Source organism: Nesterenkonia maliinae (genome assembly GCF_051262655.1).
In the GTDB taxonomy this organism is placed as follows: Bacteria; Actinomycetota; Actinomycetes; order Actinomycetales; family Micrococcaceae; genus Nesterenkonia.
This window is the reverse complement of sequence record NZ_JBIMEY010000001.1, coordinates 737,095-852,437: the sequence shown is the minus strand read 5'-3', so window position 1 is coordinate 852,437 and position 115,343 is coordinate 737,095. Positions and strand designations below refer to the sequence as shown.

At 68.5% G+C, this 115,343-nt stretch carries 97 protein-coding genes, 9 tRNA genes and 1 riboswitch (2 of these 107 only partly in view); of the genes, 82 read left to right on the top strand and 24 right to left on the bottom strand.

Translation table 11 applies throughout. The annotated features are described in order from the left end of the window. The 18 genes from ACHAA4_RS03890 to ACHAA4_RS03805 form a co-directional block, all read left to right on the top strand. Positions 1-661 carry the end of a UDP-N-acetylmuramoyl-tripeptide--D-alanyl-D-alanine ligase gene (locus ACHAA4_RS03890; RefSeq protein WP_435772852.1) on the top strand. 836 nt of this gene lie to the left of the window's left edge, so the window shows 661 of its 1,497 coding nt (coding positions 837-1,497); the start codon falls outside the window, past its left edge; the stop codon is at positions 659-661. Next, entirely contained in the window at positions 658-1,761 is a 1,104-nt protein-coding gene (mraY, locus tag ACHAA4_RS03885) for a phospho-N-acetylmuramoyl-pentapeptide-transferase (protein WP_435772851.1), read from the top strand. Before ACHAA4_RS03890 ends, mraY begins: the two co-directional genes overlap by 4 nt. Then, complete coding sequence (gene murD / locus ACHAA4_RS03880; RefSeq protein WP_435772850.1) at positions 1,743-3,296, top strand: UDP-N-acetylmuramoyl-L-alanine--D-glutamate ligase; 1,554 nt, start codon at positions 1,743-1,745, stop codon at positions 3,294-3,296. Before mraY ends, murD begins: the two co-directional genes overlap by 19 nt. A 42-nt stretch (positions 3,297-3,338) precedes the next feature. Next, positions 3,339-4,814, top strand: a complete 1,476-nt coding sequence (gene ftsW, locus ACHAA4_RS03875) for a putative lipid II flippase FtsW (RefSeq protein ID WP_435772849.1) — start codon at positions 3,339-3,341, stop codon at positions 4,812-4,814. 55 nt (positions 4,815-4,869) lie between these two features. After that, positions 4,870-5,994: an undecaprenyldiphospho-muramoylpentapeptide beta-N-acetylglucosaminyltransferase gene (murG, locus tag ACHAA4_RS03870; protein WP_435772848.1), complete on the top strand. Its 1,125-nt coding sequence runs from the start codon at positions 4,870-4,872 to the stop codon at positions 5,992-5,994. 11 nt (positions 5,995-6,005) lie between these two features. Further along, positions 6,006-7,460, top strand: coding sequence for a UDP-N-acetylmuramate--L-alanine ligase (gene murC / locus ACHAA4_RS03865; RefSeq protein ID WP_435772847.1), 1,455 nt, complete (start codon positions 6,006-6,008; stop codon positions 7,458-7,460). Further along, positions 7,457-8,326 (top strand): cell division protein FtsQ/DivIB, encoded by an 870-nt coding sequence (locus tag ACHAA4_RS03860; RefSeq protein WP_435772846.1) that lies wholly within the window; start codon positions 7,457-7,459, stop codon positions 8,324-8,326. Before murC ends, ACHAA4_RS03860 begins: the two co-directional genes overlap by 4 nt. 327 nt (positions 8,327-8,653) lie before the next feature. Continuing rightward, on the top strand, positions 8,654-9,901 hold the full coding sequence (gene ftsZ / locus ACHAA4_RS03855; RefSeq protein WP_435772845.1) for a cell division protein FtsZ: 1,248 nt from the start codon (positions 8,654-8,656) through the stop codon (positions 9,899-9,901). After that, the gene (locus ACHAA4_RS03850) at positions 9,898-10,779 is read left to right on the top strand and encodes a purine nucleoside phosphorylase YfiH/LACC1 family protein (RefSeq protein WP_435772844.1); all 882 of its coding nucleotides are present in this window, start codon (positions 9,898-9,900) and stop codon (positions 10,777-10,779) included. The genes ftsZ and ACHAA4_RS03850 overlap by 4 nt, the downstream gene beginning before the upstream one ends. A 9-nt stretch (positions 10,780-10,788) precedes the next feature. Next, a complete protein-coding gene (locus tag ACHAA4_RS03845; RefSeq protein WP_435772843.1) occupies positions 10,789-11,643 on the top strand; it encodes a YggS family pyridoxal phosphate-dependent enzyme in 855 nt (284 codons plus the stop codon). A gap of 46 nt (positions 11,644-11,689) precedes the next feature. Continuing rightward, on the top strand, positions 11,690-12,340 hold the full coding sequence (locus ACHAA4_RS03840; protein ID WP_435772842.1) for a cell division protein SepF: 651 nt from the start codon (positions 11,690-11,692) through the stop codon (positions 12,338-12,340). 20 nt (positions 12,341-12,360) lie between these two features. After that, positions 12,361-12,648: a YggT family protein gene (locus tag ACHAA4_RS03835; protein WP_241464334.1), complete on the top strand. Its 288-nt coding sequence runs from the start codon at positions 12,361-12,363 to the stop codon at positions 12,646-12,648. Positions 12,649-12,835: 187 nt separating this feature from the next. Further along, complete coding sequence (locus ACHAA4_RS03830) at positions 12,836-13,708, top strand: DivIVA domain-containing protein (protein ID WP_435772841.1); 873 nt, start codon at positions 12,836-12,838, stop codon at positions 13,706-13,708. 93 nt (positions 13,709-13,801) lie between these two features. Continuing rightward, positions 13,802-14,392, top strand: a complete 591-nt coding sequence (locus ACHAA4_RS03825) for a signal peptidase II (protein WP_435772987.1) — start codon at positions 13,802-13,804, stop codon at positions 14,390-14,392. Beyond that, positions 14,389-15,339 (top strand): RluA family pseudouridine synthase, encoded by a 951-nt coding sequence (locus ACHAA4_RS03820; protein WP_435772840.1) that lies wholly within the window; start codon positions 14,389-14,391, stop codon positions 15,337-15,339. The genes ACHAA4_RS03825 and ACHAA4_RS03820 overlap by 4 nt, the downstream gene beginning before the upstream one ends. A gap of 2 nt (positions 15,340-15,341) precedes the next feature. Then, complete coding sequence (gene dnaE, locus ACHAA4_RS03815; protein WP_435772839.1) at positions 15,342-18,878, top strand: DNA polymerase III subunit alpha; 3,537 nt, start codon at positions 15,342-15,344, stop codon at positions 18,876-18,878. 105 nt (positions 18,879-18,983) lie between these two features. After that, positions 18,984-19,487 (top strand): transcriptional regulator NrdR, encoded by a 504-nt coding sequence (nrdR, locus tag ACHAA4_RS03810; RefSeq protein WP_435772838.1) that lies wholly within the window; start codon positions 18,984-18,986, stop codon positions 19,485-19,487. Between the two features lie 336 nt (positions 19,488-19,823). Further along, entirely contained in the window at positions 19,824-22,997 is a 3,174-nt protein-coding gene (locus ACHAA4_RS03805; RefSeq protein WP_435772837.1) for a helix-turn-helix transcriptional regulator, read from the top strand. A gap of 108 nt (positions 22,998-23,105) precedes the next feature. Here the strand turns inward: ACHAA4_RS03805 and rpe are convergent, their stop codons facing one another. The 5 genes from rpe to ACHAA4_RS03780 are packed head-to-tail and all read right to left on the bottom strand — an operon-like array spanning position 23,106 to position 28,103. Then, the gene (rpe, locus tag ACHAA4_RS03800) at positions 23,106-23,759 is read right to left on the bottom strand and encodes a ribulose-phosphate 3-epimerase (protein WP_435772836.1); all 654 of its coding nucleotides are present in this window, start codon (positions 23,757-23,759) and stop codon (positions 23,106-23,108) included. After that, the gene (locus ACHAA4_RS03795; RefSeq protein WP_435772835.1) at positions 23,756-25,420 is read right to left on the bottom strand and encodes an RsmB/NOP family class I SAM-dependent RNA methyltransferase; all 1,665 of its coding nucleotides are present in this window, start codon (positions 25,418-25,420) and stop codon (positions 23,756-23,758) included. Before ACHAA4_RS03795 ends, rpe begins: the two co-directional genes overlap by 4 nt. Next, positions 25,417-26,589: a methionyl-tRNA formyltransferase gene (locus ACHAA4_RS03790; RefSeq protein ID WP_435772834.1), complete on the bottom strand. Its 1,173-nt coding sequence runs from the start codon at positions 26,587-26,589 to the stop codon at positions 25,417-25,419. Before ACHAA4_RS03790 ends, ACHAA4_RS03795 begins: the two co-directional genes overlap by 4 nt. 16 nt (positions 26,590-26,605) lie before the next feature. Then, entirely contained in the window at positions 26,606-27,217 is a 612-nt protein-coding gene (def, locus tag ACHAA4_RS03785; protein WP_435772833.1) for a peptide deformylase, read from the bottom strand. 13 nt (positions 27,218-27,230) lie between these two features. Continuing rightward, the gene (locus tag ACHAA4_RS03780; RefSeq protein ID WP_435772832.1) at positions 27,231-28,103 is read right to left on the bottom strand and encodes a PD-(D/E)XK nuclease family protein; all 873 of its coding nucleotides are present in this window, start codon (positions 28,101-28,103) and stop codon (positions 27,231-27,233) included. Positions 28,104-28,293: 190 nt separating this feature from the next. On the opposite strand from ACHAA4_RS03780, the gene ACHAA4_RS03775 reads away from it, so the two are divergent. The 25 genes from ACHAA4_RS03775 to ACHAA4_RS03655 all read left to right on the top strand — a co-directional run bounded on the left by ACHAA4_RS03775 (position 28,294) and on the right by ACHAA4_RS03655 (position 53,545). After that, positions 28,294-28,367: transfer RNA gene (locus tag ACHAA4_RS03775), tRNA-Gly, on the top strand. A gap of 121 nt (positions 28,368-28,488) precedes the next feature. Beyond that, a tRNA-Cys gene (locus tag ACHAA4_RS03770) sits at positions 28,489-28,559 on the top strand. A 129-nt stretch (positions 28,560-28,688) separates the two neighbouring features. Next, positions 28,689-28,760, top strand: a tRNA-Val gene (locus ACHAA4_RS03765). 54 nt (positions 28,761-28,814) lie between these two features. Next, positions 28,815-28,888, top strand: a tRNA-Gly gene (locus tag ACHAA4_RS03760). 170 nt (positions 28,889-29,058) lie between these two features. Beyond that, a riboswitch (FMN riboswitch) is annotated at positions 29,059-29,201 on the top strand. A gap of 110 nt (positions 29,202-29,311) precedes the next feature. Continuing rightward, complete coding sequence (gene ribD, locus ACHAA4_RS03755) at positions 29,312-30,388, top strand: bifunctional diaminohydroxyphosphoribosylaminopyrimidine deaminase/5-amino-6-(5-phosphoribosylamino)uracil reductase RibD (RefSeq protein WP_435772831.1); 1,077 nt, start codon at positions 29,312-29,314, stop codon at positions 30,386-30,388. Further along, entirely contained in the window at positions 30,370-32,352 is a 1,983-nt protein-coding gene (ribB, locus tag ACHAA4_RS03750) for a 3,4-dihydroxy-2-butanone-4-phosphate synthase (protein ID WP_435772830.1), read from the top strand. The genes ribD and ribB overlap by 19 nt, the downstream gene beginning before the upstream one ends. A gap of 70 nt (positions 32,353-32,422) precedes the next feature. Next, positions 32,423-32,923 (top strand): 6,7-dimethyl-8-ribityllumazine synthase, encoded by a 501-nt coding sequence (gene ribH, locus ACHAA4_RS03745; protein ID WP_435772829.1) that lies wholly within the window; start codon positions 32,423-32,425, stop codon positions 32,921-32,923. A gap of 14 nt (positions 32,924-32,937) precedes the next feature. Continuing rightward, the gene (locus ACHAA4_RS03740) at positions 32,938-33,201 is read left to right on the top strand and encodes a phosphoribosyl-ATP diphosphatase (RefSeq protein WP_106123386.1); all 264 of its coding nucleotides are present in this window, start codon (positions 32,938-32,940) and stop codon (positions 33,199-33,201) included. A gap of 59 nt (positions 33,202-33,260) precedes the next feature. Next, the gene (gene hisG, locus ACHAA4_RS03735) at positions 33,261-34,112 is read left to right on the top strand and encodes an ATP phosphoribosyltransferase (protein ID WP_435772828.1); all 852 of its coding nucleotides are present in this window, start codon (positions 33,261-33,263) and stop codon (positions 34,110-34,112) included. 14 nt (positions 34,113-34,126) lie between these two features. Next, positions 34,127-34,891: an imidazole glycerol phosphate synthase subunit HisF gene (gene hisF / locus ACHAA4_RS03730; protein WP_435772827.1), complete on the top strand. Its 765-nt coding sequence runs from the start codon at positions 34,127-34,129 to the stop codon at positions 34,889-34,891. 7 nt (positions 34,892-34,898) lie between these two features. Continuing rightward, on the top strand, positions 34,899-35,327 hold the full coding sequence (gene hisI / locus ACHAA4_RS03725) for a phosphoribosyl-AMP cyclohydrolase (RefSeq protein ID WP_435772826.1): 429 nt from the start codon (positions 34,899-34,901) through the stop codon (positions 35,325-35,327). Further along, on the top strand, positions 35,320-36,951 hold the full coding sequence (gene trpE, locus ACHAA4_RS03720) for an anthranilate synthase component I (protein ID WP_435772825.1): 1,632 nt from the start codon (positions 35,320-35,322) through the stop codon (positions 36,949-36,951). The genes hisI and trpE overlap by 8 nt, the downstream gene beginning before the upstream one ends. Continuing rightward, complete coding sequence (locus ACHAA4_RS03715; protein WP_435772824.1) at positions 36,948-37,718, top strand: Trp biosynthesis-associated membrane protein; 771 nt, start codon at positions 36,948-36,950, stop codon at positions 37,716-37,718. Before trpE ends, ACHAA4_RS03715 begins: the two co-directional genes overlap by 4 nt. Positions 37,719-37,937: 219 nt before the next feature. Then, positions 37,938-38,318: an HGxxPAAW family protein gene (locus ACHAA4_RS03710; RefSeq protein ID WP_435772823.1), complete on the top strand. Its 381-nt coding sequence runs from the start codon at positions 37,938-37,940 to the stop codon at positions 38,316-38,318. Continuing rightward, the gene (gene trpC, locus ACHAA4_RS03705; protein WP_435772822.1) at positions 38,319-39,122 is read left to right on the top strand and encodes an indole-3-glycerol phosphate synthase TrpC; all 804 of its coding nucleotides are present in this window, start codon (positions 38,319-38,321) and stop codon (positions 39,120-39,122) included. An 88-nt stretch (positions 39,123-39,210) separates the two neighbouring features. Beyond that, positions 39,211-40,530, top strand: a complete 1,320-nt coding sequence (gene trpB, locus ACHAA4_RS03700; protein ID WP_435772821.1) for a tryptophan synthase subunit beta — start codon at positions 39,211-39,213, stop codon at positions 40,528-40,530. Next, the gene (gene trpA / locus ACHAA4_RS03695; protein WP_435772820.1) at positions 40,527-41,408 is read left to right on the top strand and encodes a tryptophan synthase subunit alpha; all 882 of its coding nucleotides are present in this window, start codon (positions 40,527-40,529) and stop codon (positions 41,406-41,408) included. The genes trpB and trpA overlap by 4 nt, the downstream gene beginning before the upstream one ends. Beyond that, positions 41,405-43,021: a sodium-dependent transporter gene (locus tag ACHAA4_RS03690; protein WP_435772819.1), complete on the top strand. Its 1,617-nt coding sequence runs from the start codon at positions 41,405-41,407 to the stop codon at positions 43,019-43,021. The genes trpA and ACHAA4_RS03690 overlap by 4 nt, the downstream gene beginning before the upstream one ends. Next, complete coding sequence (locus ACHAA4_RS03685) at positions 43,021-43,125, top strand: methionine/alanine import family NSS transporter small subunit (protein WP_106123397.1); 105 nt, start codon at positions 43,021-43,023, stop codon at positions 43,123-43,125. The genes ACHAA4_RS03690 and ACHAA4_RS03685 overlap by 1 nt, the downstream gene beginning before the upstream one ends. A gap of 120 nt (positions 43,126-43,245) precedes the next feature. Continuing rightward, entirely contained in the window at positions 43,246-44,490 is a 1,245-nt protein-coding gene (lgt, locus tag ACHAA4_RS03680) for a prolipoprotein diacylglyceryl transferase (RefSeq protein ID WP_435772818.1), read from the top strand. A 322-nt stretch (positions 44,491-44,812) separates the two neighbouring features. After that, positions 44,813-49,456, top strand: coding sequence for a glutamate synthase large subunit (gltB, locus tag ACHAA4_RS03675; protein WP_435772817.1), 4,644 nt, complete (start codon positions 44,813-44,815; stop codon positions 49,454-49,456). Continuing rightward, positions 49,449-50,915, top strand: coding sequence for a glutamate synthase subunit beta (locus tag ACHAA4_RS03670; protein WP_435772816.1), 1,467 nt, complete (start codon positions 49,449-49,451; stop codon positions 50,913-50,915). The genes gltB and ACHAA4_RS03670 overlap by 8 nt, the downstream gene beginning before the upstream one ends. A gap of 92 nt (positions 50,916-51,007) precedes the next feature. After that, complete coding sequence (gene pyk, locus ACHAA4_RS03665; RefSeq protein WP_435772815.1) at positions 51,008-52,522, top strand: pyruvate kinase; 1,515 nt, start codon at positions 51,008-51,010, stop codon at positions 52,520-52,522. 174 nt (positions 52,523-52,696) lie between these two features. Next, positions 52,697-52,780 (top strand) — tRNA-Leu (locus ACHAA4_RS03660). A 186-nt stretch (positions 52,781-52,966) separates the two neighbouring features. Continuing rightward, complete coding sequence (locus tag ACHAA4_RS03655; RefSeq protein ID WP_435772986.1) at positions 52,967-53,545, top strand: ANTAR domain-containing response regulator; 579 nt, start codon at positions 52,967-52,969, stop codon at positions 53,543-53,545. 113 nt (positions 53,546-53,658) lie between these two features. On the opposite strand, the gene ACHAA4_RS03650 is transcribed toward ACHAA4_RS03655, so the two are convergent. The 7 genes from ACHAA4_RS03650 to ACHAA4_RS03620 form a co-directional block, all read right to left on the bottom strand. Next, positions 53,659-54,849 carry an acetyl-CoA C-acetyltransferase gene (locus ACHAA4_RS03650; RefSeq protein ID WP_435772814.1) on the bottom strand — a complete coding sequence of 397 codons (1,191 nt, stop codon included), beginning with the start codon at positions 54,847-54,849 and terminating at the stop codon, positions 53,659-53,661. 127 nt (positions 54,850-54,976) lie between these two features. Further along, positions 54,977-55,633, bottom strand: coding sequence for a CoA transferase subunit B (locus tag ACHAA4_RS03645; protein ID WP_435772813.1), 657 nt, complete (start codon positions 55,631-55,633; stop codon positions 54,977-54,979). A gap of 7 nt (positions 55,634-55,640) precedes the next feature. Next, on the bottom strand, positions 55,641-56,423 hold the full coding sequence (locus tag ACHAA4_RS03640) for a CoA transferase subunit A (RefSeq protein WP_435772812.1): 783 nt from the start codon (positions 56,421-56,423) through the stop codon (positions 55,641-55,643). Positions 56,424-56,496: 73 nt separating this feature from the next. Further along, entirely contained in the window at positions 56,497-57,294 is a 798-nt protein-coding gene (locus tag ACHAA4_RS03635) for a 3-hydroxybutyrate dehydrogenase (protein WP_435772811.1), read from the bottom strand. Between the two features lie 79 nt (positions 57,295-57,373). Continuing rightward, positions 57,374-58,786, bottom strand: coding sequence for a GntP family permease (locus ACHAA4_RS03630; protein ID WP_435772810.1), 1,413 nt, complete (start codon positions 58,784-58,786; stop codon positions 57,374-57,376). Between the two features lie 130 nt (positions 58,787-58,916). Next, positions 58,917-60,092, bottom strand: a complete 1,176-nt coding sequence (locus ACHAA4_RS03625) for a PucR family transcriptional regulator (protein ID WP_435772809.1) — start codon at positions 60,090-60,092, stop codon at positions 58,917-58,919. A 128-nt stretch (positions 60,093-60,220) separates the two neighbouring features. Beyond that, on the bottom strand, positions 60,221-60,541 hold the full coding sequence (locus ACHAA4_RS03620) for a CHY zinc finger protein (protein ID WP_435772808.1): 321 nt from the start codon (positions 60,539-60,541) through the stop codon (positions 60,221-60,223). 100 nt (positions 60,542-60,641) lie between these two features. On the opposite strand from ACHAA4_RS03620, the gene ilvD reads away from it, so the two are divergent. From ilvD to ACHAA4_RS03555, 13 genes are all read left to right on the top strand, one after another. Further along, on the top strand, positions 60,642-62,423 hold the full coding sequence (ilvD, locus tag ACHAA4_RS03615; protein WP_435772807.1) for a dihydroxy-acid dehydratase: 1,782 nt from the start codon (positions 60,642-60,644) through the stop codon (positions 62,421-62,423). A 349-nt stretch (positions 62,424-62,772) separates the two neighbouring features. Then, on the top strand, positions 62,773-64,650 hold the full coding sequence (locus ACHAA4_RS03610) for an acetolactate synthase large subunit (protein WP_435772806.1): 1,878 nt from the start codon (positions 62,773-62,775) through the stop codon (positions 64,648-64,650). Positions 64,651-64,653: 3 nt separating this feature from the next. Further along, positions 64,654-65,187: an acetolactate synthase small subunit gene (ilvN, locus tag ACHAA4_RS03605; protein ID WP_435772805.1), complete on the top strand. Its 534-nt coding sequence runs from the start codon at positions 64,654-64,656 to the stop codon at positions 65,185-65,187. Positions 65,188-65,253: 66 nt separating this feature from the next. Continuing rightward, positions 65,254-66,279 carry a ketol-acid reductoisomerase gene (gene ilvC / locus ACHAA4_RS03600; protein WP_435772804.1) on the top strand — a complete coding sequence of 342 codons (1,026 nt, stop codon included), beginning with the start codon at positions 65,254-65,256 and terminating at the stop codon, positions 66,277-66,279. A gap of 103 nt (positions 66,280-66,382) precedes the next feature. Beyond that, entirely contained in the window at positions 66,383-67,978 is a 1,596-nt protein-coding gene (serA, locus tag ACHAA4_RS03595; protein ID WP_435772803.1) for a phosphoglycerate dehydrogenase, read from the top strand. Positions 67,979-68,051: 73 nt separating this feature from the next. After that, positions 68,052-69,662: a methionine--tRNA ligase gene (metG, locus tag ACHAA4_RS03590; RefSeq protein ID WP_435772802.1), complete on the top strand. Its 1,611-nt coding sequence runs from the start codon at positions 68,052-68,054 to the stop codon at positions 69,660-69,662. A 137-nt stretch (positions 69,663-69,799) separates the two neighbouring features. Next, a complete protein-coding gene (locus tag ACHAA4_RS03585; RefSeq protein ID WP_435772801.1) occupies positions 69,800-70,873 on the top strand; it encodes a 3-isopropylmalate dehydrogenase in 1,074 nt (357 codons plus the stop codon). Between the two features lie 113 nt (positions 70,874-70,986). Then, on the top strand, positions 70,987-72,060 hold the full coding sequence (locus ACHAA4_RS03580) for a branched-chain amino acid aminotransferase (protein ID WP_435772800.1): 1,074 nt from the start codon (positions 70,987-70,989) through the stop codon (positions 72,058-72,060). A 124-nt stretch (positions 72,061-72,184) separates the two neighbouring features. Then, positions 72,185-72,958, top strand: a complete 774-nt coding sequence (locus ACHAA4_RS03575; RefSeq protein ID WP_435772799.1) for a fumarylacetoacetate hydrolase family protein — start codon at positions 72,185-72,187, stop codon at positions 72,956-72,958. Positions 72,959-72,967: 9 nt separating this feature from the next. Further along, on the top strand, positions 72,968-74,503 hold the full coding sequence (gene gltX, locus ACHAA4_RS03570) for a glutamate--tRNA ligase (protein WP_435772798.1): 1,536 nt from the start codon (positions 72,968-72,970) through the stop codon (positions 74,501-74,503). A gap of 125 nt (positions 74,504-74,628) precedes the next feature. After that, positions 74,629-74,700, top strand: a tRNA-Gln gene (locus ACHAA4_RS03565). A 71-nt stretch (positions 74,701-74,771) separates the two neighbouring features. Further along, positions 74,772-74,844, top strand: a tRNA-Glu gene (locus tag ACHAA4_RS03560). A 93-nt stretch (positions 74,845-74,937) separates the two neighbouring features. Beyond that, positions 74,938-75,013 (top strand) — tRNA-Glu (locus tag ACHAA4_RS03555). A gap of 233 nt (positions 75,014-75,246) precedes the next feature. Here the strand turns inward: ACHAA4_RS03555 and ACHAA4_RS03550 are convergent. Next, the gene (locus tag ACHAA4_RS03550) at positions 75,247-76,095 is read right to left on the bottom strand and encodes a CPBP family glutamic-type intramembrane protease (RefSeq protein ID WP_435772797.1); all 849 of its coding nucleotides are present in this window, start codon (positions 76,093-76,095) and stop codon (positions 75,247-75,249) included. A 111-nt stretch (positions 76,096-76,206) separates the two neighbouring features. Between ACHAA4_RS03550 and ACHAA4_RS03545 the strand changes: the two genes are divergently transcribed. Together ACHAA4_RS03545 and ACHAA4_RS03540 are read left to right on the top strand one after the other, a co-directional pair. Further along, entirely contained in the window at positions 76,207-77,988 is a 1,782-nt protein-coding gene (locus tag ACHAA4_RS03545; protein WP_435772796.1) for a DUF4012 domain-containing protein, read from the top strand. A gap of 242 nt (positions 77,989-78,230) precedes the next feature. Further along, the gene (locus tag ACHAA4_RS03540; RefSeq protein WP_435772795.1) at positions 78,231-78,839 is read left to right on the top strand and encodes a hypothetical protein; all 609 of its coding nucleotides are present in this window, start codon (positions 78,231-78,233) and stop codon (positions 78,837-78,839) included. Between the two features lie 781 nt (positions 78,840-79,620). Here the strand turns inward: ACHAA4_RS03540 and ACHAA4_RS03535 are convergent. The 3 genes from ACHAA4_RS03535 to ACHAA4_RS03525 are packed head-to-tail and all read right to left on the bottom strand — an operon-like array spanning position 79,621 to position 81,644. Then, positions 79,621-80,154: a DUF421 domain-containing protein gene (locus ACHAA4_RS03535; protein ID WP_435772794.1), complete on the bottom strand. Its 534-nt coding sequence runs from the start codon at positions 80,152-80,154 to the stop codon at positions 79,621-79,623. Positions 80,155-80,211: 57 nt separating this feature from the next. Then, positions 80,212-80,931 (bottom strand): class F sortase, encoded by a 720-nt coding sequence (locus tag ACHAA4_RS03530; protein ID WP_435772793.1) that lies wholly within the window; start codon positions 80,929-80,931, stop codon positions 80,212-80,214. Next, positions 80,928-81,644: a CHRD domain-containing protein gene (locus ACHAA4_RS03525; RefSeq protein WP_435772792.1), complete on the bottom strand. Its 717-nt coding sequence runs from the start codon at positions 81,642-81,644 to the stop codon at positions 80,928-80,930. The genes ACHAA4_RS03530 and ACHAA4_RS03525 overlap by 4 nt, the downstream gene beginning before the upstream one ends. 211 nt (positions 81,645-81,855) lie before the next feature. Between ACHAA4_RS03525 and ACHAA4_RS03520 the strand changes: the two genes are divergently transcribed. Genes ACHAA4_RS03520 through thiL form a run of 3 tightly spaced genes read left to right on the top strand, consistent with a single transcriptional unit; the run spans position 81,856 to position 84,459 of the window. Continuing rightward, positions 81,856-82,380 (top strand): sigma-70 family RNA polymerase sigma factor, encoded by a 525-nt coding sequence (locus tag ACHAA4_RS03520; protein ID WP_435772791.1) that lies wholly within the window; start codon positions 81,856-81,858, stop codon positions 82,378-82,380. Continuing rightward, entirely contained in the window at positions 82,377-83,285 is a 909-nt protein-coding gene (locus ACHAA4_RS03515; RefSeq protein ID WP_435772790.1) for an anti-sigma factor family protein, read from the top strand. Before ACHAA4_RS03520 ends, ACHAA4_RS03515 begins: the two co-directional genes overlap by 4 nt. Positions 83,286-83,289: 4 nt before the next feature. After that, positions 83,290-84,459, top strand: coding sequence for a thiamine-phosphate kinase (gene thiL, locus ACHAA4_RS03510; RefSeq protein WP_435772789.1), 1,170 nt, complete (start codon positions 83,290-83,292; stop codon positions 84,457-84,459). Here the strand turns inward: thiL and ACHAA4_RS03505 are convergent. Together ACHAA4_RS03505 and ACHAA4_RS03500 are read right to left on the bottom strand one after the other, a co-directional pair. Continuing rightward, the gene (locus ACHAA4_RS03505; protein WP_435772788.1) at positions 84,446-85,786 is read right to left on the bottom strand and encodes a UDP-glucose dehydrogenase family protein; all 1,341 of its coding nucleotides are present in this window, start codon (positions 85,784-85,786) and stop codon (positions 84,446-84,448) included. The two genes, thiL and ACHAA4_RS03505, sit on opposite strands and share 14 nt — an antisense overlap. A 54-nt stretch (positions 85,787-85,840) precedes the next feature. Then, a complete protein-coding gene (locus ACHAA4_RS03500) occupies positions 85,841-86,758 on the bottom strand; it encodes an IclR family transcriptional regulator (RefSeq protein WP_435772787.1) in 918 nt (305 codons plus the stop codon). A 117-nt stretch (positions 86,759-86,875) separates the two neighbouring features. Here ACHAA4_RS03500 and leuC point away from each other — a divergent pair, with 117 nt between their 5' ends. The 6 genes from leuC (at position 86,876) to ACHAA4_RS03470 (ending at position 93,538) form a co-directional block, all read left to right on the top strand. Continuing rightward, positions 86,876-88,309 (top strand): 3-isopropylmalate dehydratase large subunit, encoded by a 1,434-nt coding sequence (gene leuC / locus ACHAA4_RS03495; RefSeq protein WP_435772786.1) that lies wholly within the window; start codon positions 86,876-86,878, stop codon positions 88,307-88,309. Positions 88,310-88,330: 21 nt separating this feature from the next. Next, positions 88,331-88,930, top strand: a complete 600-nt coding sequence (gene leuD / locus ACHAA4_RS03490) for a 3-isopropylmalate dehydratase small subunit (RefSeq protein ID WP_435772785.1) — start codon at positions 88,331-88,333, stop codon at positions 88,928-88,930. 145 nt (positions 88,931-89,075) lie between these two features. Beyond that, the gene (gene murA, locus ACHAA4_RS03485) at positions 89,076-90,398 is read left to right on the top strand and encodes a UDP-N-acetylglucosamine 1-carboxyvinyltransferase (protein WP_435772784.1); all 1,323 of its coding nucleotides are present in this window, start codon (positions 89,076-89,078) and stop codon (positions 90,396-90,398) included. A gap of 24 nt (positions 90,399-90,422) precedes the next feature. Further along, on the top strand, positions 90,423-91,370 hold the full coding sequence (locus tag ACHAA4_RS03480) for a lysophospholipid acyltransferase family protein (protein WP_435772783.1): 948 nt from the start codon (positions 90,423-90,425) through the stop codon (positions 91,368-91,370). After that, on the top strand, positions 91,367-92,386 hold the full coding sequence (locus tag ACHAA4_RS03475; protein ID WP_435772782.1) for an NAD(P)H-dependent glycerol-3-phosphate dehydrogenase: 1,020 nt from the start codon (positions 91,367-91,369) through the stop codon (positions 92,384-92,386). The genes ACHAA4_RS03480 and ACHAA4_RS03475 overlap by 4 nt, the downstream gene beginning before the upstream one ends. A 3-nt stretch (positions 92,387-92,389) precedes the next feature. Next, positions 92,390-93,538, top strand: coding sequence for a D-alanine--D-alanine ligase family protein (locus ACHAA4_RS03470; protein WP_435772781.1), 1,149 nt, complete (start codon positions 92,390-92,392; stop codon positions 93,536-93,538). Positions 93,539-93,569: 31 nt separating this feature from the next. Here ACHAA4_RS03470 and ACHAA4_RS03465 read toward each other — a convergent pair whose 3' ends face one another. Further along, positions 93,570-94,121: a DUF3515 family protein gene (locus tag ACHAA4_RS03465; protein ID WP_435772780.1), complete on the bottom strand. Its 552-nt coding sequence runs from the start codon at positions 94,119-94,121 to the stop codon at positions 93,570-93,572. Between the two features lie 52 nt (positions 94,122-94,173). Between ACHAA4_RS03465 and ACHAA4_RS03460 the strand changes: the two genes are divergently transcribed. The 4 genes from ACHAA4_RS03460 to rsmD are packed head-to-tail and all read left to right on the top strand — an operon-like array spanning position 94,174 to position 99,260. Beyond that, complete coding sequence (locus ACHAA4_RS03460) at positions 94,174-95,199, top strand: LCP family protein (protein ID WP_435772779.1); 1,026 nt, start codon at positions 94,174-94,176, stop codon at positions 95,197-95,199. 39 nt (positions 95,200-95,238) lie between these two features. Beyond that, a complete protein-coding gene (locus ACHAA4_RS03455) occupies positions 95,239-96,408 on the top strand; it encodes a DAK2 domain-containing protein (RefSeq protein WP_435772778.1) in 1,170 nt (389 codons plus the stop codon). A 7-nt stretch (positions 96,409-96,415) separates the two neighbouring features. Further along, complete coding sequence (locus ACHAA4_RS03450; RefSeq protein WP_435772777.1) at positions 96,416-98,626, top strand: ATP-dependent DNA helicase RecG; 2,211 nt, start codon at positions 96,416-96,418, stop codon at positions 98,624-98,626. Next, on the top strand, positions 98,592-99,260 hold the full coding sequence (gene rsmD / locus ACHAA4_RS03445; protein WP_435772776.1) for a 16S rRNA (guanine(966)-N(2))-methyltransferase RsmD: 669 nt from the start codon (positions 98,592-98,594) through the stop codon (positions 99,258-99,260). Before ACHAA4_RS03450 ends, rsmD begins: the two co-directional genes overlap by 35 nt. On the opposite strand, the gene ACHAA4_RS03440 is transcribed toward rsmD, so the two are convergent. Both ACHAA4_RS03440 and ACHAA4_RS03435 read right to left on the bottom strand, forming a co-directional pair. After that, a complete protein-coding gene (locus ACHAA4_RS03440) occupies positions 99,223-100,110 on the bottom strand; it encodes a spermidine synthase (RefSeq protein ID WP_435772985.1) in 888 nt (295 codons plus the stop codon). The genes rsmD and ACHAA4_RS03440 overlap by 38 nt on opposite strands. Beyond that, positions 100,110-101,477 carry an aminotransferase class I/II-fold pyridoxal phosphate-dependent enzyme gene (locus tag ACHAA4_RS03435; RefSeq protein WP_435772775.1) on the bottom strand — a complete coding sequence of 456 codons (1,368 nt, stop codon included), beginning with the start codon at positions 101,475-101,477 and terminating at the stop codon, positions 100,110-100,112. Before ACHAA4_RS03435 ends, ACHAA4_RS03440 begins: the two co-directional genes overlap by 1 nt. A 99-nt stretch (positions 101,478-101,576) precedes the next feature. Between ACHAA4_RS03435 and coaD the strand changes: the two genes are divergently transcribed. The 9 genes from coaD to ACHAA4_RS03390 all read left to right on the top strand — a co-directional run bounded on the left by coaD (position 101,577) and on the right by ACHAA4_RS03390 (position 109,341). After that, positions 101,577-102,053, top strand: a complete 477-nt coding sequence (gene coaD, locus ACHAA4_RS03430) for a pantetheine-phosphate adenylyltransferase (RefSeq protein ID WP_435772774.1) — start codon at positions 101,577-101,579, stop codon at positions 102,051-102,053. Between the two features lie 88 nt (positions 102,054-102,141). Next, positions 102,142-103,065 (top strand): UTP--glucose-1-phosphate uridylyltransferase GalU, encoded by a 924-nt coding sequence (gene galU / locus ACHAA4_RS03425; RefSeq protein ID WP_435772773.1) that lies wholly within the window; start codon positions 102,142-102,144, stop codon positions 103,063-103,065. Between the two features lie 75 nt (positions 103,066-103,140). Then, positions 103,141-103,707: a YceD family protein gene (locus ACHAA4_RS03420; protein ID WP_106123702.1), complete on the top strand. Its 567-nt coding sequence runs from the start codon at positions 103,141-103,143 to the stop codon at positions 103,705-103,707. Positions 103,708-103,772: 65 nt separating this feature from the next. After that, the gene (gene rpmF, locus ACHAA4_RS03415) at positions 103,773-103,976 is read left to right on the top strand and encodes a 50S ribosomal protein L32 (protein WP_058888791.1); all 204 of its coding nucleotides are present in this window, start codon (positions 103,773-103,775) and stop codon (positions 103,974-103,976) included. 26 nt (positions 103,977-104,002) lie between these two features. Beyond that, complete coding sequence (rnc, locus tag ACHAA4_RS03410; RefSeq protein WP_435772772.1) at positions 104,003-104,752, top strand: ribonuclease III; 750 nt, start codon at positions 104,003-104,005, stop codon at positions 104,750-104,752. Next, on the top strand, positions 104,752-105,774 hold the full coding sequence (gene mutM, locus ACHAA4_RS03405; protein WP_435772771.1) for a bifunctional DNA-formamidopyrimidine glycosylase/DNA-(apurinic or apyrimidinic site) lyase: 1,023 nt from the start codon (positions 104,752-104,754) through the stop codon (positions 105,772-105,774). The genes rnc and mutM overlap by 1 nt, the downstream gene beginning before the upstream one ends. Before the next feature lie 113 nt (positions 105,775-105,887). Beyond that, entirely contained in the window at positions 105,888-107,111 is a 1,224-nt protein-coding gene (locus ACHAA4_RS03400; protein ID WP_435772770.1) for an LCP family protein, read from the top strand. Beyond that, positions 107,108-108,388, top strand: a complete 1,281-nt coding sequence (locus ACHAA4_RS03395) for a glycosyltransferase family 4 protein (RefSeq protein ID WP_435772769.1) — start codon at positions 107,108-107,110, stop codon at positions 108,386-108,388. Before ACHAA4_RS03400 ends, ACHAA4_RS03395 begins: the two co-directional genes overlap by 4 nt. Further along, positions 108,385-109,341 carry a glycosyltransferase family 2 protein gene (locus tag ACHAA4_RS03390; RefSeq protein ID WP_435772768.1) on the top strand — a complete coding sequence of 319 codons (957 nt, stop codon included), beginning with the start codon at positions 108,385-108,387 and terminating at the stop codon, positions 109,339-109,341. Before ACHAA4_RS03395 ends, ACHAA4_RS03390 begins: the two co-directional genes overlap by 4 nt. Positions 109,342-109,519: 178 nt before the next feature. Here ACHAA4_RS03390 and ACHAA4_RS03385 read toward each other — a convergent pair whose 3' ends face one another. Continuing rightward, positions 109,520-112,699, bottom strand: a complete 3,180-nt coding sequence (locus ACHAA4_RS03385) for a glycosyltransferase (RefSeq protein ID WP_435772767.1) — start codon at positions 112,697-112,699, stop codon at positions 109,520-109,522. Between the two features lie 115 nt (positions 112,700-112,814). Here ACHAA4_RS03385 and ACHAA4_RS03380 point away from each other — a divergent pair. Together ACHAA4_RS03380 and ACHAA4_RS03375 are read left to right on the top strand one after the other, a co-directional pair. Then, positions 112,815-112,888: transfer RNA gene (locus tag ACHAA4_RS03380), tRNA-Gly, on the top strand. Positions 112,889-112,989: 101 nt separating this feature from the next. After that, positions 112,990-114,141, top strand: a complete 1,152-nt coding sequence (locus ACHAA4_RS03375) for a glycosyltransferase family 4 protein (protein WP_435772766.1) — start codon at positions 112,990-112,992, stop codon at positions 114,139-114,141. Positions 114,142-114,165: 24 nt separating this feature from the next. Here ACHAA4_RS03375 and ACHAA4_RS03370 read toward each other — a convergent pair whose 3' ends face one another. Both ACHAA4_RS03370 and ACHAA4_RS03365 read right to left on the bottom strand, forming a co-directional pair. Beyond that, positions 114,166-114,981: a sortase domain-containing protein gene (locus tag ACHAA4_RS03370; protein WP_435772765.1), complete on the bottom strand. Its 816-nt coding sequence runs from the start codon at positions 114,979-114,981 to the stop codon at positions 114,166-114,168. A gap of 173 nt (positions 114,982-115,154) precedes the next feature. Then, on the bottom strand, positions 115,155-115,343 hold the end of the coding sequence (locus ACHAA4_RS03365) for a hypothetical protein (protein ID WP_435772764.1). 630 nt of this gene lie beyond the right edge of the window; 189 of the gene's 819 nt are visible here — the last part of the coding sequence; its start codon lies off the right edge, out of view; it ends in the stop codon at positions 115,155-115,157.

The window sequence follows — 115,343 nt, the reverse complement described above, 5'->3', positions numbered from 1 at the left end:
GGACCTGAGCCTGGATGCGGCCGGACACCCGAACTTCACGCTGCGCTTCACCGAGAGCGGGGAAGAGTTCCCCGTGGTCTCCGGACTCACCGGAGCCCACCACGTCTCCAACATCCTCGCCGCGGCCGGCTGCGCCCTGCGTGCCGGAGTGGCGCCTGTCGCCATCGCCCAGCGGCTGACCGGGCTCGGCCCGGCCAGCCGCTGGCGGATGGAGCGCACCGAACGCGCCGACGGGGTCACCCTGATCAACGACGCCTACAACGCCAATCCCGAGTCGATGCGGGAGGCGCTGCGCACACTGGCGATGCTCACCCGGCCCGGCGCCGGCCGCCCAGCACGCCGCTCGGTGGCGGTGCTCGGAGCGATGCTCGAGCTCGGCGACGTCTCGATCCCCAAGCACACCCAGCTGGGGGAGACGGTCGTGCGGCTGAACATCGACAAGACCCTCGTCGTGGGTGATCTGGCCTACCCGCTCTACCGCGGCGCCATCGCCGAGGGCAGCTGGGGATCCGAGGTGCACTGGGTCGCCACGGTCGAGGAGGCCGAGGCCTACCTCGACCAGGAGCTCGCTCCTGGGGACATCGTGCTCTTCAAGTCCTCCAACAGCGCAGGGCTTAGACTCCTGGGTGACAAGATCGCCGCAAAGGAAGGGGCCCTGTGATCGCTGTAGTCATCGGTGCCGTCTTCGGCCTGGGACTCACCCTCGTCGGGACGCCGTTGTTCATCCGCTTCCTGGTGAAGCGAGGCTACGGTCAGTTCATCCGAGACGACGGCCCCACCACCCACCATGTGAAGCGCGGCACGCCCACCATGGGCGGAGCGGTCATCATGATGGCCGTCGTCGCCGCCTATCTGCTCACCCACCTGCTGCTGTTCTTCACCGGCAACACCGGGGGTCCAACGGCCTCCGGGCTGCTCCTGCTGCTGCTGATGGTCGGGATGGGGCTCGTCGGCTTCGCCGACGACTTCGCGAAGATCAGCAAGAAGCAGTCCCTGGGACTGACCCCCTGGCGCAAGATCGCCGGGCTTCTGGGCGTCGGCGTGCTCTTCTCCGTGCTGGCGCTGAACTTCCCGGACTCCGACGGGGTGACCCCTGCCTCGACGAGCATCTCCTTCGTCCGCGAGACGGTGCTCGACCTCGCCTTCGCGGGTCCGGTCATCGGCATGATTCTCTTCGTGATCTGGGCGAACCTGATCGTGACTGCGACCACCAACGGCGTGAACCTCACCGATGGTCTCGACGGGCTCGCCACGGCGGCCACCGCCATGGTCACCGCCGCCTACACGATCATCTCGATCTGGCAGTTCAACCAGGCCTGCGGCGGTCCCAGCGCCGTGGAGAGCGTCTGCTACCAGGTCCGCGACCCGATGGACATGGCCATGATCGCCGCGATCATCACCGGCGCGCTGATCGGCTTCCTCTGGTGGAACACCTCTCCGGCGAAGATCTTCATGGGCGACACCGGCTCACTGGCCCTCGGCGGCGCGCTGGCAGGCTTTGCGATCCTGACCCACACCCAGCTGCTCTTCGTGATCCTCGGCGGCCTCTTCGTGCTGATCACGCTCTCGGTGATCATCCAGGTCGGCTACTTCAAGTTCTCCGGCGGCAAGCGGGTCTTCCTGATGGCCCCGCTGCAGCACCACTTCGAGCTCAAGGGCTGGGCCGAGGTCACCGTGGTGGTGCGATTCTGGATCATCGGCGCCCTCGCCGTGGGCATCGGTCTCGCGCTCTTCTACGGTGAATGGGTGGTCTTCCAGTGAGCACCCGGCAGCCGAACATCCGACCCGAGCTGCGCGGCTGGGACGCCCCCTGGAGCGGCCTGCGCGCCGTGGTCACCGGGCTCGGCGTCTCAGGATTCGCCGCCGCAGACACCCTGGCCGAGCTGGGCGCGCGCGTCGTCGTCGTCGACGGCTCCGATGGAACCACGAAGCGCCGCGACGCCGACACGCTGCGCCTGGTCGGGGTCAGCGAGATCCTGCTCGGCGAGGAGCACCTCGCCGCGCTGCCGCTGGTCGACGGCGAGTCCGCCGAGATCATGGTCACCTCCCCGGGCTGGCGGCCCGACTCTGCCCTGATCGCCCAGGCCCGCGCCGAAGGCATCCCGGTCCTCTCCGAGGTGGAGCTGGCCTGGCGGCTGGGTCCCCGCCCGGGCGCGAAGACGCCGAACTGGCTGGTGGTCACAGGCACCAACGGCAAGACCACCACCGTCACCCTGCTGGAGTCGATGCTGATCCACGACGGTCAGCGCGCCATCGCCTGCGGCAACATCGGGGTGCCGGTGCTCGACGCGATCCGCGACCCGCAGGGCTATGACGCCCTGGCCGTGGAGCTCTCCAGCTTCCAGCTCGAATACACCGAGCTGCTCTCCCCGCTGGCCTCGGCGGTGCTCAACCTCGCCGAGGACCATGTCGACTGGCACGGCAGCTTCGCCGAGTACCGCGCCGCGAAGGCTAAGATCTACGAGAACACCGAGCTGGCCTGCGTCTACAACGCCGACCAGCAGGTCACCGAGGACATGGTGGCCGAGGCCGACGTGCAGGAGGGCTGCCGCGCCATCGGCTTCACCACCGGCGCCCCGGGACTCTCGATGCTCGGCGTGGTCGATGACCTGCTGGTGGACCGGGTGTTCCTGGACAACCGGGCGCACCAGGCGCTGGAGCTGGCCGGGCTCGAGGACTTCGGCCCGCTGGCTCCGCAGCATCTGGTCGCCAACACGCTCGCCGCCGCCGCCCTGGCGCGCGCCGCCGGTGCCGCACCGGAGGCGATCCGCGCCGCCGTACAGGGCTACGAGGCAGGGGACCACCGCATCCAGCCGGTGGCCAAGGCCGACGACGTGCTCTGGATCAACGATTCCAAGGCCACGAACCCGCACGCCGCCGCCGCCTCGCTGCGCAGCTTCACCGATGTCATCTGGATCGCCGGGGGACTGCCCAAGGGGGTGGTCTACGACGAGCTCATCCAGGAGATCGCTCCGCGGCTGCGTCACGTCATCCTCATCGGCACCGACTCCTCCCAGCTGAGGTCCAGCCTCGAGCGACACGCGCCGGGAGTCCCGGTGATCGGGGGACTGCTGGGGGACGATGAGAGTCGCAGCGAGATGGAGGCGTCGCTGGCGGGTGAGGACGGGGCGCGCGCGATGCGGGCCGCCGTGGCCGAGGCCGCCAAGGCGCTTGCTCCACACCACACGGTGCTGATGGCCCCGGCCGCCGCCTCGATGGACCAGTTCGCCTCGTACGCAGCCCGCGGCGAGGCATTCATCGAAGCAGTCACAGAGCTGATGACCGAGAGATCGTAGAGGTGGAGCCCCGGAAGGGGAACCCACCAGGAGGAGGACTGGATGGACAAGCGGAGACCACGCGTCCCAGCCTCCCCCGAACAGCGCAGGCCCCGGCTTCACGCCGTGGAGGACCCGCAGGAGCAGGACTCCCGCGAGACTCCTGCCAAGTCGAGCTCTGCCAGGGCCCCCAGGGAGACCCCGGGGCAGAGTGCGGAGCAGAACCCACCCACGACTGATCACGCAGACGGCGCGAGCGGGCGTCGCTGGAAGGCCCAGCGCCACACTCAGCGCAAGGACCGGGTCCAGCGCTTCTGGCACTTCGTCGAAGAGGGCAATCCCTACACCACCTTCTGGCTGCTGCTGGGCTCCGCGCTGGCGCTGACCATGTTCGGACTCGTGATGGTGCTCTCCGCCACCGCCGTGGAAGCAGTGGGCACCCCAGACGGCGCCTACGGCGTGTTTCGGCGCCAGCTGATGTGGGCCGGGATCGGTCTCGCCGGGATGCTCACCGTCGCCTTCATGCCGCGCGGCTGGCTCAAGAAGCTCGCCTGGCCTGCCATGGTGATCGCCGTCATCGGCCTGGCCCTGGTGCTCACCCCGCTCGGGTACGAGGTCCAGGGCAACCGGAACTGGATCCAGATCGGACCGGTCAACGGCCAGCCCTCGGAGCTGGCCAAGCTCGCGCTGTGCCTCTGGACCGGCCTGGTGCTGGCCCGCAAGGGCAACAAGGTGCGCGAGCTGCAGCACACCATCGTGCCGGTCCTGATGCCCGGCGCCGCCCTGGTCTTCGCGTTCATCATGTGGGGCCGCGACCTCGGCACCGCCCTGATCTTCGGCTTCTTCCTGGCCGCGATGCTCTTCGTCTCCGGCACCAAGGCGCGCTACTTCATCGTCGCCGGCGCCACCGGCATCATCGGCGCCGTGGTGCTGGCCCTGATGAGCCCCAACCGCACCGTCCGGATCCAGGCGTGGCTCGGGCTCAACGACGCCTGCAGTCTCCCGCAGGACTTCTGCTACCAGTCCGAGCAGGGACTCTACGCCCTGGCCTCCGGCGGGTTCTGGGGCGTGGGGCTGGGACAGTCGCGGCAGAAGTGGAACTACATCCCCGAGGCGGAGAACGACTTCATCTTCACCATCCTGGGCGAGGAGCTCGGGCTGCTCGGCGCACTGACCGTGCTGCTGCTCTTCGCGACCCTGGCCCTGGGCATGTTCCGAGTGGCATCGCGCTCCACGGAGAAGTGGGTCAAGATCACCACCGTGGGCATCATGGCCTGGGTCATCGGCCAGACCTTCATCAACCTCGCGATGGTCACCGGGCTGCTCCCGGTCATCGGCGTCCCGCTGCCCTTCATCTCCGCCGGCGGATCGGCGCTGACCTCCAACCTGGTCGCCGTCGGCGTGGTGCTCAACTTCGCGCAGACTCAGCGGATCGAGGCGCGCAAGCCCTCCAGCGGCCGCGCCGGGAACGCCTCAGGCCGCACCAAGAAGGTCAAGACCGCCGGGATGACCTCCCGCCGGAAACCTGCAACAGTATGAGACGCGCACCCACGGCCGCACCGGCCCCCACCAGCTTCAGGAGTATGAGACACAGATGAGCACACCTTCCGTGGTCCTCGCAGGCGGGGGCACCGCCGGTCACGTCAGCCCGATGCTGGCCGTGGCCCGCGCCCTTGATCGAGCCCTTCCCGAGATCCACCAGTCCGTCATCGGCACCGCCGCCGGACTCGAGACCCGGCTGGTCCCGGAGGCCGGATACCGGCTGCACACCATCGAGAAGGTCCCCATGCCGCGGCGTCCCTCCCGGGACCTGCTGCGCTTCCCGTCCCGCTTCGGCCAGGCCGTGCGCGACGCCGCCGAGATCCTGCGCGCCGAGCAGGCCGATGTGGTCATGGGCGTCGGCGGATACGTGTGCACTCCGGTCTACGTGGCCGCACGCCGGCTGGGCATCCCCGTGGTCATCCATGAGGCCAACGCGCGCCCCGGCCTGGCGAACAAGCTGGGCCACCGCTTCGCGAAGTTCACCGGCGTCGCCTTCGAGGGCACGCCGCTGAAGGGCTCCGAGTGGGTGGGCATGCCGATGGCACGTGAGATCTCCCAGCTGGACCGTGCGCAGAAGCGCGCCGAGGCCCGCGAGGCGCTCGGACTCGACCCGGAGAAGGTCACTCTGGTCATCACCGGCGGATCCTCCGGCGCGCTCTCGCTGAACCAGGCGATCAAGGCCGCGCTGGCCGACCTGCTCGGCACCGGCGCCCAGGTGCTGCACCTGACCGGCCGGGACAAGGCGCTCACCGGCGAGCACGGCGCACTGCTGTCATACCCCGGCTACCACCAGCGGCAGTACCTCGACGGCATGGAGCTCGCCTACGCCGCCGCTGACCTGATCATCGCCCGCGCCGGGGCCGCCACGGTGAGCGAGATCGCCGCAGTCGGCCTGCCCGCGATCTTCGTGCCGCTGCCGGTGGGCAACGGTGAACAGGACCTCAACGCCCGCGAACTCGTCGCCGCCGGCGGCGCGCTGCTGGTCAAGGACGAGCACTTCAACAAGGCCTGGATCCGGCGCAACATCCTCCCGCTGCTCGAGGACCCGCAGCTGCTGGCCACCATGGAGCAGCAGTCAGCCTCTCGCGGGATCACCGACGCCGATGACCGCATGGCCCGGGCCACCCTCGCCGCCGCAGGCCACCCGATCGAGAAATCCGAGAAGAAGAAGAAGTGACCCCGCCTTCGATGAACCCCTCCACATCCGCTGACACATCCCCTGAGACCCCCGGTGACGCCCCCGCCGGCCCGGACGAGCCGTCCGTGAACGGGCTCGGTCACGTGCACTTCCTGGGACTCGCCGGAGTTGGCGTCTCCGCGGTCGCCCGCCTGATGGCCGCCGACGGCGTGCCGATCAGCGGCACCGACGCCAAGGAGCTCCCGGTCCTGGAGGAGTTCCGCCAGGCCGGCGCCGCCGTGGCCGTCGGCTACCGGGCCGAGAACCTCGCCGCCGCCGAGGCCCAGCTCGGTCACCCGATCACCGCAGTGATCGCCTCGTCCATCGCCGCCGCCGGCAACCCCGAATACGACGAGGCCCTGCGCCGCGGTCTGCCCGTGCTGCACCGCTCCCAGGGCCTGGCTGCCCTGATGCGCACCCGCCGCGCCGTCGCCGTGGCCGGGACCCACGGCAAGACCACCACCTCCTCCATGGCCACTGTGCTGCTGGAGCAGGCAGGACTCTCACCGACCTTCGCCGTGGGCGCCAACGTCGCCGGACTCGGGGTCAACGCCGCGGCAGGCACCGGAGAATGGTTCATCGCCGAGGCCGACGAATCCGACGGCTCGCTGCTGAACTACGCGCCCGAGGTCGGGGTGGTCACCAACGTCGAGGCGGACCATCTGGACCACTACGGCACCGCCGAAGCGGTGGAGCAGGTCTTCGTGGACTTCACCGCACGCATCACCGACGGCGGCGCGCTGATCATCTGCGTCGACGACGCCGGCGCCCGCGAGCTGCTCGCGAAGGTGGCCGAGCCGCTGCGCGCCCGCGGGGTGGACATCATCAGCTACGGCACCCGCGAGGACGCCGACCTGCGGCTGAGCAGCGTAACCCGCGCCGGCGGCACCGTGAGCGCCGGGTCCGAGCAGGCCGAGCTGCGGCTCACCGTGCCTGGAGTGCACAACCAGCTCAACGCGCTGGCCGCGATCGCGGTGGGCCTGCGGGCCGGGCTCTCGCTGAGCGCCGGCACCGAGGCCGTCTCCCACTTCCAGGGCACCTCGCGCCGCTTCGAGCTGCGCGGCGAGGTCTCCGGCGTGCGGGTCTACGACGACTACGCCCATCACCCCACCGAGGTCGCCGCAGTGCTCCAGGCCGCCCGGGCCTCGCTCGCGCAGGACCAGGGCCAGGTCCACGTGATCTTCCAGCCGCACCTGTTCAGCCGGACCGCCGCCTTCGCCGCTGACTTCGGCACCGCGCTGACCGCGGCCGACACCGTGGCCGTGCTCGAGATCTACCCCGCCCGGGAGGAGCCCATCGAGGGCGTCACCGCCGCGCTGCTGGGACACCCGGTGCGCAGCACGGCCGAGGCCGTGGACGCGGTGGCCTCCGCCGCCCGCCCCGGGGACCTGATCATGACCCTGGGCGCCGGTGACGTCACCGCCCTGGGCGCCGACGTCCTCACCGCGCTGACGGAGCGCCGATGAAGCTGCGGTTTCCCCGCCGCGCCACCGACCGCGCCACCGACTCGAGCACCTCAGCCGAGCAGACGGACCGCGGCGACTCGTTCGCCGAGGGCGAGGATGACCCGTTCGGAGCCTCCGACGAGTCCCTGCTGGACTTCCCCGAACCCGCCGCCGTCACCCGGCGACGACGACGCCGCCGCCGGGCCCTCGCGCTGCTGATCAGCATTGCGGTGCTGCTCGGCCTGGTGGCCACCCTGTATTTCTCCCCGCTGCTGGTGGTGCGCGCCATCGCGGTCCAGGACAACGATCTGCTCACCGATGAGCGCGCCCAGGAGCTGCTCGGACCGCTGGAGGGCACGCCGCTGGCCCAGGTCAGCCAGCGCGACGTCGAGAACCTGCTCGAGGACGAACAGGCCGTCGATGAGGTGATCGTCGCCGCCCGGCTGCCCGAGGGGCTGGAGATCCTGGTGATCGAACATCCCCCGGTGGCCGAGGTCCACGTGGGGGAGGAGATCCTCTTCTACAGCCAGGAGGGTGAACTGATCAGGACCTTCGACGAGTCTCAGCGTTCCGACGCGGAGGGCTACGCGACCCCGGTGATCTCCGCGGAGGCCGCGCTGGAGAACGAATCGGTCTTCCGCAGCATCGTCTCGGTGCTGGGTCAGCTGCCCGAGGGTGCGCGGGAGTCGCTGGACTCCGCGACCGCCGAGTCCCGGGACTCGGTGCAGCTCGAGCTTCAGGACGGCCGCACCGTGGTCTGGGGCAATGACGAGCGCGGCGAGGAGAAGGCGGCGGTGCTCGAAGCGATCCTCGGCTCCCCGACGGGCGAGTTCGACGGCGTGGAGGTGCTCGACATCTCAACTCCGAGCGCGCCGGTGACGCGCTAGGCGCGTGTGGCGCGTAGGCTTATGACCGAAAAGAACTTCAGACTGGGGATGCCCTCGGGGATCCTCTAAGGTTCAAGTAAAGCTTGAACCTTGCTGTTGGTTCGCACGCAACAGAAGAATGTCTCAGGTACGGAGGCTCCCGTCCGCTAAAGAGCCGCTGCGACGTCACAGGCTGTCGCCTATGATCGGATCGATGTCACCCCTAAGGACTTCGACCTGATCTGGCAGCCCACGACGGGTGAAGACAGTGAGAAGTCGCGCTGCGGCTTCTGCGGCGACGGGGGTCTCCGTACATTTGAGACCAGAGACGAGCAAGGGACACACAACGTGGCATCACCGAACAACTACCTGGCCGTGATCAAGGTCGTCGGCATCGGTGGCGGCGGCGTCAACGCCGTCAACCGCATGATCGACGTCGGTCTCCGTGGCGTGGAATTCATCGCCATCAACACTGACGCGCAGGCGCTGCTGATGAGCGACGCCGATGTGAAGCTCGACGTCGGCCGTGAGCTGACCCGTGGACTGGGAGCCGGTGCCAACCCTGAGGTCGGCCGCCAGGCCGCCGAGGACCACTCCGAGGAGATCGAAGAGGTCATCCGCGGCGCAGACATGGTCTTCGTCACCGCAGGCGAAGGCGGCGGCACCGGAACCGGCGGCGCCCCCGTCGTCGCGCGGATCGCCCGCTCGCTCGGCGCGCTGACCATCGGCGTGGTCACCCGCCCGTTCACCTTCGAAGGTCGCCGGCGCGCCGGCTCGGCCGAAGAAGGCATCGAGCAGCTCCGCGACGAGGTCGACACGCTCATCGTGATCCCCAACGACCGGCTGCTCTCGATCTCGGACAAGAACGTCTCGGTCCTCGACGCCTTCCGCTCCGCGGACCAGGTGCTGCTCTCCGGCGTGCAGGGCATCACCGACCTGATCACCACTCCGGGCCTGATCAACCTCGACTTCGCCGACGTGAAGTCGGTCATGCAGGGTGCCGGCTCCGCGCTGATGGGCATCGGCTCGGCCAACGGCGAGGACCGCGCGGTCAAGGCCGCCGAGCTCGCCATTGCCTCGCCGCTGCTGGAAGCCTCCATCGACGGCGCACACGGCGTCCTGCTCTCCATCCAGGGCGGCTCCGATCTCGGACTCTTCGAGATCAACGAGGCCGCCAGGCTGGTCCAGGAGGTCGCCCACCCTGAGGCCAACATCATCTTCGGCGCCGTCATCGACGACGCCCTCGGTGACGAGGCGCGGGTGACGGTCATCGCCGCCGGCTTCGACCAGGTCGACGCCACCTCCCGCCCCGCAAAGCCGCTGCAGAACCAGGCGCCGGCACGCAGCGTCGGCTCCGCAGCACCGGCCGCGCGCACCGCTCCGCCGGTGCCCGGGACCGTGCCCGGCACGATCCCCGTGGGCGGCCACGGCGCGCCGCGGCACGCCGGCTCCCAGGACACCGCTCCCCAGCAGCGCTTCGACCAGTCGCGTCGTCGCCATGAAAACGAGGAGCAGCAGGACATCCCGGACATCGTCGAGTCGGACTACACCGGGGGTCGCAACGACGACCTCGATGTACCTGACTTCCTGAAGTGACCCCGGCCCCCAGCAACAAGGGGGCCAGCACGGCCGTGTCCCCGTCACCGTTCTGGTGGCGGGGCCAGGCCGGGGACGCCGTGCAGCTGGGCTTCACCTCCGTGGAGGCCGGCAACCTGGCCCGCCATGTCGGATCTCAGTCCGAGGTGCCCCAGAACCGCCGGCTCCTCGAGGCGAGCATGGGTGTCCCAGAGGGTTCCCTGCGCTTTCTGCACCAGGTCCACTCCGCCGACGTGCTGGAGGCCGAGACCGTACCCGCTGACGAGACCGCGCCCGCTGATGAGACCGCGCCGGCTGGCGGGACCGCCGCGACCGTCGAAGCTGGGCGTCCGGCCGAGCCGCTCACCGGCGACGCCTGGGTCTGCGCTGATGGATCAGTGCCACTGGCGATCATGGTCGCCGACTGCCTCCCGGTCCTGCTCCACGGCCGGCGCGCGCAGGACGACCCCGCCCGCCATGTCCCGGTGACCGCCGCCGCCCACGCGGGACGCCCAGGTCTGCTCGCCGGCGTCCTGGAGAACACCGTCTCCGCGATGAAGACCCACGGAGCCGTCTCGATCACCGCATGGATCGGCCCCGGAGCCTGCGGCGACTGCTACGAGATCCCGACCGAGATGGTCACCGAGGTCTCCGCGGCGCGCCCCGCCATCGCCTCGACCACCAGCTGGGGCACCAGCGCGCTGAACCTGCGCGCGGAGGCCCACAGCGTCCTGGCCCGGCAGGGCGTGACCGTCGCCGAGCTCGCCGGCTGCACGATCGAGGACGACTCGCTCTTCTCCCACCGCCGAGCTCCGGGCCAGGGTCGCTTCGCCGGAGTCATCTGGATGTCGCCGGCCCCCGCCCACGCCGAACTCCCCACAGACCTCGCGGCTCGATAGGCTTTCCCCGTGCAGACCAGCCCAGACCCAGCAAGCCCCGAACCGGCACGCCCCGATACAGCAACCCCCGATCCAGCGCGCCCAGAGCAGAGCGACGGCGCACAGGACCCGCGCAGCCAGGAGCTGGCGGCGAACCTCGCCGCGGTCCACGACCGGATCGACCGGGCCATGACCGCCGTCGGGCGCCAGGATCGGCCCCAGCTGATCGTGGTGACCAAGTTCTTCCCCGCCGCCGATGTGCTCCGGCTCCACCGGCTGGGAGTCCGCGACGTCGGAGAGAACCGGGACCAGGAGGCCGCCGCGAAGGCCGCCGAGGTCGCCCGGCTCCTCGGCTCCGCCTCGGAGGGCGCTGACGCCGCGGAAGACCCCACCGCCCCCGAGGATGTCCTGCACTGGCACTTCATCGGCCAGCTGCAGTCCAACAAGGTGCGCTCGGTCATCGGCTACGCCGACCACCTGCACTCCGTGGACCGCGGCTCCCTGCTCAAGGCACTCATCAAGGCCGCCCCGGACTTCGAGGAGCGGCCACTGACCTGCCTGATCCAAGTGGATCTGCGCGACCCGGTGCCTGCCGACGGCAGGGGAGGGGCTGACCCCGCCGTGATCGCCGACCTGGCGCAGCGCATCGCCGCCGCCCCGGGATTGGAGCTCGGCGGCCTCATGGCGGTCGCGCCCCTGGATGAGCCCGCCGCCCCCGCATTCCGCCGGCTCGCGGAGCTCTCCGCGCAGCTGCGTGAGGTCCATCCGCAGGCGGACATGATCTCCGCAGGAATGAGCAATGACCTGGAGGAAGCCGTGGCCCACGGTGCGACACACCTGCGGGTCGGCCGAGATGTCCTGGGTGAGCGTCCGCTTCAGCGATAGTCTGAAGGCTGCGCAGTGCAATTCAAACTTTCCCAGGAGAACCCTCATGGCCGGTGCCTTTAAGAAGACCATGATCTACCTCGGCCTTGCCGACGGAGACGACTACAGCGAGGACAGCTTCTCCAAGGAGCCCTCTTCGGTGACACGCAGCACCCAGGGTTCACATGCGGAGCCCAGCTCGGCGAACCGCAGCTCCTCAACCGTGGCCCCAGTCCGTGAGACGCCGGCGCCCACCAGCGCCACCTCCTCCACGCGGGGAAGCGAGGTCGTCGCCCTCGGCGTCGATCACGCCGATGACAGCTCACACGCGGGCCAGTACAACAGCTCCAACCTGGCCGTGGACCCGGACTACCGTGCCCCCGTCACCCCGATCAAGCGAGCCCCCTCATCCCGGGATGAAAGTTCACCGATGCGAAAAATCACCACCGTCCACCCGCGCTCCTACAACGACGCGAAGGTCATCGGCGAGTCCTTCCGGGACAGCATCCCGGTCATCATGAACGTCACCGACATGGGCGAGGCCGAGGCCAAGCGACTGGTGGACTTCTCCGCCGGGCTGGTCTTCGGCATGGGCGGATCCATCGAGCGAGTCACCAACAAGGTGTTCCTGCTGACCCCGAAGAACATCGAGGTGCTGGCTGAAGAGCGCGCCGCCGCGGAGACTCCGTCCTCGGCCCAGTTCTTCAACCAGAGCTGAACCAAGTACTCTTTTCAGCTGTGGATCTCTTAACCGCGCCCCTGTACCTGTTGCTGACCATCTACCAGTTCGCCCTGGTGGTCCGCATCGTCTTCGACCTCACCCAGCAGTACGCTCGCAGCTGGCGACCCAAGGGCTTCGCGCTCATGATCGCCGTCGGGGTGTACACCATCACCGACCCGCCGATTCGTTGGATCCAGCGCAAGGTGCCGCCGCTGAACCTGGGCGGGGTGTCTCTGGACATGGGCTTCCTGCTGGTGTTCCTGGTCGTGGTCATCGCCAAGATGGTGCTGCGCGGCTTCGCCTGATCCGGGACCGACCCACGCGCGAGGGGTCCAGCGCTGCGCCGCCGCAGGGCCCGCTCCATGCGACATGGAGGTCTGAAACCCGCGCTTGAAGGTTGAAGTCGAAGCCTGTGGAGTGCAGTGGGTATCCTGGGCGGTGACCCCCTGACCAGCTTCTCAGCTTTCCAGCCACTCGATGAGGTGATACCGCATGGCCCTGACCCCCGATGATCTCCTGAACAAGGAATTCCCCGAAACCAAGTTCCGTCCCGGTTATGACAAGGACGAAGTCGATGACTTCCTTGACGAGGTGGTCGTCGAATGGCGGCGCCTGACGCAGCAGAACGAGGAGCTCACCGCCAAGGTTGCGGCTCTGGAGGATCAGCTCGGCGAATCCCCGTCGAACCTCGAGCCCGACGAGCTCAAGGATGCTGGTCTCTCCGGCTACGCCGGGACGACCTCGATCATGACCGGTTCCGTAGACCGGTCCGCCGATGACCAGGAGTTTGCCCCGGGGACTCGGCCCGCGCAGGAACGTCCTTCGGCGGCTGAGTCTCCCGCGGATGCCACGGCGGTCTCGGCCACCGGGGTGCTGGCCATGGCCCAGAAGATTCACGACCAGTACGTGTCCGAGGCGGAGCAGACCCGGGACGCCTACATCGCTGAGGGCGAGGCCAAGCGCCACGAGTACGTCACCGAGGGTGAGCAGACCCGGGATGCCTACATCGCCGAGGGCGAGAGCACCCGCAGCGCCTACATCCTCGAAGGTGAGACCCGCCGCGACGAGCTGATCAGCACCGCCGAGGCCACGCACGCGCAGCTTCTCGCCGAGGCCGAGCGACGCCGCAACGAGATCGTCACCGAGGCCGAGACCCGCGCGGAGAACGTGATCGAAGAGGCGGAGCTCACCTCCACCCGCACGCTGAACGCGCTGGAGCGCAAGAAGGCGGACCTGGAGTTGAAGGTCGGCGAGCTGACCGGCTTCGAGCGTGACTACCGCGCCCGGCTGAAGGACTACATCGAGGGGCAGCTGGCAGATCTCAACAGCCGCGGCTCCATCGAGAAGGAAGCCACAGTAGGCTGACCCTCCCTGCCCGACGCCGGGCATCCCGAGGCGACACCTGGCCTGTAGAATCCAACGGTGTCGAAACAGCTCTCAGAAGACCATCAGCGGTCCATGCGAAACCCGTCCCGCCGAACTGCGCTCATCGTGGCAGCGGCCCTGGCGGTGTTCGCCTGGGCCGCTGATCAGTTAACCAAGGTCTGGGTCGAGACCACCATGACACTCGGGGAGCAGACCGAGGTGCTGCCCCCGGTGCTCTACTGGCGCTACCACCTGAACCCCGGGGCCGCATTCTCCATGGGCACCGACTACACCTGGATCTTCACGCTGATCATGATCGTGGTGCTCGCCTACGTCGCGCTCAAGAGCCGCCAACTCGGTGGCTCCTGGCTCTGGACGCTGGGCCTGGGCGGTCTCGCCGGCGGCGTCGCCGGCAACCTCACCGACCGGATCTTCCGCGCCCCGTCGATGAACGGGGAAGGGATCAGCACCTTTGGCCAGGGCCACGTCGTCGACTTCATCGCGGTGCCGAACTTCGCGATCTTCAACATCGCCGACTCCTTCATCGTCTGCTCCATCATCGGGATTTGCACCATGATGCTCTTCGGGCTCAACCTCGACGGCACCCGCGAGACGAGCGAGAAGAACGCCGACGCCGACAAGCCCAAGACCGCGACCACCGATGCTGCGGAGACCGACATATGAGCACCCGACAGATCGCAGTGCCCACCGAGCTCGACGGCGGCCGCGCCGACGCCGTGCTGGCCACCCTTTTCGAGGTCTCCCGCATGGAGACGACCCAGTGGCTCAAAGAAGGACTCGTCACCTGGGCGCAGGACCGCACGCAGGGACGCCCTGCCGGGCGCGCGGTGAAGAAGTCCGACCGTCTGCAAGCTGGAACAGAGCTCGCCGTCGTCGTGCCCGAGAAGCAGGACCCGCTCCAGGTGAGGATTGAAGCCGTGGAAGACATGACCGTGCTGCACCAGGACGACGAGATCGTGGTGGTGGACAAGCCCGTGGGCGTGGCCGCGCATCCCTCACCCGGCTGGACCGGTCCCACCGTGATCGGCGGGCTGCTCGCCGCCGGAGTGGAGATCTCCACCTCCGGAGCCCAGGAGCGCCGTGGGATCGTCCACCGGCTCGACGTCGGCACCTCCGGGGTGATGGTGGTGGCCAAGACCGAGCACGCCTACACCGTGCTCAAGGACGCGTTCCGTCAGCGCACCACCCATAAGAGCTACCACGCCCTGGTCCAGGGCCTGCCCGACCCGGTGGACGGCACCATCGACGCCCCCATCGGCCGGCACCCCGGCCACGACTGGCGCTTCGCGGTGCTCGACGGCGGCCGCGAGTCCCGCACGCACTACCGGCTGAAGCACGCCTACGGCCGGGCGAGCCTGATGGACGTCACCCTGGAGACCGGCCGGACCCACCAGATCCGGGTCCACTTCTCCGCGCTGGGCCACCCCTGCGCCGGAGACCTCACCTACGGCGCCGACCCGCAGCTCGCCGCCGACCTCGGCCTGACCCGCCAGTGGCTGCATGCGATGGAGCTCGGCTTCCACCACCCCGGCGACGGAGAATGGGTCAGCTACCGCACCGACTACCCCGCGGACCTGGCGCAGGCCCTCGAGATCCTGGAGAACGGCTGAGCATGGCAACCACCGGTGACTTCGTCCACCTGCACAACCACACCGAGTACTCGATGCTCGACGGCGCCGCCAAGATCGGCGAGCTCTTCGAGCAGACCCAGAACCTGGGCATGCCGGCGGTGGCGACCACCGACCACGGCTTCCTCTTCGGCGCCTATGAGTTCTGGAAGACCGCGCAGAACTACGACGTGAAGCCGATCATCGGGCTCGAGGCCTACTTGTCTCCCGGCACGCACCGCTCCGACCGCACCCGGGTCAAGTGGGGCGACGGGGTGATCGGGGAGAAGGACGTCTCCGGCGGCGGCGCCTACACACATATGACCATGTGGGCCGAGAACACCACCGGAATGCACAACCTGTTCCGAATGGGCTCGAAGGCCTCCCTGGAGGGCTACTTCTACAAGCCGCGCATGGACCGGGAACTGCTGCAGACCTACGGCAAGGGCATCATCGCCACCACCGGCTGCCCGTCCGGCGAGATCCAGACCAGGCTGCACCTGGGCCAGTACGAAGAGGCGAAGAAGGCCGCAGGCGAGTATCAGGACCTCTTCGGCCGCGAGAACTTCTACTGCGAGCTGATGGACCACGGCCTCGACATCGAGCGCAAGGTCAAACAGGACCTGATCAAGCTCGCCCGCGAGCTGAACATGCCGATGGTCGCCACCAACGACCTGCACTACACCCACCAGCACGACCACAAGGCCCACGGGGCGCTGCTGTGCGTGCAGTCGAACTCCACCCTCGATGACCCGAACCGGTTCAAGTTCGGCTCCGAGGAGTTCTACCTCAAGTCCGCCGCGGAGATGCGCGACCTCTTCCGCGACTTCCCCGACGCCTGCGACAACACCCTGGCCATCGCCGAGCGCTGCCAGGTGGAGTTCAACGAGGCCGCCTCCTACATGCCCCGCTTCCCGGTGCCCGACGGAGAGTCCGAGGAGTCCTGGTTCATCCAAGAGGTCGAGAAGGGGCTGCACTACCGGTTCCCGAACGGGATCCCGGACGAGGTCCGCAAGCAGGCCGAATACGAGATCGGCGTCATCACCCAGATGGGCTTCCCGGGCTACTTCCTGGTCGTGGCCGACTTCATCACCTGGGCCAAGGAGCAGGGCATCCGGGTGGGTCCGGGCCGCGGTTCCGGTCCCGGTTCGATGGTCGCCTTCGCGATGCGCATCACCGACCTCAACCCGCTGCAGCACGGGCTGATCTTCGAGCGGTTCCTCAACCCCGACCGCGTCTCCATGCCCGACTTCGACGTCGACTTCGATGACCGTCGTCGCTCCGAGGTCATCCAATACGTGGTCAACAAGTACGGCGACGAGCGCGTGGCCATGATCGTCACCTACGGCACGATCAAGTCCAAGCAGGCGCTGAAAGACTCCGCCCGCGTCATGGGGGAGCCCTTCGCCACCGGTGACCAGCTCACCAAGAAGATGCCGCCCGACGCCATGGGCAAGCCGATGCCCCTGGGTGACATCTACGACAAGAAGTCCGCCCGGTACTCCGAGGCCGCCGAGATGCGCGAGTTCGTCGACGCCGACCCGCGGATGACCGAGATCTTCAACCTCGCCTCGGGCCTGGAAGGGCTCAAGCGCCAGTGGGGCGTGCACGCGGCCGGCGTGATCATGTCCAGCGACCCGCTGATCGACATCATCCCGATCATGAAGCGCGAGCAGGACGGCGCGATCATCACGCAGTTCGACTACCCGATCTGCGAAAACCTCGGCCTGATCAAGATGGACTTCCTGGGGCTGCGCAACCTCACGATCATCTCGGACTGCCTGGAGAACATCGAGCTCAACAAGGGCGTGGTGATCGACCTGGAGAACCTCGAGCTCACCGACCGCGCCGCCTATGACCTGCTGGCCCGCGGCGACACCCTGGGCGTCTTCCAGCTCGACGGCGGCGGCATGCGTTCGCTGCTGCGGCTGATGCGCCCCGACAACTTCGAAGACATCTCCGCCGCCCTGGCGCTCTACCGGCCGGGACCGATGGGCGCGAACTCGCACACCAACTATGCGCTGCGCAAGAACGGGCACCAGGAGGCCACCCCGATCCACCCGGAGCTCGAAGAGCCGCTGCGCGAGATCCTGGGCACCACCCACGGGCTGATCGTCTACCAGGAGCAGGTCATGGCCATCGCGCAGAAGGTCGCCGGGTACTCCCTGGGCCAGGCCGACATCCTGCGCCGCGCCATGGGCAAGAAGAAGAAGTCCGAGCTGGACAAGCAGTACGTGAACTTCTCCGGCGGCATGGAGACCCACGGATACTCTGCGGCCGCGATCAAGGCGCTCTGGGACGTCCTGCTTCCGTTCTCCGACTACGCCTTCAACAAGGCACACACCGCCGCCTACGGGCTGATCGCGTACTGGACCGCCTACCTCAAGGCCAACTACCCGGCCGAGTACCTGGCCGCCCTGCTCACCTCGGTGGGTGAGAACCGTGACAAGCTCGCGCTCTACCTCTCCGAGTGCCGACGCATGGGCGTCACCGTGACCTCCCCGAGCATCAACGAGTCCGCGCTGACCTTCACCCCGGTCGGTGACGACACGATCCGCTTCGGCATGGGCGCGGTGCGCAACGTGGGCTCCAACGTGGTCGCCGGAATGGTCTCCGCACGGGAGGAGAAAGGCCCCTATGAGACCTTCGCCGACTTCCTCAAGAAGGTCCCCATGCAGGTGTGCAATAAGCGCACCATCGAGTCACTGATCAAGGCCGGCGGCTTCGACGAGCTCGGGCACACCCGCCGGGCGCTGGTGACGATCCACGAACAGGCCATCGACCAGGCGATCTCGGAGAAGAAGGGCTCTCAGGCGTATGAGACCGACCTCTTCGGCAGCGCCAACATGGAGCTCGGCGACTCGCTCTCGGTCAGCGTGCCTGACCTGCCGGAGTGGGAGAAGATGGACAAGCTCTCCTTCGAGCGCGAGATGCTCGGCCTCTACGTCTCCGACCACCCGCTCCAAGGCCTGGAACGGGTCCTGGCCCACCACGCGGATCGCTCGATCTCCTCGGTGATGGGGGAGGACGGACCGGCCGACGGCGCCGGCATCACCATCGCCGGAATGATCACCTCGCTGCAGCGCCGGGTGGCGAAGTCCTCCGGCAACCCCTATGCCCGGGCCGAGATCGAGGACATGGCCGGCACCATCGAGGTGATGTTCTTCGGCAAGACCTATCAGGCGGTCTCGATGATCCTGGCCGAGGACCTGGTGGTCTCGGTGAAGGGTCAGATCGACCGGCGCGACGACGGCAGCGTCACGCTCAAGGCGATGGACGTGGTCGTGCCGGAGATCAATGAGGACGGCAACGCCGGGCCCGTCGTCGTCTCGGTCTCCTCCCAGCGGGCCTCGGAGCACCTGGTCATGGAGCTGGGCCGGACCCTGCGCGCGCACCGCGGCACGTCCGATGTGCACGTGCGGCTGCTCTCCGGGGACAAGATCGAGCTGATGCGACTGGGCCACGAATACCAGGTCAGCCCTTCTCCGGCGCTCTTCGGTGACCTCAAGGTGCTGCTCGGCCCAGGCTGCCTGGAGCTCTGAGTGATGGTCGGGCACCCTCCGTCCCACCGGAGGGGAGCCCGGAAGTCACAACATCTTGTGGTCGGAGATTTGAAGCACACTATATGTGGTGGGTAGACTCGCCCCATGTACTGCCCCTATTGCCGCCATGACTCCTCCCGAGTCGTCGACTCCCGCATGCTCGACGACGGCTCGGGCATCCGCCGACGTCGGCAGTGCCCGCAGTGCTCCAAGCGCTTCACCACGATGGAGACCACCAGCCTCAACGTGATCAAGCGCTCCGGAGCGGCCGAGCCCTTCGACCGGTCCAAGGTGATCAACGGCGTGCGCAAGGCCTGCCAGGGGAGACCGGTCTCCAACGACGACCTCGCAGTGCTGGCACAGGAGGTCGAGGAGAACATCCGCGCCGCGGGCAACGCCGAGGTGGACGCCAACGACGTCGGACTGGCCATCCTCGGCCCGCTGCGCCGGCTCGACGTGGTCGCTTATATGCGCTTCGCCTCGGTGTATCGCGGCTTCGAATCGCTGCAGGACTTTGAGAGCGCGATCGAGGAGCTGCGCCGCGAGGAGCTGCACGGACCTTCAAGTTCAGGTGCAACCGTGGTCCAGCCGAGATTCGGATTCCGTTAGACTCATACATGTGCCGGTGGTGCTCTCTTCTGGGGAAGGTTGAGAGCACCACCGGTTTTTTCATGCCGAGAACCGTCCCGGTCATGCTGTGGGATACAAGAACCGCAGCAGAGCCGGAGGCGGACTGGCCCCGGACGCACTGATGGTCCGGAGAGAACCCCCTGAACTTTCTCTCCGGACCACCTGCGCCTCCGAAGAGGCCCCTTCATTACACGCCCCCTGCGCGGCGCGGCCGCTCAGATGACGCAAAACCACGTAGTCGGACTCTGGAAACCCAGTAGAAAGTACGGGCCGGTATACTTCCGGACAACTTTTCCATCGAAGAAGGGGCCCAAAGTGCACCGCAGCGGTCCGTTCGTGGGCAGGCGCAAGGAGATCGCGCTGATCCGCCAGGCCGCTGATCGCGCGCGGATGGGCAAGGCCCAGTTCGTGGTCATCGAGGGGTTCACCGGAGCTGGGAAGAGCCGGCTGCTGCACCAGGCCATGGAGGGCGTCCCCGAGTGGGACGAGCGCACGATCCTGCTCGATGAGTCTTTCACCGACCACGCCGGATCCGCCATCCGGCACCTTATGGGAGCCGATCCCGCCGATCCCGCCGATCCCGCCGACCTGGAAGACCTGCTGGCCACCGGGTTCGACGCCGCGCGGAGCCTGCAGCGGGTCTACCTGATGAGCGTGAAGAACCTGCACCTGGTCGATGAGGTCTCCGCCGACGCGCTCTGGCGTGGGCTGAGCATCTTCCAGGACGGCCCGGTGCTGACGGTGCTGAGCACCCATGGTTCTGCGCGCCCTGAGGTTCAGCGGCTCATCCGGTTGGCTCGGGCGAGCCCTCGGGGCACCTATATCGCCTTGCAGCCGCTGCGGCTGCGGGAGGTCGGCGAGCTGCTGCAGGCGCACTCCCAGCTGCCCATCGCAGAGTCGGTGGCTGCGCAGGTGCTGCGTGAGACCGACGGCTATCCCGGACTGGTGGAGCAGGTGGGGCGCTGGCTGCGCCGGGTCCCTGCCGGCGCGCGCAGCATCGACCAGGCGCTGGCCGCCACGGTGCGGTCTGCAGACTACAGCGGGATGCATCGTGATGTGCTGACCCAGATGGCCGGTCTCCACGACGCGGACCGCCGGGCCGTGGCGCTGCTGGCCGCCGCCGACACCGCCTTGAGCCGGAACCAGCTCGAGACGGCGCTGGGAGCCGTCGTGGACCCCGCCGCCCTGCTGGGCACCTCGCTGCTCGACTGGGAGGAGCTCACCGGCGGCTATGCGGTGCAGCGCCGCTCACTGAGCCGAGCGGTGCTCAGCGGCACCTCCGAGGAGGACCAGGCTCAGCTTTTGCTCGCGGTCTCCTCCGTGCTCCAGGGTGAGGACTCGGTGCGTCACCTGGCCGAAGCCATCCGACGCGACTCCACGGTGGGCGACGCCGCGGAGGTCATCGGTCAGCTGCGCAACTACGCGCTCCAGGCCGCCCGGCGTCATGATCTCCCCGAAGCTTTCGACCTGGCCTGGGCCGCCGTCTCGATGGCCCTCGACGACACGGACTCACTCACCCTGCTCGCCGCCCTCGCCGTGCGGACCCACCGGATCTCTGCCCTGCTAGCCCTGGAGTCCGCGATGCGGGCGATGCCAGAGTCGACCTGCCGCTCTGGCATCCTGGCGCTGATGCTCCTCGAACAGTCAGACCTCGACGGTGCGCTCCAAGAGTTGGAGTCGGTGACCCCACAGCCCGATCGGGGGCTGCCCCTCTACGTCGAAGCCGTCGTCGAGGCCAACGCCAGACTCTACGCCCTGGGGCGGCGCGGTCGCGGCGCCGCCCTGGCCAAGCAGATCTCCGCCGTGCTGGCTGCCGTCCCGGACAGTCCGGAGGCCCAGAACCTCATCGGTGATATCTGGACACCCGCACAGCTGCAGGGCCTGAATGCGATGAACACCCTGTGGCGTGAGATCTCGGCGGTGGACCCCACCGATGCCCACGCCATGATCGACCGGGTCTCGGTGACCCTGGCGGCCCTTCGGGGCCGATCCGGGGTCGAACGCTACGAGGGGTCGATGTACGCGGTGCGCGGCGCCCTGTACCGGCAGCTCGGCGAGCAGGGCAGTGCCTACCACGATCTGAGCGCCGCCGCCGCCCAGGACGGGACCAGCAGCTATGTCATGTATGCCCGCTCTCAGCTGGCCCTGCTGCTCTTCAGCGCGGCGTACTGGGACGAGGCCGAAGAACTGGCCGATCGCGCCGCTGGTGAGGCGCTGGCCCGCGGTGAGAACGCCGTCTCCCACGTCGCCTACGCGGTCTCGGCCGTGGTGCCGGCCGCCCGCGGCGAGGAGGAGAAGGTCCGAGCCAGGCTGGAGGTGCTGCAGGAGAGCCCCTTCGCGAAGGGGCCCCTGATCACCGGGACCATCGACTGGGTCCAGGCCTGCCTGGCGGCCTCGCAGTCCGATTATCCCGGCGTCGCCAGGAACCTGCTGAGCATGCGCAACGACGGCACCGCATGGTGGGCGACGGAGCCCCAGGCGGTGAGCATGCTCGCCCGGGCGCTGCATGTCAGCGGCTGGGCGGCAATGCTGCCGGCGCTGCTGCGCAGCGCCGAAGGCGACGCCGCCGGACTGGACTTCCAGCGCACCCTGACCACGCCGTATCTGCGCGGATTCGAACGCTGGGGCGCCGACGCGCCGCGCGAGGCGATGGAGAGCTTCCTGGAGGCCCTCCGCGGCTACGACGCGGCGGAATCGATCCGTCCCACCCAGCTTCCCGGGGAGGGAGGCGGGTTTCGGATCTTCCGGGCGATGCTGGGCATTGACATCGCGACCCTGACCGCGGCCTACCCGCAGGAGCTGTCCCGGCACCGGGCCACAGCGCTGGAGCTTGCCGTGTGGTCGGCCTCGGTGCTGCAGTCATGCGACGCCGATGCGCAGCTGGAACGGGCCAACCAGCTGATGGAGACGCTGCGCCCGCGGCTCCAGTCCGGTGGGGCCCGCGGCGTCGGATCGGCAGGCGCAGCTCCGGTCGGCCCGAGCGCCCTCTGGTCGGGCGTCTCCGATCCTGGCGCAGCCAGGCGTGACGCCGCGACGGCAGACTCCGGAGCGGGCCCGGCCGCGCCAGGGCAGGCCGGAACCAGGTCGACCGCTATGGGTTCGACGATGCGTGGGTCGGCCAGGACGGCGGCGCCGGGGTCGGGTGCGGCACAGGTGGCCGCGACACGGGCGGCAGGGTCCGGCGGTGGGGCGGCTGGCGCGACGTCGTCGGCGGGTTCCAGAACTACGGACCGGGTCGTCAGCTGGGTCCCCGAGGACCCGTCGGCGAAGCCGGAGCCGGTGCTGAGCCTACGTGCGCAGGAGGCGCTCAGCGGCCTCTCGAAACGCGAGCGGCAGGTCTCGATGCTGGTCTCCGAGGGACGGACCAACCGGGAGGTCGCCGAGCAGCTGGTGCTCTCGGTGCGCACAGTGGAGTACCACGTGGCCAATGCGATGGCGAAGCTGAAGATCCGCTCCCGCCGCGAGCTCCGCGGACTTATCGGCAGCTGAGCTTCGGGGCTGAGCCCCGGAATGAGGCGACGGAGCCCCGGAACTGGGCACGGGACCCGTCCGGCGCGAGGGTCAGCCGGGCCTGTCCGCGGCTCTCAGCGTGCAGTCTCAGCTGGCCAAGCGGCGAAGCTCCGCGATCGCCGAGGCGGCGTCGTCGGCGGAGTAGACCGCTGAGCCGGCGACGAAGGTGTCCGCGCCGGCCTCGGCCGCCCGCTGGATCGTCTCGGTGCTGATCCCGCCGTCGACCTGCAGCGCCACGGTCCCGCCGAGGTCGTCCACGGCCCGGCGGGCGCGGCGGATCTTGGGCAGGATCAGGTCCAGGAAGCTCTGCCCGCCGAAACCGGGCTCCACGGTCATCAGCAGCAGCATGTCCAGCTCGCCGAGCATGTCCAGGTACGGCTCAATCCCGGTGGCAGGCTTCACCGCCATCGCCGAGCGGGTGCCCTGCGCGCGCAGCTCGCGGGCGAGCCTGATCGGGGCCTGCGCCGCCTCGGCGTGGAAGGTCACCGATTCACAGCCGAGCTCTGCGTACTGCGGCGCCCAGGTGTCTGGATCCTCGATCATCAGGTGGATGTCCATGGGCAGCTCGGTGGCCGCGCGCAGGGACTTCACCACCGGCAGCCCGATGGTCAGGTTCGGCACGAAGTGGTTGTCCATCACATCGACATGCACCGCGTCGGCGGAGCTGATCCGGGTCAGCTCGCTCGCGAGGTTGGCGAAGTCGGCGTTGAGGATGCTGGGGTGGATGCGCGGGCTGATCACAGGGTGATCCTACCGTCGGGGGTCTCCCCGGCAGATTCTTCACCCGACGCGGGCACCTGGAGCGGGCGCTGCAGCAGCGCGAAGAACATCGCGTCGGTGCCGTGCGCGTGAGGCCAGAGCTGCACACAGCGGGCGGCGGTCTCCGTCGTGGCGGTCGTGGCGGTCTCGCGCAGCAATGCCGCTCCGGCGTCCTCGGCGGCGGCGCGCATCGGCTCATGGGCATCGAGCAGCACCAGTTCGGGGTGGCGGCGGAGCAGGTCGTCGACCTGGATCACAGTCTCGGCCATATGCGGGGAACAGGTCACGTAGGCCAGCAGCCCGCCCGGAGCGAGCACGCCGACGGCGGCGTCGAGGAGTTCCTGCTGGAGCGCGGTGAGACTGGAGAGGTCTCCGGGAGTGCGCCGCCAGCGGGCCTCGGGCCGGCGTCGCAGGGCGCCGAGACCGGTGCAGGGGGCGTCGACCAGGATCCGCTGATAGCCGGACTCTGGCGAGTCCTCCGCGATGGTCCGGCCGTCACCGGTGCGCACCGTCCAGGCCTTCGCGTCCACCGGCTCCAGGGCGTTGGTCACGAGCTTGGCGCGGTGGGCGGCGGGCTCGTTGGCCAGCACCGAGGCGCCGCGCTGGGCGGCGAGCGCGGCCAGCAGCGCGGCCTTGCCACCGGGGCCCGCGCAGAGGTCGAGCCAGCGCTCGGCAGTGCTCGATCCTTCCGTGGTGTCTGCCTGATCGGGGAGCTCGGCGGTGGCCAGGGCGCGGGTGACCCACTGCGAGCCGATGTCCTGGACACGCAGCTGACCCTCCCGGGTGCCGGGCAGCCGGGCGACATCTCCGCCGCGGAAGATCGCGGCCCCGGTCAGCGCCGTGGACGCGACGGCGCCGGCCTCCTGCGCGCTGCGCAGCCGGTGGCCCTGGGTCGGGCCGGTCCCGGGAAGCTCGACCAGGTGGACCTCTGGGGCGGCGTTGTCGGCGCGCAGCAGCGCCTCCAGCTCGGTGCCGCGGCCATGCAGGCGCAGCGACTGGCGCATCGCGCGCACCACCCAGGCCGGGTGGGCGTGGGTCAGCGCGAGCGCATCGTCGCCGCTGAGCTGCCGGTCCTCGGCGAGCTTCTCGGTCCATTCGTGCAGCGTCTTGGCGCTGACCTTGCGCAGCACGGCGTTGACCAGTCCGCTGGGTCCGGCACCGATCTCGGCGCGCACCAGCGCGACCGTCTCGTCCACGGCGGCGTGGGTCTCGACTCGCATGTTCAGCAGCTGATGCGCCCCAAGACGCAGCGCGTCCAGCACCGGGGCGTCGAGCTCGCTCAGCGGACGGTCCACGCAGGCGCTCAGGATCGCGTCGTAGGTGCCGGTGCCGCGCAGCGTGCCGTAGGTCAGTTCGGTGGCGAAGCCGGCGTCGCGCTTGTCCAGGCGCTTAGCCCTGATCTCCGCGGGAAGGGTCAGGTTGGCGTAGGCGTCGTCGCGGCTGACTGCTCGCAGCACCATGAACGCGGTGAGCCGCGCAGGATCGGCGCGGCGCTTGCGCTGGGCAGGAGCCGCGGCGCTGAACCCGCGGACGGCCGGGCCCCTGCCCTGCCCGGAGGCGGCCTTCCCGCCGCGGTTGCGCTCGCGACCCGACGCATTCCTGCGGCTGGGCGGCTGTGCTGCATCTCGGCCGCTGTGGCTCATCGGGTGCGCTCTTCCATGGGGGTCGTCGGCATCTGGGAGGTCGTGGAGGAGTTGGGGGCCGTGGCTGAGGACTGGGGATCCTGGGCGGCCCGGGCCTGTTCAGAAAGTACCTGGTCCGGCCTGTCCTGCTCGGCGCCTCCCAGCAGCACCTGGCCGTGGAGGCCGCGGTACCAGTCGATCGCGTTGAGCATCTGCTTGCCTGCGGGCTGGACGCTGGTGAGCACCAGATCGACCCCGTCTCCGGCGCGGAAGCCGATCACCGGGTCGGCCCCTGCCTGCTCCGGGTCGAGCTGACGCACCTCACCGACCAGCACCTTACCGACCTGGGAGGCGTCCGCCGCCGCTGCCTCGGGGCGGTAGAGCCGGGCGACGCCGAACTTGATCCGGTGCTCCCCGTTCAGCGTCCAGGCGCCGGGCTCGGGGATGGTCGCGTTGATCTGGTTGACCAGCTCAGCGGCCGGACGGCGGGGGTCGATGAAGGCGTCGTCGCCGGTGAGCTTTGGGGCGTAGCTTGGCTCACCGACCTGCTCCTGGGACACGGAGGTGCCGGCCAGCAGGTCCGGCAGCAGCACCATCAGCAGCGAGGCGCCCAGGACCGTGAGCTCCTCCAGGACCGTGCCCGCTGAGGTGGCTTCAGCGATCTCGTAGTGGCAGATGCCGTGGATCGGGCCGGTGTCCATCCCACGCTCGAGCTGGAACACCGTGGCCGCGGTCTCGGTCTGCCCGGCGAGCATGGTGTGCGGCACCGGTGCCGCCCCGCGATGCAGCGGAAGCCGGGAGTAGTGCAGGTTCACCCAGCCGCGGGCAGGAGCCTGAAGGGTCGCAGCCGGCAGCAGGGCTCCATAGGCGACGACGACGCCGAGCGTCGCCTCGACTGCGGTGAGCTCGGCGGTGACCTCGGCATCCACCGTGTCGGCCTTGATCACCGGGATCCCGGCCTCGTCGGCGACCTGCGCCACGGGGGAGGGGGTCAGCGTGCGTCGTCGTCCGACCGGGGCGTCGGGGCGGGTGAGCACCGCGGCCACCTCGGCGCCCGAGCGCAGCAAGGTCCGCAGTGCGGTGGCGGCGATCTCCGGGGTGCCGGCGAAGATGATCCGACCTGGACCGGGTGTGGTGCCGCGCGTCTCCGCGCGTGCGGCGGCCAGAGTGTCTTCGGTGAACTGCTGCATGGTCTGTCGTGGCCTTTCAGGAGGCGAAGAAGCTGCTGTGGCTGGTCTTGCGGGAGCCGAGGGTCTGATCGATGGCCTGACCGTACTCGCGGGAGCGCAGCGCGCGGACGGCGGCGACCTTGTCCGCACCGGTGAGGCGGTCCACGAAGAGCCGTCCGTCGAGATGATCCACCTCATGCTGGAAGCACGCGGCCAGAAGTCCGGTGGCTTCATGACGCACCGCAGAGCCTTCCGGGTCCGTGCCGGTCAGCAGCACCCGCTGTGAGCGCGTCACCGGGGCATAGATGTCCGCCACGGAGAGGCACCCCTCGCGAAGCAGGTTCTCGCCCTCGGCGGGGCCCTCATCGGGCTCGCGCGCGGTGAAGCTGCGCTCACCGAGCAGGCTCAGCTCGGGGTTGATCACCGCCCCGCGCTCTCCGGCAACGTCGAAGGTGAAGATTCTGCGGCTCACCCCGATCTGCGGGGCAGCGAGTCCGATCCCGGCGACGGCGTCCATGGTCTCGAACATGTCGGCGATCAGCTCGGCGGTGCTGCGATCCACTGCAGCCCCGGCCCCTGCTGTCGCCACGGTGGTCGCAGGGGTGCGCAGCACCGGGTCGCCGATCATGCGGATGCTCAGGACAGTCATAGGGCACATTCTGTCATTGTTCAGGCGCTGTCCTGGCTGGTGCAGGCACCGGCGGCGGGGCGATCGGGCGCAGGGCGGTGCCGGCTGCCGCCGCGGATCTGCTGTGCTCCCAGACCTGACGCAGCGCCCAGAACTTGTGCCAGTGTGATTTCAGCACCGCAGGATTCGCCTGGTTCGGCACCACCTCCGCCTCGGAGACCGCGACCGCCAGCAGGATCGGGTCGTTGCCGTAGGGCCAGGGCTTCCATTCCCCGGACCGGGCGTCGACCAGCATCTCCTCGGCCTGCATGCCGGCCACGAGCTGCATCACCACGGAGTCGCTCAGCGGCTTGGCCCGGCCGTCCCGGCTCAGTCCCTTGGTCTTGAAGTCGATGATGCAGGTGCGTCCGCCGATATCAGCCACCAGGTCCAGCGTGCCGGCGTAGCCGAGGGTGTGGTTCCAGACCGTGACCTCGGCGGCGAGCGGCGTCACGCCATAGAGCTGCCACCATTCGTCGAAGCGGTCAGCGAAGCTGGTCTCCCGGTGTTCGGCGAGTGCCTCGCGGGCCGCGCCCGCCCCGTGGGCGACGCCCAGGGCCTCCAGTGCCACCTGCTCGGCGTAGTGATGGACCCGGTCCCCGCGGGCAGCTGCGGCGTCACGGAAGCGCTCGGCCGCAGAGGAGGCCTGGCGTGCAAGTCGCTTGAGCTCCGCGGGGGAGCCCACGGCACTGGCCAGACGCTGGTCACCGGCGAGCTCGGCGCTGGCCATATGGCCAGCCCACCCGGTCAGGTCTTTGTGCTCCTGCGAGATCACCGTGGTGATCGAGGGCACCTCGGGCGTGCCGCCGATGGAACGGGAGTACATGCGGCCGTAGTCTGTGGCGTGCGCGAGGCTTGGCTGTGTCATCGACTCCAGTCTGCCACCTGGCGGGGACACGTCCGCAGGCCAGCCCCCGAGCGCGCCCGGCAGCGCCCGACACCCGCCCGGCAGCGCCGCAGAACAGGGGTTCGAGGCCCCGATTGGACGAGCGGCAGAGACCTGCGCTATCGTTTCAAGTCGTTGAAACGCCGCGAAAAACTGCGGCCGGGACAGCACTGCGGATGTAGCTCAGCTGGCTAGAGCATCACCTTGCCATGGTGAGGGTCGCGAGTTCGAATCTCGTCATCCGCTCGCAGGAAACAGCACGTGAGTATGAGAGGATTCATGACGGATCCTTTCTAAGGTGTCAGGGCCTGACCAGGCCTTACCACTGAACGTCGACCGAAGGCTCGTGAAGTCAGACGTTGACTGCGGTGGGGTGGCCGAGTGGCGAGGCAGCGGCCTGCAAAGCCGTTAACGCGGGTTCGATTCCCGTCCCCACCTCGCAGGTGAGTCCGGTTCGCCGGGCGCAATGACATAGGGTTGAGAACACGACAGAGCTGAACCCGCGTAGAATGACAGCAACAGAATAAGCAGAACAGAACGCCATGGTGGTGGAGATACCACTTATAGGCGCGATTAGCGCAGCGGTAGCGCGCTTCCCTGACACGGAAGAGGTCACTGGTTCGATCCCAGTATCGCGCACTGAGTGCAGGAAATGCGGCCGTCCTTCGGGACGGCAGGGCATCCTGAACTCATGCGGATGTAGCTCAGCTGGCTAGAGCACCACCTTGCCATGGTGGGGGTCGCGAGTTCGAATCTCGTCATCCGCTCAGATGGGTCGCCCGGCAGGCGACAGACCATGAGGGCCCGAGACCACCAGGTCTCGGGCCCTCTTGGTGTCTGCCCCACCCGCGAGATCAGGCCATGCGAAGCAACGTGTCACTCTGAAGCGGCATCGAGCCCGCCCACACCGCGCATGTGGCACACTTGAAGCTACACATTTCGTGCTCCGGGATCGGTGAAAGTCCGAACCGGCGGTCATAGTCCGCGACCCGAGTCCTGCCCAGTCCGCTGAGCAGATCTCGGTTGAATCGGTGAAATTCCGGTACCGACAGTCACAGTCTGGATGGGAGAAGCACGAGAGCCCCTGTGGCCGCCTTCGCGAACCCGCGGGTCGACCACCTGGGCTTGACCGGCGCCACCGCGGCGTCGGCCTCCCCGGAGTGCGTCGACACGCTGGGAAGGACGATGCGGTGCCAGATGAAGCGGTGATGCGCCAGGCCCTCGAGGCCGCCATCCGCGGCACTCGTGGAGCGAATCCGCTGGTCGGTGCCATCCTGGTCTCTGCCGCAGGAGAGGTGCTGAGCACCGGTCACCACCGCGGAGCCGGAACCTTCCATGCCGAGCGCGACGCGCTCGAATCCTACGCCCGCGCGCATCCGGCCGGGGCGGACCTGCGCACAGCCACTCTCTACTCCACCCTTGAGCCCTGCCGACATCAGGGCCGCCAGCCCGCCTGCACCCGTCTGATCCTCGACGCCGGTGTGGGACGTGTCGTGCACGGCGCCTCGGATCCCTCGAGCAACGGCGGGGGAGCCGATGTGCTGCGGCGCGCCGGACTCGACGTCGTCTCCGGGGTGCTGGAGCAGCAGTGCGAGGCGCTGAACCACCGCTGGGTCGCAGCCGCGGCGCAGTCCCGCCCCTTCGTCACCGCCCATCTGGCGCAGACCCTGGACGGGCGGATCGCCGCACCGGACGGCACCAGCCAGTGGATCACCTCCAAGGCGGCCCGCGACCACACTCATATGGTGCGCAGCCGGACCGATGCGATCCTGGTCGGCACCAACACCGTGGCCGTGGATGACCCCCGGCTCACCGCGCGCACCCCGACCGGCGAGCTGACCCTGCGTCAGCCGCTTCGCGTGGTCATGGGGATGACCCCGGTGGGGCCTGCGCAGAAGCTGACCCAGGGCCTGCCCGAGGGGGATGGCTGGCTGCACCTGCGCACCCGTGACCCGCTGGCCGCCCTGCAGGAGCTCGCCCAGACGACACATGGCGGCTATCCGATCAAGCACGTCCTGGTCGAAGGCGGTCAGAGCGTGCTCTCGGCCTTCTTCGCCGCCGATCTCGTCGATGAGATCTTCGCCTACCATGCGCCGCTGCTGCTCGGAGCAGGTCGAAGCAGCGTCGGCGACATCGGTGTGAGAACCCTGAGTGAGGCGCCCCGCTTCGCTCTTGACCCCGCTGACAGCGGGCCGGTGCAGATCATGGACTCCGATGTCTGTGTGCACCTGCAGCCGAAAGGAGACACATGTTCACCGGAATCGTGACTGGTCTAGGAGAGGTCCTTGCGCGTCGGTTCGATCCCGCCAAGGGTGTGGAGCGGCTGAGCTTCGCCGCCCCGGGACACACCGAGGGACTGGGTCTCGGCGGCTCGATCGCCGTCAACGGTGTCTGTGTCTCCGCGGTCGCCATCGAGGACGAGCAGATCAGCGTGGAGCTGATCCAGGAGACCCTCTCACGCACCACGCTGGGACAGCTCCAGGTGGGGGACCCGCTGAACCTCGAACGCTGCCTTCCCTCCGGCGCACGACTGGACGGGCACTTGGTCCAGGGGCACGTGGACGGTCTGGCCCAGCTGATCCTCGCCGACCCCCAGGACGGGCGGCATCGCTTCCTGATCAGCCCGGACCTCGCTCCCTACATCGCGGAGAAGGGCTCCATCGCGATCAACGGGGTCTCGCTGACCGTCTCCGCGGTCTCCGCGCCGGGATCCAGCGACCCCTTCTTCGAGGTGGGACTGATCCCGACCACGCTGGCCGAGACCACACTGGGCAGCACCGGCATCGGGGCCCAGGTCAACATCGAGGTCGACGTGCTGGCCAAGTATGCCCGCCGGATGCTCCAGTTCGACCAGCACCTCGCCGACGACGAGGCCCCCGCCGCCGAGCAGCAGGTCACGTCCGCACCGGCCATCCCGCAGCCGGAGACCCCGGCTCCGGTGCTGGACCGGATCGATGTCGCGCTCAACGAGCTCGCCGCAGGCCGACCGGTGATCGTCGTCGACGACGCCGACCGCGAGAACGAGGGTGACATCATCTTCCCCGCCGGGATGGCCACGCCCGAGCTGATGGCGCTCACCATCCGCTACACCTCAGGGGTGCTGTGCGCCCCGATGACCCCGGAGCGCGCCGAACACCTGGGGCTGCCTCCGATGGTGACCGACAACGAGGACCCCAAGGGCACCGCGTACACGATCAGCTGCGACGCGATCAGCGGAGTCAGCACCGGGATCAGCGCCGCAGATCGGGCGCTGACCGCTAAGGTGCTGGCGGACCCGGCGAGCACCGCCGCGGACCTCAGCCGCCCGGGACACATCTTCCCGCTGATCGCTGATCCCCGGGGTGTGCTGGGACGCGACGGCCACACCGAGGCCGCCGTGGACCTCTGTCGGCTCGCCGGGCTCCCCGAGGTCGGCGTGATCGCCGAGCTGACCCACGACGACGGCCGGATGATGCGTCTGCCGGCGCTGCGCGAGTTCGCCGATGAGCACCAGTACGCGCTGATCTCGATCGCGGACCTGATCGTCTACCGCGGCGGCACCCCCAAGCCGGGCACCGCGATGGATGCGGTCGCCGCAAGCTGGGAGGCCCCCAACGACGAGATCTCCAGGCTGGTCACCCCCGGACCGGTGGTCACTCTGCCCACCGACCACGGGGTCTTCGCCGCCCAGGTCTGGACCGAGCATGCCACCGGACATGAGCACATGCTGATCTCCGCGCTCTCCCAGGCGCCCGGTGAGGGCAGGGAGAGCGCCGAGCGGCCGCTGATCCGGATGCACTCCGAGTGCGTCACCGGAGACGTGCTGGGCTCGCGACGCTGCGACTGCGGCACCCAGCTGGCCTCGGCGCTGGAGTCCATCCAGCGCGACGGTGGGCACCTGCTGTATCTGCGCGGCCACGAGGGCCGCGGGATCGGCCTGGCCAACAAGATGCGGGCCTATAAGCTCCAGGAGCAGGGCGCAGACACCGTGGAGGCCAACGAGATGCTGGGCCTGGCCGCGGAGCTCCGCGACTTCTCCGGCGCCGCGGCGATCCTCTACGCCTCGGGCATCCGGAAGCTCATGCTGATGACCAACAACCCGCTGAAGGTGCAGACCCTGCGCGACGCCGGGCTCGACGTCGAGCTCGTGCCCTCCACCGGAGTGGTGCACGAGACCAACCGCCGGTACCTGGAGACCAAGCGCGACCGGATGAACCACACCCTCGACCACCTCCAGCTCCACGAGCAGTGAGCCTGAAGACCCTGGAGACTCTGAAGATGTCGACCAGCCCCGCACCGACCACCACAGCAGAGGAGCCCGCATGAGCGGCACCGGAACACCCCAGATCGAGACTGCAGAGCTTGACACGCTGCGCACCGCCGCCGCCGAGCAGAACCTGCGCGTCGCCGTCGTCGCCTCCCGCTGGCATGAGGTGGTCATGGACGGACTGATCGCCGGTTCACACCGCTTCTTCGCCGAGATCGGCCTCGAGGACGTCACCGTGATCCGGGCGCCTGGCTCCTTCGAGCTGCCGGTGCTCGCCTCCCACGCCGCGAAGAGCTTCGACGTCGTCGTCGCCCTGGGCGTGGTGATCCGCGGCGGAACCCCGCACTTCGACTACGTCTGCACCGCCGCCACCGACGGACTCAGCCAGGTGGCGCTGAGCACCGGGACCCCCGTCGGCTTCGGCCTGCTCACCTGTGACGACGAGGCGCAGGCGCTGGATCGCGCAGGCCTGCAGGGCTCCAAAGAGGACAAGGGCTTCGAGGCCGCGCACGCCGGCGTCGCCGCAGCCGTGGAGATCGCCGCGCTGAACCGGTGAGATACCCTGGAGCGGTGAAAACCTTCGATCAGCTCTACGCCGAACTTGCCCAGAAGGCCGAGACCCGCCCGGAGGGCTCCGGCACCGTCGCAGCCCTCGACGCCGGGGTCCATCAGATCGGCAAGAAGGTCGTCGAGGAGGCCGCCGAGGTCTGGATGGCGGCCGAGTACCAGAGCGACGAAGAGACCGCGGAGGAGATCTCCCAGCTGCTCTACCATCTGCAGGTCATGATGATCGCCAAGGGCATCGCTCCTGAGGACGTCTACAAGTACCTCTGAACCTCCCGGGCGAGTTCACCGACACCGCCATCACCTGCACACGAAAAGACGAGATCCCTATGCTGCGCATTGCTGTTCCGAACAAGGGTGCCCTCTCCGAGGCCGCCATGGAGATGCTCTCCGAGGCTGGCTACGTCCAGCGCCGCGACCGGCGCGAACTGGTCATGCTCGATGAGGAGAACGGGGTGGAGTTCTTCTACCTGAGGCCCCGCGACATCGCCGTCTACGTCGGCGCCGGCACCCTCGACGTCGGGCTGACCGGCCGCGACCTCTTCCAGGACGCCCGAGTCGACCACGGCGCCGAAGAGGTCCTCGGACTGGGCTTCGGCAAGTCGACCTTCCGCCTGGCCGGCCCCAAGGGCCGCTTCAGCAGTGCCTCCGACCTCGCCGGCACCCGGGTGGCCACCAGCTATGACGGCCTGCTGGCCCAGTGGTTCGAGGACCAGGGCATCCCCGACGTCGAGGTCGTGCACCTCGACGGCGCCGTGGAGACCGCCGTGCGGCTCGGCGTGGCCGACGCCATCGCCGACGTCGTGGAGACCGGCAACACGCTCAAGGCCGCCGGGATGGAGACCTTCGGCGATCCGATCATGCAGTCCGAGGCGATCCTGATCTCCGGCCGTGACCAGCACCCCGAGGGCCTGGACCGGCTGATCCGCCGACTGCAGGGCGTCCTCGTCGCCGCCCAGTACGTGATGATGGACTACGACGTGCACCGGGACCTGCTCCCAGCCGCCGCCGCGATCACCCCAGGCCTGGAATCACCGACCATCTCCCCGCTGGCGGATGAGAACTGGGTGGCCGTGCGCTCCATGGTGCCCGCGAAGAAGACCAACCAGCTGATGGACGAGCTCTATGACCTCGGCGCCCGCGCGATCCTGGTCTCCTCCATCCACGCCTGCCGGATCTGAGCGAAGGACGGCCGATGACACTTGCAGTCCGAGTCATCCCCTGTCTGGACGTCGACGCCGGTCGCGTGGTCAAGGGGGTCAACTTTGAGAACCTCCGCGACGCCGGGGACCCGGTGGAGCTGGCGCACCGCTACAACCGCGCCGGAGCCGACGAGCTGACCTTCCTCGACGTCACCGCCTCCTCGGCCGACCGGGAGACCACCTACGACGTGGTCACCCGCACCGCCGAAGAGGTCTTCATCCCGCTCACCGTCGGCGGGGGGATCCGCTCACCGAAGGATGTGGACCGGCTGCTGCGCACCGGGGCGGACAAGGTCTCGATCAACACCGCCGCGGTCTCCCGCCCCGAGGTGATCAACGAGATCGTCGGTCGCTTCGGCAACCAGGTCCTGGTGCTCTCCCTCGACGCCCGGCGCAGCGAGTCCACCGAGTCCGGGTTCGAGGTCACCACCCATGGCGGCCGGACCGGCACCGGCATCGACGCGCTGGCCTGGTGTCGCGACGCCGCCGACCGGGGAGTGGGGGAGATCCTGCTGAACTCGATCGACGCGGACGGCACCCGAGACGGCTTCGACACCGAGATGATCTCCGCGGTCCGCGCAGTCACCCGGGTCCCGCTGATCGCCTCCGGCGGCGCCGGAGTCCCGGCGCACTTCCCGCCCGCCATCGCGGCCGGCGCCGACGCGGTCCTGGCGGCCTCGATGTTCCACTTCGGCCCCGATGACATGATCGCCCAGGTCAAAGACGCCATACGATCCGCCGGCTACCCGGTGAGATGAGGTCCGCATGAGCAGCAGCGAAGAAACCGAGACGGCAGCGACCCCAGAGCCTGAGACCGCAGAGCTGAAGACCGCAGAGCCTTCACCTCAGGAGTCTGGGCTCGCAGGGTCGGTGTTCGAGGCCGTGCGCTTCAACGCCGACGGGCTCGTGCCGGTGATCACCCAGGACGCCGAGACCTCCGAGGTGCTGATGCTGGCCTGGATGAACGCCGAGGCGCTGGGCATCACCCTGGCCACCCGCCAAGGCGTGTACTTCTCCCGCTCCCGCCAGGAGCTCTGGCGCAAGGGCGCGACCTCCGGCAACGTCCAGCAGGTGGTCTCGCTCGCGCTGGACTGCGACGGCGACACCGTGCTGATGCGCGTCCAGCAGTCCGGACCCGCCTGCCACACCGGCACCACCACCTGCTTCACCGGACGGGAGATCACCGATGCATGACCTCGGCACCGTGGTCCCCGGAGCGGAGGAGTTCCTCGAGCTGGCCCAGGACCACCGGGTGATCCCGGTGACCATGACGCTGCTCACCGACTCGCACACCCCCTTGAGCATCTACCGGGCGCTGGCCACCGACGAGGCCGGAGCGGCCCGCCCGGGCACCTTCCTGATGGAGTCCGCCGCGCCCGGCGCCGCATGGTCCCGACACTCCTTCATCGGGGTGAGCTCCTCCGCCACACTCAGCGCGATCAACGGCGCCGCCCACTGGATCGGGAAGCCCCCGGTCGGCACCCCGCGCGAGGGCACCACCGCCGAGGTGCTGCGCAGCACCTTGGAGTTCCTCGCCGGGACGGCCACCACAGACGCCTCCACCTCAGCCACGTCCTCGACCGAGCCCGCCGCGCGCACCACGCCGGGCCGGCCCTTCATCGAGGAGCTGCCGCATCTGACCTCCGGCCTGGTCGGCTACGCCGGCTGGGACGTCATCCGGCACTGGGAGAAGCTGCCCCACCCGCCGACCGATGACCTCCACGTCCCAGAGATGGCGATGAACCTGGTCTCGGACCTCGCGGTGCACGACAACCGAGACGGCACCGTCACCCTGGTCGCCAACGCGATCAACTTCGATGGCCAGGACACCGGCGCCGAGGATGCCTACGCCGACGCCGTCGCCCGGCTGCACCAGATGAGCGCCAAGCTCGCCGAGCCCGTCGCCCCGGTGGTCTCCACCGCCCAGCCGGACTGGGGTGCGGCGGTGAAGCAGGACCTCACCGACCGGGTCGTCCACGCCTGGGACCAGAACGAATACCTCGCGACCCTGGGCAAGGCCAAGCAGGCCATCATCGACGGTGAGGTGTTCCAGATCGTGGTGTCCCGCCGGTTCGAGGTGGAGACCGACGTCGACGCCCTCGCCGTCTACCGGATGCTGCGGCTGCTCAACCCCAGCCCCTATATGTACCTGATGCACTTCGAGACCCCCGACGGCGAGCCCTACCAGCTCGTGGGAGCCTCCCCGGAGGCGCTGGTCACGGTGGAGGACACCACCGTGGTCACCCACCCGATCGCCGGCACCCGACCCCGCGGGGAGACCCCGAAGCAGGACGCCGAGCTCGCCGAGGACCTGCTGGCAGACCAGAAGGAGCGCGCCGAGCACATCATGCTGGTGGACCTCGCGCGCAACGATTTGGCCAAGGTCTGCGTTCCGGGCTCGGTCCAGGTCACCCGGTTCATGGCGGTGGAGCGGTTCAGCCACGTGATGCACCTGACCAGCCACGTCCAGGGCGAACTGGCCCCCGAGCACAGCGCCTACGACGTGCTCTCGGCGACCTTCCCGGCGGGCACGCTCTCCGGGGCGCCGAAGCCGCGCGCGCTGCAGCTGCTCGACGCCTGGGAGCCCACCCGGCGCGGCATCTACGGGGGAGTGGTCGGCTACTTCGACCTCTCCGGCCGGATGGACGCGGCCATCGCGATCCGGTCCGCCCTGCTCAAGGACGGGCGCGCCTACGTCCAGGCCGGCGGCGGGATCGTCGCGGACTCCGACGACGACGCCGAACGCCTGGAGACCGTGAACAAGGCCGCGGCGCCGCTGCGCGCCGTGCTGGCCGCAGATCGTCTGGAGCACACATGAGCGAGACCACCCCTGCCCCGCAGAATCCCGAGCCGCAGGATTCCCGGGCACAGCGTCGCGGGACCTCTCGCCTCGGCGGATTGATGACGCGCCGCAACGTGGTGCTGATGTCTCTGCTCGGCGGCGCGCTGCTGCTGATCTCCTCCACCATGACCTGGGTCAGCGCCTACGGCCTGGGGTCCACCTCCTCGGTCCAGGAGGTGGCCATGACCGGCGCAGAGCTGGTCGAGACCGTCACCGCGATGGGCCTGGTCGGGCTCGCCGCAGGGGTGGCCGTCACCATCGCGAGGCGGCTGGGCCGCGTCGTCATCGGGTCGGTGCTCTTCGGCGCCGCCGTCATCGCCCTGCTGGCCATCCGCTCCGTGCTGGCTGACCCGGCCGGCGTCGCCTCCACGGCGCTGGGCGAGATCACCGGCACCACCGCCGAGGCTCAGCGCTATGAGCTGAGCATGGCAGTCTGGCTGGGCTTCGGCGGCGCGCTGCTGCTGCTGATCGCCTCCCTGGGACTCCTGCTGGTCTCCCACCGCTGGCCGGACCGCCGGTCTCGCAAATACCAGGTCAACACGGCCGAGGACGCTCCCGAGGCGCCGGGCGGCGGCACCGGGTCAGACGCCGGGCGGCCGGGAACCCCGCAGACCCCCGGGCCCAGCCGAGGCGCGCGGCGCGCCAGGGCCCGCGAGACCGACCCCGATGAGTTCGACCTCTGGGACGGGCTCTCCGACGGCGAAGACCCCACGGACCCCCGCCGTTCAGACCCCCGCCGCTGATACCCACGCCGCCGCATCACCCGCGGCTGCATCACCCGCGGCCCGGCCGCCGGACCGGGCGGTCAAAACGCCTGTAGCGCCCGCCCACCGGAAAGCCCGGTGACATCGACCCGGGAAGGTTTCGCCCTGCGGCGTCACCGACCACGGGGTCAGACCATACGTGGCAGAATGGTGCCCAGATGTGAATGAGCACCGCTGCACGTTCTAGAGAGGACCAGAATGGCCAACCCCACTGCTCTGCGCGACACTGAGCCAGCCCCCGGCGAGAAGGTCGATGACGAGTACATCCACCACGATCACATCGGCCACGGCTCCACTCCCGCGGCCTGGGCGCTCAGCCTCACCATCATCGTCGGCTCGATCATCGCCGGCCTGGGCATGGTGCTGGAGATCTGGATCATGGTCTGGATCTCGATCCTCTTCATCCCGCTCGCCCTGGTCCTGGGTGTGGTGCTCAAAGCCAAGGGCTACGGCGTGGAGATGGACTCCAACGCGGTGCTCAAGCAGCACGAGAGCGCCCGCGACCACCAGGGTCCGGCCACCACGGACAACTCCCGCCGCAGCCAGGACAAGCGGCGGTCAGAAACCGCAGCTCACTGAATGGTGACCGTCCTCGACTCGATCATCGCCGGAGTCCGCGAAGACCTCCAGGTGCGCCGCGCCGCGATCTCGCATGAGCAGATCGTGGTGGCAGCGGCCGCCGCGCCCCCCGCGCTCGACGCCCACGCGGCGCTGCTCGCAGGGCGCGATGACCCGCACGGCGTGCGGATCATCGCCGAGGTCAAGCGGTCCTCGCCCTCGAAGGGGGCCCTGGCCGAGATCCCAGATCCAGCCCGGCTCGCAAAGTCCTACCAGGACGGCGGCGCCGCAGTGATCAGCGTCCTCACCGAGGCCCGACGCTTCAACGGAAGCCTCGCCGACCTGGACGCGGTGCGCGCCGCCGTCGAGATCCCGGTCCTGCGCAAGGACTTCATGGTGGACTCCTACCAGTTCTACGAGGCCCGCGCCCACGGAGCGGACCTCGTGCTGCTGATCGTCGCCGCACTCGACGACGACCAGCTGCGCGACTTCCTGACCCTGACCCACGAACTGGGCATGGAAGCCCTGGTCGAGGCGCACACCGAGGAAGAGATCGCCCGCGCCGTCGCGCTGGGCGCCCGGATCGTCGGAGTCAACGTGCGCAACCTCAAGACCCTGGAGGTCGACGTCGCGCACTACGCCACGATGGCCCAGCACCTTCCGGAGTCCGTGGTGCGGATCGCCGAGTCCGGCGTCACCTCCGCCCGCGAGGTCGTCGACTACGCCGCACAGGGCGCCGACGCCGTGCTGGTCGGCGAAGCTCTGGTGAAGGACGGCGCACCGGAGACCGCGCTGCGCAGCTTTCGCGCCGCGAGCCTGGTCTGAGCCTGCACCCCTGGGCACCCACCACCTGAGCTTCATACACTGAGCCGACCAGCTGAGGCTGACCGGCGGAGATCATCGAGGAGAGATCATGAGCGCTCCAGCTGAAGAGACGCAGAAGTACCGCGACCACGAAGGACCCTATTTCGGGAACTTCGGTGGACGCTGGATGCCGGAATCGCTCGTCGCCGCACTCGATGAGGTGGAGCAGACCTTCCGCGAGGCCAAGAAGGATCCGGAGTTCCTCGCCGAGTTCCACCGCCTCGGCCGGGACTACACCGGACGCCCCTCGCTGCTGACCGAGGTGCCCCGCTTTGCCGCCCAGGCCGGCCGCGCCCGGATCTTCCTCAAGCGCGAGGACCTCAACCACACCGGCTCGCACAAGATCAACAACGTGCTCGGCCAGGCGCTGATCGCCAAGCGCATGGGCAAGACCCGGCTGATCGCCGAGACCGGGGCCGGCCAGCACGGCGTGGCCACCGCCACCGCTGCCGCCCTGATGGGCATGGACTGCGTGGTCTACATGGGCTCCGAGGACACCCGCCGACAGGCGCTGAACGTGGCCCGGATGCGGCTGCTCGGTGCTGAGGTGGTCCCGGTGGACCACGGCGCCAAGACCTTGAAGGACGCCATCAACGAAGCGCTGCGCGACTGGGTCGCCTCGGTGGAGAACACCCACTACCTGCTGGGCACCGTCGCCGGACCGCACCCGTTCCCCGAGATGGTCCGCTGGTTCCACCAGGTCATCGGCGACGAGGCCCGCGAACAGATCCTCGCCATGGAGGGACGCCTGCCCGACGTCGTCGCCGCATGCGTCGGCGGCGGCTCCAACGCGATGGGGCTCTTCCACGGCTTCCTGGACGACCCGGAGGTCGCCCTCTACGGCTTCGAGGCCGGCGGCGACGGCGTCGAGACCGGCCGGCACGCCTCGGCCATCACGCTCGGCCGCTCGGGCGTGCTGCATGGCGCCCGTTCCTACCTGATGCAGGACGAGGACGGCCAGACGGTGGACTCGCACTCGATCTCCGCCGGTCTGGACTACCCCTCGGTCGGTCCCGAGCACGCCTACCTCGCCGAGATCGGACGCGCCACCTACGAGCCGGTCACAGACACCGAGTGCATGGCCTCCTTCGAGATGCTCTGCCGCACAGAGGGCATCATCCCCGCCATCGAATCGGCCCACGGTCTGGCCGGCGCCGCCCGGCTCTCCCGCAGCTGGGGTGAGGACGGCGAAGGCAAGATCATCATGATCAACCTCTCCGGGCGCGGCGACAAGGACGTGGAGACCGCCGCCGAATGGTTCCGGATGCTTCCGGGCCAGGAGAACGACCCGGTGGCCGAGACCGAGACCGCAGAGAAGACCGGAGACGAGAGCCCGTCCCCGGCACCCGAGACGGGAGTCCAGGCATGAGCACCGAAGCCACCCACGCGGGGTCCGCCGCCCAGGCCCCGAACGCCGAGTCCTCGAACACCCAGGCCCCGGACACGCAGGCGCCGAAGACCGCATCCAAGACCGCCGCCGCCATCGAGGCCGCCCGCGCGCAGGGCCGCGCCGCGTTCATCGGCTACCTCCCCGCCGGCTACCCGGACAAGGAGACCTCCATCGCGGCGGCCATCGAGCTGGCCCGCAACGGCGCCGATGTGATCGAGATCGGCGTGCCCTATTCCGATCCCGTGATGGACGGCCCGGTCATCCAGCAGGCCACCACCGAGGTGCTCGCCCGCGGCTTCAAGCTGCCCGAGGTCTTCGACATCGTGGAAGCAGTGGTCAAGGCCACCGACGCCGCGGTCCTGGTGATGACCTACTACAACCTGATCGACCGTATGGGCGCCGAGAAGTTCGCCCGCCGCCTGGCCGAGGCCGGCGGCGCGGGCGCGATCACCCCGGACCTGATCCCTGACGAGGGCCGCGAGTGGATCGCCGCCACCGAGAAGCACGGACTCGACCGGGTCTTCCTCACCGCACCGACCTCCTCACCGGAGCGGGTCGCGCAGATCGTCTCCGCCTCCCGCGGATTCGTCTACGGCGTCTCCGTGATGGGCGTGACCGGTGCCCGCGATCAGGTCTCTGACGCCGCCGAGCGCGTGGTCACCGCCGCCCGCAGCGCAGGAGCCGAGCGGGTCTGCGTCGGACTGGGGGTCTCCACCCGGGCCCACGTCGAGGAGATCGGCCGCTACGCCGACGGGGTCATCGTCGGCACCGCACTGGTCGTCGCGCTGCGCGACGGCGGTCCTTCCGCCGTGGCCGCCCTGACCGCCGAGCTCACGGGAGCCGAGACCTCTCGATGACACAGCGGACGCCGGCACGAACTCGGATCCGGGAGAGCTTCAACTCTCGGACCGTCTTCATCCTGGCGGCCGTCGGCTCTGCCGTGGGACTCGGCAACATCTGGCGGTTCCCGTATGTGACCTATGAGAACGGCGGCGGGGCGTTTCTGATCCCGTATCTGATCGCGCTGCTCACCGCCGGACTGCCGATCCTGCTCTTCGACTACGCCCTGGGCCACCGGTTCCGCGGATCCCCGCCGCTGGCCTTCAAGCGGCTGCACCGGCACGCCGAACCCATCGGCTGGCTCCAGGTGGGCATCTGCTTCCTGATCTCCATCTACTACGCCGCAATCATCGCCTGGGCCGCGATGTACACCTGGTACTCCTTCACCCAGGCCTGGGGCGACGACGCCGAGAGCTTCTTCTTCACCGAATACCTCCAGTACGACGGTGCAGGCACCGAAGGATCCGGACTCTCGGTGGACTTCGTCGCACAGGTCGGCTGGCCGCTGATCGCCGTCTGGGTGGTGCTGCTGATCGCCCTGGCACTCGGTGTGCGGCGCGGGATCGCCCGCGTGTCGATCTACGGCATCCCGGTGCTCTTCGTGATGTTCCTGATCCTGGTCGGCTACTCGCTGACCCTCGACGGCGCGCTCACCGGGCTCAACGCCCTGTTCACCCCGGACTGGAGCGCGCTGACCAGCGGCACCGTCTGGATCCAGGCCTACGGACAGATCTTCTTCAGCCTCTCGGTGGGCTTCGGCATCATGATCACCTACGCCTCCTATCTGAAGCGGAAGTCCAATGCCACCGGCTCCGGCCTGGTCGTCGGGTTCGCGAACTCCTCCTTCGAGCTGCTCGCCGCCATCGGCGTCTTCTCCGCGCTGGGCTTCATCGCCGTCGCCGCGAACACCGCGGTGGACGAGGTCGCCTCCTCCGGGCTCGGGCTGGCCTTCGTCGCCTTCCCCACGATCATCAGCGAGGCGCCCGCCTCGGCCCTGCTCGGCGTGCTCTTCTTCGGCTCGCTGACCCTCGCCGGGATCACCTCGCAGATCTCGGTGCTCGAGGTCGCGATCTCCTCGGTCAAGGACAAGACCGGATGGTCCCGGCCGGTGACGGTCGGGCTCGTCGGAGGCTCCAGCGCGCTGGTCTCGGTGGTGCTGCTCGGAGGAGTCTCCGGCCTCACGGTGCTCGACGTGATCGACACCTTCTCCAACAACATCGGCATCGTCGCCGCGGCCTTCATCGCCGTGCTCGCCGTCACCTGGGGCTTCCGCCGCCTCGACGTGCTGGCGGACGGGATGAACGCCTACGGCTCGATCAAGCTGGGATTCATCTGGAAGTCCCTGATCGGCGTGGTCCTCCCGGTGGTCCTGGGCGTGCTGCTGGTCATGGACATCCGGACCAAGGTCACCGAGGGCTACGGCGGGTTCGACACCTGGGTGGTGATGACCTTCGGCTGGGGCGCGCTGGCCTTCGTGGCGGTGGCCGCCGTCGTGATGACCGCCCTGCCCTGGCGGACCGACTCCGCGCTGCACGCCGAGGCGCTCGAGGAAGAGCCCGCGACCGCGACTGAGCCCGGCACTGAGCCCGGCACCCAGAACTCCACCGACCGAACGGGAGCCCGAGACTGATGGAGACCGACGCACTGATCATGATGATCGTGGCCCTGGTCACGGTCTGGGGCGGACTCGTCGCCGCCGTCGTGCATCTCCGGCGGAACCCCGACAGCTCCTAGGAGCCGCCGCCTCCGCTGGTCGCACTCGCCAGGCTCAGGCCATAGACTGCACCGGATCACGAATTCAGCCCGCCCCCAGCTCAGCCGGGGGAGGGCGTCTCACCACCGCGAAAGGACACCGTGTCTTACACTTCCAGTCCGGTCAGCGCCCTGCAGACCGCCGCTGAGGCCACCGCCTCGGCGACGGCGCAGATCAGCGCAGCCTTCCCCGCCCCGCCCACAGACGGGATCGACCTCGTCGGACCGCTGCGGATCGGGTTCTACGGTCTGGCGATCGGTCTGGGCATCCTGGTGGCGTACCTCGTCGCCAGCAGGCTCTGGAAGTCCCGCGGCGGCAGTCCCGAGAACGTCTTCGACGCGCTCATCTGGGCCGTGCTGCTGGGCATCGTCGGTGGTCGGCTCTACCACGTCATCACGTCTCCGGACGCCTACTTCGGCGAGGACGGCGACCTCTCGCTGATCCCGCAGGTCTGGCTCGGCGGTCTCGGCATCGTCGGCGCCGTGGCGCTGGGCGCCGTCGGCGTCTGGTTCGCCTGCCGGCGCTACGGGATGAAGTTCGGCGCCTTCGCCGACGTCCTGGTGCCCGGCGTGATCCTGGCCCAGGCCATCGGACGCTGGGGCAACTACTTCAACCAGGAGCTCTACGGCGCTCCGACCAATCTTCCCTGGGGCCTGGAGATCGACACCAGCCAGCGCCACCAGGCCCCGCCGCTGGGCGCCGGTGAGAGCACGCTGTACCACCCCACGTTCCTCTACGAGAGCCTCTGGAACCTCATCGGCTTCTTCCTGCTCCTCGCGCTCTACCGCCGCTTCGCCGTCAAGCAGGGGCTCTTGGTCTGGACCTACGTGGCCTACTACTCGCTGGGCCGCTTCTGGATCGAGTCGCTGCGCATCGACGAGATCAACAAGTCCACCCAGTGGATCAACCTCTTCGGTCTGGAATGGCGACTGAACATGTGGATGTCGGTCTTCCTGTTCCTGCTCGCGCTTGTCATGATGATCTGGCTCTGGACCCGACGTCCCCGCACCGAGGCCGCACTGGCCGAGGAGATGGAGATCTACCGCCCCGGACAGGGCCCGCGCGGATCCGAGGACCACGCGGCGCTGGCCGCCGCGACCACCGGGGATGCAGCCCTGGAGGAGACCGAGGACGACGCCGCGGTCAAGACTTCCACGAAGACCTCCACCGAGGCCGGCACCGCGACCTTGACGGAGACTTCGACGGTGACCTCGACCGAAGCCGAGGCCAGCACCGCGACAGTCCCCACCACGACTGACGAAACGACCCCCGGGACAACCCCGGTGGAGGATGGATCGGGCGAGGCGAGGCCGGACTCCACTGAGACGGACAGTCCCAGATCCTGAGATCGGACTTGCAACCCGCAGGTCCGAGTTGGAAGATTGGTCTCATCCCCTGGTGTCAGCGGGAGGACCACGACGGCGGCGCGCCGACCAACCCGCGTCGTCGCAGTCACGCGCCGGGACACACCCCGTAGAGCGCGCAGGTCACAGACGACGCTGCGTCATGCAGGACTGAAGACCGACGGAACACTGAAGACTCACCTGTCGCTCGGGACGCACCGTTCCGAAGACCTGGCAGAATGAGCTCAGACTCCGTGCACCATAGAAGGGGCCGAAGATGTCCCCTCCCCATGAAACGTCCGCATGCGGAGGAAGGAAGACCTTCATGTCTACTCCCGGAACACCAGGGTTCGAGGCAGCTGCCACAGCAGGCTCGCCCCAGATCATGAGTCCCTATCAGCGCTTTGCCGCCTTCCCTGAGAAGGCTGGTCTCTACGACCCGGCCAACGAGCACGAGAACTGCGGCATGGCCGCGGTGGCCACGCTGCGCGGCGTCCCCGGCCACGACATCGTCGACCACGCACTTGTCGCCCTGCGCAACCTCGAACACCGCGGTGCCGTGGGCGGCGACGTGGGCACCGGCGACGGCGCCGGACTGCTCACCCAGATCCCCGACGAGTTCTTCCGTGCGGTCACCGAGTTCGACCTGCCGCCGATGGGGGAGTACCTCGCCGGCACGGCGTTCCTGCCGCAGTCGCCCGCCGAGCGCGAGCACATGTGCGCCAGCTTCGGCGAGCTCGCCGAGGAGCAGGGCCTGACCGTCCTGGGCTGGCGCGACGTGCCCGTGGACGCCTCGATGATCGGCACCCTGGCCAAGGAGTCGATGCCCTACTTCCAGCAGGTCTTCATCGGCTTCGCCCCGGAAGACTCCATCGCCTACCAGGAGTCCGCCTCCGGCACGCTGGACCAGCGCGGCTGGCGGCTGCGCAAGCGCGGACAGAACCGGCTCGGCGTCTACTTCCCCTCGCTGTCCTCGAAGACCATCACCTATAAGGGGATGCTCACCACCGCACAGCTGGAGCCCTTCTTCCCGGACCTCTCCGACGAGCGGTTCAAGACCACCCTGGGCATCGTCCACTCCCGCTTCTCCACCAACACCTTCCCCTCCTGGCCGCTGGCCCAGCCGCTGCGCAACATCGCGCACAACGGGGAGATCAACACGGTCAAGGGCAACCGCAACTGGATGCGCGCCCGGCAGTCAGTCATGGCCTCGGAGCTGCTCGGCGAGGACCCGGAATCGCTGTTCCCGATCTGCACCCCCGGCGCCTCGGACTCGACCAGCTTCGACGAGGCCGCCGAGCTGCTGATGCTCTCCGGCCGTCCGCTGGCCCAGTCCATGCGCATGATGATCCCCGAGGCCTGGGAGAACCACGAGACCATGGACCCCGGACTGCGGGCGTTCTACCAGTACCACGCACAGCTCATGGAGGCCTGGGACGGCCCCGCCGCGATCGCCTTCACCGACGGCCGTCAGGTCGGCGCGATGCTCGACCGCAACGGCCTGCGCCCGGCCCGCTACTGGGTCACCGACGACGGCCTCGTCGTGATGTCCTCCGAGGTCGGGGTCCTGGACCTCGAGCCCTCCTCGATCGTGCGCAAGGGCCGCGTCGCCCCGGGCATGATGCTGCTGCTCGACACCGTCGAGGGCCGGATCATCGAGGACGAGGAGATCAAGGCTGATCTGGCCTCCTCCGCACCTTGGGCCGACTGGGTCCAGGAGAACCTGGTCCAGCTCACCGACCTGCCGGAGCGGCTGCACGTGCGCCACCCCTCGGAGTCGGTCCGGCTGCGCCAGCAGACCTTCGGGTACACCCACGAAGAGCTGCGCGTGCTCATCGGTCCGATGGCCACCGCCGGCGCCGAGCCGCTGGGCGCCATGGGCACCGACACCCCCATCGCGGTGCTCGCCGACAGGCCCCGGCTGCTCTTCGACTATTTCGTGCAGACCTTCGCCCAGGTCACGAACCCGCCGCTGGACGCGATCCGTGAGGAGCTGGTGACCTCCCTGGGGCTGCACATCGGCCCCAGCGGCAACCTGCTCAGCAACACCCAGGTCCGTTCCCGGCAGGTCGCCCTGGACTTCCCGGTGATCAACAACGACGAGCTCGCCAAGATCGCCAACATCCGCAACGACGACGGCGCGAAGATCGCACTGAAGGTCCGTGCGCTCTACCGCGCCGGATCCAAGGAGGATGAGCTGCGCCAGCGGATCCGCGAGATCTGCGAGAAGGTCTCCGCCGCGGTCAACCGCGGGGTCAGCTACATCGTGATCTCCGACCGCGACTCCAACGCCCAGTGGGCGCCGATCCCGTCGCTGCTGATGCTCTCCGCGATCCACCACCACCTGCTGAAGTCGGCCAACCGGACCAAGGTCTCGCTCGTCGTCGAAGCCGGCGACGTGCGCGAGGTCCACCATGTGGCCTGCCTGATCGGCTACGGCGCCGCCGCGGTGAACCCCTACCTGGCCATGGAGACCGCCGAGGACATGGTCCGTCGCGGCGAGCTCACCGCGGTCGACGAGGAGCAGGCGGTGCACAACCTGCTCACCGCGCTGGGCAAGGGCGTGCTGAAGATCATGTCCAAGATGGGCATCTCCACCGTCGCCTCCTACTGCGGCGCGCAGACCTTCGAAGCCGTGGGCCTGGCGCAGAACGTGGTGGACCAGTACTTCTCCGGCACCCACTCGCCGATGGGCGGCGTCGGGCTCGACGTGCTCTCCGCCGAGACGCTCGAACGGCACTCCCACGCCTACCCGGCCGACGGCAACGACCTCGGTCGCCGCAACGAGCTCGAGATCGGCGGCGAATACCAGTGGCGCCGCGAAGGCCCGCCGCACCTGTTCAACCCGCAGACCATCTTCAAGCTCCAGCATTCCACCAAGACCCGGCGCTACGACATCTTCAAGCAGTACTCCAAGTACGTCGATGACCAGTCCGAGGAGCTGCTGACCCTGCGCGGGCTCTTCAAGCTGCGCTCCGACCGGCAGCCGGTGCCCATCGAAGAGGTCGAATCCGTCGCCGAGATCGTCAAGCGGTTCAACACCGGGGCGATGAGCTACGGCTCGATCTCCCAGGAGGCCCACGAGACCCTCGCGATCGCGATGAACCGGCTCGGCGGACGCTCCAACACCGGCGAGGGCGGGGAACACCCGGCGCGGCTGGAGGACCCCGAGCGGCGCTCCGCGGTCAAGCAGATCGCCTCCGGACGCTTCGGCGTGACCAGCCAGTACCTGACCCACGCCGATGACCTGCAGATCAAGATGGCTCAGGGAGCCAAGCCCGGTGAGGGCGGCCAGCTCATGGGCAAGAAGGTCTACCCCTGGGTGGCCGAGACCCGGCACTCCACCCCCGGCGTCGCGCTGGTCTCACCCCCGCCGCACCACGACATCTACTCCATCGAGGACCTGGCCCAGCTGATCTTCGACCTCAAGCGCGCCAACACCGGCGCCCGGGTCCACGTGAAGCTGGTCTCCCTGCACGGAGTCGGCACCGTCGCGGCCGGCGTGACCAAGGCCAAGGCCGACGTCGTGCTGATCTCCGGGCACGACGGCGGCACCGGCGCCTCCCCGCTGAACTCGCTCAAGCACGCGGGCACCCCCTGGGAGCTCGGGCTGGCCGAGGCGCAGCAGACGCTGATGCTCAACGGGCTGCGCGAACGCGTCACCGTGCAGGTCGACGGGCAGCTCAAGACCGGCCGGGACGTGGTCATCGCCGCGCTGCTCGGTGCCGAGGAATACGGCTTCGCCACCGCCCCGCTGGTGGTCTCGGGCTGCATCATGATGCGCGTGTGTCACCTGGACACCTGCCCGGTGGGCGTCGCCACCCAGAACCCCGTGCTGCGCGACCGCTACACCGGCCAGGCCGACCACGTGGTGAACTTCTTCGAGTTCGTCGCCCAGGAGGTCCGCGAATACCTGGCCGAGCTGGGCTTCCGCACCCTGGACGAGGCCATCGGCCACGTCGACGCGATCGACATGGACGACGCCAAGCGGCACTGGAAGTCCACCGGCCTCGACCTCGGCGCCGTGCTGGACAGCTACGACCCCAAGGATCCGGTGACGGCCTCGATGCTGCGCCGCACCCGTGGGCAGGACCACGAGCTGGAGAAGCACTTCGACATGGGCCTGATCCAGCTCGCCGGCTCCGCGATCACCCACGGCGAGAAGGTCCACATCGAGAAGAAGGTCATCAACACCGACCGCTCGGTGGGCACCATGCTCGGCCACGAGGTGACCAAGGCGCAGGGGCTCAAGACGCTGGAGAACAACACCATCGTCGTGGAGCTCACCGGTGAGGCCGGCCAGTCCCTCGGGGCCTTCCTGCCCCACGGGATCACCCTGCACCTCTCCGGGGACGCCAACGACTACGTCGGCAAGGGGCTCTCCGGCGGGCGGATCATCGCTCACCCGGACCCCTCAGCCCCGCTGGTGGCGGAGAAGAACGTCATCGCCGGCAACGTGATCGGCTACGGCGCCACCGCCGGGGAGATGTTCCTGCGCGGCCAGGTCGGTGAACGCTTCCTGGTGCGCAACTCCGGGGCCACCGCGGTGGTCGAAGGCATCGGCGACCACGGCTGTGAGTACATGACCGGCGGCCAGGCGCTCATCCTGGGACCCACCGGACGCAACTTCGGCGCCGGCATGTCCGGAGGCACCGCGTTCCTGCTGGACTTCGACGAGCAGAAGGTCAACTCGCAGGCCCACCGCAACGGTGACCTGCTGGTGCTCGAGCCCGACGAGGAGGACCGCGCGATCATCGCCGACCTGCTGCGCCGGCATCATGAGGAGACCGGCAGCGCCGTGGCCGAGGCGCTGCTGCAAGACCCTGAGAAGACCTACTCGCGGATCACCAAGGTGCTCCCGCGCGACTACGACGCTGTGCTGCGCGCCCGTTCCAGCGCCCTCGACGAGGGCCTGGATCCCAACGGGGACGCCGCATGGCAGAAGATTCTGGAGGCGACCCGTGGCTGATCCGCGTGGATTTCTGAAGCATCGAGAGCGCCAGAACCGGCCCTCTCGTCCCGTCCCGGTGCGCATCATGGACTTCCATGAGGTCTATGACCGCAATGAACGTGGCATCGTGCAGACCCAGGCGAGTCGCTGCATGGACTGCGGCGTCGCGTTCTGCCACACCGGCTGCCCGCTCGGGAACCTGATCCCCGAGTGGAACGACCTGATCTGGCGCGACCAGTGGGAGGAAGCCTCCTCCCGGCTGCACATGACCAACAACTTCCCGGAGTTCACCGGGCGGATCTGCCCGGCCCCCTGTGAGACCTCCTGCGTGCTGAGCATCAACCAGCCCGCCGTGACGATCAAGCAGTCCGAGGTCGCCATCGCAGATGAAGCGATCTCCCGCGGCTACGTGGAGCCGGTGCTGCCGCAGCGGCTCACCGGCAAGACCGTGGCAGTGGTGGGCTCCGGCCCCGCCGGCCTCGCGGCCGCCCAGCAGCTCACCCGCGCCGGGCACACCGTGGCCGTCTACGAGCGCGACGACCGGCTCGGCGGGCTGCTGCGCTACGGCATCCCGGACTTCAAGATGGAGAAGCACCACGTCGAGTTCCGCATCGACCAGATGCGGGCCGAGGGCACCCGCTTCTACACCTCCACCGAGATCGGCGCCGACATCACCTGGGACGCCCTGGAAGCCAGCTATGACGCGGTCATCCTGGCCACCGGCGCCATGGTCCCGCGTGATCTGGGCATCACCGGGCGCGAGCTGCACGGGGTCCACTTCGCCATGGAGTACCTGGTGCAGTCCAACAAGGTCACCTCCGGGGATCAGGTCGAGGACCAGATCCGCGCGGACGGCAAGCACGTCATCGTCCTCGGCGGCGGCGACACCGGTGCCGACTGCATCGGCACCGCGCACCGCCACGGCGCCGCCTCGGTGACCACCCTCGCGATCGGCAAGGAGCTCCCCTCGGATCGCCCCGATCACGAGCCCTGGCCGATGGACCCCCGAGTCTTCGAGCTCACCAGCGCCGATGAAGAGGGCGGGGAGCGCAGCTACCTGGCCTCCACCGTGGAGTTCGTCGCGGACGACAACGGTCAGGTGCGCGCCCTGAAGGTCGCCGAGACCCAGTACAACCCCGACGGCTCCCGCTCGCCGAAGCCCGGTTCGGAGCGCGAGATCCCCGCCGACCTGGTGCTGCTGGCACTGGGCTTCACCGGAGCGGAGTCCGACACGCTCACCGAGCAGCTCTCCCTGGACTTCGACAAGCGCGGGAACATCACCCGGGCCGAGGACTACCAGACCTCGATGGAGGGCGTCTTCGCCATCGGCGACGCCGGACGCGGGGCCTCCCTGGTCGTCTGGGCCATCGCCGAAGGACGTGCGGCAGCCGCGAAGGTGGACGAATATCTCGAAGGCGCGACCAGGCTTCCCGCCCCGGTCAAGCCCTCAGATCGTGCGATTTCGCTCACAGGCTGACTGTTATAGGCTCGAACACGAATAATCCTGGTCCAGTGTCGTGCCAGTCCATCAACTCGCTTATCAGCACACTAGATAGGACAAGGTGAGACATGAGACACGCCAAGATCGTCGCCACATTCGGCCCCGCCACCGCAGGCTATGAGATGACCCGCAAGCTCGTGGAGGCCGGTGTCGACGTCGCCCGGGTGAACATGAGCCACGGCGACTACAGCGTCCACGAGGACACCTACAACACCGTCCGCGAGGTCTCCAAGGACCTGCGCCGAGCCGTCGGCATCTTCGCCGACCTGCAGGGCCCGAAGATCCGCCTCGGCCGCTTCATCGAGGGGGAGCACGCCCTCGAGGTCGGCGACCGCTTCACCATCACCATCGACGACATCCAGGGCACCAAGGACCGCTGCTCGACGACGTTCAAGGGCCTGCCCGGCGACGTCCAGGTCGGGGACACCCTGCTGATCGACGACGGCAAGGTCTCGCTGCGCGCTCTCGAGGTCACCGACACCGACGTGATCACCGAGGTCACCGTGCCCGGCAAGGTCTCGAACAACAAGGGCATCAACCTGCCCGGCGTCGCCGTCTCGGTGCCCGCGATGTCCGAGAAGGACGAAGAGGATCTCCGCTGGGCCCTGCGCACCGGCTTCGACATGGTCGCGCTGTCCTTCGTCCGTGACGCCGCGGACATCGAAGCCGTGCACCGGATCATGGATGAAGAGGGACGCCGCGTCCCGGTCATCGCCAAGGTCGAGAAGCCCCAGGCGGTGGAGGCGCTGCAGGACATCGTCGACGCCTTCGACGCCGTCATGGTCGCCCGCGGCGATCTCGGCGTGGAGCTGCCGCTGGAAGAGGTCCCGCTGGTGCAGAAGCGCGCGGTGGAGCTGGCCCGTCGCTGGGCCAAGCCGGTCATCGTCGCCACCCAGGTGCTGGAATCCATGATCGACAGCCCCCGGCCGACCCGCGCCGAGGCCTCCGACTGCGCCAACGCGGTGCTCGACGGCGCCGATGCGGTCATGCTCTCCGGTGAGACCTCCGTGGGACAGTTCCCGGTGGAGACCGTGGAGACCATGTCCCGGATCATCGAGACCACCGAGACCAAGGGCCTGAGCCGGATCCCCGAGCTGGGCACCAAGCCCAAGACCCGCGGCGGTGCGATCACCCGCGCCGCCAAGGAGATCGCGGACCAGCTCGACATCGAGCACCTGACCACCTTCACCCGGTCCGGAGACTCTGCCCGGCGGCTCTCCCGGCTGCGGCCGAAGCAGAACATCTTCGCGTTCACCCATGTGGAGCACACGCACAACATCCTGACCCTCTCCTGGGGCGTGCAGCCCCGCTGGGTGGAGTTCGCCACCCACACCGACACCATGACCGCCCAGGTGGACAAGCTGCTGCTCGAAGAGAGCACCGCCGAACTCGGCCAGCTCGTCGTGATCGCCGCCGGTTCCCCTCCAGGACAGGCCGGGACCACGAACATGGTCAAGGTCCACCGCATCGGTGACATCCACGACGCCAATGACATCGAGACGCTGCGCCGCGGCGACACCGCCCCGGCGAACAAGGAACCGGTCGGACCCTGGCCCGCGGCCAGCGCCTCCAGCCCGTCCTAGTCGGACCCAGGATCCGGCGTGCCGAACTGTCCAAGTGATCAGGGCGGCATGACGGAAGATTCAATGCTCGGGCGCAGGCCCGGGTAAGCTGGTGCTGTCCTCGCCGAGGAGTCTGAGAAGACACCTTCGGGAGGACAGCACGAGCGCCGGGGAGGCCCTGACCTCCCCGGTCCAGCCCGAATGGCGGAATCGGTAGACGCGCCGCACTCAAAATGCGGTACCACTGGTGTGTGGGTTCGAGTCCCACTTCGGGCACCATGACGAGGACCAGCCCAGTACGGGGAGCATCCCCTCCGGGAGACACTCCCGGCACGGCGGTCAGGGACCAGAAGGAGAACGGTGAGCGAACAGACTCCGGGCACCGACGCCCACGAGACGGCCTCCCCAGCGGGCGGCACCGAAGCAGCTCCTGCGGCTGCCACCGGCGGGACCGCGCCGCGCCGCGTGCTCGTCGCCGAGGATGAGACGCTCATCCGACTCGACATCGTCGAGATCCTCACCGGCGCCGGCTACGACGTCGTCGGCGAGGCTGACAACGGCGAACGCGCCGTGGAGCTGGCCCGGGAGACCGAGCCGGACCTGGTGGTGATGGACGTGAAGATGCCCATCATGGACGGGATCACCGCCGCGAAGCTCGTCGCCGAGGAGCGCATCGCCCCGGTGGTCATGCTCACCGCCTTCTCCCAGCGCGACCTGGTCGAATCGGCCCGCGAGGCCGGCGCCATGGCCTATGTGGTCAAGCCCTTCACCGAGAACGACCTGATCCCGGCCATCGAGGTCGCCATGGCGCGCTTCGACGAGATCCGGGCGCTGGAGGACGAGGTCACCTCGCTGGCGGACAAGTTCGAGACCCGCAAGCTCGTGGAGCGGGCCAAGTCCCTGCTCACCACCAAGATGGGGCTCACCGAGCCCGAGGCCTTCCGCTGGATCCAGAAGACCTCGATGGACCGCCGACTCTCGATGCGCGAAGTCGCCGAGACCGTCGTCGACCAGATGACCGACTCCCCGCCATACCTGAAGTAACACCCCCGCTTCCGTCGAGGGGCGGATTCTGCGACTGGTTGAGGCCTTCTTCGGCCCCAGATGCTCGTAGAATCCGCCCCTCAACGCGCGGGTGGGGGTTGTGAGCGGGCAGCTCAGCGGGGGACGGTGAGGATCAGAGCGTCGCCCTGGCCGCCGCCGCCGCACAGGCCCGCGGCTCCGGTCCCGCCGCCGCGACGGGACAGCTCCAGGGCGAGGTGCAGCACCAGGCGTGCGCCGGACATGCCCACCGGGTGGCCCAGCGCGATGGCGCCTCCGTTGACGTTGAGCTTGTCCTCCGCGAGGCCGAGCTTCCGCGCCGAGGCCACCCCCACGGCGGCGAACGCCTCGTTGATCTCGACCAGATCCAGGGACTCTGGGTCGATGCCCTGCTTCCTGCACGCCTCGGCGATCGCATTCGCCGGCTGCAGCTGCAGGGAGGAGTCCGGTCCGGCCACCATGCCGTAGGCGCCGATCTCTGCCAGGGGAGTGAGCCCGAGCTCTCGCGCCTTCTCCGGGGTCGTCACGATGACGGCGCAGGCCCCGTCGGAGATCTGCGAGGATGATGCCGCCGTGATCGTGCCCGCCTTGTCGAAGGCTGGGCGCAGCTTCCCCAGGGATTCTGCCGTGGTCCCTGCTCGGATGCCCTCGTCGCGGCTGACCGATACCGGGTCACCCTTACGCTGAGGGACCTGAACGGGAGTGACCTCCTCGTCGAAGACCCCTTCGTCCCAGGCCTGAGCGGCACGTTCATGGGAGAGTGCCGCGACACGGTCCTGCTCTGCCCGGGAGACCTCCGTCTCTGCGGCGTTGCAGGACTCGGTCAGGGCTCCCATGCTCTGCTGTGTGGCCTGATCGAACAATGCGTCATAGGCCATCGAATCCACCAGGGTCGTGTCCCCGTAGGTGGTGCCCCTCCGCGAGCCCGGCAGCAGGTGCGGGGCGTTGGACATCGACTCCATGCCGCCGGCCACCACCAGCTCACACTCACCGGCGCGGATCAGCTGGTCTGCATAGGCGATGGCGCTGAGCCCGGACAGGCAGACCTTGTTCACCGTGATCGCTGGGACCCCAGCGTCAATGCCCGCCCCCAGGGCGGCGGTGCGGGCCGGGTTCTGTCCCGCGCCGGCCTGGATCACCTGCCCCATGATCACGTAGTCGACCTGGTCGCTGCGGACCCCGGTCTTCTCCAGGGCGCTGCTGATCGCAGCGGACCCCAGCTGGGCGGCGGTGAGGGAGGAGAGCCCGCCCATCAGCTTGCCGATCGGGGTGCGGCTTCCTCCGAGGATCACGGATCCGGGTGCCATGGGTGCTCCTTCATGCTGTGGTCGACTCGATGGTGTTCTGCATCATACGTAGTCTGCGGTGTTCGGTACGGTGCGGCGGCGGCTCAATATGGCTCGACGCCGGCGCCGGCGGCTCAGTACGGTTGGCTCAGTGCAGCTCCACGCCGGTGGCGTCGCGCACCTGTTCCTCGCTGACCCCCGGGGCGGTCTCCACCAGCCGCAGGTGCGAAGCTGACTCGCAGTGCACGACGTCGATCACAGCCAGATCGGTGATGATCCGGTCCACCACGGCCTTGCCGGTCAGCGGCAGCGTGCAGGCCGGCAGGATCTTGGGGGAGCCGTCCTTGGCCACGTGTTCCATCAGGCAGATGACCCGTTCGGCGCCGTGGACCAGGTCCATGGCGCCGCCCATGCCCTTGACCATCTTGCCGGGAACCATCCAGTTGGCGAGGTCCCCGTTCTCGGCGACCTGCATGCCGCCGAGGACTGCGACGTCGATCTTGCCGCCGCGGATCATGCCGAAGCTGGTGGAGGAGTCGAAGAAGGCCGCGCCGGGGAGCACCGTGACCGTCTCCTTGCCGGCGTTGATCAGGTCCGGATCCACCGCATCCTCGGCGGGGTAGGGGCCCACCCCGAGGATGCCGTTCTCGGACTGCAGCACCACGGTGCGCTCGGCCGGGATGTGGTTCGGGATCAGGGTCGGCATGCCGATGCCCAGGTTCACGTAGGCACCGTCGGGGAGTTCGGCGGCGGCGCGGGCGGCCATCTGGTCGCGGGTCCAGCCCGCGGTGGTCTCGGTGGTCATGACTGGATCACTCCTTCTCGTCGCTGCGGACGGTGCGCTTCTCGATGGGCTTGTCGATCTCCGCGCCGACCTCCACGATCCGGTGCACGTAGACCCCGGGGAGGTGGACCGCGTCGGGGTCGATCTCCCCGGGTTCCACGAGCTCCTCGACCTGGGCGATGCAGACCTTGCCCGCCATGGCGGCGTCGGGGCTGAACTGCCGGGAGGCCTTGTTGAACACCAGGTTGCCGTGCCGGTCGCCGCGCTGGGCGTGGACCAGGGCGAAGTCGGCGACGATCGACTCCTCCAGGACGAAGTCGAGCGTCCGACCGTCGTGGAGGGTGAAGGGCCGGACCTCCTTGGGCGCGGATTCCTTGGCCACGCCGCCGGAGCCGTCGTAGGTCATCGGGATGCCGCCCTCGGCGACCTGCGTGCCCACTCCGGAGCGGGTGAAGAACGCCGCGATGCCCGCGCCGCCGGCACGCATCTTCTCCGCGAGGGTGCCCTGCGGGACCAGTTCCAGCTCGAGCTCCCCCTCCAGGTACTGGCGGGCGAACTCCTTGTTCTCTCCGACATAGGAGGAGGTCATCTTCGCGATCCGGCGGGCCGCCAGCAGAACGCCCAGGCCCCAGCCGTCCACGCCGCAGTTGTTGGAGGTCACGGAGAGCCCAGAGGCGCCCTGTTCCAGCAGCGCGTCGATGAGCTGGATCGGGTTGCCGGAGAGGCCGAAGCCTCCGACGGCGAGCGAGGCTCCGTCGGGGATGTCAGCGACGGCCTCGGCGGCGGTCGCGACGGTCTTGTCGATGGTCATGGGCCCTCCTCAGGGATGTGGCTCGAATGGACGTGGGGTGGATGGACTGGTGGATCTTGCGTGATGGGCCAGCTCAGCTGGCGGTCCATCCTCCGTCGAGGGCGTAGGACGCTCCGGTCACCATGCCCGCGGCGTCGGAGGCCAGCCAGCTGGCCAGGGAGGCCACCTCCTCGGGCTCCACCAGCCGCTTCACCGCGGACTCGGTGAGCATGATCTTCTCGATCACCTGGTCCTCGTCGATGCCGTGGATCCGGGCCTGGTCTGCGATCTGCTTCTCCACCAGCGGTGTGCGCACATACGCGGGGTTGATGCAGTTCGACGTCACCCCGTGCTCGGCGCCCTCCAGGGCCGTGACCTTGGAGAGCCCCTCCAGCGCATGTTTGGCGGTCACATAGGCGGATTTGTACGGGCTGGCGCGCAGTCCGTGGACCGAGGAGATGTTGAGGATCCGGCCGAAGCCGCGCTCGTACATGCCGGGCAGGGCGGCGCGGATCAGCAGGAACGGAGACTCCACCATCAGCCGGTGCATGAACCGCCACGACTCGGGGTCGAACTCGTGCAGGGGAGCGACCCGCTGGATGCCGGCGTTGTTGACCAGGATGTCCGCATCGAGGACCCCTGTCTCCGCGGTGAGCTCCTCCAGGGCAGCGGTCTCGGCGAGATCCACCGTCCAGGCGGTGCCGCCGATCTCGGCTGCCAGAGCCTCGGCGGCGTCGCCGTCGCGGTCGCAGACCGTCACGTGGGCTCCGGCGGCGGCGAAGGCCCGGACGCAGGCCGCACCGATGCCGGAGGCTCCGCCGGTGACGACGGCGCGGCGGCCGCTCAGCGCATCGGCTGGGATCGTCGAGCTGCGAGTGGTGTGGGGGTTCATCATGCTCCTTGGGAGGCGTCAGGAATGAAACGGGTCATCAGGAGTGGCCACGGATGCGGCCATCGGAGGAGGTCGGGGATCAGAACCCTCCGACGGCCGAGACGAGAGCGATCAGCGCCACGACCACCAGCACCGGGATGACGAGCGTCACCATACCGATGTCCTTATAGGACTGACGGTGGGTGAGGCCACAGACGATCAGCAGGGTGACGACGGCGCCGGAGTGGGGCAGCGTGTCCAGGCCGCCTGCCGCCATGGCGGTCAAGCGGTGCATCATCTCCAGGCTCATGCCTTCGTCCTCAGCCATGGTGCGCAGGTCGGCGCCCAGGGCGTTCAGCGCGATCGTCATGCCCCCGGAGGAGGAGCCGGTCAGCCCGGCGGTGATCGAGGTCGTGACCACGGAGGTCACCAGCGCGTTGGCGCCCATGCCGAAGACCGAATCGCGGACCACGGCGAAGGCGGCCACCGAGGCGACGACGGCGCCATAGCCGACCTCGGAGGCGGTGGAGAAGATCGGCAGCATGGAGCGCTTGACGCCGTCGTTGAACCCGATCTTCAAGGTGCTCCACTGACCGAAGTTCAGCGCGACGATCAGGCCGACCGCGGCCACGATGCCCACGACCACGGCCCACAGTCCGGCGCGGGAGTCGTAGGTGATGGCACCGAAGGTGTCCTCCTGCAGGTACGACCAGTCCAGTGCGGGGAAGATCAGCAGGGTGCAGGCGAAGTTCACCGCAAAGACGGTGAGCAGCGGCAGGAAGGGAACGAGTCGGTTGGGCGGCGCGATCGTGGTGGCGACCGTGGAGCCGTCGTCGGAGGATCCTCCGATGACCTTCTTGGACTCCACAGACTCGAAGTGCTCGCCCTTGGCGATCAGGCTGCGACGGCGGTGCTCCAGCCACAGCATGCCGAGGCTGAAGATCAGGATGCCGCCGAGGATGCCCACCCCCGGTCCGGCGTAGGCGTCGGTGCCGAAGAACGGCCCGGGAATGATGTTCTGCACCTGTGGGGATCCCGGCAGGGCAGTCATGGTGAAGGTGAAGATGCCCAGGGCGATGGTGCCCGGGATCAGCCGGCGCGGGATGTCGGCCACGCGGAACAGCTCGCGCGCCAGCGGATACATCACGAACGCGACCACAAAGAGGCTGATCCCGCCGTAGGTCATCAGCGCGGAGGTGATCACCGTGGCGGCGATGGCCCTGCGGCTTCCGATCCAGCCGGTCACGGTGCGTGCGATCGACTCGGCATAGCCGGTCACCGTCATCAGGATCCCGAAGATCGCCCCGACCAGGAAGACCGGGAACCAGCTGCCCACGAAGCCCGCCATCGCCGGCATGAAGATCTCGGTGTAGGAGGCCAGGATGGGGGCGCCGGAGAACAGCACACAGACGACGGCGGCGACGGGAGCGGCCAGGATCACCGGCACGCCGCGATAGGCGAGGGTGATGAGCAGCAGCAGGGACACGATGATGCCAAAGATGCCCAGAATCATGGAGGTCTCCTCATGGAGGTGGCGAGCGAGTGACGACGGTCACGACGTCGTAGACCAGCATGCGGGCTGGAGTGTGACGTGGGCTACATCCGTTTGCTCAACCCTGGAGCACCTGTTTCGTAGCTGGCTACTAATGCGTCCTGCGGGGGAGTGTCCCTCGGTGGGCGGCGAGCGCCCAGGACAGCTCGACGAGTGTGTCCAGGTCTCCGAGATCCGACCCGGTGATCTCCTGGAATCGCTGCAGCCGGTAGCGCAGCGTGTTGACGTGCACCGGGATGCTGCGGGCGGCCAGGGGGATGCTGAGCCGGTGGCTCAGGTAGGCGTCCACGGACTCGAGCACGTGCGCGCCGAATTCGCCGGCCTCGGCCAGCGGCTGCAGATGGCGCCCCTGCAGCAGCACCGTGACCTCTGGGGTGGCGTGGATCCCGGCCCGCCAGGAGAGGCGTTCCAGGTCCACCACGCCGGTCTGCCCCACGGCTGCGGCTCCGCGCAGGGCGGTGGAGGCGCACTCGAAGGATCGCGGCAGCTCATCCAGGGTCACTGCGGGACCGAGGCCGACGGTCAGCTGCTCCGGTTCCGAGTCCAGCGGCGGCTCGCCGATGAGGATGCCCACCAGTGTGCTGGCCCGGACCGCCGTGAGCGCCCTGGTCCCCGTTGCCTCGGCCCACTCGTGGAGCAGCCGCTGGCGGTCGAGGTCTGCCTCCGGATGCGAGTCTGCGGCCAGCGCTCGCAGGGGTGCGGCCGTGGGGACGTCGTAGAGCGCTGCGCCGCGGGCCAGCTCGGTCGGCTCCATCCAGGTGGCGACGGCATCGCCGATCCAGGCGGCTCGCCGGGTGGAGTCGGCCAGGGCTCGGGAGACATCCTTGTCCCGGTAGACGATGACCGCGCGGGCGGAGAACGCGTCCCCCAGCTCCCAGAGCAGGGTGGAGGAGGCGAGGACCTGGTCTACGGGGATGCCGTGGTCGGGGGCGTGGTCCAGCAGTCGGTGCAGGATCACGGACATGCAGGATCGGAAGCCGGCGAGCACGCTTCCCACTGGCACTCCCTGGGCGTGTCGCTCGGAGGCCAGGGCGTCGGCCTCGGCGACGTCGTCGTGGGAGGGCCGGAGGCCGGCGCGGACGGTGCTGATGCTCAGGGCGATATTGCGCCGGACGGAGGCTTCCAGCGCGGCGGTGGGGACGTCGTCGTAACCGGGCACCGTGGCGCGGATGTTGCGGATGGTCTCTTCGAGGATGCTGCCGTCCTCCTCGAGGGCGGCCAGCAGCTGGTCCCAGGCAGTCTCGGCAGGGCGCTCATCCGCTGTCATGGGGCTCACGATACCGCCGCCCGGCCCTGCTCTCCTGCCATTCCCGTATGGACTCGGGCCTGGTTTTCGGCGCCACCGTGTTCATCGTCTCGCTGTGAGGGTGTCGAGGGGCTGCCGCTGAGGTGGGGTCAGAGCTCGAAGTAGAACTGGTGATGCGTCGCGCAGCCAGGGTTGAACCCTGCCCCGCAGTGCGCGCAGGACTGCGCGAGCAGGTACTCCGCAATGCTGAACCGTGCCCGGCAGACCCCGCAGAGCAGCGCGCGCTCCTCGCGGCGGGCCCGCGGCCAGACACGGATCGGGTGCGCCTCGGCCTGACGGTGACACTCCAGGCACGGATACCAGCGGTCGCAGCAGAAGAACCTGATCGCGACGATGTCCAACGGCCCCGCGTAGTGCGCGCACCGGGTCTGCTCATCCACCACTGCCCCGCGGATCTGCACCTCATCCATGGTGTCGAGGCTATCGCTCCACCCCAGTCGAATTCTGCATCGTGAGACGGGCGGCGGTGCGGGTGCGCCGTGACACGTTGACAGGCATAGAATCCAAAGCATGGCTGAGCACACCGCAGAGACCCCCGAGAACACCCCTGACATCGTCCAGGGCAAGGCCCCCTTCACCCCGCCCAAGGCGGTCACCGGCCCCTCTATCCCGGAGAAGCCCCGCAGCTGGGAGGTCACCGACGGCTACACCCGCGCCCCCGCGCGCGGCATGCTGCGCGCGGTCGGCATGGGCGACGACGACTTCTCCAAGGCGCAGATCGGCATCGCCAGCTCCTGGAACGAGATCACCCCCTGCAACCTCTCCCTGGACCGCCTCGCCAAGGCCTCCAAGGAAGGGGTGCATGCCGGCGGCGGCTACCCGCTGGAGTTCGGCACCATCTCGGTCTCCGACGGCATCTCCATGGGCCACGAAGGCATGCACTACTCGCTGGTCTCCCGCGAGGTCATCGCGGACTCGGTCGAGACCGTCATCCAGGCCGAGCGCCTCGACGGCTCGGTGCTGCTCGCCGGCTGTGACAAGTCCCTGCCCGGCATGCTCATGGCCGCGGCCCGGCTGAACCTCTCCAGCGTGTTCCTCTACGCCGGCTCGATCATGCCCGGCGTCGCCCGCTTCGCCGACGGCACCGAGAAGCAGGTCACCCTGATCGACGCCTTCGAAGGCGTGGGCGCGTGTGCCCGCGGCACCATCAGCGAGGCTGACCTCGACGTCATCGAACGCGCCATCTGCCCCGGCGAAGGCGCCTGCGGCGGCATGTACACCGCCAACACCATGGCCTGCATCGGCGAGGCGCTCGGCATGTCGCTTCCCGGCTCCGCCGCCCCGCCCTCGGCCGACCGCCGCCGCGACCACTACGCGCACAAGTCCGGCGAGGCCGTGGTGGAGCTGCTCCGCCAGGGCATCACCACCGGGGACATCCTCACCAAGAAGGCCTTCGAGAACGCCATCGCGGTGACCATGGCCTTCGGCGGCTCCACCAACGCGGTGCTGCACCTGCTGGCGATCGCCCGCGAGGCCGGCGTGGAGCTGAAGCTCGAAGACTTCAACCGCATCGGCGACAAGGTGCCCCACCTCGGTGACCTCAAGCCCTTCGGCCAGTACGTGATGGCCGACGTCGACCGGGTCGGGGGAGTGCCGGTGGTCATGCGCGCCCTGCTCGACGCCGGCCTCATCCACGGCGACGCGCTCACCGTCACCGGCAAGACCGTGGCCGAGAACCTCGAGTCGATCAACCCGCCGGACATCGACGGCAAGATCATCCGCGCCCTGAACGACCCGATGCACCCCAACGGCGGCATCGCGGTGCTCCACGGCTCGCTCGCCCCCGAGGGCGCCGTGGTGAAGTCCGCCGGCTTCGACGCCGAGGTCTTCGAAGGCACCGCCCGGGTGTTCGAGCGCGAGCAGCAGGCGCTCAAGGCCCTGGAGGAGGGCAAGATCCAGGCGGGCGACGTCGTCGTCATCCGGTACGAAGGCCCCAAGGGCGGACCCGGCATGCGCGAGATGCTCGCCATCACCGGCGCCATCAAGGGCGCCGGGCTGGGCAAGGACGTGCTGCTGATCACCGATGGTCGCTTCTCCGGAGGCACCACCGGTCTGTGCATCGGCCACATCGCCCCCGAAGCGGTCGACGGCGGGCCCATCGCCTTCGTCGCCGACGGTGACCTGATCCGGGTCGACATCGCCGGGCGCAGCATCGAGCTCGTCGTGGACGCGGCCGAGTTCGCCACCCGGCAGCAGGACTGGACCCCGCTGCCGCCGTTCATCACCACCGGTGTGCTGGGCAAATACGCCAAGCTCGTCCGCTCCGCCGCAGAGGGCGCCTACTGCGGCTGAGCCGGTCAGGATCGGGGTCAACAGACCGGATTTCCACGATGTGAGACGGGCATCCGGGATGTTGACACTGATCACAGGCCAGGGAAGCATGGACGCCATGCGTCAACTACTAGCGGTAGTACCCGTAACCGCCGCCGGGGGACATGTGAAGTGATTCACACGCCTCAGGTCGGCCGCTCGTCCGTCTCACCCGAGGCGGCCGAATGGTTGAACTGGAGCTGACGCATCCGCTCACCCCGGCATGAAGGCCCCACAGGCTTTTCAGCCGGGGTTTTCTCTTGACCGGAGTGGATCCGCGACGGATCAGAGACTTCTTGGATCAATTCGGGAACCAGAGACTGAGGAAAAGATGAGCAATCCGACAGCCACGAGCCCAGCCATGCTGGCCTCGAAAGCATCCAGCAGCGCCGCTGGGACCTCCGCTGACCCCCGCCTGTACGGCCCCGGCCGCACAGTCGCCCCGGTAGAGGTCACAGGCTCGCAGTCCATCATTCGCAGCCTCGAAGAGCTGGGTGTGACAGACGTCTTCGGCATCCCCGGCGGAGCGATCCTGCCCACCTATGACCCGCTGATGGACTCCGACCAGGTCAACCACATCCTGGTCCGCCACGAGCAGGGCGCCGGACACGCCGCCCAGGGCTACGCCATGGTCACCGGGGAGGTCGGCGTCTGCATCGCCACCTCCGGACCCGGCGCCACCAACCTGGTCACCCCGATGGCCGACGCGCACATGGACTCCGTGCCGATGGTCGCGATCACCGGACAGGTCAACGCCAACGTGATCGGCACCGACGCCTTCCAGGAGGCCGACATCGTCGGGATCTCCACCCCGATCACCAAGCACTCCTTCCTGGTCACCGACGCCGATCAGATCCCGAAGATCATGGCGGAGGCCTTCCACCTGGCCTCCACCGGCCGGCCCGGCCCGGTCCTGGTCGACGTCACCAAGTCCGCCCAGGTCGCGAAGACCACCTTCTCCTGGCCGCCGAAGATCGAACTCAACGGCTACCGCCCGGTCACCCGCGGGCACTCCAAGCAGATCCGCGAGGCCGCGAAGCTGATCCAGGCCGCCTCCCGCCCGGTGTTCTACGTCGGCGGCGGCATGATCAAGGCCAACGCCTCCGAGGAGTTCCACGCGCTGGCCGAGACCGTCGGTGCCCCGGTGGTCACCACCCTGATGGCCCGTGGCGCGTTCCCGGACTCCCACGAGCAGAACCTGGGCATGCCCGGGATGCACGGCACGGTCTCCGCCGTCGCCGCGCTGCAGCGCTCGGACCTGCTGATCACCCTCGGTGCGCGCTTCGACGACCGGGTCACCGGGCAGCTCGAGACCTTCGCTCCGGACGCGAAGGTCATCCACGCCGACATCGACCCCGCCGAGATCTCCAAGAACCGCACGGCCGATGTGCCGATCGTCGGCTCGCTCGACGAGATCGTCCCGGAGCTCGCCTTCGCCTTCGACGCACTGGTCGCCAAGCACGGACGCACCGACATCAGCGGCTGGTGGAAGCAGCTCAACCGCTTCCGCGAGACCTACCCGCTGGGCTACGCCACCCCCGAGGACGGCAAGATCGCCCCGCAGCAGGTCATCGAGAAGATCAACCAGGCCTCGGGACCCGAGGCCGTCTATGTGGCCGGCGTTGGACAGCACCAGATGTGGTCCGCCCAGTTCGTCAAATACGAGCGGCCCCGGCAGTGGTTGAACTCCGGCGGTCTGGGCACCATGGGCTACTCGGTGCCTGCCGCCATGGGCGCCCAGGTCGGCAACCCGGACCGGGTGGTCTGGGCCATCGACGGTGACGGCTGCTTCCAGATGACCAACCAGGAGCTCGCCACCTGCGCGATCAACAAGATCCCGATCAAGGTCGCGGTGATCAACAACTCCTCGCTGGGCATGGTGCGGCAGTGGCAGACCCTCTTCTACGAGTCCCGCTACTCCAACACCCACCTGAACACCTCCGTCACCGCAGAGGGCGGCGAGGTCGTGCGGATCCCGGACTTCGTCAAGCTTGCCGAGGCCTATGGCTGCGTGGGGCTGCGCTGCGAGCGACCCGAGGACATCGACGCCGTCATCGCCGAGGCCATGGCGATCAACGACCGCCCGGTGGTCATCGACTTCGTGGTCTCGCGTGATTCCATGGTCTGGCCGATGGTCCCGGCAGGGGTCTCCAACAGCGACATCCAGTTCGCGCACAACCTGACCCCGCAGTGGGACGAGGAGGACTGACATATGGGCACTCATGACATCGTCGCACCCGAGCAGCGGCGCACCCTCTCGGTCCTGGTCGAGGACGTCCCCGGCGTGCTGACCAAGGTCTCCGGGCTCTTCGCCCGCCGCGCCTTCAACATCCACTCCCTGGCGGTGGGTCCCTCCGAGCTGCCCGGGCTGAGCCGGATCACCGTGGTGGTCGACGCCGACTCGAAGCTGCTCGAGCAGATCACCAAACAGCTGAACAAGCTGATCAATGTCATCAAGATCATCGAGCTGGCACCGGAGAACTCGGTCCAGCGCGAACACCTGCTGATCAAGGTCAAGGCTGATGCGCCCACCCGTCTGCAGGTCACCCAGGCCGTCGAGCTCTTCCGCGCCAAGATCGTGGACGTCTCCGTGGACTCACTCACCGTTGAGGCCACCGGCGCACCTGACAAGCTCAATGCTCTTCTGGAGGTCCTGGAGCCCTTCGGAGTCCGCGAGATCGTGCGTTCCGGCACCCTCGCGATCTCCCGCGGCGCGAGATCCATGACCGACAAGGCCCTGCGCTGACCATCTGAGAATCACCGTCAGAACCACTGACCTGTTACCCAATCCCCAACATGAGGAGACCTCACTGTGACTGATCTCTATTACGACGACGACGCCGACCTGTCCGTGCTCAGCGGCAAGAAGGTCGCTGTCATCGGCTACGGATCCCAGGGCCATGCCCACGCGCTGTCGCTGCGCGACTCAGGCGTCGACGTCGTCGTCGGTCTGAAGGCTGAGTCCAGCTCCAAGGCCAAGGCCGAAGAGCAGGGCCTGACCGTGAAGACCGTCGCCGAGGCATCCGCCGAGGCCGACGTCATCATGATCCTGGTCCCGGACCAGCACCAGGCCGCGGTCTACTCCGCCGAGATCGCCCCGCACCTGGTGCCCGGCAACGTGCTGCTGTTCTCCCACGGCTTCAACATCCGCTTCGGCTACATCGAAGCCCCCACCGAGGTCGGCGTCGCCATGGTCGCCCCCAAGGGACCGGGCCACGTGGTCCGCCGCGAGTACGAGGCAGGCCGCGGCGTCCCCGCCCTGATCGCCGTGGAGCAGGACCCCTCGGGTCAGGCCAAGTCCATCGCCCTGGCCTACGCCAAGGGCATCGGCGGCACCCGCGCCGGCGTCATCGAGACCACCTTCACCGAAGAGACCGAGACCGACCTCTTCGGCGAGCAGGCAGTCCTCTGCGGCGGCGCCTCCCAGCTGGTGCAGTACGGCTTCGAGACCCTCACCGAGGCCGGGTACAAGCCCGAGATCGCCTACTTCGAGGTGCTCCACGAGCTCAAGCTGATCGTGGACCTGATGGTCGAGGGCGGTCTGACCAAGCAGCGCTGGTCCATCTCTGACACCGCGGAGTTCGGCGACTACGTCTCCGGTCCCCGCGTGATCTCCCCGGAGGTCAAGGACAACATGAAGGCGGTTCTCGCCGACATCCAGTCCGGAGCCTTCGCGAAGCGCTTCATGGATGACCAGCGCGACGGCGGCAAGGAGTTCAACGAGCTCCGCAAGAAGAACGAGTCGCACCCGATCGAGTCCACCGGGCGCGAGCTGCGCAAGCTCTTCTCCTGGATCCCGCAGGATGACGACTACACCGAGGGCACGACCGCTCGATGAGTGATCACGGTGAGCGGGGCGGGCTCTCACAGGCCCGCCCCGCTCACCGTCTTCGCGTGACCAGACCACCCCAGAAAAGCGCACCGAGCAGAAGAAGGACATTGTGAGCACTCACCGCCCCGTCGTCGTACTTGCCGAAGAACTCTCACCCGCCACCGTCGAGGCGCTGGGCCCGGACTTCGAGATCCGCCAGTCCGACGGAACCGACCGCGAGCGGCTCTTCGCCGATCTCTCCGACGCCGACGCGATCATGGTCCGCTCCGCCACCCAGGTCGACGCCGAGGTGCTCTCCCACGCCAAACAGCTCAAGGTCGTCGCCCGCGCCGGCGTGGGTCTGGACAATGTCGACATCAAGGCCGCCACCGCGGCCGGGGTGATGGTCGTGAACGCCCCGACCTCGAACATCACCTCCGCGGCCGAGCTCACCTGCGCCCACATCCTGGGCCTGGCCCGGCACATCTCCCCGGCGCACCAGGCGCTGCGCGACGGCGCGTGGAAGCGCTCGAAGTACTCCGGGGTGGAGCTCGCGGAGAAGACCCTCGGCGTGATCGGGCTGGGCCGCATCGGCGGTCTCGTGGCCGAGCGGATGAAGGCCTTCGACATGGACATCATCGCCTACGACCCCTACGTGACCTCGGCCCGGGCCCACCAGCTCGGCGCCCAGCTGGTCACCCTGGAGGAGCTCTACGCGAAGTCCGACGTGATCACCATCCACATGCCCAAGACCCCTGAGACGCTGGGGATGCTCAACACCGAGGCCTTCACGAAGATGAAGGACACCGCCTTCGTGGTCAACGTCGCCCGCGGCGGCCTGATCGACGAGGCCGACCTCGAAAAGGCACTGGCCGCCGGCACCATCGGCGGCGCCGCCGTCGACGTCTTCGCCACCGAGCCCTCCACCGACCTGCCCTTCTTCACCCGCGAGAACGTCGTCGTCACCCCGCACCTGGGCGCCTCCACCGCCGAGGCCCAGGAGAAGGCCGGCGTCTCGGTGGCGAAGTCGGTCCGCCTGGCCCTGGCCGGCGAGCTGGTCCCCGACGCGGTCAACGTCGCCGGCGGCGCCATCGACGAGCTGGTCCGCCCCGGCATCCCGCTGATCGAGAAGCTCGGTCGGATCCTCAACGCCCTGGCCACCGACGCCTTCACCGACATCGAGACCGAGGCAGCCGGCGAGATCGCCGAGCTCAACGTCTCCGCGCTGCAGCTGGCCGCGCTCAAGGGACTGTTCACCGACGTCGTCTCCGAACAGGTCTCCTACGTCAACGCCCCGGTGCTCGCCGAGCAGCGCGGGATCTCCACCCGGCTGACCACCACCACCGAGGTCGAGGACTACCGCAACGCGCTCACCGTGCGCGGCGCCACCAGCTCCGGAACCAACCTCGAGGTCCGCGGCACCCTCACCGGACCCAAGCAGATCCAGAAGATCGTCGGGATCAACGGCTACGACCTCGAGATCGCGCTCACCGAGCACCTGGTCGTGCTCGAATACGCCGACCGCCCCGGCGTGGTCGGCGCCCTGGGTCGGATCCTGGGGGAGCACCAGGTCAACATCGCCGGCATGCAGGTCTCGCAGAACACCAAGGAAGGCCGCGCGCTGGCAGTCCTGGCCATCGACGCCGCCCTGCCGGCAGGCGTGCTGGACGCGATCAACGCCGAGGTCCAGGCCAACCTGGCCGCCGAGGTCGACCTCGAAGACTGATCGTCGTGCAAGTCCCGGTGCAGGTCTGAGCCCCAGACCTGCACCGGGCAACCACGTGGGGTAAATTCCTAGGGTGACTTCTTCCAAGCCCCCGTTCTACATCACCACTGCGATCTCCTACCCCAATGGGACGCCGCATATCGGCCACGCCTACGAGTACATCGCCTCTGATGCGATGGCGCGCTTCAAGCGCCTCGACGGACACGAGACCTATTTCCTCACCGGCACCGATGAGCACGGGCAGAAGATGCAGCAGTCCGCGGAGAAGGAGGGCATCTCCCCGCGCGAGCTGGCCACCCGGAATTCTGCGGAGTTCAAGCGGGTCGACGACGACGTCCTGGGCGTCTCCTACGACCGCTTCATCCGCACCACCGACGAGGACCACTATGCCGCGTCCACCGCCATCTGGCGGCGCATGGTCGAGGCCGGGGACATCTACCTGGACAAGTACGCGGGCTGGTACTCGGTGCGCGACGAGCGCTTCTTCACCGCCGACGAGACCGAGGTCCGCGCCGACGGTGAGCGCTACGCCACCGAGACCGGCACCCCGGTGACCTGGACCGAAGAGGAGTCCTACTTCTTCCGGCTCTCGAAGTACCAGCAGCCGCTGCTGGACTTCTTCTCCAAGAACCCCGACTTCGGGGGACCGCGCACCCGCTTCAACGAGGTGATCCGCTTCGTGGAATCAGGTCTCGACGACCTCTCCATCTCCCGGACCACCTTCGACTGGGGCGTGCCGGTGCCCAAGGACCTCACCGCGGACGAGACCAGCCTGGACCACGTGATGTACGTCTGGGTGGACGCGCTGACCAACTACCTCACCGGGGTCGGCTTCCCGGACACCGAGTCGGAGAGCTTCAAGAAGTTCTGGCCCGCCGACGTCCATGTCATCGGCAAGGACATCTCCCGGTTCCACTGCATCTTCTGGCCCGCGTTCCTGATGAGTGCCCGGCTCGAGCTGCCCAAGCGGGTGATGATCCACGGCTTCCTGCACAACGCCGGAGAGAAGATGTCCAAGTCCGTGGGCAACGTCGTCGCGCCCGCCGCCTGGGTGCAGGAGTACGGGCTCGACGCCGTCCGGTTCTTCCTGCTGCGCGAGTTCCCCTTCGGAGCCGACGGCTCCTACACCCACGAGGCGGTGCTGGGCCGGAAGAACTCCGACCTGGCGAACAACCTGGGGAACCTCGCCCAGCGGTCGCTCTCGATGGTGGTGAAGAACTGCGAGGGGATGATCCCGCAGCCCGGGGAGCGCACCGCGGCCGACCGTCGGATCCTGGCGCAGGCCGATGAGCTGCTTCAGATCAGCCGCGAGGCCTACGACATGCAGGACTTCCACCGCGCGCTGGAGCGCACCTGGTTCGTGCTGGGGGAGGCCAACGCCTACTTCGCCGAGCAGGAGCCCTGGAAGTTGAAGAAGACCGACCTCTCCCGGATGAACACGGTGCTCTACGTGACCGCGGAGGTCGTGCGCAAGGTCGCGCTGCTCGCGCAGCCGGTCATGCCGGACTCGGCCACGAAGCTGCTGGACGCGCTGAACGTGGAGGTCTCCGGCGACGCCGGCCGGACCAACGCCTCCGGTGCGGGTCCGCGCAGCTTTGAGGCCTTCCACACCGAGCTGGTCCCGGGCACCGCGCTGAGCAAGCCCACACCGATCTTCCCCCGCCACGAGGAGAAGACCGACTGAGTCGGAACAGTCCGGTCTGAGCAGGCAGGATCCCGGCCGCCCGGCGGCGAATCCGCTCCACGCGGCCGGGGTCTCAGATGTTGAGAGCCCGCCTCGCGCAGCCGCTCCGCTCGGTGACCAGCGCATAGAGTGACGCTATGGCTCAGAACACATTCGACATTGCAGTAATCGGCGGCGACGGCATCGGACCCGAGGTGGTCGCGGAGGCCCGCAAGGTGCTCGACGCCGCCCTGGCCGCGGAGAGCGCCGAGTTCACCTACACCGAGTACTCCCTGGGCGCCGAGCACTGGCTCAGCACCGGAGAGACCCTCACCGAGGAGACGCTGCAGGCGCTGCGCGGACACGACGCGATCCTATTCGGCGCCGTGGGCGCCGATCCGCTGGACACCCGGGTGCCCTCCGGGATCATCGAGCGCGAACTGCTGCTGGGTCTGCGCTTCAACCTCGACCACTGCGTGAACCTGCGTCCCACCCGCTCCTACCCCGGGGTCGTCTCCCCGCTGCGCGGCGTGGACGAGGAGAACCCGATCGACTTCGTCGTCGTCCGTGAGGGTACCGAGGGTCCCTACGCCGGCAACGGCGGGCTGCTGCGCCGCGGTACCGACGCGGAGATCGCCACCGAGGTCTCGGTCAACACCGCCTACGGCGTGCGCCGGGTGGTGGAGGATGCGTTCGTCCGCGCCCAGGCCCGGGACAAGCACCTGACCCTGGTGCACAAGAACAACGTGCTCACCTACTCCGGTGACCTCTGGACCCGCACGACGACGGCCGTGGCCGAGTCCTTCCCCGACGTCCGCTGGGACTACCTGCACGTCGACGCGGCCACCATTCACATGGTCAACAACCCGCAGCGCTTCGACGTGATCGTCACCGACAACCTCTTCGGCGACATCCTCACCGACCTGGCCCCCGCCATCACCGGCGGCATCGGCCTGGCCGCCTCGGCCTCGATCAACACCGCCGGCACCGCGCCGTCGATGTTCGAGCCGGTGCACGGCTCGGCCCCGGACATCGCCGGCAAGGCGATCGCCGATCCCACCGCCACGGTGCTCTCCGCCGCGCTCATGCTCGATCACCTCGGCCTTGGTGAGGCCGCGGCCCGGGTCGAGGCCGCGGTCCACGCCCAGCTGAGCCAGTGGGCGCAGGACGGCAGCACCGGTCTGAGCACCGGCCAGCGCGGCGACGCCTTCGTGGCGCGGCTCTCCAGCTGAACCGCCCGGGCGGCCGTGCTGCGCGACCCGGCGGGGGAGCGAGTCTCGTAGAGTAGGGCAGGAGACTCGCATCCGCCGGGGCGCACCTGCCCGTGCACATCTGAAAGGTCACCATGACGTTCCACCACACCCCCCATCCGACGCCCACCACAGCCGATCGGCTGCAGGAGATCCTGGCGAACCCGGGATTCGGGGCACACTTCACCGACCACACCTCGGTGATCGACTGGACGTCTGAGGGCGGCTGGGAGCACGCCCGGGTCGAGCCCTACGGCCCGATCACCCTGGACCCGGCGGCCGCTGTGCTGCACTACGCCCAGGAGATCTTCGAAGGCATGAAGGCCTACCGCCACGCCGACGGCGCGATCTACACCTTCCGCCCGCTGGAGAACGCCAAGCGGCTCAACCGCTCGGCCGTGCGGATGGCGCTGCCCGAGCTCCCCGAGGAACTCTTCATCGAATCCCTGGAGGAGCTGGTCCAGACCGATAAGGACTGGGTCCCCGAGGGCGACGGCGAGGCGCTCTACCTGCGGCCCTTCATGTTCGCCTCTGAGGCGTTCCTCGGTGTCCGCTCCGCCCGGGAGGTCTCCTACCGGGTCATCGCGTCCCCTGCCGGGAACTACTTCGGCGGCGAGCTCAAGCCGGTGCGCATCTGGGTCTCCCGCGACTACATCCGCGCCGCCCCCGGCGGCACCGGAGCGGCCAAGACCGGCGGCAACTACGCCGGCTCCCTGGCCGCCCAGCAGCAGGCCACCGCCAAGGGCTGCGACCAGGTGCTCTTCCTGGACCCCATGCGCGAGAACGCCGTCGAGGAGCTCGGCGGCATGAACGTCTTCCTGGTGACCGCCGACAACAAGCTCATCACCCCCGCCCTGACCGGCACGATCCTCGAGGGCATCACCCGCGCCTCGGTGATCCAGCTGGCCAAGGACCGCGGCATGGAGGTCCAGGAACGCCTGGTCACCCTCGAGGAGTGGGACGCCGGCATCAACGACGGCAGCATCACCGAGGCCTTCGCCTGCGGAACCGCCGCGGTCATCACCCCGATCGGGGAGCTGCTGGACGGGGAGCGCAGCATCGCCTCCGCCGGCACCGGCGAGGTCACCCTCTCGATCCGCGAGGAGCTGCTGGGCATCCAGACCGGCGCCGTCGAGGATCGCCACGGCTGGATGCACCGCCTCGCCTGAGCATCCGCGCCGCTGCACCTCTGGACCGCTGAACCTCTGGACCGCTGAGCTTCTGGACAGCTGGACCGGAGGACAACTGAACACGATCAGAACGTGCAATGCGCGTGGGCGATAGAGTTGGCCCATGCGCATTGCACGTTTTGTCACGGACGCCGAACCCTCCTACGGTCTTGTCACCGGGGGAGAGGGCGAAGAAACCATCATCCAGCTCAACGGAGACCCCTTCTATCAGGGGATCCAGCAGACCGAGACCACCCACCGCCTCGAAGACGTGCGGCTGGTCGCCCCGATCATCCCGCGCTCGAAGGTGATCGGCGTCGGCCGCAACTACGCCGACCACGTCAAGGAGATGGGCGGCGAGACCCCCGTCTCCCCGCTGCTCTTCCTGATCCCCAACACCGCCGTGGTGGGCCCCAACGAGCCGGTCACGCTGCCCTCCTTCTCTGAGGAGATCAGCTACGAGACCGAGCTCGCCGTCGTCATCGGGCGCATCTGCAAGGATGTGCCGGTGGACCGGGTCGAGGAGGTCATCTTCGGCTACACCGTCGCCAACGACCTCACCGCCCGCGACGCCCAGCGCACCGACGGCCAGTGGGCCCGCGCCAAGGGCTTCGACGGCTCCACCCCGCTGGGTCCCTGGATCGAGACCGACCTCGAGCCCGAAGGCCTGCGGATCTCCGGCCGGCTCAACGGCGAGACCGTCCAGGACGGCTCCACCTCCGAGATGATCTTCGGCGTGGCCGAGCTCATCGCCTACATCTCCCAGGCCTTCACCCTGCTCCCCGGAGACGTCATCCTCACCGGCACCCCGGCCGGCGTCGGACTGCTCAGCTCCGGAGACCGCTTCGAAGCGGACATCGAAGGCATCGGCACACTCGTCAACCACTTCAGGAACTGATTCCCCGCTATGACAGCCACCTCTGCACCGTCCACCGAGATCCCCGCGGTGGACCCTTCCACGCCGGTCCGTGTCCGGTTCTGCCCCTCACCCACCGGCACCCCGCACGTCGGGCTGATCCGCACGGCCCTGTTCAACTGGGCCTACGCCCGGCACACCGGCGGCAAGATGATCTTCCGGATCGAAGACACCGATACCGCCCGGGACTCCGAAGAGTCCTACCAGCAGCTGCTCGAGGCGCTGCGCTGGCTCGGCATCGACTGGGACGAGGGCGCCGAGACCGGCGGCCCGCACGCCCCCTACCGGCAGTCCCAGCGCGGAGAGTTCTACGCCGATGTGCTGCAGAAGCTGCTCGCGGCAGGATTCATCTACGAGGCCTTCTCCACCCCGGAGGAGGTCGAGGCACGCCACCAGGCTGCCGGCCGGGACCCGAAGCTGGGCTACGACGGCTTCGACCGCACGCTGAGCCAGGACCAGATCGACGCGTTCCGGGCCGAGGGCCGCGAACCGGTGCTGCGCTTCCGGATGCCCGATGAGGACATCACCTTCACCGACGTCGTGCGCGGGGAGATCACCTTCGGCGCCGGCTCCACCCCTGACTTCGTGGTGGCCCGGGCCAACGGTCAGCCGCTCTACACCCTGGTCAACCCGGTGGACGACGCCGCCATGGAGATCACCCACGTGCTGCGCGGAGAGGATCTGCTCTCCTCCACCCCCCGCCAGGTGGCGCTCTACCGGGCGCTGCACGCCGTGGGCGTGGCCAAGCACATGCCGGTCTTCGGACACCTGCCCTACGTGATGGGGGAGGGGAACAAGAAGCTCTCCAAGCGGGACCCCGAGTCGAACCTCTTCCACCACCGCGACCGCGGCTTCATTCCCGAGGGACTGCTGAACTACCTCGCCCTGCTGGGCTGGTCGCTCTCGGCCGATGAAGACATCTTCACCGTGGAGCAGCTGATCGAGCACTTCGACATCACCGATGTGCTGGCGAACCCGGCGCGCTTTGACGTGAAGAAGGCCGAGGCCATCAACGGCACCCACATCCGCCTCCTGGGCGCCCCAGACTTCCGGGGCCGTCTGGTTCCCTACCTGCAGGCCAGGGGCCTGCTGGGGGAGCAGCTGACCGCGGCGCAGGCCGCACTGCTCGACGGCGCAGCCCCGCTGGTCCAGGAGCGGATCGCCCTGCTGGACGAAGGTGCCGACATGATGGCGTTCCTCTTCACTGACGACGCCGACCTCGCCATCGAGGACAAGGCCTTCAGCGGGCTCGGTGATCAGGTCTTCGAGACCCTGGACGCCTCGATCGCGGCGCTGACCGACATCGAGGACGCCCGGTGGACCACCGAGGTGATCGAGGCCGCGCTGCGCGAGGCCCTGCTGGAGGGGCTTGAGCTCAAGCCGCGCAAGGCCTTCGGGTCGGTCCGCTCGGCGATCTCCGGACGGCGGGTCTCCCCGCCCCTGTTCGAGTCGATGGAGCTGCTGGGACGCGAGTCCTCGCTGAACCGGCTGCGTCGGTTCCGGGAGCTCTTCGCCGCACGCGGCTGATCGCTTCTGCACTCATCGGTGGCGCCCCGGTCATTTTGTGCTTGGGCGCCACCAGTGTGTATAGTTATCTCCCGTTGCTCGGCGCGAAAATCTGCGCTGACGCAGCGGCGTTGACAAGCGAATAGTGGGCTATGGTGTAATTGGCAACACAGCGGTTTCTGGTACCGTCGTTCTAGGTTCGAGTCCTAGTAGCCCAGCGAAGACCCTGACGTGGTCTTTATCACAGCAAGACCGGCCCTCGGCGACGGGGGCCACAGTTATGGAATACGGCCCCATCGTATAGCGGCCTAGTACGCTGCCCTCTCACGGCGGTAACGCGGGTTCGAATCCCGCTGGGGTCACGGTCGTCTGGCCCCCGAGCTCCTTGGAGCGCGGGGGCCAGACATTCCACAATGCAGAATCCTTCCGGATTTTCGGGAGGCATAAATCCATAAGGCCCCATCGTATAGCGGCCTAGTACGCTGCCCTCTCACGGCGGTAACGCGGGTTCGAATCCCGCTGGGGTCACCACGGCCCGCTGTGCAGACCTCAGGTCTGCCCAGCGGAGGCTGAGGAATTTTCATCGCAATGCTCGTCCCATAGGGGCGGGCATTTCGCGTATCTGACTGTGCATCCGTCCAGGGGGACGTGAGCGGATTCTTTGCTCGCCTCACCGCGTCACGACCTCACCGCTGCCCCATCTCACCGCTGCCCCGCTGACCCTATCCATCTGGAACGCGGGATCAGCGGGGGAATGTCAGCGGTCAGGCCAGGGCGGTCCCTGTCAGTGCGAGCGCGACCCACATGCCGTTGAACACCACGTGGACCAGCACCGCTCCCCAGATCCGACCGGTGAAGAGCACGAGCAGTCCGCAGGTCAGGCCGACCAGGGTCAGATACACCGGTTCGTCCCAGCGATTCATCCCGTTGACGGCATGCAAGGCGACAAAGGCGCCGGTCGAGGCGACGATGGCCAGCATGCCTGCTTCCAGACCATGCCGAGCCATCCGGTACACGGAGACGAGCACCACCCCACGGAAGAGGAGCTCCTCCAGGAGCGGCAGGATCAGCACGGGTGCGACGATGACCAGGAGCAGCCACATCGGATTGATGTTGAGTCCGCCCCCGAGGGTGGAATAGGACGGCATACCACCAGGGCTGCCCGCGGCGACCTCGAGCCACCCTTGCACGATGCGCAGCAGGACGCCCAGGGCGAGACCCCACAGCAGGTCTGTCCAGCGGAAGCGGAAAAGTCCGCGCGGACGCGAGCGGGTAAGCGCGATGACCACGGGCACTGCCATACCGACCCAGAGCAGCACCGAGGACAGCAGGGGTCCCAGCGGAGCCTCAAGCTGAGTCCTCGCGGCCACCGAGAGCACCAGGGCCGCGCCGACGGCAACCGCGGTGTAGGCCAGCAGCGTCCCGTTCCAGGCGCGTGCGGTGCGGCTGCCCTCGAGCCAGGTGCGGGTTCCACGTGCTCGGCGCTCAGCCGCCGCCGCCCGCTTCGACGCCGACCCGTGCCTCACCGCGACGGGTGCGGAAGGCTCTGAGCTGGGGGTTTCCGCGTGGCTGTGGTTGGGGTCCGTGTCGAGGGCGTTGTTTTCGGGCTTCACCCGGCTAAACCTACCCGAGAGAGACGGAATTCTTCGTCGGTCAGCACGGGCGGCATGGCCCGTCCCCTCGGTCGATCGGGCGAGTACGGGAAGTGCCCTAGGATTGCCCCCATGGTCAGGAAGCGACAGCATCGGCGCAGGCGCGCATCAGGCAGGAGTGCCTCAAGCAGGGACGCGGCACGAAAAGTCTCCGCCGGACGGATCATCCTCGCGCTGGTGACCGTGCTCGCACTCGGGTTCGTGGTCGTCCTGGCCTGGGCCGGAGTCGGCGCAGCACGGGCGCTTCCCCATGTCGAGCGTGCTCAGCAAGTTGCCTCTGGGCTTGATATGCAGTCGGTGCTGGCGGGAGACACCTCGCAGGTCGACGAGCTGCAGAATGAACTCTCTGCCGCCCGCAGCAGCACCAGCGGTCCCGTGTGGAGGCTCGCCGAGGGCATCCCCTGGGTCGGCCCGCAGTTCAGCGCCACCCGCACACTCACCGAGACCCTCGACGACCTCGCCAGCGGAGGGCTTGCCACGGCGGCCGACGCTGGTGAGGGCGTGGACTCGCTGATGCCGGTCGACGGCCAGATCGACGTCGCCGGGATGGGCGCCCTCAATGTGCAGGTCGAATCGGCTCTGGAGTCCGTCACCGAGGCGCGCAGTCGCCTCGCCACGATCGAGCCCGCCTCCGTCGTCACTCCGCTGCGCGAAGGCACCGCCCAGGTCGACGGCCTTCTGGCGGAGATCGAGCCCACACTCGCGGGCACCTCGCTGGCCACGTCCCTGCTGCCCGGATTCCTCGGGGCCGACGGCGAGCGGCAGCACCTGCTGCTCCTGCAGAACAACGCCGAATGGCGTTCCCAGGGCGGCATCATCGGATCCGTCATCGAGCTCACCGCCACTGACGGACAGATCGAGTTCACCGATCAGGCGCCCGGCGCCAGCTTCGACCGCAGCGAGGAAGCCATCACGCCGCTGGAGTTCGACACCGAGCTGATCTACGGTGACCGTCCCGCCCGCTACATGCAGAACCCCACGATGATCCCGGAATTCGCCGAGGCGGCGCAGGTGGCCACGGCGTTCTGGAAGGAGGATCGCGGGGGTGACCCGACCGGGGTCATCTCGATCGATCCAGTCACGCTCTCCTACATGCTCGAGGCCACGGGACCCCTGGAGCTGCCCACTGGCGACACGCTCTCCAGCGAGAACGCCGTGGAGCTGCTGCTCAACGAGGCCTATCTGCGCTACGAGGATCCCGCTGACCAGGACCTGTTCTTCAGTGTGGCCGCCGAGGCCGTGTTTGATGCGCTGCTCAGCGATGACGTAGATCCGGTGATGGCCGTGCAGGCGATCACCCGCGCCGTGGAGGAGCGCCGCCTGCTGGTGTGGAGCGCGGACGAGGACGAGCGGGCCCTGCTCGAGGACACCGCGGTGGCCGGTGCGATGCCTGCCAGCGATGAGGACAGCACCGCCTTCGGCGTGTATCTCAATGACGGCACCGGCGCCAAGCTCGACTACTACATGGCCGCCGGCTCGAGCGTCCAGTGGTGCACCGACAGCACCGCATCGGTGCGCCTGACCCTGCGCAATGACGCACCCGAGGATATCCGCGACTACCCCGACTACCTGCTCGGCACCTCAGAGGAAGAGACCTCCAGTGGCGTGCCGCGCGGCATCACCCGCACGCTGACCTACGTCTACCTCCCAGAGGGGGCGGAGCTGAGCAGCAATGCCGGCGACGCGCAGCTCGCCGGGCAGCATGGCGGACGCAACGTCTACGAATGGACCACCGAACTCGCGCCGGGAGAATCCGCCACGCTGGACCTGCAGGCGAGCACGAGCACCGGGCCCGAGCTGGAGCTCATCTCGACCCCCGTGCTGAACGAGGTCGAGGTGGCTCCGGAGTGCTGATCGGTTGTTACTCAAGGGTAGAAAGCCGGCCAGGCGTACGGGAGATGACAAGAATGTTATCTTTTGCCTTGAATTCAGAAAATACCGGCCGTGGACCGGTGAAAAAGTTGCATTTCATGGGTGACTAACCGTAGATTGAATCTAGTCACGCACCCGGAGCATGATCCGGAGCGCGACACGCCAGGCGACTCTTCACGGAGATTGCTTTAAACCAATATCCTTCGAGCTTTGAGGTAGACCCCATGAAGAAGACCTTCGCAAAGACCCTGAGCGCAGCCGGCATCGTCGGCTTCGTCGCTCTCGCCCCGGCCCCCGCCTTCGCATACGAAGCGGCCGAGACGCCCGAAAGCATCACCATCAACATCGATGCCTCGACCACCGTGGTCTTCGCACCGGTCTTCATTGCAGGTGAAGACGTGAACATCACGCTCACCGGCATCAACGGCAACACCCAGGGCCTCGCCTCGGTCGGCGCCGTGTCCAGCACTTCGGTCACCAAGACCGCCGATGCAGACGGCGGCGTTGCTGCTGAGGTCACCCTCAACAGCGATGCAGCAGGCTCCTACGAGCTTACCGCCACCGGCGCAGAGGCTTCCGAGACTGTCGTCATCACCGTTGCAGGCGCAGCCGGCACCGGCTCCGACGAGGACGTCGCAGGCACCGGCACCGATGCAGCCAACACCGGCGTCGGCACCGACATGTCCGGTTCAGACGCAGCGGGCTCCGGGGAAGAGCTCGCAGCCACCGGCCCGGGCTCCATCGGCATCATCGTGGGCGGCGCAGCACTGCTGCTCGTCGGCGGCGCCGTTCTGGTCGCTCGCTCCATGCGCAACACGAAGTCGCACGCCTGAGCATAAGCTTCACCACAAGCGCTCTGCGCCCGCTTCCTCACGGAACGGGCGCAGAGCGCTTTTGTGTGCCCTCCCGCGTTGAGGGGCGGATTCTTCCGTGCATCTCATGGGCTTTTCGGCCCCAAGTGTGCGTAGAATCCGCCCCTCAACGCAGCGTGCGACTCAATCGACCGCTGTGCCCTGGACCTCGACCAGCTGACGGGGGATCGCGAGGCGGCTGGTGCCCAGCATCGTCGTCGCGGGGCCGACTCCGGCGGCGCCCAGGTGTCTCTCTAGCGGCTCCCTCGTGCGCGCTCTGTGGACCCGATACATCGCGGTCAGACCAGGGATGTCGAGGGTCCGGGCTTTTCCGAGGGTTCCCCTGACTGAATCCTCTGTCCAAGGACCAATTCACCGGGATGATTCCCGTTCTTTTGATCGCCACTGAATTCTGCATTCCTGCGCGCCCTCGGGGATCCATAGTTCAGGGTTGTCAACGTCTGCAGTTCCAGCCTGCCAAGCGCTCACGACACGCTTCATCAGGTATTCCCGATGGGACTGACCTCTGCGCGCAGACCGCTTGGTCTCACCAAGGCTCCGGCTGCGTCAGCGCGGCTGGATGACTGTTGCCGAACTGGCTGCTGAGCGGGAGGTCTCTGCCGAAGCTCACCGCACTGTTCTCGATGTTGTCACCACATACGTTGAGGGGCGGATTCTGCGAGCATTTCGTGGGCTTTTCGGCCCAAAGTACTCGTAGAATCCGCCCCTCAACGGAGTGGGGTGGGGTGGGGGAGAGAGCGGGTCAGTGGTCTTCGGCGTTGCCGGTGAAGCGCAGCACCGAGGAGGCGTCGCCGAGTTGGTCGTCTCCGATGACCACCAGGGCGCCGTTCTGCTCCAGGATCACTGCTGACACCTCGCCCATGGAGCCGCGGGAGGAGTTCCGCACCGCCGTGTGGACGTCATCCTCCACCAGCTGGTGCTTGCGCAGCGCCTTGCGCTGGAACTTGCCCTGGTAGTAGATGAGCACCGGGGGTGCATCCAGGACGCGGCGCATCTTGGGGGAGCGTCCGCGCACCCAGGCGAAGAGCCACTGCAGCAGCACCAGGAGGGCGAGCGTCAGCAGGGCCTGGCTGAGCGGGACGTCCACCGCGGTGATCGTGCGTCCGAAGGCCGAGCCGATGGTGACCGCCACGATGAAGTCCAGCGGCGTCATGTTCGCCATGGTCCGTGGTCCGGAGAGCCGGAGGATGAAGATCAGCGCGAGATAGCCCGCGGTGAGGGTGATGACGGTGTGGATGATGGGGTCCCACCCGTCCCAGTATTGAGTCATGTCCATCGGGCGACCATGTCACCTCGGGGTGTCAGTGTCCACCGAGGGGAGTGTCCGCCGGGATCAGGTGCCCGGATCCTCCACCGGGACGGCGAACACGATGTGGTTGTCCTCGTGGCTTCCGGCCTCGAAGTCGAAAATCCCGGTGCAGGTGATCAGCCGCAGCTCGTCCTCAGGCAGCGCGCCGAAGACCTCGCGGGTCGGGAAGTCGTCCTTGGCGAACACTTCGGTGCGCTCGACCCGGTAGAGGTGCACCTCGCCCTCGGCGTCGGTGACCTCCACGTCGTCACCGGGCTGCATCTCCACCAGACGGTGGAAGACTGCAGGACCCGTGGTGGAGTCCAGATGGCCTGCCAGCACGGTGGGTCCGCGTCCGCCGGGCATGCCGCCGCCGTCGAACCAGCCGACCTCGCTGAAGTCCTCGGGCACCTCCATGGTCCCGTCCTCCGCGATCCCGAGATCGATCAGGGCCTCCTCGACGTCGATAGAGGGGATGTTCACCGCCACCGGCCGGACTCCGGTCTCTGCGGAGGAAGCCCCCGAGCCCGCCGAGCTTGAGTTCGCTGAGCTCGAGCCCTCCGAATCAGGCTCCGCAGACGCCTTGGCCGACGACGACGACGCCGGATCCTCCGTCGTTGTAGACGGCTCCGGCTCGGGAAGAGTGCTCGGGGACGCAGGTGTCCCGCAGGCGCTCAGGCTCAGCCCGAGCGCCAGGGCGGCGGCCACCCGCAGGGGCAGCCGCCGAACCCTGGCGTCAGGACGCCCGGGGAGGGCTCGAATCATGCGGCCTGGTTGCGCCGGATCAGCATGAAGGCGCTTGCGCCGGCCAGTGCCAGCACGCCGGCTCCGACGAAGACGCCGACCTGGGTGTTGGACTGCTGCATTCCGCCGCCACCGGTCTCGATGCCGTCCAGCGGCACCTGCATCAGCTGGCCGCGGACCACGCCATCGACGAACTCCTCGGTGTGTGAATCACCGGTGAAGCCGGCAGGGTTGGCTTCGATCTCAGCCAGGCTGAATCCCTCGCCGGTGTCTGCGCCGTCGTCGCCCTCGACGCCGGTCATGAACGGTCCGGTCATGCAGCCGGAGGAGGTGCGAGGCTCGTCACCGATGGGCTCGGGGTTCGGGAATGCCAGACGCGGAGGTCCGGGCTCGCCGGCGGCGGCCTCATGGATGTGTGTGGCGGTCAGTGCCGGGCTCTCGTATCCGCCGGTGACGCCCTCGAGGGTGATCTCGTAGCAGATGACCTCTTCCTCTGAATTGATCCAGAACATGAAGTCGCCCGTCGCGCCCTCTTCACCCGGGGACACCTCGCCGTCCGCATTGATGACCTCATCCGGAGTCGCCATGACGGTGTAGGCGCTGGTGAACTCCTCGGGCCACTCGACCTCGGTGCCGGCCTCGGTGCTGGCCTGGGCCATGGTGGGGGAGAGCAGCAACACTGCTGCACCCAGTGTGGCGCCTGCGCCGAGGGTTCTGCGTCGTTGTGTCGTCATCGTGGGTGACTCCTTCGAGAACTCGAGCAGACCGAATCTCGGGCCGCCAAAGAGTAATACTGATCAAGTGGCCTCCGCGTTCATCGTTTTCAGGAATATTTTTGTCGCAGGCCGGATGAGGTTCTTGGCGCTGTGTATCGTAGACAACGATTCTTCAGCTCTCGCGACCTGATCGAGGGCCCGACCTGGAGCGATGGAGGCGGTTGAGCCGATGCGCACTGAACCGCAGGCGACCGCCGAGCTGCTGAGCATCGAGGCCGCCTATGATCAGCACAGTGCGGCACTCTTCGGGTTCGCCATCAACGCGCTCAAGGACCGCGGTGCCGCGGAGGAATGCGTCCAAGAGACCTTCGTGCGGGCCTGGCAGGCACTGGACCGCTTCGACCCGGCTCGCTCGACTCTGCGAAACTGGCTCTTCGCGATCGCCCGCAACGTGGTCCGGGACGAGTTCCGCGCCCGACGGCGCATCCCGATCCCGATGGAGCCCGAGATCACACTCTCTGACGTGCCAGATCCGCACGTCGCAGATCCGACCCAGACTATGCTTCTGGTCGAAGCCCTGGGAACGCTCAGCCCCGAACACAGCGAGATGGTCGTCGCCGTGCATGTGTTGGGGTTCTCCTACGCCGAACTCTCCGAGTCGATGCAGGTGCCGGTGCCCACCCTGCGGACGCGGACCTACTACGGATTGCGCGCCCTGCGACGTGCCATGGAACAGATGGAAGGTGAGTCATGAGTGGACATCACGACGACGCCGACCCCCGCCTGAGCGACGACCCCGGCTCCGAACGGCGGGCCGAGCTCCTGGGTGCCGCTGCCGCCGATGACCTCAGCCCCGCGGAGAGCCAAGAGCTTGACGCCATGTGCGCCCAGGACCCGGAGCTGGCCCGAGAGCTTGAGGAGATGCGCCACATCGGCTCCGCGCTGCGCGAGAGCTTCGGCTCCTGGCGCGAAGAGGCGCCCCCCGGGAACCTGCGCGACAAGGTGATCGCCCAGGTCAACGCCCAGCAGACCTCCGAGGCCGCCGTCCGCGAGACGCCGGCACTCCACTCGCCGACACCTCACGCTCCGGCACCCCGCTCATCGGAACCCCGCCCATCGGAAACTCGCTCAGCCGTGGAGCGGTCGCAGCGGAACTCCGTCTCCCAGAGTGCACCGCGGTCCGGATCCCGGCTGCGCCAGAGCCTCGCCCTGGCCGCCTGCGTGGCAGTGGGCGTCGCGGGGACCCTCGGGGTCCAGGCGATCGTGGACACGGACCCCGCCGGCACAGACCCCAGCGAGTCCGACGACGGGCTCATCGCCGCGGAGCCGCTCGGCCCGCCCGGCGAACTCGGCGCCCAGGAGCAGGTGAGCTTCAGCGATCCGGGCACCGGAGTCGACGTCGAGGGAGCCCTGGTCGCCCACACCTGGGGCACCGAGACGGTCCTGGAGATCGACGGGCTCGCGATCGGGGATGCCTTCACCGTGGTGCTCATCGGCACCGACGGGCAGGAGATCGAATCCGGCTCCTTCCTCGGCTCCCAGGTGCCCGTGGAGTGCCGGATGAACGGGGCGGTGCTGCGCGAGGACGTGGAGCGCCTCGAGATCCGCGACGATGCCGGCCTCGCCGTCACCGCAGCGGCACTGCCCGAGGTGTCGTGAGCTGATGCCCACCGATGCACCCGCGCTGAACGTGGGGGAGTCCGGGGAGGACGCCGTCCTCGCCGTGATCCTCGAGGAGCTCGGCGAGCTGCGCAGCGCCGCCACGGACTTCGCCGAGCTCACGCTGGCCCCCGGGGACGACGCGGCGGTGCTTGAGCTGCCCGACGACGGCGCGCCCGCCCGGATCGTGCTCACCACAGACACCCTGAGCCAGGACCAGGACTTCCGACCGAGCTGGTGGGCGCCGCAAGACCAGGGTGTGGCGATGGGTCGAGCTGTCGGGCTCAAAGCGGCCGCGCAGAACCTCTCCGACCTCAACGCCATGGCCGCGATCCCGATCGCTCTCCTGGTCAGCCTCACGCTGCCGGAGTCCACCCCGCTGGACTGGGTGCGCGGGTTCTACCGAGGACTTGCCGAGGCGGCGCGCCGCAAGGGCGCCGAACACTGCCGGATCGCCGGAGGCGACCTCGGTTCAGGCCCGGCAGTCTCGGTGACCCTGACCGCGGTCGGCCGGCTGTCCGCCGGTCAGCCGCCGCTGGTCCGCACCGGCGCCCGGCCGGGGGACCAGCTCGCGGTCTCGGGTCCGCTGGGCGCGGCGGCCGCGGGGCTGGCGCTGCTCGAAGCCGGACACCCCTGCGCCGCCCCTCAGCTGGCCCGGCTGCGCGACGCGCAGATCGCTCCGGCCCCGCGGCTCACCACCGGCGCCCAGGCGCTGGCTGCCGGCGCCACCGCCGGGATGGACCTCTCCGACGGGCTGCTGCGCGATGCCGGACGGCTCGCCCGGGCCTCAGCGGTCCGGGTGCGCCTCGACGAAGACGCTCTGGCCCACCAGGCTGCGGCGCTGCTCCCGGCGGCTGCGGCCCTGGGGCTCACGCAGTCCGAGTCCCACGCTCAGACGCTGCGCTGGGCCGCCGCCGGGGGAGAAGACTATGAGCTGCTGGCGAGCTTCCCCGCCGACGCCGCGCTGCCGGAGGGGTTCCTGACGGTCGGTGAGATCCTGGAGCCGACTCACCCTGACGAGACCAGTGACACGTGCGAGGGTGAGGACACGGACGAGCGCGGCAAGAGTTCCGCACACGGCGCAGACGCTGGCGCAGACGCCGATGGCGCCCGCGAGGTGGTCCTCACGGGCGCCATCGATGATCCTGGCTGGGATTCGCTCAGGCGTCGTTGAAGAACCGCCCCAGCTGGGCGAAGCGCCAACCGGCGCCTTCCCACTCCTCCGCGCTGAGCACGTTGCGCGCGTCGATGAACTGCTTCTTCGCCACCAGCGGCTCGAGATCGCTCGGAGTGAGCGACTTGAACTCGTTCCACTCGGTGGTCAGCACCACCAGGTCGGCGCCGGTGACCGCTTCGGTGAGCGAGTCCACGTAGCCCAGACGCGGGAACCGCTTGGCCGCGTTCTTGTTGCTCTCCGGGTCATAGACCGCGACGTCGGCACCGGAGCTGAACAGCCGCACGGCCACATCGAGGCCGGGGGAGTCGCGGACGTCGTCGGAGAGCGGCTTGAACGCCACACCCAGCACGGCGATGCGCTTGCCCGCGAGCTCCGCGTCGAGGATCTGCTCGGCGAGGGTGACCACCTTGTCGCGGCGACGCAGGTTGATCTGGTCCATCTCGTCGAGGAACCGCATGGTGTGGTCCAGGCCGAGCTCGCCGACACGGGTCTGCAGGGCGCGGATGTCCTTGGGCAGGCAGCCGCCGCCGAAGCCGACGCCGGCGTTGAGGAACTTCCGCCCGATGCGGGTGTCGTGACCGATGGCATCGGCCAGCGTGGTGATGTTGCCGCCGACGGCCTCGGTGACCTCGGCGAAGGCGTTGATGAAGGAGATCTTCGTGGCCAGGAACGCGTTCGCCGCGACCTTGACCAGCTCGGCGGTCTCGAAGTCGGTGGAGATCCACGGGGTGTCCCGGCTCAGCGCCTCGGAGTAGACCTCGCGCAGCACGGTCTCATCCGCCTCATCGGCGGTGCCCACGACCAGGCGGTCGGGGCGAAGCGTGTCCTGCACGGCGAAGCCTTCGCGCAGGAACTCGGGGTTCCAGGCGAGGGTCACACGCACACCCTCAGCGGACTCCTCCTCCACCATGGCCGCCAGGCGGCGCGCAGTGCCCACCGGGACGGTGGACTTGCCCACGATCAGCGCATCCTTCGTGATCGACCGGGCCAGTGAGCTGGTGGCGGCGTCGACGAAGGTCATGTCCGCGCCGGTGCCGCCGGCCTGCTGCGGGGTTCCCACGGCGATGAAGTGCACATCGCCCCAGGCGCCGACCCCTTCGAGGTCGGTGGTGAAGCGCAGTCGACCCGACTCCACGTGCTTGCGGATGAGCTCCGGCAGGCCGGGTTCATGGAAGGGAAGTTCGCCGCGGGAGAGCGAATCAATCTTCTCCGGGTCGATGTCCACGCCGAGCACGTTATAGCCCAGTTCTGCCATGCATGCCGCATGGGTGGCGCCGAGGTAGCCAGTTCCGATGACGCTAATATTCTCAATCACGCCCCTCATTCTAGGGGTGTGATCAGGATTCCTGGGAAATGCCTCCAGGTCGGTGTGCCGAGCCTAATGCTCGCCTAGTCCATGCTCCGCGGCGTCGGGGTTCTTGCGCACCAGTTCGGTGAGCTGATGCGCCGCCTGGACGACGACGCCGGCGTACTGCCGCCCGGGCTGACGGGTCAGCCGCTCGATCGGTCCGGAGATCGACACCGCCGCGAGCACCCGTCCTGAGGGTCCGCGCACCGGGGCGGAGACCGAGGCGACCCCGGCCTCACGCTCGCCGAGGGATTCGCCCCAGCCGCGGCGTCGCACTCCGGCCAGCACCGTCGGGGTGAACCGGGCGCCCTGGAGCCCCTCGACCAGGCGCTCGTGGTCCTCCCAGGCGAGCAGCACCTGGGCGGCGGAGCCGGCCTTCATGGAGAGCTGGGTCCCCACCGGGATGGAGTCGCGCAGACCGATCGGCCGCTCGGCCGAGGCCACGCAGACCCGGGCGTCACCCTGCCGGCGGTAGAGCTGGGAGCTCTCCCCGGTGGCGTCGCGCAGCCGCAGCAGGATCGGTCCGGCGGCGGTGACCAGTCGGTCATCCCCGGCGGCCGAGGCCAGCTCGGCGAGCCGAGAGCCGATCACGTAGCGGCCGCGCACGTCGCGGCTGAGGAAGCGGTGGTGCACCAGGGCGCTGGCCAGCCGGTGCACGGTGGGCCGGGCCAGTCCGGTGCTCTCCACCAGCTGCGCCAGCGAGGCCGGTCCGGCTTCGAGCGCGTCCATGATCATCACCGACTTGTCCACCACCCCGATGCCGGAGGGCGAGTGCAGCGGCCGCGGCGGATCCGCAGGCAGCGTGGGCCTGCGGCCGGAATCGGCCGGGGGCAGCTTCTGCGCCACCATCCGGCGCGGTCCAGAGCCGCCGCCCGCGGAGGCGTCCGAGCGGGAGGCCTGCGGTGAGTACTGTTCACCGGGCCGGGGGGAATAGGACGAAGCTGGCATGTGCCCATGATACTGGTAAACGCACCGCCGATCTCAGATAATGAGACCTGCGTGCGGGGTATAGATGCCGCCGCCCAATGGTGGTTCTGTAGAGAGTGAGCCCATCAGGAGGATCCCATGGCGAACAAGCCACTCACATTGCCTGAAAAGGTCTGGCGCGACCACGTCGTCGTCCCCGGCAAAGAGTCCGACGGTCAGCGGTCTCCGGACCTGCTCTACATCGACCTGCACCTGGTCCACGAGGTCACCAGCCCGCAGGCCTTCGAAGGCTTGCGCCTGGCCGATCGTCCGGTCCGCCGTCCGGACCTGACCATCGCCACCGAGGACCACAACACCCCGACGCTGGAGATCGACAAGCCCATCGCGGACCCGATCTCGCGCAAGCAGGTCGACACGCTGCGCGCCAACGCCGAGGAGTTCGGCGTCCGGATCCACTCCCTGGGCGACGCCGACCAGGGGATCGTCCACGTGGTGGGCCCGCAGCTGGGCCTCACCCAGCCCGGTATGACCGTGGTCTGCGGCGACTCCCACACCTCCACCCACGGGGCCTTCGGCGCCCTGGCCATGGGCATCGGCACCTCCGAGGTGGAGCATGTCCTGGCCACCCAGACCCTGCCGCTGAAGCCGTTCAAGACCATGGCGATCACCGTCAACGGGTCGCTGCGACCCGGCGTCAGCTCCAAGGACATCATCCTGGCGGTCATCGCCGAGATCGGCACCGGCGGCGGGCAGGGCTATGTGCTCGAATACCGCGGCAGCGCCATCGAGGAGCTCTCCATGGACGCGCGGATGACCATCTGCAACATGTCCATCGAAGCCGGCGCCCGGGCAGGCATGATCGCCCCGGACGCGACGACATATGAGTTCATCAAGGGCCGCCCGCACGCCCCGCAGGGCGAGGACTGGGACACGGCCGTCGAGTACTGGGACTCGCTGTGCACCGATGACGGGGCCGTCTTCGACGCCGAGGTCATCCTGGACGCCGACACCCTGGACCCCTTCGTGACCTGGGGCACCAACCCAGGGCAGGGCGTGAGCCTCAACGGCGCGGTCCCGGCCCCCACCGACTTCACCGACGACGTCGCCCGCGAGTCCGCCGAGCGCGCGCTGACCTACATGGACCTGGAACCGGGCACCCGGATGAAGGACATCCGCGTGGACACCGTATTCCTGGGCTCCTGCACCAACTCCCGGATGGAAGACCTGCGCGCCGCCGCGGAGATCATCGCCGGCCGCGACAAGGACCCGGACGTCCGGATGATCGTGGTCCCGGGCTCCGCGAAGGTCCGGCTGCAGGCCGAGGCCGAGGGCCTGGACAAGATCTTCAAGGAGTTCGGCGCCGAGTGGCGCTTCGCGGGCTGCTCGATGTGCCTGGGCATGAACCCGGACCAGCTGGCCCCGGGGGAGCGCTGCGCCTCCACCTCCAACCGCAACTTCGAGGGCCGGCAGGGCAAGGGCGGACGCACACACCTGGTCTCCCCGGTGGTGGCCGCGGCCACCGCGATCCGCGGGACCCTCTCCGCACCCGCCGACATCCTCATCCCTGCCTGAAGCCTGCCTGAAGAAGGAACCATGGAACCCATCACCACGCACACCGGCGTCGGCGTCCCGCTGAAGCAGTCCAATGTGGACACCGACCAGATCATTCCCGCGGTCTACCTCAAGCGGATCACCAAGACCGGCTTCGAGGACGCGCTCTTCTCCTCCTGGCGCAAGAACCCCGACTTCGTGCTGAACCAGCCCGTCTACAAGCACGGATCGGTGCTGGTCGCCGGCTCGGACTTCGGCACCGGCTCCTCCCGCGAGCACGCGGTCTGGGCGCTGAAGGACTACGGCTTCCGCGCCGTGATCTCCTCACGCTTCGCTGACATCTTCTACGGCAACTCCGCCAAGCAGGGCCTTCTCGCGGCGAAGGTCGCCCAGCCCGACGTGGAGCTGATCTGGAAGGAGCTGGAGAACAACCCCGGCACCGAGGTCACCGTGGACCTGATCAACCGGACCGTGCGCTGCGGATCGGTGGATACCACGTTCGAGATCGACAATTACACCCGCTGGCGGCTGCTCGAGGGGCTGGACGATATCTCGCTCACATTGCGGGAAGAGTCCTCGGTAAAAGACTTTGAGTCCACGCGCCCAGAATTCAAGCCAAAAACCCTGCCAGCAAAGGTCTGACCCGCATTGATTCGGCCCGGTACGGGTTTAGCCTTGACCGAATCGTTGCCTCAGCCGCCGGCGGAACTGGGAAGGTATCTCAGTTGATGTGGTTACAGTGGCAAAGCTACATTCCACGTTTGTCGAAGAAGGGACCCCCAGTCCAATGGCCAAGCTGCTCACCGTCCAGGGTGGAAAGCCACTCGAGGGATCTGTCCACGTCCGTGGCGCCAAGAACCTCGTCCCCAAGGCCATGGTGGCCGCGCTGCTGGGCAGCGAGCCCTCCCAGCTGCGCAACGTCCCAGCGATCAAAGACGTCGAGATCGTCACCAATCTGCTCCAGATCCACGGCGTCAAGGTCGACGCCGACCCGGTCACCAACGACCTGACCCTGGATCCCCGCGAGTCCTACAGCGCCGCGCACTCCGAGATCGACGCCTATGCCGGGGACTCCCGCATTCCGATCCTCTTCTGCGGCCCGCTCATGCACCAGCATGGCGAGGCGTTCATCCCCGACCTCGGCGGCTGCCGCATCGGTGACCGCCCGATCGACTATCACCTCGAGGTGCTGCGCAACTTCGGCGCCGTCGTGGACAAATCGCCCACTGGCATCCACATCTCCGCGCCGCGCGGACTCAAGGGCGCGAAGCTGAGCCTGCCGTACCCGTCGGTGGGCGCCACCGAGCAGGTGCTGCTCACCGCGGTGCTCGCCGAGGGCATCACCGAGCTCGAGAACGCCGCGGTGGAGCCCGAGATCCACGACCTGATCGCGATCCTGCAGCAGATGGGCGCGATCATCACGGTCTACACCGACCGCACCATCCGCATCGAGGGCGTGGACCGGCTCTCCGGCTACCGCCACCGCGCGATCACCGACCGCAACGAGACCGCCTCCTGGGCCTCCGCGGCGCTGGTCACCCAGGGCGACATCTACGTCAAGGGCGCCGCGCAGCGCGACCTGATGGCGTTCCTGAACACCTACCGCAAGATCGGCGGCGAGTTCGCCGTGGACGACGACGGCATCCGCTTCTGGCACGCGGGCCACGCCCTGAAGCCGCTGGTGCTCGAGACCGACGTGCACCCGGGCTTCATGACCGACTGGCAGCAGCCGCTGGTCGTCGCGCTCACCCAGGCCCACGGGGTCTCCATCGTGCACGAGACGGTCTATGAGAACCGGTTCGGGTTCACCGAGGCGCTGAAGCGGATGGGTGCTTCGATCCAGCTGCACCGGGAGTGCCTGGGATCGAGCCCCTGCCGCTTCGGGCAGCGCAACTTCCTGCACTCTGCGGTGATCTCCGGTCCCGTGGAGCTTCAGGGCGCCGACATCGACGTCCCGGACCTGCGCGGCGGCTTCTCCCACCTGATCGCGGCGCTGGCCGCCAACGGCACCTCTCGGGTGACCGGCATCGAGGTCATCAACCGCGGCTATGAGCACTTCATGGACAAGTTGGGCGACCTGGGTGCGGATGTCGTGATGTCCGAACGCTGAGTCGGGCCGGTAGGGTTTGTCTCTGTGACCGATTCCAGCAGCGAACCCGCACCCGTCGAGGGCCGAGGCCGCTCGAGCCGCCGCAGGTCTGGCTCGAGCCGCCCCAAGTCCAAGCGCCCCCTCAAGGCCGCTGACACGCTCGACTACACCGTAGGACGTGGCACCCGGATGGGGTTCTCCGCCGCGGCCGCCGTCTGCATCCCGGTGCTGAACCTGGCCCTGGGACGCCGCTGGAAGGGACTGGAGACCCTGCCCGAGGGTGGGTTCATCGTGGTGGCGAACCATGTCAGCGAGATCGACCCGCTCGTCGTCGCCCATGCGGTCTACCGCAGCGGCCACACCTTCCACTTCCTGATCAAGGACTCGCTGGTCCGCATCCCGGTGCTGGGCAAGGTGTTCACCGGTCTCAAGCAGATCCCGGTCTCCCGGGACAGCCGCACGGACGCCGGCCGCTCGCTGGACGCGGCCAAGGACGTGCTCGCCGCCGACGGCGCGGTCATGATCTATCCCGAAGGGACCCTCACCCGGGACCCCGAGGGCTGGCCGATGCGCGCGAAGACCGGCGCCGCCCGGCTCGCGCTGAGCACCGGGGCGCCGCTGATCCCGATCACGCACTGGGGCGTCCAGGAGCTCTTCGGCACCTACGCCAAGGTGCCCAAGTTCCTCCCGCGCAAGCGCTACCAGCTCACCGTGGGGGAGCCCATCGACCTCTCCGACCTGCGCTCGGGCCCGATGACCCGGACCGTGCTCACCGAGGCCACCGAACGCATCGAAGCCGCGCTCACCGAGGGCGTGGCGTCGCTTCGCGGGGAAGAGGCCCCGGAGCTGATCTGGGACCGCACCCTGCGCCAGCGCGTGCCGCGCAGCCAACCGCGACGCGCCCCACGGGCCTCCAGCGCCGCCAGCCCCACCGCTGAGACCCCGCACCCCCCGATCGCCCAGCCCGACGACGCACAGGAGGGTCAGTCATGACCAAGATCGCCGTGCTCGGAGCCGGCAGCTGGGGCACCACCTTCGCCAAGGTGGTGGCCGACGCCGCCGTGCTCTCAGGCCATGACCCCTCGATCGTGCTCTGGGCCCGCCGCGACGAGGTGGCGGCCGAGATCACCGACTCTCACACCAACGCCACCTATCTGGGCGAGACCCGGCTGCCCGAGTCGATCACCGCGACCAGCGACCTCACCGAGGCCGTGCGGGACGCGGAGATCATCGTGCTCGCCGTCCCGGCCCAGTCGCTGCGCTCCCACCTGGAGGTGGTCCGCGAGAACATGCTGGACTCCGCCGTCCTGGTCTCGCTGATCAAGGGCCTGGAGCGCCGCACCGATCTGCGCATGTCAGAGGTCATCGCCGCCGAGCTGAACATCGCCGCAGATCGCATCGTGGTGGTCTCCGGACCCAACCTGGCGATGGAGATCGCCCGCGAGCAGCCCACCGCCTCGGTGGTCGCCTGCGCCGACGAAGGGACAGCCGAGCGGGTCGCGGCGCTGTGCAACAACCACTACTTCCGGCCCTATACCAACACCGATGTGACCGGCGTCGAGATCGCCGGCATCGTCAAGAACGTGATCGCCCTGGCCGTGGGCATCTGCGACGGACAGCAGCTCGGGGACAACTCCAAAGCCTCGGTGATCACCCGCGGGCTCGCGGAGACCACCCGGCTGGCCACCGTGCTCGGCGGCCGCCTGGAGACCTTCTCCGGGCTCGCCGGACTCGGCGACCTGGTCGCGACCTGCGCCTCCCCGCTCTCGCGCAACCGCAGCGCCGGCCGGCTCCTCGGCGAGGGACTCTCCGCCGAGGAGGCCACCGCGAAGCTCTCGCAGACCGCCGAGGGCATGAAGTCCGGCTCCGCCGTGGTGGAGCTGGCCCGCCAGCACGACATCGAGATGCCCATCTGCGAAGCCGTGGTGGCCGTCCTGGAGGGCAAGCTGCCCGTGGACCGCCTGGCCTCGCTGCTGCTGGCCCGAGACCTCAAAGCCGAAGGAAACTGACCCATGGCAGAGATCGACCCTGCGCTGAAACCCCGTGTCCTCGTCCTCTACGGCGGCCAGTCCTCCGAACACTCGGTGAGCTGCGTAACCGCCGCCGGCGTGCTGGGCGCCATCGACACCGACGCCTACGACGTCGTCGCGGTCGGCATCACCTCCACCGGCCAGTGGACCCGCCCGGTCACCGATCCGCGCAGCCATGGCTTCGGCGGGGCCGAGCTTCCCCGGGTGCTGCCCACCGAATCCACGGTGCAGCTGCATTCCGGCGCCGCCGGATCCTCCGAGCGCCGCGCCGACCTCCTCGAGGTCCACGCCGACGGCAGCTCCACCGCGCTGGGCCACGTCGATGTGGTCTTCCCGCTGCTCCACGGCCCCTTCGGCGAGGACGGCACCATCCAGGGGCTGCTCGAGCTCGCCGGACTGCCCTATGTCGGCGCCGGCGTGCTGAGCTCCGCGATGGCCATGGACAAGCACTTCATGAAGATCGCCTTCGCCGCCGCCGGGCTCGACGTCGGGCCGTGGGTCACCATCACCGACCGGCAGTGGACCCAGGACCCCTCCGCAGCGCTGGAGCGGATCCGTGAGCTGACGTTCCCGGTGTTCGTGAAGCCCTCACGGGCCGGCTCCTCCATGGGCATCACCCGGGTCGAGGACCCCGCCCAGCTTGAGGACGCCATCGCCGAGGCGCGCAAGCATGACCCCAAGGTGATCGTGGAGCAGGGGATCGACGGCCGCGAGATCGAATGCGGCGTGCTCGGCTCGCACGGCGGCGCACCCGCCCGGGCCTCGCTGCTGGGCGAGATCGTGGTCCACGACGGCTCCCAGGCCCACCAGTTCTACGACTTCAACGCCAAGTACACCGACGCCGCCGCCGCAGACCTCTCCTGCCCGGCCGAGCTGCCGGAGGAGGTCAGCGAGGAGATCCGCCGCCAGGCCGTCGTCGCCTTCGAAGCACTCGACGCCGAGGGCATCTCCCGGGCGGACTTCTTCTACACCACCGGCGGAGATGTGATCATCAACGAGGTCAACACCATGCCCGGGTTCACCCCGATCAGCATGTACCCGCAGATGTGGAAGGCCACCGGCATCGGCTACACCGAGCTGATCACCGAGCTGCTCTCCCTGGCGCTGCAGCGCCCCGCCGGGCTGCGCTGAGGCTGTAGCCGCCGGGCTGCGCTGAGGCGGCCTACGGCTCGGTGACGTCTTCCTCGGTGGCCTCGCCCTCCTGGACCTCCTGGGCGTCCTCGGTCTGCTCGATCTCCTGATCCGTGGTGGTGCACGACCGGGTCTGATCCACCCGCTGCACCGCGGGGGCCAGGCCCAGCATCGCGGTGGAGGAGGCGACCCCGTCCAGGTCCAGCAGCACCTCCACGGCCGGATCCCGGCCGTAGGTGACCAGCCGCCAGGTCTGCTCGTCCTCCTCCAGGGCGAGCCAGTCCACGCCGTCAGCTCCCACACAGTGCTCAGGGCTCGGACCCGGCGGGACCACCCCGCAGCGCATGACCACCTGGCTGGGTTCACCCCAGACCGCGGTCCCCTGCGAGGTCGTGGGGCGCAGCTCGTGGTCGCCCAGCACGTCGGGCACCGTGAGCATCACATCGGCGCAGTCGGGGTTCGCAGCATCGGGGGCCGCCTCGACCGTAGCCGTGGAGGCGCAGCCGCTGAGCAGCACGAGTCCCAGCAGTGCGGTGGCGACGCCACGGGCGGGGGCACGGTGATCAGCGGGGTTGATAGACACATGACATATTCTGTATGAAGTTCCAAGCGCATGCCCATTCCAGGAGCACCAGATGACGTATGAGGTCGACCACGTGAGGCCCCGGCCCCCACGGCAACGACGTCGCGCCGCCTGGATCATCGTGACAGCGGTCGCCGTCGTCGTCCTGGGACTCGTGGTCGCCTCGGTGCGGTATCTGAACACTCTGAGCAACACTTACGAATCCAATGCTCAGACCTTCGTGGAGAGCTTCCCCGAGGAGCACGTCCGTCCGGTCAAGGCCGAGCACGACGAATCGATCAACATCCTGCTGCTGGGCTCCGACGACAACGGCGGATCCGGCACCACCGAGAACCTGCCCCGGGTGCCCCAGGGCGGACGGTCCGACTCGATCATGCTGATCCATGTGCCCAGCGACCGGGAGAGCATGCAGGTCATGTCCATCCCGCGTGACCTCTGGGTCGAGATCCCCGAACACGGATCACACAAGATCAACGCGGCACTGAGTCTGGGCGGAATCCCGCTGACCGTGAGCACCATCGAGTCCCTCTTCGAGGTCCGGGTCGACCACGTGGCCGCGGTGGACATGCTTGGATTCATCGGCGTGGTCGACGCGCTCGGGGGAGTGACCGTGAACTCCGGCTACGACCAGGCGTTCACCACCGAACAGGGCTTCACCTTCCAGCCGGGCTGGCAGGAGATGACCTCCGAAGAGGCGCTGTCCTTCGTCCGGCACCGCGCCAGCTTTCCCGACGGCGACCTCCAGCGGGTGCGCAACCAGCAGGCCTTCCTCCGAGCAGTCCTCTACGAGACGCTGACCCCGAGCAACCTGCGCAACCCCGCCAAGGTCCAGGACATGGTCGAGACCTTCTCCCCGCACCTGACCGTGGATGAGACCCTCGACGCCGGCGCCGCAGCCGCGCTGCGCTGGCACCTGCGCGACACCTCCGAGAGTGTGGACATGCTCACCGTCCCCACCGGCGGCAGCGGCTACTCCGAGGACGGCCAGTGGATCTTCTACCCGGACGAGCAGGCCATGGATGACATCACCGAGGCCCTCGCCGAGAGCACCCTGGATGAGTATGCGAATTCTCTCTGAGCCCGGGCCGCGCCCCGCCGAGTCGGCAGGGGAGGCCTCATGAGGGGCAAGGTCAAGGGCGCCGCCGCGGTGCACCGCTGGTTCATGCTGGCCGAAGCCGCCCTGGAGCAGAACGTCGAGAACCTGAACCGGCTCAACGTCTTCCCGATCCCCGACTCCGACACCGGCGAGAACATGCTGGCCACGATCCGGGCCTGCCGGGCGAGCGTGGAGAGCTCCTCCACCCAGGACCTCGGCGAGCTCTTCGCCGCCGCCGGATCGCGGGCCATGTCAGAGGCCTATGGGAACTCCGGCACGCTGCTCGCGGTGCTGATCTCCGGACTCGCCGAACCGCTGCACGGGCAGGAGCGGCTCACCATCTCCGGGTTCGCCCGCGCGCTGGAACGCGCCCAGGTCCGCTCCTGGTCCGCGCTGACCGACCCCGTCGCCGGCACCATGCTCTCGGTCCTCGACGCGGTCCACTCCGAGGTCCGCCACCGCGCCCTCCAGGCGCAGGAGCCCGAGAGCAGGGCCGCCCTGGAATCGGCCATGCCCTACGTGGTCTCGCGCGCCTTCCTCGCCGTGAAGGCCACCCGGGAGCAGCTGCCCGCGCTGCAGCGCGCCAACGTGGTGGACTCCGGGGGAGCCGGCCTGCTGGTGGTGCTCATCGCGCTGCACTCGACCATCACCGGGGTCGCCATGGACTTCGCGCCGCTGCAGAGCCTGCCCGGCTGGCAGCAGCGCCCCGCCGCTGGGAGCCCCGGCAGGTCCGACGCATCGGCCCAGACCTCGGGATCCGAGGACGGAGCAGACCGGACTGAGAGTTCCTCAGACTCAGACTCAGATTCAGACCCAGACTCAGATTCAGACCCAGACTCAGCGTCAGCCCGGGAGGCGCGGGCCCAGGGGCCCGACGACGACGCCGCCGGCGTCGGGGGCGTCGAGGTCATGTGCACCGTCCGACTGGACCCGCTCGGCGCGGCCTCGCTGCGCCACGCGCTCGATGACCTCGGCAACTCCGTGATCGTGACCCCGATCGACTCCGCCGCCGACGCGGACGGGACCTACCGCTGGCGGATCCACGTGCACACCCTCGAGGAGCCCCGCACCTCCGAGACGGTGCACGCCGCGGGACCGGTGGAGTCCTACGCCGCCACCGCACTGCACCGGAATCCTCCCGCCCAGGACGAGAAGCCGCCCAAGAACCAGCCGCCCCGAGAGCAGGAGTGATTCGCGCGTGGATGTGCTGCCCTCCACCGAGCTGAGCCGCGTCATCGGCGCGGAGTCGGCGAAGACGCTGAAGCAGGGCCTCGGGATCACCACCGCGGCCGAACTGCTGCAGCACTACCCGCGCCGCTGGATCGAGTTCGGCCAGCTCTCCTCCTTCCGCGACCTCCCCGAGGCCGGGGAGCATGTCAGCCTGATCGCCGAGGTCACCGGGGTCTCGGTGCGCAAGATGGCGAACCGGCGGGGCTCCCTTGCCGAAGTCTGGGTCGCCGACGACGAGGGCAACTCGCTGAAGATGGCGTTCTTCAACGGCTGGAGCGTCGGTCGCCAGCTCACCCAGGGCGCCCGGGCGATCTTCCACGGCAAGGTCGGCAGCTACCGCGACCGACCCACCCTGAACAACCCCGACTTCACGGTGCTGGTCGACGCCGACCCCGGGACCATCACCGACCAGGTGGATCCCGAGGCCGACCCGCTCGGCGCAGCCGAACTGCCGCGCGCACTGAGCCGGGGCAAGACCCCTGTCCCGCTGTATCCGGCGACCTCCGGTATCAGCAGCTTCCGGATCCTGGACTGCATCGAGATCCTGCTGGATCTCACCGACTTCAGCGCATGGCCCGAACCGCTGCCCGAGAGCGTCCGCGCCGCCGAGGGACTGCCCGACCTGGCCGAGGCCTACCGGCTGATCCATCGCCCCGAGACCATAGAGGACCCGGACCGGGGGCTGCGCAGGATGCGCTACCACGAGGCGTTCCTGCTCCAGGGGCTGCTGCATCTGCGCCGCGCCCAGGAACAGCACCGCCGCGCCCTGCCGCGACCCCGGCGCCAGGACGGCCTGCTGGCCCGGTTCGACGCCGCGCTGCCGTTCACCCTCACCGAGGGGCAGGTCCACTGCGGGGAGCTCATCGCCGGCGAGCTGGACGACGAGCGGCCGATGAACCGGCTGCTGCAGGGCGAGGTGGGCTCGGGCAAGACCCTCGTCGCGCTGCGCGCCATCCTGCAGGTCCTCGAGAGCGGCGGACAGGCTGCACTGATCGCCCCCACCGAGGTGCTCGCCGCCCAGCACGAACGGTCCCTGCGCCGGATGCTCGGCGGGCTTGCCGATGAGATCGGGCTGACGCTGCTGACCGGATCGCTGAACACCGCGGAGCGCCGCCGGGCCCTGCTCGACATCGCCTCTGGCACCGCTGAGCTGGTGGTGGGCACCCACGCCGTGCTCGGCGAGCAGGTGCACTTCGTCGACCTCGGCCTGGCCGTGGTCGATGAGCAGCACCGTTTCGGGGTGGAGCAGCGTGACGCGCTGCGCACCCGCTACGAGCTCACCCCACACATGCTGGTCATGTCCGCCACCCCGATCCCACGCTCAGTGGCGATGACGGTCTTCGGCGACCTGGAGCTGACCACCCTGGAGGGTCTCCCTCGGGGCCGCCAGCCGATCGTCACCCACGTGGTGCGCACGGTGCAGGGCCCGCGGTTCATCGGTCGTGTCTGGGAGCGGATCGCCGAGGAGGTCGCCGCCGGGCACCAGGTCTATGTGGTGTGCCCCAAGATCAGCGAGGCTGACGCGCGCGAGGACCCAGAGACCGGGGTGCAGACCGACCAGGACGCCTCGGTGGAGCTGATCTCCCAGCGCCTGGCCGAGCATCCGCTGCTGAGCAGGACCCGGCGCGCCGAGGTCCACGGCCGGATGGACGCGGCGTCGAAGGAAGAGCTGATGACCGCCTTCGAGCGCGGCGAGATCGACGTGCTGATCTGCACCACCGTGATCGAGGTGGGCGTGGACGTGCACAACGCCACGGTGATGGCGGTGCTCGACGCCGACGCCTTCGGAGTCTCCACCCTGCATCAGCTGCGCGGACGGATCGGCCGCGGCGGCGCTCATGGGCTCGCCCTGCTGGTCACCCGGCTGCCCGACGGGCACCCCTCGCTGGAGCGGCTGGAGCAGGTCGCCGAACACTCCGACGGCATGACCCTGGCCCGGCTGGATCTGGAGCGTCGGCGCGAGGGCAACGTGCTCGGCGCGGCGCAGGCCGGCCGGGCGTCCACGCTGAAGCTGCTGCGCACGATCAGAGATGAGAAGATCATCGTCCGCGCCTCCGAGCTGCTCACCGCGCTCAGCGCAGCTGATCCCAGCTGGGAGAGCTACCCTGGACTCCGCACCGCGGTGGGGGAGTACCGCGACCTCCATGAGGGCGCGGACGAATTCATCCAGCGCGGCTGAGCACAGCCGCTGTCCCCTCAGGGCCTCGAGACAGGAGTGTGAGATGGCACGGATCATCGCCGGCACGCATAAGGGACGCCGCCTCGTCGCCGTCCCCACCGACGCCACCCGACCCACCAGCGACCGGGTCAAGGAGTCGCTGTTCTCCCGGCTCGAGGGCTATGACGCGCTCATCGACGCCGTCGTCGTCGACCTCTACGCCGGATCCGGGGCGCTGGGCTTCGAGTCGCTCAGCCGCGGGGCCCGCAGCCTGGAGGCCGTGGACAAGGCCGAGGCGGCAGTGCGCACGCTGCGCCGCAACGCCGAGTTCTTCGGCGCGGAGGCGGAACCTGCCCTGCGCAAGGAGGTCACGGTCCACAAGGCCGATGCGCTGAAGTACCTCGGCTCGCGCAGCGGCCCGCCCATCGAGCTGCTCTTCCTGGACCCGCCCTACAGCCTCGGCGACGCCGAGCTGCTCAAGGTGCTGGGCGCCGCCCGGGAGCACCTGCACGAGGCGGCCACCGTGGTGATCGAGCGTGACGCCGGCAGCGGGACGCCCTCACTGCCGGAGGGCCTCGAGATCTTCAGCGAGAAGTCCTACGGCAGCACTCAGATCTTCATGGTCGAGCCCAGTCCAGCAGCTCTTCCGCACTGAGCACGTCCCCGGGGTGCGGACCCGCACCCCAGATTGCATTGAGCTCGGTCTGCTCCAGCGCAGGTCCGCGGCGCGCGGCGTAGGTCAGATTCCCCTCGGCCCGCGCCTCGAGCACGTCAGAGGGCGCACTGAGCAGGGCAGATCTCGCCGCCTCGGTGGCTGCGGTGGGAGTGGCGGCCGCGGCGGTGAGCCCCGGCTGCGGAGCGGTGGCAGCCGCGGCCTCGAGCAGCGAGACCACCTGGGCGCGGACGAAGTCCATCGGGGGCTCGTCGCCGAGGTTCACCAGCAGCAGCCCACCGGGGGTGACCCGTTCGAAGACCGCCCGGTGAAACGCGGGGCTGCGCAGGTGCTCCGGTGCGGCCGCACTGTTGAACAGGTCCACCACGACGACGTCGAAGCTCGCCTCCTCCAGGACCCCACCCGCGCCGATGACCGCGGCGGCGTCGGCCACGAGGTTGCGCGGGCTGGTGCGCATCGGCAGGTGTTCCAGGACGAACTCCACCAGCTCGGGCTCGATGTCCACCACGGTCTGCTCCACGCCGGGCCAGTGGTGCTCGATCCAGCGCGGCAGGGTCAGCGCCCCGGCACCCAGGTGCAGCACCCGCGGGGGACCGGCAGCGGCAGGGTCCAGGCGCTCGCGGGCGCAGGTCTGCAGCACCGAGCCCATCCGGAACAGGTAGTCGTGGAGCAGGTAGTCGGGATCCCCGACCTCCACATGGGACTGCTCGGCACCGCCGATGCTCAGCACCACCCCATCCTCGGTGAGATCGTCCTTCGTGAGCTCGGCGAGCTCACCGGAGAAGGAGAGCCGCTGGCTGCGGGGGAGGCCCAGGGTGTCGCGGCCTGGCATCACGGGCCGTCGGTTCCGGCGTCGGACGCGGCCTCGTCGGCACCCGCAGCCCCTGCGGCCGGCGGGTATGCCGCCAGCGCGGCGGGCAGGTGTTCGCGCATCCGGCGCAGCCCCTCCCGAATCGTCGCGTGGTCCTTGCAGAAGGCGAAGCGGACCAGGTGTTCCAGCTCATCGGTGGGCGTGGCCAGGTGTTGGATGGTCAGCGCGGAGACCGGGATCGCCGCGACGCCGACCTCCTCGGCCAGGATCCGGCAGAACTCGGCGGCGGAGAGCGAGGTGATCCCGGAAACGTTGCCCAGCACGAAGTACCCGGCCTCGGCACGGTTGGGGGCCAGCCCCAGTTGTGTCAGTCCGTCGCGGAGCAGGTCCCGGCCGGCCTCCAGCTCTGCGGTGTTCTGCGCGAAGAACCCGCGGTCGTCGTCGAGGCCATGGGCGATCGCCCACTGGAAGGCCGGACCGGAGGAGAAGCTCAGGAACTGCTTGACCCCCCGGACCTGGCTGACCAGCTCCGCGCCGCCGGTGACCCAGCCGACCTTCCATCCGGTGACCGAGAAGGACTTCCCGGCGGAGCCCACCGCGACCGCCACCTCCTGCGCACCGGGGATGGTGAGGATGCTGCGGTGCGGCAGCCGCGCGTCGGAGAGCATCAGGTGCTCGTAGACCTCGTCGCACATGATCCGCAGGTCATGGGCGCGCGCCAGCTCCACGATCCGGGTCAGTTCCTCGGTGCTGAAGACCGTGCCGGTGGGGTTGTGCGGGGTGTTCAGCAGGATCATCGAGGTGCGCTCGGTGATGGCGGCCTCGAAGGCGTCCAGGTCGGGGCGGAACTCGGGACCGCGCAGCGGCACACCGACCAGCCTCGCGCCGGCCAGGGCCACACAGGCGCCGTAGGAGTCGTAGTGCGGCTCGAAGGTGAGCACCTCGCTGCCGGGACGGGCGAAGGCCAGGATCGTCGCGGAGATCCCCTCGGTGGCACCAGTGGTCACCATGACCTGCGTGGCGGGGTCCAGAGTGACCTGCTGGCGCCGCGACTGGGCGGCGCTGATCGCCTCGCGCAGCTCGATCAGGCCCATCCCGGGCGCGTACTGGTTCCGCGGCCCGGTCTCGGGCTCGGTGATCGCCCGCGACGCCAGCTCCAGCAGCCAGTCCGGGCCCTCCGTGTCGGGGAATCCCTGGCCCAGGTTGATCGCCCCGTGGGCGATGGCCGCCGCCGTCGTGCGCTCGTAGATGGTGGGCATGACCTGCGGGGAGCTTGGCGAGGTGTCGGTTCCCGCGTCAAAGCCCAGGGTGTTCGCCCCGGCCGCAGTTCGGGCCCAGGGCATCTCGAGAGCAAGCGGATCGGGGGCGGGGGTGGAGTGAGAGGACATGGACTCCATCGTAGACAGCCCCCGTCCAGACGCCCGGTTCGGGCGCCTCACCTGCGCGCCTTCAGGCACGTGCTTGACCACCTGAAGTAGTGTCGAATCATGCAGCTAGCAGTGTGCCCTGGATCATTCGACCCCCTGCACAACGGTCACGTGGAGATCATCGCCCGCGCCTCGAACCTCTTCGACGAGGTGATCGTCGCCGTCTCCTCGAATATGCACAAGAAGCCGATGTTCTCCGTCGAAGAGCGCATCGCGATGGCGCAGGAGACCTTCTCCTACGTGCGCGGAGTCAGCGTCAAGCCGCTCGGCAGCGGGCTGCTGACCGACTTCTGCAAGGAGGTCGGCGCCAACGCCCTGGTGAAGGGTCTGCGCGACCCCAAGGATCTCGGCTATGAGTCCCCGATGGCCACGATGAACCGCCACCTCTCCGGGCTGGAGACCGTGTTCCTCGCCGCGGACGGCCGCTACACGCACCTGTCCTCCACCTTGGTGAAGGAAGTCCACACGCTCGGCGGCGACGTCGCGGAGTTCATTCCGCGGGCGGTCCAGCGCAGGCTGCAGGACCGACGCCGCTGAGCCCTGAGGTGCCTGCGGAAGAAAATTTCTGCCGAACAACTTCATAGATTCATCTGAATACGCATCCAGGAAACGATAAGGTGGGCACATGAGTTCAACAACGTCTATCCGCAAAGCTGTGATCCCCGCTGCAGGCCTGGGAACACGATTCCTCCCGGCCACCAAGGCCATGCCCAAAGAGATGCTCCCCGTCGTGGATGAGCCGGCGATCCAGTACGTCGTCGCCGAAGCCGCGAACGCCGGCCTCGAGGACATCCTGATGATCACCGGGCGCAACAAGCGGGCTCTGGAGAACCACTTCGACCGGGTCCCCGACCTGGAAGCCACCCTTGAGGCCAAGGGTGACACCAAGAAGCTCGCAGCCGTGCGCAAGGCCACCGAGCTCGGCGACCTGCACTACATCCGCCAGGGTGAGGCCAAGGGCCTCGGTCACGCGGTGCTCTGCGCCAAGCGCCACGTCGGCCATGAGCCCTTCGCCGTGCTGCTCGGTGACGACCTCATCGACGAGCGCGATGAGCTGCTCTCCACGATGCTCGAGACCCAGGAGCGCCTCGGCGGCTCGGTCATCGCCGTGATGGAGGTGCCCGAGGAGAACATCAGCGCCTACGGCGTCATCGACGCCAACGGCCAGGACAAGGTCACCGGCGAGAACGGCGAGGCCGCCGACGTCGTCCCGGTCCACGCCCTGGTGGAGAAGCCTCCCGTGGAGGAGGCGCCCTCGAACCTCGCGATCATCGGCCGATACGTGCTGCACCCCGCGATCTTCGCCGAGCTTGAGCAGACCAAGCCCGGCCGCGGCAACGAGATCCAGCTGACCGACGCGCTGCAGGCCATGGCCTCGAAGCCGGTCGAAGACGGAGGCGGAGTCCATGCCGTGATCTTCCGTGGACGCCGGTACGACACCGGGGACAAGCTCAGCTACATCAAGGCCACGGTGACCCTGGCTGCGGACCGTGAAGACCTCGGTCCGGACCTGCGCGAGTGGCTGAAAGAGTTCGTCAGCCAGATGTGATCGGGGGTTCGCCCCGCGGCCGCCCTGACTGGTAGAGTGGCACGTCGGTCTAGATCATTAAGGAGTGGTTCAGCAATGACTGCTCTACGCGTAGATGTGCAGGAGCTTCGGGGAAAGCCCGGAACCCAGCACGAGATTCACAAGACTGCCCCGGCCCCGGAGGACTTTTCAACAGTCCTCATCGGGATCCCGCAGGGCAGTGAGCTGCAGGTGGATCTGCGCCTGGAATCGGTGCACGAAGGTGTGCTGATGACAGGCACCGCCGTTGGAGAGGTCACTGGACAGTGCGGACGTTGCCTCGATGAGCTGAAGTACCCGCTCACCGTGGACATCATGCAGCTGTTCAGCTGGCCCCAGAAGGCGCGGACCGACCCGGCAGACGAAGAGGATGAGGACACCCGCCCGATGGGCAATGACCTCACCATCGATCTGGAGCCGGTGCTGCGGGACCTGATGGTCTCAGCACTGCCGTTCCAGCCGGTCTGCCGCGAGGACTGCCCGGGACTGTGCTCCGTCTGCGGATTCCGCATGGAGGACGATCTCGAGCATTACCACGAGCAGCTCGATCCCCGGTGGGCCGCGTTGAAAGACGTGGCCGCGGGACTGCCGGATCCGGACGCCGAGTCCGGCTCCAGCACCTAGAACTTGAGCATCTAGAACTTCATTGACCAAGACCCTGTCCATCATCTAGAGAGAAAAGAGACACCGTGGCTGTTCCAAAGCGGAAGATGTCCCGATCCAACACCCGTCACCGCCGCTCGCAGTGGAAGGCTTCTGTGCCGAAGCTGGTGAAGACCGTGGAGAACGGTCGCGTCGTCTACAGCCAGCCTCACCAGGCCAAGCTGGTCACTGACTCCGCCGGCTCCCCGCTGTTCTATGAGTACAAGGGTCGCAAGGTCGCTGACGCCTGAGTCGTCGACACATGACGACATCGCACGTGAGTGATCACGAAGAGCTTGTGAAGAGTCTCGGGGTGCATATTGCCCCCGGGACTCTTCGCCTTGCCCTGACGCATCGGTCCTACGCCTATGAGAACTCCAACCTGCCGACCAATGAGCGGCTGGAGTTCCTCGGGGACTCGATCCTCGGCCTGGCAGTGACCGATTACCTCTTCCGGACCTTCCCGGATCTGGCTGAGGGCGACCTCGCCAAACTTCGTGCCGCGCTGGTGAGCACCCGCGCCCTGGCACGCGTGGCCCGCAGCCTCTGCGTGGGCCCCCACATCAGCCTCGGCGCCGGCGAACAGCTGACCCGCGGCCAGGACAAGGACTCGATCCTTGCCGACACCATGGAGGCGCTCATCGGCGCCGCCTACCTCTCCACCGACACCGAGACGGCGCGTCGTCTGGTGCTGCGTCTTGTGGTCCCGCTGCTCAGCGACAAGGACGCGATGACCGCCGGCAAGGACTGGAAGACCACCATCCAGGAGATCGCGGCCGCCCAGGACATGGGCGAGATCCGCTACCTGATCACCGACTTCGGTCCGGACCACCACAAGTCCTTCAACGCCACCCTGGTCATCGGGGGCACCACATACGGCTCCGGCTCCGGCCCCTCCAAGAAGGAGGCCGAGCGCGAAGCGGCCCGCGTCACCGTGGAGACCCTCACCGCCGGCCGCGGCGAACAGGGCGATATCCTGACTCTGGTCCTGGACCGCTTCGGGGACAACGCACCCGCCTCCAGCTGATGCCCGAGCTGCCCGAGGTCGAAGTGGTCCGCCGCGGCATCAGTCGCTGGGCGACGGGACGCACGATCACGTCCGTCACCATCCACGATCCGCGCAGCCTGCGCCGCCACGCGCTGGGCACCCCGCTGGCTGAACCGGCACGACTGGACTCCTTCACCGCCGCGCTGGCCCAGCAGACGCTGCTGGAGCCCCAGCGCCGCGGCAAGTTTCTCTGGATCCCGCTGGGACCGCCTCCCGCGTCCGTCGCCGGACTCGATGTCGCCGCTGATCCCGGCCCCGGTCCGGTCCAGCACTCGCTGCTGATCCATCTGGGCATGAGCGGACAGGTGCTCATCGACGAGCCCTCCGCGGCGGCGCAGAAGCATCTCAAGGTCACGCTCGAGCTGGACGGAGGCCGAGCTGGCGGGGAAAGCGCCGCCGGGGACAGCGCCGCTGGGGGAGACGCCAGCCCAAAGCAGCTGCGCTTCGTCGACCAGCGGATCTTCGGCGGCATGCAGATCTCTGAGCTGGTCCCCTCTACCCATCCCAGTGGCAGCGTGCCGGCGGCAGCCGTCCACATCGCCCCGGACCCGCTGGAATCCGGATTCGACGAGGAGACCTTCTTCCGCACCCTGCGTCGCCGCAAGACCGGCCTGAAACGGGCGCTGCTGGATCAGGGCATGGTCTCCGGGATCGGCAACATCTACGCCGATGAGGCACTCTGGCTCGCGAAGCTCCACTACCTGCGCCCCACCGAGACCATCACCCGCGCCGAATCCGCCCGGCTGCTCAGCGGGGTCAAGACCGTGATGCTCGCCGCGCTGGAGGCCGGCGGGACCAGCTTCGACGCGCTCTACGTCAACGTCAACGGCGCCTCGGGCTACTTCGACCGCTCGCTGCAGAGCTACGGACGCGCCTCGCAGCCCTGCCGACGCTGCGCCGGCACGCCGCGGGCCGCGACCATCCGCCGGGACCCGTTCATGGGCCGCTCCTCATACTGGTGCCCGACCTGCCAGCCCAGACCCCGCCGCGCCCGCGCATGAACCACCAGACATAGCCCCACTCCCTGCCAGCGCGCCTGAACAGGGCGAATGCGGGACAGCAGAGACTGTTGGGCTAGCATGAATCGGATCGACGAACGTGCAAAGGAGGGTATGTGGCCGATAAGAACGCGCCCGAGCCACAGCCGCACCGCCCGCGCAGAGCCGCCCCGCTCCCCGCAGGCACGACGGCAGCCTCACAGTCGAGCCACCCGATCGGTCCCAAGAAGTCCCCAGACCAGCCCGCCACGGAGGGTCCGGCCGGCCCGCCCGAGCTCCCCGGATCAGACGGCGCCACGGAGCCGGCACCCAAAGACCCCCGACGACGACGCCGCCTGATCCGCAACGCCCTCATCGCCGTCGCAGTTCTGGTGATCCTCGCGATCGGCGCCGGGCTGCTCTACGTCAATGAGCTGCGCACCGCCTTCGACGAGCAGCGCAACGTCCTTGACCTCGAGCTCGAAGGCGGTGACACCCTCGGGCGCACCGAGGACGGCACGGTCAACATGCTGCTGCTCGGCTCCGACAGCCGCGGCGAGGACGATCTGGAGTATCGCGGGGAGATCGGCGACGACGCCGGCGCTGAGCGCTCAGACACCATGATGTTCGTCCACATCCCCGCCGACCGCTCCGGCGTCTACGTGATGTCGATCGTGCGCGATCTCTGGGTGGATGTCCCCGGTGAAGGCCAGGGCCGGGTCAACTCCGCGCTGGGCGCAGGCGGCTACCCGCTGGTCGTCGACACGATCGAAGAGCTGCTCAACACCCACATCGACCACGTGGCGATCATCGACTTCGAAGGCTTCTCCGATCTGACCGGCGCACTGGGCGGGGTCTATGTGGACAATCCGCAGCCCTTCTCCGCCGGTCAGCACAACCCGGCGTTCTTCCCCGAGGGCGACATCCGCCTCGGCGGCGCCGACGCGCTGCGCTTCGTCCGGGAGCGCAAGGCCTTCGCCGACGGAGACTTCACTCGGGTGCAGAACCAGCAGCTGGTGATCAACGGCATCGTCGATCAGCTGCTCTCCGCCGATACCCTCACCAACCCGCAGCGGGTCATGGACGTGGTCAACGGAATCGTGCCCTACCTCAGCGTGGATGACGGCCTGAACGCGAACACCATCGCCGCCTACGCCCTGGAGATGCGCGACATCCGCTCAGGCAACATCGAGATGTTCACCATCCCCACCGGGGACATGGCCACCACGGCCAGCGGCGCGCAGGTGATCCTCAAGGATGAAGAGATGCTGGAGCTGCTCCAGCGGTCTCTGAAGAACGACAACATGGAGGGCTTCATCGAGTACACCGAGCTGCGCGAAGAAGAGGAAGGGCAGCAGTGACCCCTCGGGTACAGCTGCTCACCCATAGCTATTGGCCTGAGCGCACGGCACCCCAGCGCCGCTGGGAGCGCCTCGTGGGCTCGCTGCGTCAGGACGGCTGGGCGGTCGACGTCGTCACCCCCGCCGTGAACCTGCACCACACCCCGGAAGAGGTCCGCGGGCAGGGTCGGTTCCGGCTGCGCCCCACCCCGGGGCCCACCGGCGAGCGGCTGCACCGGACCCCCTACATCCTGCTGCGGAACTCCCGCGCCGGACGCTTCGCCTCCGACCTTGCCTCCGCGGTGCTGATGGTGCCGCGGGCGATGGGCGCGCCGAAACCCGATCTGGTCATCGCCACCGTCCCGGCGCTGCCGACCATCTGCGCCGGCTGGCTGGTCAGCCGCTGCCGCCAGGTCCCGCTGGTGGTCGACATGCGCGACGCCTGGCCGGAACTGGCCCGCGAGGCGGGAGTCAAGGCCGGCGTGCTCGGCAAGGTGATGGAATCCGCCGTGGTCAGCGTCCAGCGACGGGCTGAACTTGTCGTCACCGTCACCGAGGGCTTCGGTCAGCGGCTGCGGGAACGCGGCGTCTCCCGGGTGGAGACCATCAGCAACGGTGTGGCCCTGGAGCAGGTGCCGCAGCTGGACCACCGGACGCGGAAGCCCGGAGAGCTGCGCATCGCATACCTGGGAAACCACGGGGAGAGCCAGGCCCTGGAACGGATCATCGCGGCCGTCGCCATGATCTCTCGCGGACAGCTTGCGCAGACCGGGCCGACCGGTCCGGGTGATGAGGACGGTGCACGCACCGAGGGGCTCGATGTCCGGCTCCGACTCGTCGGCTCCGGCACCCAGAAGGATCAGCTGCGTCAGATCGCGACCGAATCCGGCGCGCTCGAGAGCGGCGCGGTGGAGTTCTTCGACCCGGTGCACGGCGAGGAGATCTGGGAGCACTATCGCTGGGCCGACACCGCGCTGGTGAGCCTGCGCACCGACTGGGCCTCCTTCGCCTGGACCGTGCCCTCGAAGACCTTCGAACTGCTGGGCCTGGGCAAGCACATCACCGCCGCGGTCACCGGAGAGGCCGCCTGGGTGCTCGGCCATGCCCCCAACGTCCGCTTCCTCTCCGGAGACTCGGAAGAGATCGCCGCCACCCTCACCCAGCTCGCCCGTGACCCGGACTCCACCCCGGTGGATCGCCGCGGACGCGACTGGGTCGCTGAGTACGCCGACCTTCCCGGTCTGGGCCGCCGCTACGCCGCGCTGCTGCGGAAGCTGCTGCAGGAGCCCGCCCGGTGATCACCGCCGCCAACGCCTACATCTGTGTCTGCACCTACCGCCGTCCCGGGCCGCTGGCCGAGCTGCTGGACTCGCTGCGCGCGCAGGAGCTGGGCGCACTGGGTTCAGTGGGGGAGACAGGTGAGCTGGGGGAGCGCGAGCTGCCCCGTTTGATCGTGGTGGACAACAGCCCCGAGGGCGACGCCGAGGCCCAGGTCCGCGCCCAGTACCCGAGCGCGCACTACCTCCATGAGCCTCGCCCGGGGATCGCCGCCGCGCGCAACGCTGCGGTGGAAGCTGTTCCGTCGGACGCAGAGGCGGTGCTCTTCCTCGACGACGACGAGCGCGCCGCCCCCGATTGGCTGCGCACCATGATCGACTGCGCCAACTCCTCCGGGGCTGATACCGTCTCCGGTCCGGTGATCACCCACTTCGGAGCGAACCCGCCGGAGTGGCTGCAGGCCAGCGGCTTCATCCGGCGCATCGATTTCCCGACCGGCCCCTGGGGCCTCCGGGCCGCGACGAATAATGTGCTGGTCCGGGCGCACTGGTTCACCAGCGCCGGGTACCGGTTTGATGAGGCGTTCAGCTTCATCGGTGGCGAGGATTCAGACCTGTTCGGCCGGATGCAGGCCGCCGGGGCGCGCTCCTGGTGGTGCGCCGAGGCCCGGGTGGAAGAGGACCTGCCCGCCGAGCGGCTCAGCCCCGCCTGGATGCGCCAACGCGGAATCCGGGCCGGCCACGTGCGCGCCACGAAGCTCATCCGGCGCGCCGAACAGGACCTGCCCACGCCCGCGCTGCGGCTGCGGATCGCTGCCGAAGGGCTCGGACGCCTCGGCTACGGGGTCGCTCGCACCACCGCGCGCCGAGTCAAGCGCGCACCAGTGCGGTACGTGGACAGCGTCTACCACCGCGAAGGCCTCGGCATGCTCCAGGCGGCCGCTGGGCGCCGCTACGAGGAATACGGCCGCTGAACTCAGGCTCTCGTCCGGGGTAGACAGGTTCTGCGAGGAGCTGGGTCTCACTCTCGCCCCGATCCAGACCGCAACTCTTCCTGGGCAGTTGAGATCTCCGGCAGCAACGTTGGAACCGGATATTGCAACTGCCCAGGAGGAGGAGCCCCGCAAGCAGAACCAGACCAAGTGGCCTGACTCAGCCGGCGTCGTTCCTTCTGTGGTCCTGGACCGCCAGCGCGTATGCCGCTTCTGCTGCGGTGATGCCCCAGTGTCCGGACCCGCGGCGCTGGATGCGATCGATCTCGGCAGAGACCTGGCGCAGCGCGATCACCCGTTCCATGGTCTTGGCCGTGGGTTTGAGCCTGCGGCGATAGACAGCCCCGACGCGGCGACCCAGGCGGGTGCGCTTGATCTGAGCCACTTGCAGCTCGGCCGCCTTGAGAGCGCGGCGCTTGATCCGGCCTGCCAACGGTCGGACTTTATTGGCCGAGGGCAGCTGGTGGACTCCGAAGAAGCGCAGCGCCTCCGGGGTTCGCCAGGAGTGCCGATACGGATCATCTACGTAGACCGCGGCGATCTGGGCAATCACGTCTGCGGCCTCCGCCTTCTCCGCCTCGGGCACATGGGAGAACTTCCGGAGGTACCAGGTGACGAGAAACTTCTCGAAGCGGGTGTCGAGGTAGTCCTGGAGCAGTCCGACCTCCCGCAGCCAGGAGCTGCGAGCCGCTTCCAAGATCAGGTACTTCCTGAAGTAGCCGGGGGTGACCACATTCACGATCGAGTTGTCGACCGCTCCGAAGTAGACGTAGACCGACTCCTCCACCGGCACGTACGCGCGCGCGTAGAACAGCATCTGTTGGAAGAAGAACGTGTCCTGCCCGGTGGCGCCCACCGGCTGGGTCAGTCCCAGGCCCTGCAGCCACGCGGTGCGGGCCACGATGCTCTCGATCGACGCAGGCTTGAACCCGATCTCCCGCAGCGAATCGCGGGTGGGCCAGCGCAGGCCGTCGTGTTCCTCGATCCCGCGGTACCAGTCGTTGACGCGCAACGTCTGGTACCGCTTGGTCCAGGTGGCCTGGCTGCCCATCGCGAAGTCTGCGTCGGGCTTCTCGGCCAGGCGCTGCTGCATCAGGTGGTAGCCGGCCTCCAGCTCCTCGTCATCGGGGTCCAGGTAGGTGACATATTCGGTGGCCGTCAGCTCCAGTCCGGTGTTGCGCGGGCGCGAGGCCGAGCCGGAGCCGCCGGTGCCGTGCCGGAACGCCGAGACATTCTCGTACGCCCGGGCCAGCTCCTCCACGATCGCCAGGGTGACCGGATCTGAAGAGCCGTCGTCGATCAGCAGCACGTGGGTGCGAGGGAAGTGCGGTGAGCGGCGCAGCGAAGCGAAGGCCTTGTGCCGCAGGTGGTTGCCGTTGTTGTAGATCGGGACGATCACGGAGAGCTCGAGCTCTTGGGCCTCCGCAGTCGCAAGGACCTCGGCCTTGACCTTGGCCAGATCGTCTCCGGCATGTGGGAGCGCCGCTGGAAGAAGCCCTGACGCGGTGATGGCTGCTGCGGTGGAATGCCCCAGATGATCGGTGGCGTAGACCCGGGCGTCCTGCCCAGAGGCGGCCAGCACGTCGGGTGTGACGAGTGCCGCCGACTCGGGGCGCCACCAGGCCGTCAGGCCCAGGTCGTCGAACCCGCGCTGGTGCCGGTGCGCCTGCTCGTCGGCCTCGCCGGCGGAGCCGGTGAGCTTCGTGGTGATCGTTGCGGACTGGTAGCGGAAGGCCGCCACATGATCAGCGGCGTAGTGCGGCCCATACCGGCGATCCGCGGCGAGTGGCAGCAGCACGTCGATGGGCTTCACGAGTGGATCCGCGGCTCGGGCGCCCAGCTCTTCCCAGCTGAGCACCTCCACCGGTGCATGGCCCGTCGCGGCGAGGCTCTGCGCGGCCATGTCCTGGACGAGCTCCGGTGTGACGGTCTCGGCGACGGCGACCACGAGCTCTCGCTGGGAGGTGACCTGTTTGCCCGCGGTACGAGCCACCCGGGTGAGCAGATCCGAGACGTGATGGCGCAGGAAGACTTCCCTCACGCCGTCTCCCTGGGCGCGACGCAGCTCCTCCAGGTCGAGTCCGCGCAGGCTCTCTTCCACGTCGGCTGCGGAGTTCGCGATGCGCACCTGCGGGTGATACGAGTTCAGGCCCTGGTTATAGCTGGAGAGCACCAGCGTGCCGGCGGCCTGCAGCTCCAGCGCCCTATTGGCGAACATGGTCTGCGAGTCGACCACCGAGTTCAGGTTCACGGCGACATCCACCACGCGCTGCAGGTCCATGAGCTCGTGATGGTCCATGGCCGGGACCCGATAAGGCCAGTACTTGACCGGGATCAGCTTATTGGCGCTGAGCATGGGCTGTTCGGAGTCCAGCTGGGCGGAGACCTCGTCCCACCAGCGGTCGATGATCGCCAGCGGTTTGCCAGCGGCGAGCACTCCGTCGAAGATCCACTCCGCGTAGCGGGCGCGCTTGTGGTACTTCTTGCCCATCCAGGAGCCGGCGAAGAAGATCAGTTCGCGCGCCTCGGCGGGGGCGCTGCGTGACCCGATCGGGGAGTGCAGCAGCGGGTTGACCCCGAACGGCAGCACTTCGATGCTGTGTGCCGCGGGGCAGTCGTGCCGGTAGTCCTTGAGAACCTCAGCGGCAGTGGTGAAGATGTGGTCGCAGGCCCGGGCCACATCGCGGAACTGCCGGTAGTCCGGCGGGTCCTCTTTGCCGTAGTAGACCGGCGGCGCCCCGGCCTCACGGAATGCCGGGATGATGGTCTCGATCAGCAGCCGACGGCGCGCTGGGGCTTCTTCCGCGGTGTTGTCCCAGGAGAATCCGTCGTGCCCGCGCCAGGTGGCGGCCACGAGCAGCAGGTCGACGTCGTTGACGTGGTCCTGCCAGTTCTCCGGGGTGATCGGGATGAGCGTCGCCGCTCCGGAGTAGGTGTCGAAGAGGAACCGATCGCAGATGATCCCGATGCGCAGGTCCAGGGTGGGCCGCGAGATGCCCGGTTCCATAGGGGGAAGCTCAGCGGCGGCGGTGCGGGCGGCGTCCAGAGAATCCTGAGCGGACCGTGCTGCGAGAGGCGCTGCGAGGGGTGTTGTCTGGCTCTGGGCGTCGTCGCGTGCGGCACGGCTGCGCAGATCAGATGCGCGTTCGCGGTGCGCCCGCGCCAGCGGCTCCCAGAGCTGGTCGTGATGCCCTGAGTTGGAGAGTTCTCGAGCTGCCTGCTCATGGGCCTGGGCTGCATGCTCCGCCGTCGCCTTGATCTCGGAGGACGAGAAAGGGTCTGCAGGAGCGCTGGCGGGGGTGCTTTCGGGCGGTGCGGAGGCAGAGTCAGGGAGAATCACCCCTCGACACTATCCCGAGGTGTGTTGGGTTTGGTGGAGGCAGTCCGGCTTGCTACAGTAAAGTCTCGATACGGCGATGGATCGGCTTGAAAAGGTCGAGATCACGGGCGTATTCGGGGATGTAGCTTAGTGGTAAAGCTTTGGTCTTCCAAACCAACGATGCGGGTTCGATTCCCGTCATCCCCTCCAGTTCATTCCAAGCCTCTCCGGTGATCGGGTCCCCTCGGTCGCAGCAGGAGAGGCTTTTTGTGTATCTGCTGACCATACGAGCTCAGAGGTGAGAGGAACCCATGGCGCGTCCCCGGGTGTATTTCGTGGTCCAGCCCACCGTCGCGCACTACCGTGAGCCGCTGGTGCGCCGGCTGCTGGAATCCACGCGCTATGACTTCGACCTGGTCGGCCGGTTCAAGAACTCCGAGGCCACCGCCGCAGACACGATCCACTCCGCCGCCGACGAGGTCCTCGCGAAGGTTCGTCCACTGAGGTTCTCCGCGGTGGGCAGGTTCTGGTGGGAGCACGGACAGGTCCGCGAGATCTGGGCCGGCCACCACGACGTGTACGTGATCGCCGGTCGGATCCCCACGGTCTCGGCTTGGGCGGCCTCTGCGGTCGCCGCGCTGCGCGGACGCACCCTGATCATGTGGGGCCACGGCTGGAAGCGTCCCGAGGAGGGGCTCAAGCGCCAGGTCCGGCTGGCCTTCTACCGGTTCACCGACGGACTGCTCGTCTACGGCGACCGCGCCAAGGAGCTCGGCAGCTCGTACGGGGTCCCGGCAGAGAAGATCCAGGTCATCTACAACAGCATCTACCGTGAGGCGCAGACCGGCTCGGCCCGCGAGTCACGTGCTGCTGACCGGGCAGAGACCCCCGACGACGACGCCGGCTCCTCGCCCACGATCATCTACAGCTCCCGGCTCACCACCCGGCACCGCCTGGACCTGCTCGCCGAAGCGCTCGGCGGCATGCCCGCGGAGGCCCGACCGAAGCTGCTCATCGTCGGGGAGGGTGCGGAGCGTCCCCGGCTGGAGCAGGTCTTCGCCGACCACAGCGTGGACGCGGAGTTCCTCGGGGCCGTGTACGACCATCACCAGCTGCGCGAGCTCTATGCCCAGGCCGATCTAGCGGTCTCCGTGGGCGGGGCCGGGCTGAACATCACCCAGGCGATGAGCTTCGGAGTCCCGGTGCTCGCCGAGGACGGCAACCCGGATTCAAGCCCCGAGATCGAAGCCGTGGTGGAAGGGATCACCGGACGCCACTACCAGTCCGGCGACGCCGGCTCGCTGCGCAGGGTCCTCACCGAACTCCTGGCCGCCCCCCATCAGCTGCAGCAGCTGGGGGAGGCGAGCCTCGCCGTCGTCCGGGATCGGTACACGGCGGAGAAGCACGCCGAGGCGATCGAGGACGCCCTAGACGTGCTGCTTGCCCGCGCCAAGCGGAGCTGAGCTGCGCCGGCCATTAGAGCGGGGCTAGCCGGCGAGGGTCGCGTAGACCACGTAGTTGTCTTCGTATTCTCCGGTTGCCTCGTTGTAGCCGTCGCAGGTGATGAGCCGCAGCTCTGGGTCGTTGGTGTTGCCGTAGACCTCCAGGGTGGGGAAGGTGTTCTTCCCGTACTGCTCGGCCCTGGTCACCACGAATGTGGCGGTCTCGCCGTCTTCTTGGTCCACGGTGATCTCGTCGCCTTCCACGAGAGCGGGCAGGTCGGCGAAGACCCCGGGCTGGCCCAGGGAGTCATCGACGTGGCCCAGCAGCACTGCCGGACCAGACTCTCCCGGGGCAGGTGAGCCGGTGTACCAGCTGGCTGGCGAGCCCGGGTCGCCGGGCGGGACATCGAGGGTGTCGTTCTCGCGCAGGCCGAGGTGCAGAAGGTCCGAGCCGGCGCCGATGGCCGGGATGGAGAAGGACGCCGGCGGTGCCGCCTCGGGGGCGGCTTCGGGCGTGGTTTCGGGGCTTTCGTCGTCGGGCGCCTCGGTCTCAGCAGGGCTCGGTGTGGGCTCGGTGTCCTCTGCGCCGGTGTCCCCTGCGCCGGTGTCCTGAGCCTGGCTGTCTTGGTCTGCTTCGGTCTCCGCTGGCTCGGCGGGTTCCGTCGTCTCCGGTGCGCTCGCCTCGGATTCAACGGCTGCGGGGGCTGCTTCTTCGCCGGCGGCGGGCTCTGTGTCCTGGCCGGGCGAACATGCCGAGAGGGCCAGCATGAGTGCGCAGCTGAGGGCCAGCGCGCCGCTGCGGCGCGGGCTGGCTGGCGCGGCGGGGATGGCCCCGGGGTAGTGCCGGCGAAGAGGAAGCATGGGAATTCTCTTTCGGTGTTGGACCTTCTGGGCGGCAGTGACGATGGGGAGCCGAGAGTGGCTCTGCGGAACTCGGAGGTTCCGCAGAGCCACTACATCGTGTCTTCGATTCCTGGTGTCTGCCTCAGCCGACTGGCGTCGTCACAGCGACGCCAGTCGCCTGCAGCTGCGGATCAGGACTCGACGGTGCGCTTGCGCATGATGTACGCACCGGCACCGATGGCACCGAGAGCGAGTGCTCCGCCACCGGCGGCCATGGCCATACCTGCACCTTCGGAGCCGCCGGCCACGCCGGTGTCGGCGCCGCCTTCAGGCATTTCACCCATCTGTGAGGCGGTCAGCGTGCCGCAGGCGGCGGGAAG

Excerpts from the sequence above, each read along its gene's own strand:
- murD (WP_435772850.1), top strand. The coding sequence starts at position 1,743 with ATGGGTGGTCTTCCAGTGAGCACCCGGCAGCCGAACATCCGACCCGAG.
- ftsW (WP_435772849.1), top strand. The coding sequence starts at position 3,339 with ATGGACAAGCGGAGACCACGCGTCCCAGCCTCCCCCGAACAGCGCAGG.
- murG (WP_435772848.1), top strand. The coding sequence starts at position 4,870 with ATGAGCACACCTTCCGTGGTCCTCGCAGGCGGGGGCACCGCCGGTCAC.
- murC (WP_435772847.1), top strand. The coding sequence starts at position 6,006 with ATGAACCCCTCCACATCCGCTGACACATCCCCTGAGACCCCCGGTGAC.
- ACHAA4_RS03860 (WP_435772846.1), top strand. The coding sequence starts at position 7,457 with ATGAAGCTGCGGTTTCCCCGCCGCGCCACCGACCGCGCCACCGACTCG.
- ACHAA4_RS03840 (WP_435772842.1), top strand. The coding sequence starts at position 11,690 with ATGGCCGGTGCCTTTAAGAAGACCATGATCTACCTCGGCCTTGCCGAC.
- ACHAA4_RS03830 (WP_435772841.1), top strand. The coding sequence starts at position 12,836 with ATGGCCCTGACCCCCGATGATCTCCTGAACAAGGAATTCCCCGAAACC.
- ACHAA4_RS03825 (WP_435772987.1), top strand. The coding sequence starts at position 13,802 with ATGCGAAACCCGTCCCGCCGAACTGCGCTCATCGTGGCAGCGGCCCTG.
- ACHAA4_RS03820 (WP_435772840.1), top strand. The coding sequence starts at position 14,389 with ATGAGCACCCGACAGATCGCAGTGCCCACCGAGCTCGACGGCGGCCGC.
- dnaE (WP_435772839.1), top strand. The coding sequence starts at position 15,342 with ATGGCAACCACCGGTGACTTCGTCCACCTGCACAACCACACCGAGTAC.
- nrdR (WP_435772838.1), top strand. The coding sequence starts at position 18,984 with ATGTACTGCCCCTATTGCCGCCATGACTCCTCCCGAGTCGTCGACTCC.
- ACHAA4_RS03795 (WP_435772835.1), bottom strand. The coding sequence starts at position 25,420 with ATGAGCCACAGCGGCCGAGATGCAGCACAGCCGCCCAGCCGCAGGAAT.
- ACHAA4_RS03790 (WP_435772834.1), bottom strand. The coding sequence starts at position 26,589 with ATGCAGCAGTTCACCGAAGACACTCTGGCCGCCGCACGCGCGGAGACG.
- def (WP_435772833.1), bottom strand. The coding sequence starts at position 27,217 with ATGACTGTCCTGAGCATCCGCATGATCGGCGACCCGGTGCTGCGCACC.
- ACHAA4_RS03780 (WP_435772832.1), bottom strand. The coding sequence starts at position 28,103 with ATGACACAGCCAAGCCTCGCGCACGCCACAGACTACGGCCGCATGTAC.
- ribB (WP_435772830.1), top strand. The coding sequence starts at position 30,370 with ATGTTCACCGGAATCGTGACTGGTCTAGGAGAGGTCCTTGCGCGTCGG.
- ribH (WP_435772829.1), top strand. The coding sequence starts at position 32,423 with ATGAGCGGCACCGGAACACCCCAGATCGAGACTGCAGAGCTTGACACG.
- hisG (WP_435772828.1), top strand. The coding sequence starts at position 33,261 with ATGCTGCGCATTGCTGTTCCGAACAAGGGTGCCCTCTCCGAGGCCGCC.
- hisF (WP_435772827.1), top strand. The coding sequence starts at position 34,127 with ATGACACTTGCAGTCCGAGTCATCCCCTGTCTGGACGTCGACGCCGGT.
- hisI (WP_435772826.1), top strand. The coding sequence starts at position 34,899 with ATGAGCAGCAGCGAAGAAACCGAGACGGCAGCGACCCCAGAGCCTGAG.
- trpE (WP_435772825.1), top strand. The coding sequence starts at position 35,320 with ATGCATGACCTCGGCACCGTGGTCCCCGGAGCGGAGGAGTTCCTCGAG.
- ACHAA4_RS03715 (WP_435772824.1), top strand. The coding sequence starts at position 36,948 with ATGAGCGAGACCACCCCTGCCCCGCAGAATCCCGAGCCGCAGGATTCC.
- ACHAA4_RS03710 (WP_435772823.1), top strand. The coding sequence starts at position 37,938 with ATGGCCAACCCCACTGCTCTGCGCGACACTGAGCCAGCCCCCGGCGAG.
- trpC (WP_435772822.1), top strand. The coding sequence starts at position 38,319 with ATGGTGACCGTCCTCGACTCGATCATCGCCGGAGTCCGCGAAGACCTC.
- trpB (WP_435772821.1), top strand. The coding sequence starts at position 39,211 with ATGAGCGCTCCAGCTGAAGAGACGCAGAAGTACCGCGACCACGAAGGA.
- trpA (WP_435772820.1), top strand. The coding sequence starts at position 40,527 with ATGAGCACCGAAGCCACCCACGCGGGGTCCGCCGCCCAGGCCCCGAAC.
- ACHAA4_RS03690 (WP_435772819.1), top strand. The coding sequence starts at position 41,405 with ATGACACAGCGGACGCCGGCACGAACTCGGATCCGGGAGAGCTTCAAC.
- ACHAA4_RS03685 (WP_106123397.1), top strand. The coding sequence starts at position 43,021 with ATGGAGACCGACGCACTGATCATGATGATCGTGGCCCTGGTCACGGTC.
- gltB (WP_435772817.1), top strand. The coding sequence starts at position 44,813 with ATGTCTACTCCCGGAACACCAGGGTTCGAGGCAGCTGCCACAGCAGGC.
- pyk (WP_435772815.1), top strand. The coding sequence starts at position 51,008 with ATGAGACACGCCAAGATCGTCGCCACATTCGGCCCCGCCACCGCAGGC.
- ACHAA4_RS03650 (WP_435772814.1), bottom strand. The coding sequence starts at position 54,849 with ATGGCACCCGGATCCGTGATCCTCGGAGGAAGCCGCACCCCGATCGGC.
- ACHAA4_RS03645 (WP_435772813.1), bottom strand. The coding sequence starts at position 55,633 with ATGACCACCGAGACCACCGCGGGCTGGACCCGCGACCAGATGGCCGCC.
- ACHAA4_RS03640 (WP_435772812.1), bottom strand. The coding sequence starts at position 56,423 with ATGACCATCGACAAGACCGTCGCGACCGCCGCCGAGGCCGTCGCTGAC.
- ACHAA4_RS03635 (WP_435772811.1), bottom strand. The coding sequence starts at position 57,294 with ATGAACCCCCACACCACTCGCAGCTCGACGATCCCAGCCGATGCGCTG.
- ACHAA4_RS03630 (WP_435772810.1), bottom strand. The coding sequence starts at position 58,786 with ATGATTCTGGGCATCTTTGGCATCATCGTGTCCCTGCTGCTGCTCATC.
- ACHAA4_RS03625 (WP_435772809.1), bottom strand. The coding sequence starts at position 60,092 with ATGACAGCGGATGAGCGCCCTGCCGAGACTGCCTGGGACCAGCTGCTG.
- ACHAA4_RS03620 (WP_435772808.1), bottom strand. The coding sequence starts at position 60,541 with ATGGATGAGGTGCAGATCCGCGGGGCAGTGGTGGATGAGCAGACCCGG.
- ilvD (WP_435772807.1), top strand. The coding sequence starts at position 60,642 with ATGGCTGAGCACACCGCAGAGACCCCCGAGAACACCCCTGACATCGTC.
- ACHAA4_RS03610 (WP_435772806.1), top strand. The coding sequence starts at position 62,773 with ATGAGCAATCCGACAGCCACGAGCCCAGCCATGCTGGCCTCGAAAGCA.
- ilvN (WP_435772805.1), top strand. The coding sequence starts at position 64,654 with ATGGGCACTCATGACATCGTCGCACCCGAGCAGCGGCGCACCCTCTCG.
- ACHAA4_RS03585 (WP_435772801.1), top strand. The coding sequence starts at position 69,800 with ATGGCTCAGAACACATTCGACATTGCAGTAATCGGCGGCGACGGCATC.
- ACHAA4_RS03580 (WP_435772800.1), top strand. The coding sequence starts at position 70,987 with ATGACGTTCCACCACACCCCCCATCCGACGCCCACCACAGCCGATCGG.
- ACHAA4_RS03575 (WP_435772799.1), top strand. The coding sequence starts at position 72,185 with ATGCGCATTGCACGTTTTGTCACGGACGCCGAACCCTCCTACGGTCTT.
- gltX (WP_435772798.1), top strand. The coding sequence starts at position 72,968 with ATGACAGCCACCTCTGCACCGTCCACCGAGATCCCCGCGGTGGACCCT.
- ACHAA4_RS03545 (WP_435772796.1), top strand. The coding sequence starts at position 76,207 with ATGGTCAGGAAGCGACAGCATCGGCGCAGGCGCGCATCAGGCAGGAGT.
- ACHAA4_RS03540 (WP_435772795.1), top strand. The coding sequence starts at position 78,231 with ATGAAGAAGACCTTCGCAAAGACCCTGAGCGCAGCCGGCATCGTCGGC.
- ACHAA4_RS03535 (WP_435772794.1), bottom strand. The coding sequence starts at position 80,154 with ATGGACATGACTCAATACTGGGACGGGTGGGACCCCATCATCCACACC.
- ACHAA4_RS03530 (WP_435772793.1), bottom strand. The coding sequence starts at position 80,931 with ATGATTCGAGCCCTCCCCGGGCGTCCTGACGCCAGGGTTCGGCGGCTG.
- ACHAA4_RS03525 (WP_435772792.1), bottom strand. The coding sequence starts at position 81,644 with ATGACGACACAACGACGCAGAACCCTCGGCGCAGGCGCCACACTGGGT.
- ACHAA4_RS03520 (WP_435772791.1), top strand. The coding sequence starts at position 81,856 with ATGCGCACTGAACCGCAGGCGACCGCCGAGCTGCTGAGCATCGAGGCC.
- ACHAA4_RS03515 (WP_435772790.1), top strand. The coding sequence starts at position 82,377 with ATGAGTGGACATCACGACGACGCCGACCCCCGCCTGAGCGACGACCCC.
- thiL (WP_435772789.1), top strand. The coding sequence starts at position 83,290 with ATGCCCACCGATGCACCCGCGCTGAACGTGGGGGAGTCCGGGGAGGAC.
- ACHAA4_RS03505 (WP_435772788.1), bottom strand. The coding sequence starts at position 85,786 with ATGAGGGGCGTGATTGAGAATATTAGCGTCATCGGAACTGGCTACCTC.
- ACHAA4_RS03500 (WP_435772787.1), bottom strand. The coding sequence starts at position 86,758 with ATGCCAGCTTCGTCCTATTCCCCCCGGCCCGGTGAACAGTACTCACCG.
- leuC (WP_435772786.1), top strand. The coding sequence starts at position 86,876 with ATGGCGAACAAGCCACTCACATTGCCTGAAAAGGTCTGGCGCGACCAC.
- leuD (WP_435772785.1), top strand. The coding sequence starts at position 88,331 with ATGGAACCCATCACCACGCACACCGGCGTCGGCGTCCCGCTGAAGCAG.
- murA (WP_435772784.1), top strand. The coding sequence starts at position 89,076 with ATGGCCAAGCTGCTCACCGTCCAGGGTGGAAAGCCACTCGAGGGATCT.
- ACHAA4_RS03475 (WP_435772782.1), top strand. The coding sequence starts at position 91,367 with ATGACCAAGATCGCCGTGCTCGGAGCCGGCAGCTGGGGCACCACCTTC.
- ACHAA4_RS03470 (WP_435772781.1), top strand. The coding sequence starts at position 92,390 with ATGGCAGAGATCGACCCTGCGCTGAAACCCCGTGTCCTCGTCCTCTAC.
- ACHAA4_RS03460 (WP_435772779.1), top strand. The coding sequence starts at position 94,174 with ATGACGTATGAGGTCGACCACGTGAGGCCCCGGCCCCCACGGCAACGA.
- ACHAA4_RS03455 (WP_435772778.1), top strand. The coding sequence starts at position 95,239 with ATGAGGGGCAAGGTCAAGGGCGCCGCCGCGGTGCACCGCTGGTTCATG.
- rsmD (WP_435772776.1), top strand. The coding sequence starts at position 98,592 with ATGAGGGCGCGGACGAATTCATCCAGCGCGGCTGAGCACAGCCGCTGT.
- ACHAA4_RS03440 (WP_435772985.1), bottom strand. The coding sequence starts at position 100,110 with ATGCCAGGCCGCGACACCCTGGGCCTCCCCCGCAGCCAGCGGCTCTCC.
- ACHAA4_RS03435 (WP_435772775.1), bottom strand. The coding sequence starts at position 101,477 with ATGTCCTCTCACTCCACCCCCGCCCCCGATCCGCTTGCTCTCGAGATG.
- coaD (WP_435772774.1), top strand. The coding sequence starts at position 101,577 with ATGCAGCTAGCAGTGTGCCCTGGATCATTCGACCCCCTGCACAACGGT.
- galU (WP_435772773.1), top strand. The coding sequence starts at position 102,142 with ATGAGTTCAACAACGTCTATCCGCAAAGCTGTGATCCCCGCTGCAGGC.
- ACHAA4_RS03420 (WP_106123702.1), top strand. The coding sequence starts at position 103,141 with ATGACTGCTCTACGCGTAGATGTGCAGGAGCTTCGGGGAAAGCCCGGA.
- mutM (WP_435772771.1), top strand. The coding sequence starts at position 104,752 with ATGCCCGAGCTGCCCGAGGTCGAAGTGGTCCGCCGCGGCATCAGTCGC.
- ACHAA4_RS03375 (WP_435772766.1), top strand. The coding sequence starts at position 112,990 with ATGGCGCGTCCCCGGGTGTATTTCGTGGTCCAGCCCACCGTCGCGCAC.
- ACHAA4_RS03370 (WP_435772765.1), bottom strand. The coding sequence starts at position 114,981 with ATGCTTCCTCTTCGCCGGCACTACCCCGGGGCCATCCCCGCCGCGCCA.